The organism is Thioalkalivibrio sp. ALJ4, from assembly GCF_000377225.1.
In the GTDB taxonomy this organism is placed as follows: Bacteria; Pseudomonadota; Gammaproteobacteria; order Ectothiorhodospirales; family Ectothiorhodospiraceae; genus Thioalkalivibrio.
The window spans coordinates 905953-1005000 of sequence record NZ_KB897917.1 but is presented as its reverse complement, the minus strand read 5'-3'; the positions used below and the strand labels follow the sequence as shown (position 1 = coordinate 1005000).

At 66.1% G+C, this 99048-nt stretch carries 104 protein-coding genes, 1 tRNA gene and 1 other RNA gene (2 of these 106 cut by a window edge); 42 read left to right on the top strand and 64 right to left on the bottom strand.

Going from position 1 to position 99048, the window contains the following annotated elements:
• Positions 1-341, bottom strand: partial view of a tyrosine--tRNA ligase gene (gene tyrS / locus C936_RS0104770; RefSeq protein ID WP_018175379.1) — the 5' end (the start) only. The gene continues 868 nt to the left of window position 1, outside the view; the window shows 341 of its 1209 coding nt (coding positions 1-341); the start codon lies at positions 339-341; its stop codon lies off the left edge, out of view.
• A 181-nt stretch (positions 342-522) separates the two neighbouring features.
• Here tyrS and C936_RS0104765 point away from each other — a divergent pair, with 181 nt between their 5' ends.
• Complete coding sequence (locus C936_RS0104765; RefSeq protein WP_026278813.1) at positions 523-1653, top strand: anhydro-N-acetylmuramic acid kinase; 1131 nt, start codon at positions 523-525, stop codon at positions 1651-1653.
• A 66-nt stretch (positions 1654-1719) separates the two neighbouring features.
• On the opposite strand, the gene erpA is transcribed toward C936_RS0104765, so the two are convergent.
• The 4 genes from erpA to argC form a co-directional block, all read right to left on the bottom strand.
• A complete protein-coding gene (erpA, locus tag C936_RS0104760; protein ID WP_018137831.1) occupies positions 1720-2100 on the bottom strand; it encodes an iron-sulfur cluster insertion protein ErpA in 381 nt (126 codons plus the stop codon).
• A 121-nt stretch (positions 2101-2221) separates the two neighbouring features.
• On the bottom strand, positions 2222-2656 hold the full coding sequence (locus C936_RS0104755; protein ID WP_018175377.1) for a polymer-forming cytoskeletal protein: 435 nt from the start codon (positions 2654-2656) through the stop codon (positions 2222-2224).
• The gene (locus tag C936_RS0104750; RefSeq protein ID WP_018175376.1) at positions 2653-3321 is read right to left on the bottom strand and encodes a DUF6776 family protein; all 669 of its coding nucleotides are present in this window, start codon (positions 3319-3321) and stop codon (positions 2653-2655) included. The genes C936_RS0104755 and C936_RS0104750 overlap by 4 nt, the downstream gene beginning before the upstream one ends.
• Before the next feature lie 105 nt (positions 3322-3426).
• Positions 3427-4482, bottom strand: coding sequence for an N-acetyl-gamma-glutamyl-phosphate reductase (argC, locus tag C936_RS0104745; protein WP_038038420.1), 1056 nt, complete (start codon positions 4480-4482; stop codon positions 3427-3429).
• 102 nt (positions 4483-4584) lie between these two features.
• On the opposite strand from argC, the gene C936_RS0104740 reads away from it, so the two are divergent.
• Both C936_RS0104740 and C936_RS0104735 read left to right on the top strand, forming a co-directional pair.
• Positions 4585-5100, top strand: coding sequence for a peroxiredoxin (locus C936_RS0104740; protein ID WP_018137835.1), 516 nt, complete (start codon positions 4585-4587; stop codon positions 5098-5100).
• Positions 5101-5136: 36 nt separating this feature from the next.
• Entirely contained in the window at positions 5137-5655 is a 519-nt protein-coding gene (locus C936_RS0104735) for a CopD family protein (protein ID WP_018649256.1), read from the top strand.
• 10 nt (positions 5656-5665) lie between these two features.
• Here the strand turns inward: C936_RS0104735 and ptsP are convergent, their stop codons facing one another.
• Positions 5666-7933 (bottom strand): phosphoenolpyruvate--protein phosphotransferase, encoded by a 2268-nt coding sequence (gene ptsP / locus C936_RS0104730; RefSeq protein WP_018137837.1) that lies wholly within the window; start codon positions 7931-7933, stop codon positions 5666-5668.
• 20 nt (positions 7934-7953) lie between these two features.
• Complete coding sequence (locus tag C936_RS0104725) at positions 7954-8520, bottom strand: RNA pyrophosphohydrolase (protein ID WP_018137838.1); 567 nt, start codon at positions 8518-8520, stop codon at positions 7954-7956.
• Positions 8521-8967: 447 nt separating this feature from the next.
• On the opposite strand from C936_RS0104725, the gene C936_RS0104720 reads away from it, so the two are divergent.
• Entirely contained in the window at positions 8968-9654 is a 687-nt protein-coding gene (locus C936_RS0104720) for an HAD family phosphatase (RefSeq protein ID WP_018137839.1), read from the top strand.
• Here C936_RS0104720 and C936_RS0104715 read toward each other — a convergent pair.
• The gene (locus C936_RS0104715; protein ID WP_018175373.1) at positions 9647-10093 is read right to left on the bottom strand and encodes a hypothetical protein; all 447 of its coding nucleotides are present in this window, start codon (positions 10091-10093) and stop codon (positions 9647-9649) included. The two genes, C936_RS0104720 and C936_RS0104715, sit on opposite strands and share 8 nt — an antisense overlap.
• 83 nt (positions 10094-10176) lie before the next feature.
• On the opposite strand from C936_RS0104715, the gene thiD reads away from it, so the two are divergent.
• From thiD to C936_RS0104695, 4 genes are all read left to right on the top strand, one after another.
• Positions 10177-10965 carry a bifunctional hydroxymethylpyrimidine kinase/phosphomethylpyrimidine kinase gene (gene thiD, locus C936_RS0104710; RefSeq protein ID WP_018175372.1) on the top strand — a complete coding sequence of 263 codons (789 nt, stop codon included), beginning with the start codon at positions 10177-10179 and terminating at the stop codon, positions 10963-10965.
• Positions 10955-11599, top strand: coding sequence for a thiamine phosphate synthase (gene thiE, locus C936_RS0104705; RefSeq protein WP_018175371.1), 645 nt, complete (start codon positions 10955-10957; stop codon positions 11597-11599). The genes thiD and thiE overlap by 11 nt, the downstream gene beginning before the upstream one ends.
• 75 nt (positions 11600-11674) lie before the next feature.
• Complete coding sequence (gene hemL / locus C936_RS0104700; protein WP_018175370.1) at positions 11675-12952, top strand: glutamate-1-semialdehyde 2,1-aminomutase; 1278 nt, start codon at positions 11675-11677, stop codon at positions 12950-12952.
• An 84-nt stretch (positions 12953-13036) separates the two neighbouring features.
• A complete protein-coding gene (locus C936_RS0104695) occupies positions 13037-13855 on the top strand; it encodes a sulfite exporter TauE/SafE family protein (RefSeq protein ID WP_018175369.1) in 819 nt (272 codons plus the stop codon).
• Positions 13856-14753: 898 nt separating this feature from the next.
• Here C936_RS0104695 and C936_RS0104690 read toward each other — a convergent pair.
• Positions 14754-15671: an NAD-dependent epimerase/dehydratase family protein gene (locus tag C936_RS0104690; RefSeq protein ID WP_018175368.1), complete on the bottom strand. Its 918-nt coding sequence runs from the start codon at positions 15669-15671 to the stop codon at positions 14754-14756.
• A gap of 6 nt (positions 15672-15677) precedes the next feature.
• Positions 15678-16775, bottom strand: a complete 1098-nt coding sequence (locus C936_RS0104685; protein ID WP_018175367.1) for an LLM class flavin-dependent oxidoreductase — start codon at positions 16773-16775, stop codon at positions 15678-15680.
• A 75-nt stretch (positions 16776-16850) separates the two neighbouring features.
• Between C936_RS0104685 and C936_RS0104680 the strand changes: the two genes are divergently transcribed.
• From C936_RS0104680 to hisC, 11 genes are all read left to right on the top strand, one after another.
• Positions 16851-17492 (top strand): hypothetical protein, encoded by a 642-nt coding sequence (locus C936_RS0104680; protein WP_018649255.1) that lies wholly within the window; start codon positions 16851-16853, stop codon positions 17490-17492.
• A gap of 81 nt (positions 17493-17573) precedes the next feature.
• Positions 17574-18407: an ABC transporter ATP-binding protein gene (locus tag C936_RS0104675; RefSeq protein WP_018175365.1), complete on the top strand. Its 834-nt coding sequence runs from the start codon at positions 17574-17576 to the stop codon at positions 18405-18407.
• A complete protein-coding gene (mlaE, locus tag C936_RS0104670; RefSeq protein ID WP_018137785.1) occupies positions 18400-19182 on the top strand; it encodes a lipid asymmetry maintenance ABC transporter permease subunit MlaE in 783 nt (260 codons plus the stop codon). Before C936_RS0104675 ends, mlaE begins: the two co-directional genes overlap by 8 nt.
• A 32-nt stretch (positions 19183-19214) precedes the next feature.
• On the top strand, positions 19215-19673 hold the full coding sequence (gene mlaD, locus C936_RS0104665; RefSeq protein ID WP_018137784.1) for an outer membrane lipid asymmetry maintenance protein MlaD: 459 nt from the start codon (positions 19215-19217) through the stop codon (positions 19671-19673).
• Positions 19674-19694: 21 nt separating this feature from the next.
• On the top strand, positions 19695-20363 hold the full coding sequence (locus tag C936_RS0104660; RefSeq protein ID WP_018175364.1) for a phospholipid-binding protein MlaC: 669 nt from the start codon (positions 19695-19697) through the stop codon (positions 20361-20363).
• The gene (locus C936_RS0104655; RefSeq protein ID WP_018137782.1) at positions 20356-20682 is read left to right on the top strand and encodes a lipid asymmetry maintenance protein MlaB; all 327 of its coding nucleotides are present in this window, start codon (positions 20356-20358) and stop codon (positions 20680-20682) included. Before C936_RS0104660 ends, C936_RS0104655 begins: the two co-directional genes overlap by 8 nt.
• A gap of 102 nt (positions 20683-20784) precedes the next feature.
• A complete protein-coding gene (gene murA, locus C936_RS0104650; protein WP_018137781.1) occupies positions 20785-22044 on the top strand; it encodes a UDP-N-acetylglucosamine 1-carboxyvinyltransferase in 1260 nt (419 codons plus the stop codon).
• 333 nt (positions 22045-22377) lie between these two features.
• Positions 22378-23028 (top strand): ATP phosphoribosyltransferase, encoded by a 651-nt coding sequence (hisG, locus tag C936_RS0104645; protein ID WP_012981793.1) that lies wholly within the window; start codon positions 22378-22380, stop codon positions 23026-23028.
• A gap of 10 nt (positions 23029-23038) precedes the next feature.
• Positions 23039-24106 carry a 3-deoxy-7-phosphoheptulonate synthase gene (locus tag C936_RS0104640; protein ID WP_018137780.1) on the top strand — a complete coding sequence of 356 codons (1068 nt, stop codon included), beginning with the start codon at positions 23039-23041 and terminating at the stop codon, positions 24104-24106.
• A gap of 25 nt (positions 24107-24131) precedes the next feature.
• On the top strand, positions 24132-25436 hold the full coding sequence (hisD, locus tag C936_RS0104635) for a histidinol dehydrogenase (protein ID WP_018175363.1): 1305 nt from the start codon (positions 24132-24134) through the stop codon (positions 25434-25436).
• Complete coding sequence (gene hisC / locus C936_RS0104630; protein WP_018175362.1) at positions 25433-26530, top strand: histidinol-phosphate transaminase; 1098 nt, start codon at positions 25433-25435, stop codon at positions 26528-26530. The genes hisD and hisC overlap by 4 nt, the downstream gene beginning before the upstream one ends.
• Positions 26531-26591: 61 nt before the next feature.
• On the opposite strand, the gene C936_RS0104625 is transcribed toward hisC, so the two are convergent.
• The 26 genes from C936_RS0104625 to aceE all read right to left on the bottom strand — a co-directional run bounded on the left by C936_RS0104625 (position 26592) and on the right by aceE (position 51856).
• Positions 26592-26861, bottom strand: coding sequence for an HPr family phosphocarrier protein (locus tag C936_RS0104625; protein ID WP_018175361.1), 270 nt, complete (start codon positions 26859-26861; stop codon positions 26592-26594).
• A complete protein-coding gene (locus C936_RS0104620) occupies positions 26833-27258 on the bottom strand; it encodes a PTS sugar transporter subunit IIA (protein ID WP_018137777.1) in 426 nt (141 codons plus the stop codon). The genes C936_RS0104625 and C936_RS0104620 overlap by 29 nt, the downstream gene beginning before the upstream one ends.
• Before the next feature lie 4 nt (positions 27259-27262).
• The gene (rapZ, locus tag C936_RS0104615; RefSeq protein ID WP_018137776.1) at positions 27263-28147 is read right to left on the bottom strand and encodes an RNase adapter RapZ; all 885 of its coding nucleotides are present in this window, start codon (positions 28145-28147) and stop codon (positions 27263-27265) included.
• Positions 28148-29179, bottom strand: a complete 1032-nt coding sequence (gene hprK, locus C936_RS0104610; RefSeq protein ID WP_018137775.1) for an HPr(Ser) kinase/phosphatase — start codon at positions 29177-29179, stop codon at positions 28148-28150.
• Positions 29180-29246: 67 nt separating this feature from the next.
• Complete coding sequence (locus tag C936_RS0104605; RefSeq protein ID WP_018175360.1) at positions 29247-29717, bottom strand: PTS sugar transporter subunit IIA; 471 nt, start codon at positions 29715-29717, stop codon at positions 29247-29249.
• A gap of 4 nt (positions 29718-29721) precedes the next feature.
• Positions 29722-30060: a ribosome hibernation-promoting factor, HPF/YfiA family gene (gene hpf, locus C936_RS0104600; RefSeq protein WP_012981784.1), complete on the bottom strand. Its 339-nt coding sequence runs from the start codon at positions 30058-30060 to the stop codon at positions 29722-29724.
• A 2-nt stretch (positions 30061-30062) separates the two neighbouring features.
• Positions 30063-31556 carry an RNA polymerase factor sigma-54 gene (locus tag C936_RS0104595; RefSeq protein ID WP_012981783.1) on the bottom strand — a complete coding sequence of 498 codons (1494 nt, stop codon included), beginning with the start codon at positions 31554-31556 and terminating at the stop codon, positions 30063-30065.
• 58 nt (positions 31557-31614) lie between these two features.
• Positions 31615-32343 (bottom strand): LPS export ABC transporter ATP-binding protein, encoded by a 729-nt coding sequence (gene lptB, locus C936_RS0104590; protein ID WP_012981782.1) that lies wholly within the window; start codon positions 32341-32343, stop codon positions 31615-31617.
• A 50-nt stretch (positions 32344-32393) separates the two neighbouring features.
• Positions 32394-32918 (bottom strand): lipopolysaccharide transport periplasmic protein LptA, encoded by a 525-nt coding sequence (gene lptA / locus C936_RS0104585; protein WP_038038426.1) that lies wholly within the window; start codon positions 32916-32918, stop codon positions 32394-32396.
• Complete coding sequence (gene lptC / locus C936_RS0104580; RefSeq protein ID WP_018175358.1) at positions 32911-33474, bottom strand: LPS export ABC transporter periplasmic protein LptC; 564 nt, start codon at positions 33472-33474, stop codon at positions 32911-32913. Before lptC ends, lptA begins: the two co-directional genes overlap by 8 nt.
• Entirely contained in the window at positions 33471-34010 is a 540-nt protein-coding gene (gene kdsC / locus C936_RS0104575) for a 3-deoxy-manno-octulosonate-8-phosphatase KdsC (protein ID WP_018175357.1), read from the bottom strand. The genes lptC and kdsC overlap by 4 nt, the downstream gene beginning before the upstream one ends.
• Complete coding sequence (locus C936_RS0104570; protein WP_012981778.1) at positions 34010-34987, bottom strand: KpsF/GutQ family sugar-phosphate isomerase; 978 nt, start codon at positions 34985-34987, stop codon at positions 34010-34012. The genes kdsC and C936_RS0104570 overlap by 1 nt, the downstream gene beginning before the upstream one ends.
• The gene (locus tag C936_RS0104565; RefSeq protein ID WP_018175356.1) at positions 34984-35961 is read right to left on the bottom strand and encodes a calcium/sodium antiporter; all 978 of its coding nucleotides are present in this window, start codon (positions 35959-35961) and stop codon (positions 34984-34986) included. Before C936_RS0104565 ends, C936_RS0104570 begins: the two co-directional genes overlap by 4 nt.
• 103 nt (positions 35962-36064) lie before the next feature.
• Entirely contained in the window at positions 36065-37012 is a 948-nt protein-coding gene (locus C936_RS0104560; RefSeq protein WP_018175355.1) for an AEC family transporter, read from the bottom strand.
• A 43-nt stretch (positions 37013-37055) separates the two neighbouring features.
• Complete coding sequence (gene trxA, locus C936_RS0104555) at positions 37056-37439, bottom strand: thioredoxin (protein WP_012981775.1); 384 nt, start codon at positions 37437-37439, stop codon at positions 37056-37058.
• 56 nt (positions 37440-37495) lie between these two features.
• Positions 37496-38104 carry an LON peptidase substrate-binding domain-containing protein gene (locus C936_RS0104550; RefSeq protein ID WP_012981774.1) on the bottom strand — a complete coding sequence of 203 codons (609 nt, stop codon included), beginning with the start codon at positions 38102-38104 and terminating at the stop codon, positions 37496-37498.
• Positions 38101-38739 carry a flavin prenyltransferase UbiX gene (locus tag C936_RS0104545; RefSeq protein WP_012981773.1) on the bottom strand — a complete coding sequence of 213 codons (639 nt, stop codon included), beginning with the start codon at positions 38737-38739 and terminating at the stop codon, positions 38101-38103. The genes C936_RS0104550 and C936_RS0104545 overlap by 4 nt, the downstream gene beginning before the upstream one ends.
• On the bottom strand, positions 38736-40139 hold the full coding sequence (mpl, locus tag C936_RS0104540; protein ID WP_018175354.1) for a UDP-N-acetylmuramate:L-alanyl-gamma-D-glutamyl-meso-diaminopimelate ligase: 1404 nt from the start codon (positions 40137-40139) through the stop codon (positions 38736-38738). The genes C936_RS0104545 and mpl overlap by 4 nt, the downstream gene beginning before the upstream one ends.
• Positions 40139-40648, bottom strand: coding sequence for a hypothetical protein (locus C936_RS0104535; protein ID WP_018137769.1), 510 nt, complete (start codon positions 40646-40648; stop codon positions 40139-40141). The genes mpl and C936_RS0104535 overlap by 1 nt, the downstream gene beginning before the upstream one ends.
• Positions 40645-41430: a VacJ family lipoprotein gene (locus tag C936_RS0104530; RefSeq protein ID WP_038038428.1), complete on the bottom strand. Its 786-nt coding sequence runs from the start codon at positions 41428-41430 to the stop codon at positions 40645-40647. The genes C936_RS0104535 and C936_RS0104530 overlap by 4 nt, the downstream gene beginning before the upstream one ends.
• 347 nt (positions 41431-41777) lie before the next feature.
• On the bottom strand, positions 41778-43781 hold the full coding sequence (locus C936_RS0104525) for a diguanylate cyclase (RefSeq protein ID WP_018862875.1): 2004 nt from the start codon (positions 43779-43781) through the stop codon (positions 41778-41780).
• Position 43782: 1 nt separating this feature from the next.
• Positions 43783-45006, bottom strand: a complete 1224-nt coding sequence (locus tag C936_RS0104520) for an argininosuccinate synthase (RefSeq protein ID WP_018175352.1) — start codon at positions 45004-45006, stop codon at positions 43783-43785.
• A 58-nt stretch (positions 45007-45064) separates the two neighbouring features.
• Entirely contained in the window at positions 45065-46033 is a 969-nt protein-coding gene (locus tag C936_RS0104515; RefSeq protein ID WP_018175351.1) for an OmpA family protein, read from the bottom strand.
• A 4-nt stretch (positions 46034-46037) separates the two neighbouring features.
• On the bottom strand, positions 46038-47822 hold the full coding sequence (gene lpdA, locus C936_RS0104510; RefSeq protein ID WP_018175350.1) for a dihydrolipoyl dehydrogenase: 1785 nt from the start codon (positions 47820-47822) through the stop codon (positions 46038-46040).
• Positions 47823-47838: 16 nt separating this feature from the next.
• Entirely contained in the window at positions 47839-49281 is a 1443-nt protein-coding gene (gene aceF / locus C936_RS0104505; protein ID WP_081616829.1) for a dihydrolipoyllysine-residue acetyltransferase, read from the bottom strand.
• A complete protein-coding gene (gene aceE, locus C936_RS0104500; RefSeq protein WP_018175348.1) occupies positions 49193-51856 on the bottom strand; it encodes a pyruvate dehydrogenase (acetyl-transferring), homodimeric type in 2664 nt (887 codons plus the stop codon). The genes aceF and aceE overlap by 89 nt, the downstream gene beginning before the upstream one ends.
• Positions 51857-52130: 274 nt before the next feature.
• Here aceE and rnt point away from each other — a divergent pair, with 274 nt between their 5' ends.
• Entirely contained in the window at positions 52131-52817 is a 687-nt protein-coding gene (rnt, locus tag C936_RS0104495; RefSeq protein ID WP_018137626.1) for a ribonuclease T, read from the top strand.
• A 228-nt stretch (positions 52818-53045) separates the two neighbouring features.
• On the opposite strand, the gene grxD is transcribed toward rnt, so the two are convergent.
• The 10 genes from grxD to C936_RS0104445 form a co-directional block, all read right to left on the bottom strand.
• On the bottom strand, positions 53046-53375 hold the full coding sequence (grxD, locus tag C936_RS0104490; protein ID WP_018875229.1) for a Grx4 family monothiol glutaredoxin: 330 nt from the start codon (positions 53373-53375) through the stop codon (positions 53046-53048).
• Between the two features lie 82 nt (positions 53376-53457).
• Positions 53458-54552 carry a redox-regulated ATPase YchF gene (gene ychF / locus C936_RS0104485; protein ID WP_018175347.1) on the bottom strand — a complete coding sequence of 365 codons (1095 nt, stop codon included), beginning with the start codon at positions 54550-54552 and terminating at the stop codon, positions 53458-53460.
• Positions 54549-55160: an aminoacyl-tRNA hydrolase gene (gene pth / locus C936_RS0104480; RefSeq protein ID WP_018175346.1), complete on the bottom strand. Its 612-nt coding sequence runs from the start codon at positions 55158-55160 to the stop codon at positions 54549-54551. The genes ychF and pth overlap by 4 nt, the downstream gene beginning before the upstream one ends.
• Positions 55161-55192: 32 nt before the next feature.
• Entirely contained in the window at positions 55193-55897 is a 705-nt protein-coding gene (locus tag C936_RS0104475; RefSeq protein ID WP_018175345.1) for a 50S ribosomal protein L25/general stress protein Ctc, read from the bottom strand.
• 107 nt (positions 55898-56004) lie between these two features.
• Entirely contained in the window at positions 56005-56961 is a 957-nt protein-coding gene (locus C936_RS0104470; RefSeq protein WP_026182170.1) for a ribose-phosphate diphosphokinase, read from the bottom strand.
• Positions 56962-57091: 130 nt separating this feature from the next.
• Positions 57092-57216: non-coding RNA, RtT sRNA (locus C936_RS14515), on the bottom strand.
• Between the two features lie 33 nt (positions 57217-57249).
• A tRNA-Gln gene (locus tag C936_RS0104465) sits at positions 57250-57324 on the bottom strand.
• A 206-nt stretch (positions 57325-57530) separates the two neighbouring features.
• Positions 57531-58421, bottom strand: coding sequence for a 4-(cytidine 5'-diphospho)-2-C-methyl-D-erythritol kinase (gene ispE, locus C936_RS14510; RefSeq protein ID WP_018137946.1), 891 nt, complete (start codon positions 58419-58421; stop codon positions 57531-57533).
• On the bottom strand, positions 58418-59023 hold the full coding sequence (gene lolB, locus C936_RS0104450) for a lipoprotein insertase outer membrane protein LolB (protein ID WP_038038431.1): 606 nt from the start codon (positions 59021-59023) through the stop codon (positions 58418-58420). Before lolB ends, ispE begins: the two co-directional genes overlap by 4 nt.
• Positions 59024-59067: 44 nt before the next feature.
• Positions 59068-60786, bottom strand: a complete 1719-nt coding sequence (locus tag C936_RS0104445; RefSeq protein WP_018175343.1) for a tetratricopeptide repeat protein — start codon at positions 60784-60786, stop codon at positions 59068-59070.
• Positions 60787-61042: 256 nt separating this feature from the next.
• On the opposite strand from C936_RS0104445, the gene hemA reads away from it, so the two are divergent.
• Genes hemA through prmC form a run of 3 tightly spaced genes read left to right on the top strand, consistent with a single transcriptional unit; the run spans position 61043 to position 64280 of the window.
• Positions 61043-62341: a glutamyl-tRNA reductase gene (hemA, locus tag C936_RS0104440; protein ID WP_018137949.1), complete on the top strand. Its 1299-nt coding sequence runs from the start codon at positions 61043-61045 to the stop codon at positions 62339-62341.
• Positions 62338-63423: a peptide chain release factor 1 gene (gene prfA, locus C936_RS0104435; RefSeq protein WP_018175342.1), complete on the top strand. Its 1086-nt coding sequence runs from the start codon at positions 62338-62340 to the stop codon at positions 63421-63423. The genes hemA and prfA overlap by 4 nt, the downstream gene beginning before the upstream one ends.
• Positions 63423-64280 (top strand): peptide chain release factor N(5)-glutamine methyltransferase, encoded by an 858-nt coding sequence (prmC, locus tag C936_RS0104430; RefSeq protein WP_018175341.1) that lies wholly within the window; start codon positions 63423-63425, stop codon positions 64278-64280. Before prfA ends, prmC begins: the two co-directional genes overlap by 1 nt.
• Before the next feature lie 49 nt (positions 64281-64329).
• Here the strand turns inward: prmC and C936_RS0104425 are convergent, their stop codons facing one another.
• Complete coding sequence (locus C936_RS0104425) at positions 64330-64689, bottom strand: hypothetical protein (RefSeq protein WP_026278812.1); 360 nt, start codon at positions 64687-64689, stop codon at positions 64330-64332.
• A 163-nt stretch (positions 64690-64852) separates the two neighbouring features.
• On the opposite strand from C936_RS0104425, the gene C936_RS0104420 reads away from it, so the two are divergent.
• Positions 64853-65608: a molybdopterin-synthase adenylyltransferase MoeB gene (locus tag C936_RS0104420; protein ID WP_018649252.1), complete on the top strand. Its 756-nt coding sequence runs from the start codon at positions 64853-64855 to the stop codon at positions 65606-65608.
• Between the two features lie 13 nt (positions 65609-65621).
• On the opposite strand, the gene C936_RS0104415 is transcribed toward C936_RS0104420, so the two are convergent.
• From C936_RS0104415 to gatC, 5 genes are all read right to left on the bottom strand, one after another.
• Positions 65622-66038 (bottom strand): hypothetical protein, encoded by a 417-nt coding sequence (locus C936_RS0104415; protein ID WP_018649251.1) that lies wholly within the window; start codon positions 66036-66038, stop codon positions 65622-65624.
• Positions 66039-66138: 100 nt separating this feature from the next.
• Positions 66139-67035: an Hsp33 family molecular chaperone HslO gene (gene hslO, locus C936_RS0104410; RefSeq protein ID WP_018137954.1), complete on the bottom strand. Its 897-nt coding sequence runs from the start codon at positions 67033-67035 to the stop codon at positions 66139-66141.
• Between the two features lie 18 nt (positions 67036-67053).
• Positions 67054-68487 carry an Asp-tRNA(Asn)/Glu-tRNA(Gln) amidotransferase subunit GatB gene (gene gatB, locus C936_RS0104405; RefSeq protein ID WP_018137955.1) on the bottom strand — a complete coding sequence of 478 codons (1434 nt, stop codon included), beginning with the start codon at positions 68485-68487 and terminating at the stop codon, positions 67054-67056.
• 10 nt (positions 68488-68497) lie between these two features.
• The gene (gene gatA, locus C936_RS0104400; RefSeq protein ID WP_018137956.1) at positions 68498-69949 is read right to left on the bottom strand and encodes an Asp-tRNA(Asn)/Glu-tRNA(Gln) amidotransferase subunit GatA; all 1452 of its coding nucleotides are present in this window, start codon (positions 69947-69949) and stop codon (positions 68498-68500) included.
• 67 nt (positions 69950-70016) lie between these two features.
• Positions 70017-70304 (bottom strand): Asp-tRNA(Asn)/Glu-tRNA(Gln) amidotransferase subunit GatC, encoded by a 288-nt coding sequence (gene gatC, locus C936_RS0104395; RefSeq protein ID WP_018137957.1) that lies wholly within the window; start codon positions 70302-70304, stop codon positions 70017-70019.
• Between the two features lie 143 nt (positions 70305-70447).
• Here gatC and C936_RS0104390 point away from each other — a divergent pair, with 143 nt between their 5' ends.
• The 5 genes from C936_RS0104390 (at position 70448) to rnd (ending at position 74611) form a co-directional block, all read left to right on the top strand.
• Positions 70448-71494, top strand: coding sequence for a rod shape-determining protein (locus C936_RS0104390; RefSeq protein WP_018137958.1), 1047 nt, complete (start codon positions 70448-70450; stop codon positions 71492-71494).
• A gap of 128 nt (positions 71495-71622) precedes the next feature.
• Complete coding sequence (mreC, locus tag C936_RS0104385; protein ID WP_155987365.1) at positions 71623-72555, top strand: rod shape-determining protein MreC; 933 nt, start codon at positions 71623-71625, stop codon at positions 72553-72555.
• Entirely contained in the window at positions 72552-73043 is a 492-nt protein-coding gene (gene mreD, locus C936_RS0104380; protein ID WP_018137960.1) for a rod shape-determining protein MreD, read from the top strand. The genes mreC and mreD overlap by 4 nt, the downstream gene beginning before the upstream one ends.
• A 97-nt stretch (positions 73044-73140) precedes the next feature.
• A complete protein-coding gene (locus C936_RS0104375; RefSeq protein ID WP_018137961.1) occupies positions 73141-73443 on the top strand; it encodes a DUF1244 domain-containing protein in 303 nt (100 codons plus the stop codon).
• A complete protein-coding gene (gene rnd, locus C936_RS0104370) occupies positions 73436-74611 on the top strand; it encodes a ribonuclease D (RefSeq protein ID WP_018137962.1) in 1176 nt (391 codons plus the stop codon). Before C936_RS0104375 ends, rnd begins: the two co-directional genes overlap by 8 nt.
• 36 nt (positions 74612-74647) lie before the next feature.
• On the opposite strand, the gene C936_RS0104365 is transcribed toward rnd, so the two are convergent.
• Positions 74648-75085: a hypothetical protein gene (locus tag C936_RS0104365; RefSeq protein WP_018137963.1), complete on the bottom strand. Its 438-nt coding sequence runs from the start codon at positions 75083-75085 to the stop codon at positions 74648-74650.
• A 28-nt stretch (positions 75086-75113) separates the two neighbouring features.
• On the opposite strand from C936_RS0104365, the gene C936_RS14505 reads away from it, so the two are divergent.
• Positions 75114-75704: a SprT-like domain-containing protein gene (locus C936_RS14505; protein ID WP_081616830.1), complete on the top strand. Its 591-nt coding sequence runs from the start codon at positions 75114-75116 to the stop codon at positions 75702-75704.
• Positions 75705-75731: 27 nt separating this feature from the next.
• On the opposite strand, the gene waaA is transcribed toward C936_RS14505, so the two are convergent.
• Genes waaA through C936_RS0104350 form a run of 3 tightly spaced genes read right to left on the bottom strand, consistent with a single transcriptional unit; the run spans position 75732 to position 78158 of the window.
• Positions 75732-76997 carry a lipid IV(A) 3-deoxy-D-manno-octulosonic acid transferase gene (gene waaA, locus C936_RS0104360; protein WP_018649250.1) on the bottom strand — a complete coding sequence of 422 codons (1266 nt, stop codon included), beginning with the start codon at positions 76995-76997 and terminating at the stop codon, positions 75732-75734.
• Positions 76998-77010: 13 nt separating this feature from the next.
• A complete protein-coding gene (locus C936_RS0104355) occupies positions 77011-77556 on the bottom strand; it encodes a D-glycero-beta-D-manno-heptose 1,7-bisphosphate 7-phosphatase (RefSeq protein ID WP_018175336.1) in 546 nt (181 codons plus the stop codon).
• The gene (locus C936_RS0104350) at positions 77553-78158 is read right to left on the bottom strand and encodes a D-sedoheptulose 7-phosphate isomerase (protein ID WP_018175335.1); all 606 of its coding nucleotides are present in this window, start codon (positions 78156-78158) and stop codon (positions 77553-77555) included. The genes C936_RS0104355 and C936_RS0104350 overlap by 4 nt, the downstream gene beginning before the upstream one ends.
• Before the next feature lie 187 nt (positions 78159-78345).
• On the opposite strand from C936_RS0104350, the gene msbA reads away from it, so the two are divergent.
• The 7 genes from msbA (at position 78346) to C936_RS0104315 (ending at position 86048) form a co-directional block, all read left to right on the top strand.
• Positions 78346-80166, top strand: a complete 1821-nt coding sequence (msbA, locus tag C936_RS0104345) for a lipid A export permease/ATP-binding protein MsbA (RefSeq protein WP_018175334.1) — start codon at positions 78346-78348, stop codon at positions 80164-80166.
• Positions 80167-80238: 72 nt separating this feature from the next.
• Positions 80239-81255 (top strand): hypothetical protein, encoded by a 1017-nt coding sequence (locus tag C936_RS0104340; protein WP_018175333.1) that lies wholly within the window; start codon positions 80239-80241, stop codon positions 81253-81255.
• On the top strand, positions 81242-82339 hold the full coding sequence (locus C936_RS0104335; RefSeq protein WP_038038437.1) for a glycosyltransferase family 9 protein: 1098 nt from the start codon (positions 81242-81244) through the stop codon (positions 82337-82339). Before C936_RS0104340 ends, C936_RS0104335 begins: the two co-directional genes overlap by 14 nt.
• On the top strand, positions 82332-83456 hold the full coding sequence (locus C936_RS0104330) for a glycosyltransferase (protein ID WP_026278810.1): 1125 nt from the start codon (positions 82332-82334) through the stop codon (positions 83454-83456). The genes C936_RS0104335 and C936_RS0104330 overlap by 8 nt, the downstream gene beginning before the upstream one ends.
• Before the next feature lie 83 nt (positions 83457-83539).
• The gene (locus C936_RS0104325; protein ID WP_018175330.1) at positions 83540-84274 is read left to right on the top strand and encodes a sulfotransferase family 2 domain-containing protein; all 735 of its coding nucleotides are present in this window, start codon (positions 83540-83542) and stop codon (positions 84272-84274) included.
• Positions 84275-84276: 2 nt separating this feature from the next.
• Positions 84277-85161: a sulfotransferase domain-containing protein gene (locus tag C936_RS0104320; protein ID WP_018175329.1), complete on the top strand. Its 885-nt coding sequence runs from the start codon at positions 84277-84279 to the stop codon at positions 85159-85161.
• Entirely contained in the window at positions 85158-86048 is an 891-nt protein-coding gene (locus tag C936_RS0104315) for a sulfotransferase (RefSeq protein ID WP_018175328.1), read from the top strand. Before C936_RS0104320 ends, C936_RS0104315 begins: the two co-directional genes overlap by 4 nt.
• 62 nt (positions 86049-86110) lie before the next feature.
• Here C936_RS0104315 and C936_RS0104310 read toward each other — a convergent pair whose 3' ends face one another.
• Together C936_RS0104310 and C936_RS0104305 are read right to left on the bottom strand one after the other, a co-directional pair.
• Positions 86111-86857 (bottom strand): sulfotransferase family 2 domain-containing protein, encoded by a 747-nt coding sequence (locus C936_RS0104310; RefSeq protein ID WP_018175327.1) that lies wholly within the window; start codon positions 86855-86857, stop codon positions 86111-86113.
• 52 nt (positions 86858-86909) lie between these two features.
• The gene (locus tag C936_RS0104305) at positions 86910-87983 is read right to left on the bottom strand and encodes a glycosyltransferase (RefSeq protein ID WP_196800028.1); all 1074 of its coding nucleotides are present in this window, start codon (positions 87981-87983) and stop codon (positions 86910-86912) included.
• 160 nt (positions 87984-88143) lie between these two features.
• Here C936_RS0104305 and C936_RS0104300 point away from each other — a divergent pair, with 160 nt between their 5' ends.
• Positions 88144-88896, top strand: a complete 753-nt coding sequence (locus C936_RS0104300) for a sulfotransferase family protein (protein ID WP_018649245.1) — start codon at positions 88144-88146, stop codon at positions 88894-88896.
• A gap of 25 nt (positions 88897-88921) precedes the next feature.
• Here the strand turns inward: C936_RS0104300 and C936_RS0104295 are convergent, their stop codons facing one another.
• Genes C936_RS0104295 through C936_RS0104275 form a run of 4 tightly spaced genes read right to left on the bottom strand, consistent with a single transcriptional unit; the run spans position 88922 to position 93237 of the window.
• A complete protein-coding gene (locus C936_RS0104295) occupies positions 88922-89686 on the bottom strand; it encodes a hypothetical protein (RefSeq protein ID WP_018649244.1) in 765 nt (254 codons plus the stop codon).
• Between the two features lie 3 nt (positions 89687-89689).
• Positions 89690-90712 (bottom strand): phosphotransferase, encoded by a 1023-nt coding sequence (locus tag C936_RS14220; protein ID WP_038038441.1) that lies wholly within the window; start codon positions 90710-90712, stop codon positions 89690-89692.
• Positions 90709-91812 (bottom strand): glycosyltransferase, encoded by a 1104-nt coding sequence (locus tag C936_RS0104280; protein WP_018649241.1) that lies wholly within the window; start codon positions 91810-91812, stop codon positions 90709-90711. The genes C936_RS14220 and C936_RS0104280 overlap by 4 nt, the downstream gene beginning before the upstream one ends.
• 30 nt (positions 91813-91842) lie before the next feature.
• Complete coding sequence (locus C936_RS0104275; protein WP_018175320.1) at positions 91843-93237, bottom strand: O-antigen ligase; 1395 nt, start codon at positions 93235-93237, stop codon at positions 91843-91845.
• A 312-nt stretch (positions 93238-93549) separates the two neighbouring features.
• On the opposite strand from C936_RS0104275, the gene C936_RS0104270 reads away from it, so the two are divergent.
• The 4 genes from C936_RS0104270 to C936_RS0104255 are packed head-to-tail and all read left to right on the top strand — an operon-like array spanning position 93550 to position 97359.
• Entirely contained in the window at positions 93550-94239 is a 690-nt protein-coding gene (locus C936_RS0104270; protein WP_018649240.1) for a 3-deoxy-D-manno-octulosonic acid kinase, read from the top strand.
• A complete protein-coding gene (locus C936_RS0104265; protein ID WP_018649239.1) occupies positions 94229-95347 on the top strand; it encodes a glycosyltransferase in 1119 nt (372 codons plus the stop codon). Before C936_RS0104270 ends, C936_RS0104265 begins: the two co-directional genes overlap by 11 nt.
• 19 nt (positions 95348-95366) lie before the next feature.
• Complete coding sequence (locus C936_RS0104260; RefSeq protein WP_019023127.1) at positions 95367-96065, top strand: sulfotransferase family 2 domain-containing protein; 699 nt, start codon at positions 95367-95369, stop codon at positions 96063-96065.
• Positions 96040-97359 (top strand): hypothetical protein, encoded by a 1320-nt coding sequence (locus C936_RS0104255; RefSeq protein ID WP_018649237.1) that lies wholly within the window; start codon positions 96040-96042, stop codon positions 97357-97359. Before C936_RS0104260 ends, C936_RS0104255 begins: the two co-directional genes overlap by 26 nt.
• Here the strand turns inward: C936_RS0104255 and hldE are convergent.
• A complete protein-coding gene (gene hldE, locus C936_RS0104250) occupies positions 97307-98758 on the bottom strand; it encodes a bifunctional D-glycero-beta-D-manno-heptose-7-phosphate kinase/D-glycero-beta-D-manno-heptose 1-phosphate adenylyltransferase HldE (RefSeq protein WP_018649236.1) in 1452 nt (483 codons plus the stop codon). The two genes, C936_RS0104255 and hldE, sit on opposite strands and share 53 nt — an antisense overlap.
• A 76-nt stretch (positions 98759-98834) precedes the next feature.
• Positions 98835-99048, bottom strand: partial view of a zinc-finger domain-containing protein gene (locus C936_RS0104245; protein ID WP_018137983.1) — the 3' portion only. Its footprint extends 11 nt past the window's final position; 214 of the gene's 225 nt are visible here — the last part of the coding sequence; its start codon lies off the right edge, out of view — the gene reads right to left on this strand; its stop codon occupies positions 98835-98837.

Here is a 99048-nt window from a genome sequence, read left to right as displayed (position 1 = left end):
GGATCCAGGATACGAAAGACCTGATCCCGATAGGTCGCGGCGTTGCGTTCGATATCCTCGGAGGAGAGCGGCGGACGAGTGGCATTCTTGCCCGACGGATCGCCGATCCGTCCGGTGAAGTCGCCAATCAGGAAAATGATGTGGTGCCCAAGGTCCTGCAGCTGCCGCAGCTTGTTGATGAGCACCGTGTGCCCGAGATGCAGATCGGGGGCCGTGGGATCAAAACCCGCCTTGATCCGTAACGGCCGCCCCTCTTTCAGGCGTTCGCGCAAATCCTCTTCCAGCAGGATCTCGTCCGCCCCGCGGCGAAACACCTCCAGCTGATCGTCCAGTTCCATCATCTCTCTCGCCTTTGGCGAACCGGGCACCGGGAAGCCGGGCCTGCGACCGATACCGTTCCGCTCTAGAATGCGTGCGTTCGTGAATAACGAGCGCCCGGAGGGCGCGCGCAAAGGGCGCAAGGATACCTTGCGCCCCGCAACGAAGCGAGATGGCTACGCCACCGACAAGGGACGCACGCGAATGACTCAGCGGTTGATTGGATTGATGTCCGGCACCAGCCGAGACGGCGTGGACGCCGTCCTGGTCGAGATTGAAGGAGACGGCTCGCTGCGTACCGCGGGTCATTGCCACCTGCCATACCCGGATGCACTGGAGGAGGACCTCGCTGCCGCCGCGACCGCCGAAGCACTGCGCTTCGAGCACCTGGGCACACTGGACGCCCGGGTCGGGCTGTTCCTGTCCCGCGCGGTCCAGCAACTACTGGGATCCACCGGCCTGAAGGCCCAGGACATCCTGGCCATCGGTTCGCACGGACAAACGGTCCACCACGCACCCGGCGCCGACCCCGCATTCACCTGGCAGATTGGCGACCCATTCCGGATCGCCGAAGCCACGGGCATCGACGTGATCGCGCACTTTCGCCAACGCGACCTCGCGGCGGGCGGCGAGGGGGCTCCGCTGGCCTGCGCGTTCCATGCCGCCTGGCTGGGCCACCCCTCCGAGACACGCGCGATCTTGAACCTCGGAGGGATCGCCAATCTGACCTGGCTGGAGCCGGGCCAGCCGGTACGCGGATGCGACAGTGGACCCGCCAACACCCTGATGGACGGGTGGACCCGACGGCACCTGGGTCAGCCTTATGATGCCGACGGCGCCTGGGCGCGCACGGGACACATCGACCGGCCACTACTGGAACAGCTCCTGGCGGACCCGTACTTTCAGCGCCCTGCCCCAAAGAGCACGGGGCCCGAGCATTTCTCGCCCCACTGGCTCCGCCAGGTTGGCGGCGAACGGCTCGACCGCCTGAACACCGAGGACGTTCAGGCCACCCTGGTCGAACTTACGGTGGAGGGGGTGCGGCTGACGCTCGAATCCCTGCGCACAACCGCACCCGATCGCGTCATCGTCTGCGGCGGCGGCGCCCACAATGGCTACCTGATGGAACGACTGCAAAGCCAGCTGGCCGGCAGCACGGTCGAGACCTCCGAACACCACGGAACCCCCCCTCAGCAGGTGGAGGGGGCCGCCTTTGCCTGGCTGGCGTATCGCCATCTGCAACACGAGGCCGGCAACCTGCCGGAAGTCACGGGTGCCCGTGGGCCACGCATCCTCGGCTGCCGGATCCCCGGACGCGCACCGGAATCCACATAAAAATACGCACAAAAAAGGCCCGACCGAAACGGCCGGGCCCTGACAATGCGATAACAGCCCTGGACGTCAGACCGAGAAGCTGGACCCGCAACCGCAGGTGGTCGTGGCGTTCGGATTGCGAATCACGAACTGCGCGCCCTCCAGACCCTCGGTGTAGTCGATCTCGGCACCCGCGAGATACTGAAAGCTCATCGGATCGATCAGCAGGGTCACCCCTCCGTTCTCGACCACGGTATCGCCGTCGCCCACCGTCTCGTCAAAGGTAAAACCGTACTGGAAGCCGGAGCAACCACCACCACTGACGAACACCCTCAGCTTGAGGTTGTCGTTGTTCTCCTCCTCGATCAGCCCCTTCACCTTGTTCGCGGCGGCGTCACTGAAGATCAGCGGGCTCGGGATCTCCATGTCCATGTCTGCCTCGGTATTGGACGTCATGGCTTCGGACATTGGGTGCCTCCTGTAAGAATCATTTTCATTCACGCTACGGAATACTGACCGTCAGCGTCAAGAATACCCCACGAATGATGCTGGGCCACCTTTGGCGAAACGCGGGTCGCACCGGCCACCGTCAGGAGACCGCAGTCTGCGGCTCACCCTGCTCCACGGGCAGCTCCTCGAGTTCGCCCTGCAGCGGCTCTTCCATTCGCTCGAGCTGGCCGTCGATACTCGCACCCTCGGTGATCTGCAGACTCTTGTAGTACAGATGCCCGTGCAGCCGCGCGGTCGCACCGAGTTCGACGTACTCGCTCATATGCATGTCGCCGCGCACTTCGCCGTTCACGACCAGGTGCGGCACCATCACCTGCCCCTCGACGACCCCCTGGGGAGCGACCATCAGAACGGCGGAGGGATCACTCGGCGCACGAATGCTGCCGACCACGCGCCCCTCGACATACAAGCCCCCGCTAAACTCCAGCTCGCCGCGCACCACGGCGTTCTCCCCAATCATGGTGTCGACCCGGCGCGTCCGCTTGCTGCCGCGCCCCTTTTTGCGTCCGATCATGCCCCTTCTCCCGCCATGCGGCCCCACTCTCCGCGCTTCATGACTGCGTCGGGGCCATCGTCTTCATCGGGCTCCACCCTAACGGCTACAGCTTCCGGGGTGAAATCCTCCGGCAATACAACGCGTACGCGCGCGTTTCGCAGCAACCGGAAACCCTCGATTGTACGTTCCTGCTCCACGCCCAGGTCATCGTGATCGAGGGTTGTATCTTCATCGTCCCCCTCGAAACGCCCGGTAATCTCTACCGACCAACGCACATCCAGCGACCGGTTCAGGCCCGGTCGGTAGATCTGAAACACGACGTCCCAGACCCCGGACTGGCCTGTCTCCTGCAACGCCAGGTCGCGCAAGCCCAGACTCGAGTCATCATTGTTTTCCGCCAGTCGCTCGTAGAACGCCACTTCATCGCGCAACCGTGCGAGCTCGGTCTCCTGACGCTCGACATCGTCGCGATAGGCATCGACCTCGGTCTCCAGCAGCGACAGCCGCCGCAGCGCACGCTGCTGCTCGGCCTCTGCCTGCTGACGCGCCTCGACCTCGCGCTGCAGTTCGTCCGTCAGGGCATCAATGCGTACCTGGGGGTCAATCACGCCCTCGTCCGGCCAGTGCATCCACAACCAACCGCCGATCCCGGCCACCAGCAGAAAAGGCGCCAGCAACAACACGCCCAACCCCCAGCGCCGCCGACGCTGTCGCACCGGCCGTGGTGGCGGGATCCGGGGGCGGCGTCGCGGCACCGGCGTCGGGAGCTTGGACATAAGGCAACCGAGCTAAGGGAAGACCGCCAACTCGCGCAACCCCTCGTCCTCCGGGCAATCGAACATGAGGTTCATGTTCTGTACGGCCTGCCCGGCCGCCCCCTTGACCAGGTTGTCGATCACCGACAGCACCACCAGTCGATCCGAGTGCGGCGGCCGTGCCACCGCGATACGGCAGCGGTTGGTGCCCCGCACGCTGGCCGTTTCGGGATGCGATCCCGGCGGCAGGACGTCGACGAACGGCTCATCGGCGTAGCGTTGCTCGAAGCAAGCCTGCCAGTCGGTCTCGGACTGTCGCGGCCGCAGATAGAGGGTTGCATGGATGCCGCGCGTCATCGGCACCAAGTGCGGCTGGAAGATCAGCCCGACCTCGCCGCCGGCCACACCACTCAGGGTCTGATGAATCTCCGGCCAGTGCCGGTGACCGCCGGCCGCGTAGGCGCGGAAGTTCTCTTGCACCTCGGCGAACAGACCGCCGATCTGCGCCTTGCGCCCCGCACCGCTGACCCCGCTCTTGGCGTCCGCAATCACGTCGGCCGGGTCGATCAGGCCCTGCTCCAGCAGCGGCAGGAGACCAAGCGTCACGGCCGTCGGGTAGCAGCCGGGGACGGCAATCAGCCGCGCCGGCCGGATCCGGTCACGATGAATCTCCGGCAGGCCGTAAACGGCCTCGTCCAGGTATTCCGGGGCCCCGTGCGCCTGCCCATACCAGCGCGCCCACAGTTCCGGGTCGCGTATACGAAAGTCGGCCGAGAGATCGATGACCCGCACTCCGCGCTCCAGCAACGCACCGGCCATCGCATGCGCCACACCATGCGGCGTGGCAAAGAACACCACATCACAATCGCCCAGCACATCCGGATCCGGCTCGCGAAAGACCGCGTCCACCGCCCCGCGCAGACTGGGGAACAAGTCGGCTACGGCCGTCCCGGCCTCGCCGCGCGAGGTCACCACCGCCAGTTCCGCCGAAGGGTGCCGGGCCAGCAGGCGCAGCAACTCCACGCCGGTGTACCCGGTCGCACCGACAACCCCGATGCGGATAGGTTTGCTATTGGTTGTTGCTGTCATGCTGCGGCATGATACCGGGTTACCACATGGCACGGAACGAAGGCCCACTCAGGCCAGTCGAAACCGGCGAATCATTCGAACCCAACGGGAACCTCTGTATCCATGAGCAGCTTTCGTATCGACCGCAAGGCCATCATTGGCGGCATCTTCATCCTGGCCCTGATCGGGGTTGCCCTGGCGATCTGGCTGACCGATGACGGCATGCGCCCGGCGCCCGACTTTACCGCCACCACCCTCGATGGCGAGGAGGTCTCGCTGTCGGATTACGAGGGGCGCCCGGTGATGATCTCCTTCTGGGCCACCAACTGCCCATCCTGCGTGCGCGAGATCCCGAAGCTGATTCACCTGCACGAGACCTATGCCGAGAAGGGCTTCGAGCTGCTGGCGGTCGCCGTCTCCTATGACCCGATCAACCGGGTGGAGTCGATGCGCGAGGACCGCGAGATGCCCTACAAGGTGATCCACGACGCTGAGGACGGCATGTCGCAGGCCTTCGGAGGCGTGCGCCTGACCCCGACCACCTTCGTGATCTCGCCCGGCGGCCGCATCGTCTACCAGAAACTGGGCGATCCGGACTTCGAGCAGATCGAACGCCACCTGCAGCGCTGGCTGTCCTGAGCCAGCCACCACCGGCACCCCTGGGAGCTCTGAAGCATGGAAGCCTACAACTGGCTGCTCAGCCTGCACGTGATCTTCATGGTCACCTGGTTCGCCGGGCTGTTCTATCTGCCAAGGCTGTTCGTCTATCACGCGATGACCGACGACGCCCTGGGTCACGAGCGCTTCAAGATCATGGAGCGCAAGCTGTTCTACGGGATCATGACGCCCGGCGGGGTGCTGACTATCGCGTTTGGCGGGGCCATGCTGGCCCTGATCCCGGGGTATCTGAACGAGCCCTGGATGCACTTCAAGCTGACGCTGGTGGCCTTGCTGGTGATTTACCACATCTGGTGCGGCTGGATCGTGCGCGACTTCCGGGATGATCTGAACCGTCGCGAACACACCTGGTTTCGCTGGTTCAACGAGTTTCCGGTGCCGATCCTGGTCGGGGTGGTGGTGCTGGTGATCAACCGCTCCATCGAGGATGCATTGATCGCAATCGGGGTCGTGCTGGCGATCTTTGTGCTGGCCGCACTGATCGGCTGGTGGAAACGCCGGCGCGAGGCCGCCTAACGCAACCGAATCAGTTCTTCCCCGCGCGCACCAGCCCACCGAGCCCGGCCTGCACCAGGGCATTGTTCAGCAGCGAGCGGATCTGCTCCGCGTTCTCCAGCATGCGGCACTGGGCCAGCAGCGCCTCGGCGCGATCCGTGGAGAAGCTGCGGATCACCCATTTCACCCGCGGGATTGCGGAAACACTGACGCTGAGGCTGTCGATCCCCATCCCCAGCAGCAGGATCACCGCGGCCGGATCGGCCGCCATCTCGCCACAGACACTAACCGGCTTGCCCGCCCGGTGGGCCCCGTCGGTGATGGTTTCCAGCGCGCTGATGCAGGCCGGGTGCAGGGTGTCATAGAGGCTGGCCACTCGCGCGTTGTTGCGATCCACCGCCAGCAGGTACTGCACAAGGTCATTGGTCCCCACCGACAGGAAGTCCACGCGCCGCGCCAGCGTCTCCGACAGATAGACCGCGGCCGGGACCTCGACCATCACCCCGACCTTGGGCATCGGGATCATGAACCCCTCGTCCAGCAACTCCTCGCGGGCGCGGTTGAGCAGGGTCATCGCCCCCTTCAGCTCGTCCAGCGCCGAGATCATCGGGAACAGGATCTGCAGGTTGTCGTGCGCACAGCTCGCCTTGAGCATCGCGCGCAGCTGGGTCAGGAAGATCTCCGGGTGGTCCAGCGAGATACGGATGCCACGCCACCCCAGGAACGGATTGTCCTCCTTGACCGGAAAATACGGCAGCGCCTTGTCGCCGCCGATATCCAGCGTGCGCAGCGTGACCGGCATCGGATCGAATGATGCCAGCACCTGTTCGTAGAGCTGGACCTGCTCTTCCTCCCCGGGGAAGCGGTCGCGAATCATGAACGGGACCTCGGTGCGATAAAGCCCCACGCCTTCGGCCCCGGACTCCAGCGACGGCTTGATATCGGCCAGCAACCCGGAGTTCGCCAGCACCGGGACCGCCACACCGTCACGGGTGGCCGCCGGGTCCTTGGCCAGGGCCCGCAGGTCCTCGGCGAGCTCGCGTTCCTCGCGCACCAGACGCTCAAACTCGGTGCGCAACTCCGCATTGGGGTTCACGAACAACCGGCCACGATAGCCGTCGACCAGGATCTCGCGGTTCTCCAGTCGGCCCACCGGCAGCTCCGAGACCCCCATCACCGCCGGGATGTTGAGCGCCCGCGCCAGGATCGCGATGTGCGAGGAGCCCGTGCCCTTGGCCGAGACCATCGCTCCCAGCCGCTCGATCGGCACCTCGGCCAGGTGGGATGCGGTCAGGTCATCACCCACCAGAATGCCGCCATCCGGGAATTCCTCCTGGCTGCGCTCGGCCGGCAACAGGTGCGACAGCACCCGCCGACCCAGGTCTCGCACATCGGACGCGCGCTCGCGCAGGTACGGGTCCTCCATGTCGTTAAACACGCGAACGCTCTCACGCACGGTGTCACGCAGGGCGGCGGGGGCCCACTGGCCGTTGCGAATGCGCGCCTCCGTCTTTTGCACCAGCGAGTCCGAGCCCAGCAGCATCAGATAGGCGTCGAACAGCACCTGCTCGTCCGCGCCAAGGGCCTCGCCCATGCGCTGCTTGAGATCCTCGATTTCGGTGCGCGTCTCGGCCACCGCCTTGGCAAGGCGTTCGAGTTCCTCGTCGACCCCGACCCCCTCGCGGTCCGGGATGGAGTCGAGATCCGCCAGCCGATAGGCGACCACGGCCCGGCCAATCGCAACCCCGGGAGACCCGGCGATCCCGGTCGCCTCGACATTGACGTGCCCAATCAGCGGGGTCTCGGAGGAGATCTCGTCGTTGAATTCCGCGTAGGCAATCGCACCGGCCAACTGCGCGGCCAGGGTAATCAGAAAGGAGACGTGCTCGTCATCGAACTTGCGCGCCTGGTGCTGCTGCACGACCAACACCCCCAGCAGGCTGCGCTGGTGGATGATCGGCACCCCGAGAAAGGCCAGGAAGTGCTCCTCGCCGGTCTCCGGGAAATAGCGAAAGCGCGGGTGATCCTGGGCACTGTCCAGGTTGACCGGCTCGGCGCGCGAGGCGACCAGGCCCACCAGGCCCTCGGAGGGGTCCATCTCGACATGTCCGATGGATTCCTCGCGCAGACCCTCCGATGCCATCAGCACCAGGCGGCCCGACTGCGGCGACTTCAGGTAGATCGAGCAGACGTCGATATCCAGCGCGGCCTTCACGCGGGTCACAATGATATGCAGCGCTTCGAAGAAATCGGCAGCGCCATTCACCTCCTGCACCACGCGGCGCAGGACCTCCAGCATCGAGGGGGGATTCGGGTTCGTCAACGTGGCGACACCGGGGAGACCTGTGACGGGGCCTGATCGCTGGCGTCACGTCCGTGGGCATTGCGCGGGCGCCGGGCTTCCAGTTCCGGGAACATCAGCGGCACCAGCTCGCACAGCGCACGGCGATAGACCTGGCGCTTGAAATGCACGACCTCGCGTGCCGGGCGCCAGTAATCGATCCAGCGCCAGTCGTCGAATTCGGGGGTACCCATCGCATCCAGGATTACGTCGCTCTCGTTGCCCATCATCCGTAACAGGAACCAGCGCTGTTTCTGGCCGATGCAGACCGGACGACGGTGACGTCGCACCATGCGCTCCGGCAGGCGGTAGCGCAGCCAGTGCTGGGTATTGCCGAGCACATCGACATGCTCGGGCAGCAGGCCCGTCTCCTCGCGCAACTCGCGGTACATCGCCTGCTCCGGCGTCTCTTCCGCGCGGATACCGCCCTGGGGAAACTGCCAGGCGTCCTGGCCCACGCGTTTGCCCCAGAACAGCTGGCGCTCCCGATTGCACAGGATGATGCCTACGTTGGCTCTATACCCCTCACAATCAATCACTTGCATCAACCAGACGCTTTCTTCACTGATTGCATTGTTCCACAGCCCGAGGCCCCGCGGCAAAGACCTTGGGAAACGCTGATGAATGTACACACTCGCGTTGGTACCCCAGGTTTTCCGAGACAAGGCGCGCCGTGCAGCGGGTAGTGGTTCTACCCACAAGCGGCGCAACGCAGGATCGGGGAACCTGAGGTACCAACCCCGCAAGCGATTGAATGCCGGGGCTCGGCCGCTTTTGCATGCGCACGGCGTTGCGGCTCCCTTGTGCAGAATGACTGCACGACAGTCGCCGCGCCTTGTTCGCAAGCAAAAGCGACTTGAGCGCGAGCGTGTACATCCATCACCGTTTCCCACGCATCCCCCGTGGCAGGACGGGCAAAGCTGCGTGCGAAGTCATGCCCCGGTAAACTCCCGCCGTCTTCCCAGCGCGACCTCTAATCCGCGGAGCGATCCATGAACCTGGCCCTGTTCGACCTCGACAATACCCTGCTCGCCGGCGACAGCGATCACGCCTGGAACCAGTTCCTGGCCGAGGTGGGTGCCGTGCACCCGACCTGTCACGCCGAGACCAATGACCGCTTCTATCAGGAGTATGTCGCGGGGACCCTCGACATCCACGAGTTCTGCCGCTTCGCGTTCAGCCCGCTGGCCGAGCACCCGCGCGCACAGCTGGAACAATGGCGGGAGCAGTTCATCGAGACGCTAATCCGCCCGATGATCGCCCCCGGCGCCAAGCGTCTGCTGGCCCGGCACCGGGAGGCCGGTGACGAGCTGGTGATCATCACCGCGACCAACCAGTTCGTGACCCAGCCAATCGCCGACATCCTCGGCGTGGATCACCTGATCGCCACCCTGGCGGAAGAACGCGAGGACCGGGAGTTCACCGGTGAGCTGACGGGCGTACCCTGCTTCCAGGAAGGCAAGATCGAGCGCCTGCGTCAGCACCTCGCGGATCACCCGGACCCCGAGGGCACCATCACGCAGGCCAGCTTCTACAGTGACTCGCGCAACGACATCCCGCTACTGGAGCAGGTCGGCCGCCCGGTGGCCGTGGACCCCGACCCGACTCTGGCCGCGCATGCCCGCGAACGGGGCTGGCCAGTGATCTCGCTGCGCGAGCCGGAAGGCTCGGTCAGCTGAACAGACCGGCCATCTGCTCCAGCCGCTGACCGGCCGGAGTATCCCCCTTGCCGGCGGCCACAACCGCATCGCGGTAGCCGGTCACGAGCTCCGGCACCACGGCCGTCACCTGCTTGCGGCGCAGACGCCCGGCGCCAGTGACCGGCCAGGTCGCGCGGAAGTCGCAGTTATCGAGCGCATCACAGACCCACAGGCTCCACTCGTGCCGCGTCACGTCGATCTCGTGCTGGCGGATCACCAGGCGATAGACATGCTCGGCATTCATGTCCGCCATGCCCACCCCGGGACCCACGTGCTCCACCTGCAGCTCGGCGGCGATCCGGTTGATCTCCTGCTCCAGCGCGGCCAGGGCCTGGTCGACCTCCGCGTTCAACGTACCACCCGCTTCGGCGGCGGCGACCAGAGGGCGGATGGACTCGACTTCGAACTCGTGGCTCATGCTGCGTACACTCCCGGGATTCGGAACAGGAACGCCCCGGGGGTGCCGGGGCGCGCGCAACCTTAGCACGGGAGCCCCCATTCATGAATCATCCCCCGATCGCGCTGACCATTGCCGGCTCCGACCCCGGCGGCGGTGCAGGCCTGCAGGCCGACCTGACCACCTTCACCCGCCTCGGGGTGCACGGGGCCACGGCCGTGACCGCGATCACCGTGCAGGACACCCGCAACGTGGTGGACTTCACCGTGCTGCCGCCGGAGCAACTGCGCGCCCAGATCGAAGTCACCCTGGCCGATCTCGAGGTCGCGGCGATCAAGATCGGCATGCTGGGCTCGGTGGAAAATGTCACCATCGTCTCCGCACTGCTGAACGCACACCCGCACATCCCGGTGGTACTGGACCCGGTGATGGTCGCCGGCGGCGGCGGGGCACTGGCCACCGAGGCGGTCGTCGACGCCACGCGCGAGGCCCTGCTGCCGCGCGCCACGCTGATCACCCCGAACGGCCCCGAGGCCGCCCGCCTGGCCCGCAGCGAGGACCCCGCGCAGTGGGGCCACCAGCTGCGCCAACTGGGCGCGCGCAACGTGCTGGTCACCGGCGGGCACGAGGGCACCGAACAGGACCCGATCATCAATCGCCTCTACCGCGAGGACGACCACGTGCGCCCGTTCGAGCTGCCGCGCCACCCGGCCGGCTTCCACGGCTCCGGCTGCACCCTGGCCGCGGCGATCGCCGCCTTCCTTGCCCGCGGCCGCGATATCGAACCGGCCGTGATCGAGGCCCAGGCCTTCATGAACGATGCCATCGCCCGTGGCTACGCCCCCGGCCACGGCCAGCACATCCCCAACCGCCTGTGCCCGCATGACGACTGACAGCCGAGCGCCCCTGCGCGGGCTTTACTTCATCACCCCCGCGGTACCGGAGGGCGCGGACCCGCGCGCGACCCACCTCGCCCATGCCGCGGCCGCGCTGCGCGGCGGCGCCAGCCTGATCCAGTTCCGCGACAAGGAGCTGCAAGGAGACGCGCGCGAGGCGATCACCCGCGAGCTGGTCGCCCTCGCCCACGCGCACGGGGCGCGCTGCATCATCAACGACGACACCGAGCTGGCCGCGCGCATCCAGGCCGATGGCGTACATCTGGGCCGCGACGACCCGGACCCGGCCGCGGCCCGCGCGCTCCTGGGGCCGAACGCGGTCATCGGGGTCTCCTGCTACAACGAGCTGGCGCGCGCCGAAGCTGCCGCCCGGGCCGGCGCCAGCTATGTCGCCTTCGGCACCATGTTCGCCTCCCCGACCAAGCCGCAGGCCGCCCATGCCGGGCCGGAGCTGATCCGCCAGGCACGCGCGGCCCTGGACCTGCCGATCTGCGGCATCGGCGGCATCACCCCGGACAACGCGGCGGAGGTGGTCGCGGCCGGGGCGGATCTGGTCGCCGTAATCCAGGGCATCAGCGCCGCGCCCGCCCCGGAGGCCGCCGCCCGGCGCATCAGCACACTGTTCGACTGACCACTTTGCACCGCCCGGCGGCCGCCGCTATGGTTGCCGGGCCTACCGATTCCATTGAACTACAGGGACACCGTCATGCAGGAAACCGAGCGTCTGTTCGAGGCCGCCAAGCAGCACATCCCCGGGGGCGTGAACTCCCCGGTCCGCGCGTTCAAGGGCGTGGGCGGTACCCCGATCTTCATGGACCGCGCCAACGGCGCCTACATGTGGGACGCCGATGGCCAGCGGTACATCGACTACATCGGCTCCTGGGGCCCGATGGTGGCCGGTCACGCCCACCCCGAGGTGATCGAGGCGGTGCGCGAGGCCTGCAACAACGGCCTGTCCTTCGGCTGCCCAACGCGGCTGGAAAACGACATGGCCGCAAAGGTCTGCGAACTGGTGCCGTCGATGGACCTGGTGCGCATGACCAACTCGGGCTCCGAGGCCACGATGAGTGCGATCCGGCTGGCACGTGGCTACACCGGGCGCGACCGCATCGTGAAGTTCGAGGGCAACTACCATGGCCATGGCGACTCCCTGCTGGTGAAGGCCGGCTCCGGCGCCCTGACCCTCGGCCAGCCGAGCTCCCCCGGCGTGCCGAAGGAGCTGGCCGCCCTGACCAGCACCCTCACCTACAACGACGCCGATGGCGTGCGCGCCTTCTTCGCCGAGAAGGGCGACGAGGTCGCCTGCATCATCGTTGAGCCGATCGCCGGCAACATGAACTGCATCCCGCCGGAACCGGGCTTCCTGGAGACGCTGCGCGAGGTCTGCGACCAGCACGGCGCGGTGCTGATCTTCGACGAGGTGATGACCGGCTTCCGCGTCTCGAAGAACTGCGCCCAGGGCTATCTCGGCGTCACCCCGGACCTGACCACGCTGGGCAAGATCATCGGCGGCGGCATGCCGGTGGGGGCCTTCGGTGGCAAGCGCGCGATCATGGAACACCTCTCGCCGCTGGGCCCGGTCTACCAGGCCGGCACCCTGTCCGGGAACCCGATCGCGATGACCGCCGGGCTCAAGACCCTGGAGATCCTGTCCCGTCCGGGCTTCCACGACGAACTGGAGCAGCGCACCAAGAAGGTCGTCGCGGGCTTCGAGGACGCCGCGCGCGAGGCCGGGGTCGCCCTGACCACCAACCAGGTGCCGGGCATGTTTGGGCTATTTTTCTCGGACCGGAAGGTCACCGACTTCGCCGGCGCCACCGCCTGCGACACCGCCGCCTTCGGCCGCTTCTTCCACGCGATGCTGGGCGAGGGCATCTACCTGGCGCCCAGTGCCTTCGAGGCCGGCTTCATGTCTAACGCCCACTCGGACGCGGACCTCGACGCCACCGTCGAGGCCGCCCGCAAGTGCTTCAAGGCGCTCTGAGCGCCTGCCCCGTTTCTCCGGCCCGGCCGGCTCCATGCTTGCCGGCCGGGCCCTACCTGACGGCCTCACCCTCACGCCCCGAACATGCTTGAGGCCCTGACCCAGTCACCGTTGGCGCTGGCGCTGCTATTTGTGCTTCTGGGCCTGGTTGCCGGCATCCCGGCCGGGATGTTCGGCATTGGCGGCGGGCTGATCCTGGTGCCAGTGTTCGTCGCGATCTTCAGCCTGCTGGCCTTCGACTCGGCCAGCCTGGTACAGCTCGCGGTCGGCTCCTCGCTGGGCGCGATCATCCCCACCGCGATCCTGTCGGCCCGTGCCCACCACCGCCGCGGCGGGGTGGACGGCACGGCCGCGCGCCGCCTGCTGCCGGGGATTATCGTCGGGGCCCTGCTCGGGGCCTGGCTGGCCACGCGCATCGACTCCGACCACCTGGGCCGCATCTTCGGCGCCTTCGAGGTTGCGATCGGGATCTGGATGCTGCTCAACGTTCAGCCGCCGAAGGCGCCCGTGCCGAGGCGCAGCGTCTGGCTGGGCGGCGGCACCGTAATCGGGGCCGTCTCCGCGCTGATCGGCATCGGCGGCGGCACGCTGACCACGCCGTTCCTGGTCAGCCAGGGACTGGAACTACGCCGGGCGATCGGCTCGGCCGCGGCCCTCGGCGTGCCGATCTCCATCGGCGCGAGCCTGGTGTTCGCCCTGCCGCAGTGGACCGATCCGGCCTACCAGGCGCCAGAATGGGCGCTGGGGTATCTCTACCTGCCGGCCATCCTCGGCGTGGTCATCGGCACAGCCATCAGCGTGCGCGCGGGCGTCTGGCTCACGCATCACCTGCCCATCGCCATCCTCCGCCGCGGCTTCGCCGGCGTCCTGATCCTCGCCGGTATCCTGATGCTCCTGCGCTAGTCCAGCTCATCGCAGCGCCCCCATGCGCGACCACGCGGCCCTGTGCCTCCGCCTGCCTTGTTGAGGCTGGCCTTAGCTCGGCATCCGGTGTTTACGTGCCCTCGTCCGGCCGCCTGCCAAGCGCTCACTCGCGAGCGCGCCGCGAGGCACTTTCTTGCTTGCCCAAGAAAGTACCCAAAGAAGGGCACCCGGATTCCGCCCGGGAACCTTGCTCCAGGGCCCTTGGGCCGGCGGCGCTGAAACTCGCTGCGCCTTTGGCTCCGCTCAGACAGTCAGCGCCCCCGTTTTTATTTTGAATCGTCCGTCCCGAGGACCCTTCCGCAAGGGGCTTCATACGGGGGGATGAAGGTCAAGACAACGGCGATCCAGACGTTCGTGGCAATGGTTGAAGGCTAGGTGTTCCGACATCCTGGGCACGCGCGGCCTTCGGCCCTGGCGTGCCGCGCCCGCCAGCGGGCGCCAGATCCCATCGTAGGATGCGGATGAGCGAAGCGAATCGCATCAGGGTTGCCACGGCGTTGGAACGGTGCGTTCCGCGGCGCTCAACGCACCCTACGGCGTACGGAATAGGCAGAAGCGCTGGGATACCGTCGGTTTTGACTTTCCCTCCCGATATGAGCCCCTTGTGGAGGGCGTGACAGGCCGGACGATTCAAAATAGACACGGGGCGCTGACTGTCTGAGCGAAGCGAGTTTCAGCGCCGCCGGCCTGGCGCGTCCGGAGCAAGGTTCCTGGGCGAATCCCGGGCGTGTTTCTTGGTTACTTCTTTGCACGAGCAAAGAAGCCCGTTTTTGATCAACAACGGCCGCGGCGCGCTCGCGAGTGAGCGCTTGGCAGGCGGCCGGACGAAGGCACGTAAACACCAGAGGACGAACCGGGGTCAGCCTGAAAAGACGGACTACCGACGAAGGCGCTCCAGGCACTCGGGGGTGGAGACCCGGGGTGCCCAGCCGAGGTGCTCGCGGGCGCGCGAGCAGTCCATCTGGAGGGCGCCGTCGAGGCCCTGGACCCATCCGGGATCGCCGGCATGGCGGGTGAATCGCCAGGCCAACGGGTGAATCGCCCGGATCAGGCCCGGGGGCACCGGGATGCCCCAGCGGCGCCGGTGTAGCGCCATCCGGCGCATGGACCAGACGGGCTCGGCCCCGAGGTTGAAGATGCCCTCCGCCTGGCGCGTGACCGCTCGTACCACGGCGTCCGCGGCGTCGTCCTCCCACAGGATCTGCACCGGCACCTCGGCGCCACCCGGATACACGCGACTGCGCGCAACCTGGCGCAGCAGCGGGTGGGCATGCGGCCCGACGATTGCCGGGGGCCGGAGGATGCAGGTGGTCAGATCGGGATACTGCACGCCGACCGCCAGCAGGGCCTGCTCGGTGGCGACCTTGTCCTCGGCGTACGGGAAGCGCGGCCGCGCCGGGCTGCGCTCGGTCAGCGGGCGCGGCGAATTCGGCCACGGCCCGTAGACCGCGGCGCTGGAGAGGAAGACGATCTGGCGCACACCGGCCGCGGCGGCTGCCTGAAAGACGTGGCGGCTCAGCTCGACATTCTGCGCACGCACCCAGTCGCGGTCGCGGCGCCGGCGCCCGCCCTGCCCACCCATCAACTGGAAGGCGAGGTGGATCAGGCTGTCATGCCCGGCCAGGTGTTCCGCGCCGAGATCCGCGAGATCGGCTTGTAAAGGGGTCGTATGCGCGTTCGCCACAACCGGGCGGCGGTCGATCGCGGTAACAGACCGGATACCTTCGGCGGCGGCCAGGGCCGGAACAAGCACCTGGCCCAGGCGCCCGGCGGCGCCGGTCACGGCGACCCGCATGGACGGCTATCCAGCCGTGCCGGTGGCGCCCGGGGCGCGTTCGGCAAAGGCCGGCATGACCTCCTCGGCAAAGCAGTCCATGGACTCCAGCGCGAGTTCGTGGGGCACGGCTCCGGCCCCGAAGGCCAGCAGGACCTGGTCGACCCCCGCCTCGCGCAGCCCCTCGATGCGCTCGCGACACTCGGCGGGCGTGCCGACCAGCGTCATGCCCAGCATGTCGAGGATCTTCAGGTTGATCCCGGCCTTGACCAGATGGCGGAAACGGCCCAGCGAACGGTAGTAGTCGTAGCCCTCGATCAGGCGCTCCAGCACCGGCAGGGTCTGCTGGAACATGTGGCGATAGAACCACTCGAAGGCGGGCTTGGCCTCGCGGCGGGCGCGCTTGCCGTCGGGCAGGCACAGCACCCCGAGGGTCATCCCGACGCGCGGCGGGTGGGCGATGTCGGTGCGCGTCGTGTCACAGGCTTCGTGGTACAGGCGGATGTCCTCACGGATCATCTGCCAGGGCTTGAACGGACCCGCCAGCGCGCCAATGCCCTGCTCGGCGGCCCAGGTGAAGGACTCCGGGCTGACCGCGGCGGTCCAGATCGGCGGGTGCGGGTCCTGCACCGGGCGCGGCATCACGGGCACGTCGTCCAGGTGATGGAACGGGCCGTCCTGGGTGATCCGACCGGTGGCGAAGGCCTGGCGCAGCGCATCCAGTCCGGCATCGACCCGCGCGCGGGACTCGCTCATCTCGGCGCCGAATGTGGCATATTCGCGCGGCGAGAAACCGCGCCCGATGCCCAGGTCCAGGCGCCCGCCGGAGAGCTGGTCGAGCATGCCGACCCGCTGTGCGACCCGCAGCGGGTGGTGGTAGGGCAGCGGGACCACGCCGAGGCCCAGACGCAGGCGTTCGGTGCGCTGGCTGGCCGCGGCCAGTACCAGATCCGGCGCGGTGCTGTGGGAGAATTCCGGCATCAGGTGGTGTTCCACCAGCCAGGCCGTGCCGTAGCCAAGACGGTCGGCCTGCTCCCACAGGGCCAGGGTCCGGTCGATCACCTCGGTCTCGGAGGTCTGCAGAAACTCCGGGACCGAGAGCTCATGAAAGAGGTCGAAGCGCATGGCATCAACTGTGCCGCGCGCGCGTTGGGGATACAAGCAAGCCCGTCAGACTACGGTTGAACGAAGGACACGCGGATGTCGAAGGATCAACAAGCGCTGGAGCTGCAGGCTGCCGGGGTCGCGGGCCCCGGTGAGCCCTGGTGGGAGACCTTTTTCCCGGACGACCTCCCGACCGACTGGCAGCTGGAGTACTACACCCACCATCACAGCCGTCTGTTGCTGCCCGCCACTGCCTGGGCGGCACCGGGTGAAGGCCCGTTCGGGCCCTGGGCCGAGGCGGTCCCCGCCAAGCTGCAGCTGACACTGGAGTGGCCCGGGGGTCTTCCGCCGGAGGCGGGTGCGGCCGCCCTGGCCCGAATCGAGAACGACCTGGGTGAGACGCTGCAGGGTGTGGCCCTCGGTGTCATGGGTGCCGAGGATACCGCCGCCGTGGAGGCGGCACTCGAGGCCGGCCACGTGAAAACCGCCGTGCTGACCGGACCTGCCGAGGCACACACACTGCCGGGCACCCGCGAGGCCCTGTGGTATCCGGGCCGAGACGGCGCTGGCCTGTGGCAGATCGAACCGGAGGCGGACCTGGACCCGATGGGGTGGCGCGCCTTGGTGGAGGCCCTGACCGCGGCCGGCGGCCAGGGTCCAACACCCGTGTTCCTGAGAGCGAGACCGGATCGACTTTCCGAGTTTCGCACCATCGCCCAGTTGCTGGGGGTGGGATGAACTACCCCCAAACCGGTTTGACCGGGCATCGGTCCCGCGCCAGACTCCCGAGTCCCATAGGCCGTACGGCAAGAGGTGCCCGTGGCTGAGCCGGTCGCCGAAGACAGTCCACATATCGTCATCGAGAACCTGCGCTTCCGGCGCGGGCGCAAGGTGATCTTCGAGGACCTGTCCATGCGCATCCCGCGCGGGCAGGTGACCACGGTCATGGGCCCGAGTGGCAGCGGCAAGACGACCCTGCTGCGCCTGATCGGCGGCCAGCTGCGCCCGGACGAAGGCCGCATCTGGGTCGACGGCCAGGAGGTCGCACAACTCTCGACCCGACGCCTGTACGCCCTGCGCAAACGCATGGGCATGCTGTTCCAGAGCGGGGCCCTGTTGACCGATCTCTCGGTGTTCGAGAATGTCGCCTTCCCGCTGCGCGAGCACACCGACCTCCCCGAGGACGTGCTGCGCACCCTGGTGCTGCTCAAGCTCGAGGCGGTGGGTCTGCGTTCCGCGCGCGACCTGGACCCTGCCTCGCTGTCCGGCGGCATGGCGCGGCGCGTGGCGCTGGCGCGCGCGATCGCGCTGGACCCGGACCTGATCATGTACGACGAACCCTTTACCGGCCTGGACCCGATCACCATGGGCCAGATCGTGACCCTGATCAGGCGCACCAACCAGAGCCTGGGGCTGACCAGCGTACTGGTCTCGCACGACGTTACCGAGGCCATGACCATCTCCGATCACGTGGTACTGATTGCCGATGGCCGGGCAGTGGATGCCGGGGCACCCGACGACCTGCGTGCCCGTGCCTCCGACTGGAGCGCACAGTTCCTCGAGGGCCGCCCCGATGGCCCGGTTCCGTTTCATTATCCCGGCGACAGCTACCGCGAGGATCTGCTCGGGGTACGGGAGCGGCGCGATGATTGACGGAATTGCCTCGCTGGGTCGCAGCTCGCTGAATGCCCTGGTGGTCTTCGGCCGCGCGTTCCTCTTTCTGCTCCAGGTGCTCGCCAGCCTCGATATCGTGATCCGGCGGTTCGGGCTGACAGTGGTGCAGATCTATTCGGTGGGCGTGCGCTCGCTGCTGATCATCATCGTCTCCGGACTGTTCGTCGGCATGGTGCTGGGCTACCAGGGATACATCACCCTGGTGAACTTCGGTGCCGCAGAGGCCCTGGGCGGCGTGGTCGCCCTGTCGCTGGTGCGCGAACTGGGCCCGGTGGTGACCGCACTGCTATTCGCCGGTCGCGCGGGCTCGGCACTGACGGCCGAGCTGGGCCTGATGAAGACCACCGAGCAGCTCTCGGCGATGGAGATGATGGCGGTGAACCCCTATCGCCGCATCTTCGCCCCGCGCTTCGTGGCCGGATTCCTCTCCATGCCGCTGCTGGCCGCGATCTTCAGCGCAGTGGGCGTGATGGGCGGTTACATCGTCGGCGTGGGCATGCTGGGCGTGGACAGCGGCGCGTACTTCTCGCAGATGCAGTCGGTGACCGACTGGAACGAGGATGTGCTCTCCGGCGTGATCAAGAGCATTGTGTTCGGCTTCGTGGTGACCTGGATTGCCGTATTCCAGGGCTTCAACGCGATGCCGACCTCCGAGGGCATCTCGCGCGCGACGACCCAGACCGTAGTGGTCTCCTCGCTGGCGGTGCTGGGCCTCGATTTCATCCTGACCGGGCTGATGTTCGGCACGGGCTGACCAACCAGGGTTTTCCTAGGCAGGTGGCAACAATGAAGGTACGTTTCTTCGAACTGGCGGTCGGCGTGTTTGTGCTGCTGGGTGTGGCGGCACTGTTCTACCTGGCGATTCAGGTGAGCAACGTGACCGACTACCACGACCGGGACACCTACACGGTGACGGCCTACTTCGACAACATCGGCGGGCTCAAGACGCGCGCGCCGGTCACGGTCTCGGGCGTGCGCATCGGGCGCGTCGCGGATATTCGCTATGATCCGGAGCAATTCCGCGCCGAGGTCACGCTGGCGATCCGCGCCGAGCATGACTACCTGCCCATGGACACGCAGGCCGCGATCCATACCGCGGGACTCCTGGGCGAGCAGTACATCGCCCTGGAGCCTGGCGGCGACTACGACACCTTGCAGGACGGTGATGAGGTGATGTTCACCCAATCCGCACTGGTCCTGGAGAACCTGATTGGCCGTTTCATGACCAATATGGGTAGCGACTAAACCCGAACCGGGGACGACACGATGAAGACATTGCGATTTCTGGCGCTGCCGGCGCCGCTCTGGCTGCTCCTGCTGCTGGCCCTCCCGGGTGCCGCGCAGGCGGAGAACCCCACCGAGATCATCAAACAGTCCATCGACGAGGTCTACGAGAAACTTCGGTCGAACGAGGACCGTGCCCAGGAAGATCCGGATTTCGTGATCGGCGTGATCGAAGACAAGATCCTGCCCGGCGTGGATGTCGAAGGCATGTCCCGGCTGGTGCTGGCGCGACACTGGCGCGACGCCTCCAGCGAACAGCGCGAACGCTTTACCAAGGCCTTCAAGAACACCCTGCTGCAAGCCTACGGCGTGCAGCTGGCGGACCACCTGGACAAGGATATCCGCGTAATCGAGCGCCGTTCGCGCCAGGATGACCGCATGGCCGTCGTTGCAACCGAGATCGTCATGGGCTCGGGGCAATCGAACTTGCAGGTCAACTACCGCCTGCGGCCGGTAAACGGGGAGTGGAAAGTGTTCGACGTCGAGGCCGAAGGCCTCAGCTTTGTCGGCAACTTCCGCAACCGCTTCAACGAGGAAATCAACCGCAATGGCCTCGACGCGCTGATCGAACGCCTCGAGGACGGCGACCGCGAGCTCGTCGATGACGCGATGGAAGGCATCGCCGACGAGGTCGACAACGGCGATGGCTGACGCCCGCCTGCACGCAACACCGGAGGGGCTCGCCCTCTCCGGCACGCTGACGCTGGCCACGGTTCCGGGCCTCGAGTCCCGCATTCGCGCCCTGCTCCCCGGGCTGCCCGCTCGCGCGCGGGTGGATCTCGGCGAGGTGACCCGCATCGACTCGGCGGGCGTGGCGCTGCTGGTCACCCTCTGGCGCCGTGTGCACGAACAGGGTGGCGAACTGGGTTTCCACTCCATCCCGCAGGGCCTGGCACCCCTCGTTGAACTCTACGATCTGCAATCGGTGATCGCCGACTCGGTTCCCGCGGCGCAGACCAACGCGGCCTGACGCCCGCCCCGCGACCGGAAACGCGCGCGCAGCGGGCAGATTCGTTATCATGGCGTGTTTCGCACGGGCCATGCTGGACCCTGCGACCGACCCGGGCTTTCCATGGACAAGCTGATCATCACCGGAGGCCGCCGCCTGGAGGGGCAGGTCTGGATCTCCGGGGCCAAGAACGCGGTGCTCCCGATCCTGTCCGCCACCTTGCTGGCGGACGGGCCGATGACCATTGGCAACGTCCCGCACCTGCAGGACGTAACGACCACCATGGAACTGCTCGGCCGCATGGGCGTAAGCCTGACGGTCAACGAGCGCATGCGCATCGAGGTCGATCCGACCACCCTGACCCAGTGCGTGGCCCCGTATGACCTGGTCAAGACCATGCGCGCCTCCATCCTGGTGCTGGGGCCCCTCCTCGCCCGCTTCGGCGAGGCCGAGGTCTCGCTGCCGGGTGGCTGCGCGATCGGTTCGCGCCCGGTCAACCTGCACCTGCGGGGGCTGGAGGCGCTGGGTGCGGAGATCGACGTCGAGGGGGGCTACATCCACGCCCGCGCCAAGCGCCTGAAGGGTGCTCGCGTCGTGTTCGATCAGGTCACGGTCACCGGCACCGAGAACCTGCTGATGGCCGCCACCCTGGCCGAGGGCGAGACGCTGATCGAGAACGCCGCGCGCGAGCCGGAAGTGGTCGACCTGGCGGACTGCCTGACGGCGATGGGTGCGAAGATCCAGGGCGCTGGGACCGACACCATCCGCGTGCAGGGTGTCGAAAACCTGCAGGCCTGCGAATACGACGTAATGCCGGACCGCATCGAGACCGGCACCTTCCTGGTCGCGGCGGCGGTGACCCGCGGGCGCGTGCGCTGCCGCAATACCCGCCCGGAGCTGCTGGATGCGGTGCTGGCCAAGCTGGTCGAGGCCGGGGCGCGCATCGAGACCGGCCCGGACTGGATCGAACTGGACATGGAAGGACGTCGCCCGAAGGCGGTCAATCTGCGGACCGCGCCCTTCCCGGCCTTTCCAACCGACATGCAGGCCCAAATGATGGTGCTGAACACCGTCGCCGAGGGCACCGGGTCGGTCGTGGAGACGGTCTTCGAGAACCGCTTCATGCATGCGCTGGAACTGCAGCGCATGGGGGCGGACATCACCATCGAGGGCAATACGGCGATCGTCAAGGGCGTCGAGCGACTGGTGGGCGCGCCGGTGATGGCGACCGACCTGCGCGCCTCGGCCAGCCTGATCATCGCCGGCCTGGTGGCCGAGGGCGAAACCGCGGTCGATCGCATCTACCACATCGACCGCGGCTACGAATGCATCGAGGAAAAACTGAGCCAGATCGGCGCGGGCATCCGCCGCGAGCCGGCCTGACGCCTAGGGAAACACTGATCAATGTACACACTCGCGTTGGTACCCCAGGTTTTCCGAGACAAGGCGCGTCGTGCAGCGGGTAGTGGTTCTACCCGCCCGTTTCTGATTGATTCGGGGCGCAACGCAGGATCGGGGAACCTGGGGTACCAACCCCACAAGCCATTTAATGCGGGGGCTCGGTCGCTTTTGCGCGGGAACGGCGTTGCGGTTCCCTGGTGCAGAATGACTGCACGGCGGTCACCGCGCCTTGTTCGCACGCAAAAGCGACTCGAGCGCGAGCGTGTACATTAATCAGTGTTTCCCTCACAAACGCGAGACAGACCGACACCCGACATGATGGATCCCAACGCCCTGACCATCGCCCTGTCCAAGGGACGCATCCTCAAGGACACCCTGCCGCTGCTGGCCAGCGCCGGGATCGAACTCCTGGAGGACCCGGACAAGACGCGCAAGCTGATCCTCGACACCAACCGCGAGGACGTGAAGATCGTGGTGGTGCGGGCGACCGACGTCCCCACCTATGTGCAGCATGGCGCGGCAGCAATCGGTGTGGCCGGCAAGGACGTACTGATGGAGCACGGCGCGGCTGGACTCTATGAACCGCTGGATCTGCGCATCGCCGCATGCCGGCTGATGCTGGCCGGACGCCCGGGCCAGCAGCCGGACCCGCAGCAGCGCCTGCGCATCGCCACCAAGTTCGTGAACATCACGCAGAACTACTTCGCCCAGCAGGGCCGCCAGGTCGAGATCATCAAGCTCTACGGCTCGATGGAACTGGCGCCGCTGGTCGATCTGGCCGACTACATCGTGGACCTGGTCGACACCGGCAACACGCTCAAGGCCAATGGCCTGGAGCCGCTGGAACTGATTACCCCCATCAGTTCCCGGTTGATCGTGAACCAGGCAGCCATGAAGATGCGACATAGAACTATTCAAAATCTGATCGAGGGCCTGCGCGAGGCCGTCACGCCCGCGACGACGTAACGAGAGCATCATGACCGCCGATACCGACGACCTGAGAATCCGCGATATCCAGGAGGTGTCCGCCCCGGACACCCTGCGCGACGAACTGCCCATCACCGACGCGGCCTCCGAGACCGTGTTCGCGGCACGCCAGGCCTGCCACCGCATCCTGCATGGCGAGGACGACCGCATGCAGGTGATCGTCGGGCCCTGCTCGATTCACGACGTGGACGCCGCGCTGGAGTACGCCGAACGCCTGAAGGGCCTGCGCGAGGACCTGTCCGACGCCCTGCACATCGTGATGCGGGTGTACTTCGAGAAGCCGCGCACCACGGTCGGCTGGAAGGGCCTGATCAACGACCCGGACCTGGACGGCAGCTTCCACATCAACAAGGGTCTGCGCGTCGCGCGCGGGCTGCTGCGTGATCTGGCGATCAAAGGCATGCCGGCCGCCACCGAATACCTCGACCTGATCAGCCCGCAGTACATCGCGGACCTGGTCGCCTGGGGGGCCATCGGCGCGCGCACCACCGAGAGCCAGGTGCACCGCGAGCTGGCCTCCGGCCTGTCCTGCCCGGTGGGCTTCAAGAACTCCACCGATGGCAGCCTGCGGGTCGCGATCGACGCGATCCGCTCCGCCTCGCGACCGCACCACTTCCTGTCGGTGACCAAGGCCGGGCGCTCGGCGATCTTCTCCACCACCGGCAACGACGACTGCCACATCATCCTGCGCGGCGGCAAGCAACCGAACTACGATGCCGAGAGCATCGAACAGGCCTGCAAGGAGCTGCGCATGGCGGAGCTGCCTGAGCTGGTAATGGTCGACTGCAGCCATGCCAACAGCCGCAAGGACCCGAAGCGTCAGGTGGATGTGGCCCGCTCGCTGGCCGAACAGATCGCTGGCGGGGATCGCCGCATCATGGGCGCGATGCTGGAGAGCCATCTGGTCGGTGGCCGCCAGGACATCCTGCCCGGCAAGTCGCTGACCTACGGCCAGAGCATCACCGATGCCTGCATGGGCTGGGACGAGACCGAGACCAGTCTGAAACTGCTGGCGGACGCCGTGCGCGCGCGCCGCAAGACCGCCGTACCGGCCTAGGGAAAACGTCCAGAGGATCCCGACCATGCCCTCCATTGCCCGACTCGATACCCAGCAGCCCGACTTCGATCAGGCCCTGGAGCACCTGCTGTCCTGGGAGTCCGTCGCCGACACCGGCGTACGCGATGCGGTGGACGAGATCCTCGCCGCGGTACGCACCGAGGGCGACGCGGCCGTGCTGCGCTACACCGCCAAGTTCGATCGCCTCGATCGCAGCGCGGTCGCCGACCTGGAGATCCCACGGGAGCGCCTGCAGGCCGCGCTGGAATCGATCCCGGCGGAGCAGCGCCAGGCGCTGGAGACCGCCACCGCGCGTATCCGCCAGTACGCCGAACACCAGAAGATGCAGGACTGGGACTTCACCGATGCCGACGGCACGGTACTCGGCCAGCGCGTGACCGCGCTCGACTCGGTCGGCCTGTACGTCCCCGGCGGCAAGGCCGCCTACCCGTCCTCCGTACTGATGAACGCCGTGCCGGCCAAGGTCGCGGGCGTGGAACTGCTGGTAATGGTCGTGCCCGCCCCGGGCGGCGAATTGAACGATCTGGTGCTGGCCGCCGCCGCCGTGGCCGGGGTGGATCGCGTGTTCACCGTGGGCGGCGCCCAGGCCGTGGCGGCTCTGGCCTATGGCACCGATACCATCCCGGCGGTGGACAAGATCGTCGGCCCCGGCAACATCTTCGTGGCGGCGGCCAAGCGAGAGGTGTTCGGCACGGTCGGCATCGACATGATCGCCGGCCCGTCGGAGATCCTGGTGGTCTGCGACGGCGAGACCGACCCGGACTGGATCGCGGCCGACCTGTTCTCGCAGGCCGAGCATGACGAGCAGGCCCAGTCCATCCTGCTGTCCTGGGACGAGGCCTTCCTCGACCGCGTGGCCGAGGCCATGGACCGCCTGCTGGCCGAGATGCCGCGCGCCGAGATCATCCGCACCAGCCTCGACAAGCGCGGGGCACTGGTGAAGGTGCGCGACTCCGCCGAGGCCGTTGCCGTCGCCAACCGCATCGCGCCGGAACACCTGGAGCTGTCGGTGGCCGACCCGCAGGCGATGCTGGACGCCGGCCTGCGCCACGCCGGCGCGATCTTCATGGGCCGCTACACCTCCGAGGCCCTGGGCGACTACTGCGCCGGGCCCAACCACGTGCTGCCGACCTCGCGCACCGCGCGCTTCTCCTCGCCGCTGGGGGTGTACGACTTCCAGAAGCGCTCGAGCATCATCCACTGCTCGGCCGAGGGCGCGGCGAAGCTCGGCAAGACCGCCGCCGCCCTCGCGCACGGCGAGGGACTCACCGCCCACGCCCGCTCCGCCGAACTGCGCGGCGGGCAATGAGCCTGCCGCACGAAAGCCGCAGCCCGGATGCCCTGATGCGTCCGGAGGTTCTGGCGCAGTCGGCCTATCAGGTGTCCGACGCGACCGGCCTGATCAAGCTGGACGCGATGGAAAACCCGCATCCCTGGCCCGGCGGGCTGGAAGACGCCTGGCTGGAGGCCCTGCGCGACCCGCAGCTAAACCGTTATCCGGACGCCGGGGCGCGCGAGCTGGAGAAAAATGTGCGCGCCGCTCACGGCGTGCCCGAAGCGGCCGGGCTGCTGTTCGGCAACGGGTCCGACGAACTGATCCAGATCCTGATCATGGCGGTCGCCGCCTCCGGCCGCCCGATCCTGGCGCCGGAGCCGACCTTCGTGATGTACGGCGTGCTGGCCCGCGCAATGGGCGTACCGTTCGTCGGCGTCCCGCTGAACCGCGATTTCACCCTGGACCTCGCCGCGATGCACGCCGCCCTGGCCGAACACGACCCGGCGGTCGTGTTCCTGGCCTACCCGAACAACCCGACCGGGACCCTGGACGACCCGGCCGCCGTGCAGGCGATCATCGAGGCCAACCCCGGCGTCACGGTGGTCGACGAGGCCTATGCCCCGTTCGCCGCCCACAGCTTCCTGCCGGAGGTCGGCCAGCACGACGGGCTGATGGTGATGCGCACGGTCTCGAAGCTGGGGCTGGCCGGCGCGCGGCTGGGCTATCTGGCCGCCTCCGCGGGCTGGATCGATGCGCTGGACCGGCTGCGCCTGCCGTACAACATCAACACCCTGACCCAGCGGTCGGTCGCCTTCGCCCTGGATCACCGCGAGGCCCTGGATGAGCAGGCGCGCGGCATCATCGAGGAACGCGGGCGTCTGTCCGAGGCGCTTGCGGCGATCGACGGCGTCGAACACGTGTTCCCGAGCCAGGCGAACTTCATCCTCTTTCGAGTGCGCGAGGGGCAGGGGCACGCGAGCTTCGCGGCCCTGCGCGACGCCGGCATCCTGATCAAAGATGTTGGCCGCGCGCATCCGCTACTCGCCGACTGCCTGCGCGTCACCGTCGGCCGCTCCGACGAGAACGACGCATTTCTCGCGGCCCTGCGCAACGCCCTCGCCGGCTGAACCCTGATTTCCGAGGGTGAACTAGGCCCAGCCTCGCAAAGGCATGGCGGCAGGAGAGGGGCTAGGCGTCCTCGCCGAAGCGGTTGGCGACGAGTTCGGTGAGGGCGTCGAGGGCCTCTTCGGCGTCCTCGCCGTCGGTGGTGATCGTGACCTCGCAGCCCTGCGCCGCCGCCAGCATCATCACCCCCATGATGCTCTTGCCGTTCACTTCCTGGGCGTTCCGGGAGACGGTCACATCGGACGCGTACTGGCTGGCCAGGCTCACGAACTTGGCCGCCGCACGCGCATGCATCCCCAGACGATTAACGATGGGGACTTCGCGCTGCGGCATCCGAACACTCCTGGTCACAAAGAAGGATGCCATCGTGCCCGCCGGACAGGGCCTTGTTGACCAGCTCCGTCAGCGGCAGATGGCGGTAGTTCAGCACACGGATCAGCATCGGCAGGTTGATCCCGGCAATGACGCGGGCGTTCGCGCCCCGGGCCACGCGACTGGCCACATTGGATGGGGTGGAGCCAAACATGTCGGTCAGGATCAGCACGCCGGAGCCGGAATCCAGCTCGCCCAGGCGCGCCCTCGCGCGCGCCAGCACCTCGTCGGGGTCGTCATTCTGCGACATCGCCATGGACTCGCAATCCTCGGGCAGGTCGCCCAGCATGCTCTGGGCCGTCTGCAGCAGGGTGTCGCCGAGGTTTTGATGCGTGATCAGGATCAGACCAACGCCCATGGACTCACTCCGATTCGAGGGGCAGGGATAGCTCGCGGTGACGGGTGCTAACAGTAACATGTTCGCGCCCCCGCCAGGCAGCCGCCAGCCGCTCCACAAGATAAACCGAGCGGTGACGGCCGCCGGTGCACCCGATCGAAACGGTCACATAGCTGCGGTGATCCTGCCGGATCCGCGGGACCCACTGTTCGAGAAAGCCCTGGATCCCGTCATACATCTCCTCGACCTCGCCATGGCGCGCAAGAAACTCGCAAACAGCCGCATCGCGGCCAGTCAATGGCGCCAGATCGCGCTCGTAGTGCGGGTTGGGCAGACAGCGCACGTCGAACACGAAGTCGGAGTCCAGAGGGGCCCCGTGCTTGAACCCGAATGACTGAAAAAGCAGGGACAGGCGCTCCTCGCCCAGCAGCCCGACGCGGTCGCGCAGGGTGCGCGCGAGATCGTGCATCGACAGACGGGAGGTGTCCACGGTCAGATCCGCCTCGGCCGCAACATGGCCGAGCCAGTCACGTTCGCGCTCGATCGCGTCCACCAGTGGCACGCCGTCGCGCGCCAGTGGGTGTCGGCGCCGCGTCAGGTGATAGCGGCGCAGCAGGACCTCGCTGGAGGCCTGCAGAAACATCACCTCGACCTGCATCCCCTTGCCCCGGAGCTCGCGCAGGAGGTCGGCAAAGCCCTCGAGCGCCGTCAGCCCGCTGCGGACATCCACCCCGACCGCCAGATGCCGGTCTTCGTCCGCGTCGTAATCGCCACTGCGGACCTGTTCGATCAGCCCGGGCAGCAGCGGCAGCGGCAGGTTGTCGACACAGAAATAGCCGGCGTCCTCCAGCGTATGCAGGGCGACCGTCTTGCCGGAGCCCGACAGACCACTGACCAGCAGGAGTCGCATTCAGCCCTCCGGGTCCGGGTTGGGGACGGTGGTTGCAGGGATCGCGCGGTGGTACGGCGGCTCCTCGGGCTCGCCGCTCATCTGCCGGCGCTGACGTGCGCGCAGGTCGTCGCCGGCGACATAGCCCTGCATGTGCAACATGTGGTTGCGTACCGCCGCCTCGATCATCACCGCGATGTTGCGCCCCGGCGCGACCGGCAGGCTGATCAGCGGGATACGCAGCCCGAGGATGCCGATCTCCCCGCGGCGGCCATTCAGGCGGTCATCCGGCACCGGCGAGGGCTCGCCGTGGTCGCGCAGGTCGATAATCAGCCGCAGATACTTGCCGCCCTTGATCGCCGAATCCCCGTACATGGCGCGGACGTTCAACACCCCCAGCCCGCGCACCTCGAGCAGGTCCTGCAACAGGGCCGGGCAGTGTCCGCGCACGATATCCGGGGCGATGCGGGCAAACTCCGGTGCGTCGTCGGCGATCAGCCGGTGCCCGCGCGAGATCAGCTCGAGCGCCACCTCGCTCTTGCCCACGCTGGAGGCCCCGCTGATCAGCACGCCAATGCCGAGGATCTCCATGAACACGCCATGGCGCACCTCGAAATGGGCCAGCCGCTGCTGCAGGAAATAGCGCAGCAGGGAGATAATCTCGTGGCTGCTGGTCGAGGAGCACAAGATCAGCGGCAGCTGCTCATCGGGGACGTCCGGCATCTCCGAGAACGGGCAGGTGTCCTCGGCGAAGATCACCGCGGTCGTCCCGGTGCGGGCCATCTCCAGGATCAGTTGCTCGCGCTGATCATCGCTCAGCCGCGCGATATAGCGCGCCTCGAAATCGCCGATCACCTGGATACGGTTAGGCCGGATCAGGTTGAGGTGCCCGGCGAGGGGCAGGTCGTCGCCGTCACCGCCGACCAGGTTGCGATCCGGTGCGACCTGCTCGCCGTGTACGTAGCGCAGATCCAGGCGATTGCCCATCGCCTGGATCAGGACCTCTACGGTGATGTCGCGCGCGATGCCGCCCTCTCCCAGTGCCTCGTTCATGCACGAATCTCCGGCAGCATTGGCGCGGGGTGTCGGAATCGGGGGAGCACTGCCGGGAGAGCCATGTTCAGGCGTCGCCGAAGGCCCGGGTCAGTTCGCGTTCCAGGGCGTCCGCGTCGCCGGCACGGCGCAGCGAGGCGATATTGTCGGGCTGCGAGAGACCGCGCGCCAGCTGCGCCAGCAGGTCCAGGTGCGCGCTGGTCGCCGCCTCGGGCACCAGCAGTGCGATCAGGATGTCCACGGGTTCGTGATCCATGGCGTCGAAGTCGACCCCCTGGTCCAGCCGCAGGACCGCGACCCGGGGGACATCGAGCTCGGCCAGACGCCCATGCGGGATGGCCACGCCATGCCCCAGACCGGTGGAGCCAAGCTTCTCGCGGGCAGACAGGGCCTCGAAGATGGCCCCGCTGGCCGGGCCGGCGGACTCCTCGCCGCCGACGGCCAGCAACTCGGCCAGGGTCTCGAGCGCCCGTTTCTGGCTGGAACACTCGGGCTCCAGCCGGATACGGGCGCGGGTGATCAGCTCGGCAATGGTCATTGCGTTAAAGGGCCTGTTCGCGGTTGCGCTGGGCACCCTCGGCGCGGTGATGGTCCTTGACCTTTTCCTTGTGCTTGATCAGCTGACGATCCACCTTGTCGATCAGGCCATCAATCGCCGCATACATATCCTCGTGACTGGCTTCGGCGTGGATGTGATTGCCGCTGACCTGGAGATTGGCCTCCGCCTTGTTGTTCAGGTTCTGGTTTTTCTCGTGGGTCAGCACCACATGCACGTCGATCACTTTGTCGAAGTGGCGTTCCAGCTTCGCGAACTTTTCGTTCACGTAGTCGCGCAGGGCGTCGGTGATATCGACGTGATGGCCGGTCAGATTGATCTGCATGGTCAGGCTCCTTTTTGCTTGGTTCCACTGGGCATACTCGCCATCTGCCGGCGTTCGCTGGAAGACGGTATGTGCATAGCCTCGCGGTACTTGGCCACGGTGCGTCGGGCCACATTAATGCCCCGATCCGACAGGATCTGGGCCAGTTTTGCATCACTCAGTGGCTTGTTCGGGGTCTCGCCACCAATCAATTCCCGAATCATGGCACGGATCGCGGTCGCCGAGCATTCGCCGCCATCGGCTGTGCCAACATGGCTGGAAAAGAAGTACTTGAACTCGAATACCCCACGCGGGGTGTGCATGTATTTCTGTGTAGTCACCCTCGAGATGGTCGATTCGTGCATCTCCAGGGTCTCGGCGATATCGCGCAGGATCAGCGGTTGCATGGCAACCTCACCATGCTCGAGAAACCCCTGCTGGCGCACGACGATGGCCTGGGCGACCCGCAGCAGGGTGTCGTTCCGGCTGTGCAGGCTCTTCAGGAACCAGCGCGCCTCCTGCAACTGATCGCGCATAAACGCGCTATCACGCGCATCGGAGACCTGCCGCACCATGCCCGCATAGAGATCGTTGATGCGAATGCGCGGCGCAATCTCCGGGTTCAAGTCCACGCGCCAGCCATCGCGGTCATGGCGGACATAGACATCCGGCACGACGTATTCCGAAGTGGACTCGCTGATCTGGGCACCGGGCCGCGGATTCAGGGTGCGGATCAGGTCCAGCGCCCGCGCCAGCTCGTCCGGGTCGCGCACGCCGGACTGGCGCTGCAGGGCTCGGTAGTCCCGCTTGGCCAGGCTCTCCATGCCGTTTTCCAGGATGGCTCGAGCCGCGTCACGCGCCGGGGCATCCGGCGCCAAATGGCGCAGCTGGATCTCCAGGCACTCGCGCAGGTCCCGCGCACCGACGCCCAGCGGGTCGCACTGCTGAATCCAGTGCAGCACCGCCTCGACCTCGTCGACCCCCACGGGCTCGTCTTCGCCCTGGCTGATCATCTCCGCCAGCGCCTCGAGTTCACTGTCCAGATAGCCGTCCGGGCTGATCGCGTCGATCAGCGCCGCCCCGATCCGTTGGTCTCGTGGGGTCAGGTGGCTCAGATGCAGCTGCCAGAGCAGGTGGTCCTGCAGGCCCTCGTCCTCGCCGTCGGAGGTATTCTCCAGCGGGTCGCGGTCGTCCAGGCCGCGTGGGCTCGGGGCGGGCTCGTAGATGTCGTCCCAGCGACTGTCGGTGCTCAACTCCTCGGGGATCACGTCATCGCCAGCCGTGTCGGCCTGCATGCGATCCCCGTCGACCCGTTCGCCCCCTTCCTCCGGGCGCTCGGGCGGGGCCTCCTCGCCCTCGTCCTCCACCTGCTCGAGCATGGGGTTGCTTTCCAGCGCCTGCTGGATCTCCGCCTGCAACTCCAGCGTGGAAAGCTGCAGCAGACGGATCGCCTGTTGCAGCTGCGGGGTCATCGTCAGCGTCTGCCCCAGCTGCAGATTGAGCCCGGGTTTCAGCATCGCGGTTTGAGGTCCATGGTGACCATCAAGATCATCTTAAGGAAACACTGATCAATGTTCACAGTCGAAAGTTTTCTCCGAGATACACGCGGCGCACCTGGGGGTCGTCCAGCAGCTCCTGCGGGGTCCCGGCGCTCAGGATGCGGCCCTCACTAAGAATATAGGCCCTGTCGCAGATTCCGAGGGTCTCGCGCACGTTGTGGTCGGAAATCAGCACACCGATCCCGCGCTGGGCCAGATGCCCAATCACGGCCTGGATATCACCCACGGAAATCGGATCCACGCCGGCAAACGGTTCGTCCAGGCAGATAAAGCGCGGGTCACCGGCCAGTGCCCGCGCGATCTCGGCGCGGCGACGCTCGCCCCCGGACAGGGCAATCCCAGGGCTGTGGCGCACGGTCTCCAGCTGGAACTCCTCGATCAGGGCATCGCCGATGCGGCGTCGCTCGTGGCGGTCGAGCTCCGAGCGCAGCTCCAGCACCGCCTGCAGGTTGTCCCAAACACTCAGCCGACGGAAGATCGAGGCCTCCTGCGGCAGGTAGCCCAGCCCGGCTCGGGCCCGCGAATGAATCGGGGCCCGGGTGATGTCCCGGTCACCCAGCGTGATGCGGCCACGATTGGGCCGGATCAGGCCGACCAGGCTGTAGAAACAGGTGGTCTTGCCTGCGCCGTTCGGTCCCAGCAGGCCCACGACCTCCCCTGGTGCCAGATCGACGTCGACACGATCCAGCACCGTACGCTTGCCATAGCGCTTGGTCAGCTCGCGGCCGGTCAGATAGCCGGCCATCGGCGCAGATTCGCCACCGGCCGCGGCGGGCGCGCTGGTGTCGAGCTCGTTCATTCGTCGTCTTCGCGGGGCTGGATCCTGATACGTACACGCTCGTCATCGGCCTCGCCACGCTCGGCCTCGATCACATCCGTCTCCAGGTCGTAGACGATGCGCTTGCCGCGCGCTTCCTCGGCTGCCGTGATCACATGCGCCTGGTCGGTCAGGATCACCCGGTCCTCGTTCAGCAGGTAGTCGATGCGCAGCGCGGTGGCGATGCGCATCTCGCCCGTCTCCGGGTCCGGGGACTCCAGCCGCGCGGGCTCGCCGTGGGCCTCCATCTCGTAAGGGCGTCGGTCGCGGCTGCGCACATAGACCTTGTCGGCCTCCAGTGTCATGTCCCCGCGAATCACCACCACATCACCGGTATAAGTGCTTACGCCCCGCCGGTCGTCCATCTCCGCACGATCGGCGGTAATCTCCACCGGCAGGGGCTGCTGCTGGGCAATGACCGGCGCGGCTAGCAGCAACAAGGCACTGCCCAGCAGCACGGGCCATCCGGCCCGGGCGAGCGACGACCCACCACGTTCAGTCATTTGCGGCTTCCTCCTCGCCCGACTCGCTGTAGAGCGTGTACACGTCATGGAACAGCTCTATGGTATCCCCTCGCGAGTCGACGCGCAGACCCGTGCCCCGCTGGAAAAGGCCAGGCTGCTCCAGCGTCGACGGGGCATCGGAGGTGGCGATCATGGTGTCGGTCGCCACCGTCATATCGGCGGATTCAATCACCGTGCGCACGCGCTCGTCACGCTCGGGCTGCACCCCCCGCGTGGGGCCGATCAGGTCCAGGATCTCGTCCATCGGTCGGTGCAGCGCCTCGGGCGCAGTCCAGTGCCATTCGATACCGCCGGCGTCAAAGATATCCAGGTCGGGGTCGTCGATCAGCTGCGGGCCGTCGCGGCCAAACTCGCGCAGACGCGTTCCGCGCAGGCGGTGGCTCAGCTCGCCGTCCTCGCCGGTCGCGTGCAGCGTAAAGCCCTCGATCTCCAGCGTCACCTCGCCCTCCGGCTCGTGCTCGCTGGCAACAGCGCCGGCCACCAGCGCCGCCATTGGCAACAGGATCAGCGCCGCCAGTCCGGCCACCCACTTCATCCGTCGACGTACTCCGCGAACAGGGCCTCCAGCCGCCCCTGGGCCGCCAGCAGACCCTCGCAGACCTCGCGCACCGCGCCGCGCCCGCCGGGGGCCTGCGTGACCCAGTCGGCATGCTGCAACACCAGCGGGTGGGAATCCGCCACCGCGATGCCGAGCCCCACACGGCGCATCGCCGGCAGATCGACGATGTCGTCGCCCACGAAGGCGGCCTCGTCGGGCGCATGGCCGGTCTGCTCGAGCAACTCGTGCAGTGCGGCCCCCTTGTCGCGCCGCCCCTGCAGCAGGTGCTGCACACCGAGGTCCCGCATGCGGTGCTCGACCACCCCGGAAGTGCGTCCGGTCAGGATCGCGACCTCCAGCCCCCCGTACAGCGCCAGACGGATGCCGTGCCCGTCGCGCGAATGAAAGGCCTTGTACTGCTCGCCGGCATCTCCCATGAACAGGCTGCCATCGGTCAGCACGCCGTCGACATCCAGGATCAGCAGACGCACCGCCGCCTGGCGGCTGTGCAGGGCCTCGTCGTGACGGTCCATCAGGCCACCCCCGCGCGCAGCAGGTCGTGCATGTTCAACACCCCGACCAGCCTCTGGTCGTCATCCACCACCGGCAGGGCATTGATGCGCTTGCTCTCCATGGTCTCCAGCGCCTCTACGGCCAGCCACTGCGGACGGGCGGCATGCCCGCCCCGCGTCATCACCTGGCCGATGGTCAGCGCCTCCAGGCTTTCGCCACGATCCAGCGTGCGCCGGAGGTCGCCATCGGTAAACACACCGAGGATATGCGCCTCGGGATCGGCGACGATCACCAGCCCCAGCCCCTTGCGCGTAATCTCGAACAGGGCGTCCTTCAGCGGGGCCTCGGGACCCACGCGCGGGATCGCGTCACCGGTATGCATGATGTCCGCGACATGGACCAGCAACCGCCGCCCCAGTCGGCCGCCGGGATGCGAGCGGGCAAAATCGTCCGCGGTAAAGCCGCGCGCATCCAGCACCGCGACCGCCAGGGCATCGCTCATCGCCAGCGCGGCCGTGGTGCTGGAGGTCGGGGCCAGGCCCAGCGGGCAGGCCTCGCGCTCGACCGAGACATCCAGGTGCACGGTGGCATCCTGCCCCAGCCGCGACCCGGGATTGCCGGTCAGCGCGATCAGCGGTACGTCCAGCCGCCGGATCAACGGCAAGATGGTCAGCAGCTCGTCGGTCTCGCCGGAATTGGACAGGGCGATCACCACGTCGTCACGGGTAATCATGCCAAGATCGCCGTGGCTGGCCTCGCCGGGGTGGACGAAAAACGCCGGGGTCCCGGTGGAGGCCAGGGTGGCCGCCAGCTTGGAGCCGATATGGCCGGACTTGCCCATGCCGGTCACCACGACCCGGCCGCGGCACTCGAGGATGTGGCGACAGGCCTCCAGGAACGCATCGTCCACGCGGTCGGCCAGCCGGCGCACGGCCTCGGCCTCGTCGTTGAGGACGGCCAGGGCCAGCTTGCGGGTGGTATCAGGATTGAAATTCATGCGGTTGCCGTCATTCCGAGATGGACAAGGTAGCCCGCGAACACCGCGAGCAGAAGCCCCCCCTGCCAGCGCCGCAGCTGGCTGCCACGCGCCAGGGCAAAGATGAACAGCGCGGCGGTCATGCCGAGCATGATCGGGTAGTCGCGTACCAGCACCTCGGGCTCGATCGCCAGCGGTGCAATCAGCGCGGGGACTGCCAGCACGGCCAGCAGGTTGAACAGATTGGAACCGATCACGTTGCCGATCGCCAATCCCGCCTCGCGGCGAAAGGCCGCCACCAGGGAGGTCGCCAGTTCCGGCAGGCTGGTCCCGATCGCCACGATGGTCAGGCCGATCACCAGGTCACTGATGCCCAGTTGCTCCGCAATCCCCACCGCGCCCCAGACCACCAGCTGGCTGCTGGCAATCAGCAGCGCCAAACCAAGCCCCAGCCAGCCCAGGGCGCGACCGGTAGAGGTGGTCGCCGGGATGGCCTCGACCATGCCACGCACCTCTTCAGGCGCCTCGGCCGGATCCAGCGCCTGCGCACGCCGCGCGATATGGATCACCCAGGCGGTCACCAGCAGCAACCCCGAAATCAGAAGCCCGCCCTCCAGGCGGCCCAGCTCGCCGTCCAGCAGCAGAAACAGGACAGCCAGACTCACCCCCATCAGGATCGGTAGCTCGCGGCGCACCAGGCCGTGCCCGATAACGAGCGGCGCCACCAGCGCCGCCATCGCCAGCACCAGCCCGATATTCGCGATGTTCGAGCCGATCGCATTACCCACCGCGAGGCCCGGGTTGCCCTGCAGCGTCGCCAGTACGGACACGACGATCTCCGGGGCCGAGGTACCGAAGGCGACGATTGTCAGCCCGACCAGCAGCGCACTCACGCCCACGCTGCGCGCGAACGACGAGGCACCGAACACAAAGCGGTCGGCACTCCAGGTCAGCAGGACCAGACCGGCGATGACCGCAATAACGGGAAGGACCATCAGCGAGTGCCAGGACCTGAGGTGGGTAGAGCGGGGTGTCTCTTCACCCGCCAATTGTAGCCGATCGCTGTAACCGATCGCCGAGCCCGACCCGCGCGCACTGTCACCCCCCAGGGATCAGATACCCGGCGATGGCGAACCACAGCGGGAGTGTCACCAGCGACAGCGCCGTCGTCAGCGTGACCGCGGCCGCATACAGGCCGGTATCGAGCCGGAAGCGATCACAGAACACGAGCCCCAGGACCATCGCCGGCATCGCCGCCTCGAGCACCGAACCAACCCCGGGCACACCCTCCAGCCCGACCCACCAGACCAGGCCGAGCGCGAACAGCGGTGCGATCAGCAACTGGATGACGGACACCATCACCAGGGGGCGCAGATCGCGGCCGCGGAAACGGTCGAACACCAGCGCCAGCCCCAGCGAGAACAGCATCAGGGGGGCGACCGAGTCAGCCAGGAAGCCGAGCCAGGTATCCAGCCAGGTCACCAGCGGCAGACCGGCCAGGTTCAGCGCCACGCCCAGGACCGCCGCCCAGATCGAGGGGACAGCGACCAGCCCGCGAATGGCCCCGCCGCCGCCATACAGCCGGACCGCCTCCGGGTCCCCGTAACGCCTGGCCAGCAGGATCCCCAGCGTCAGCACCAGGGGCAGGCAGGCGAACAGGTCGTACTGGATCGCCACCGCCCGGCCGGCATCGCCGAACAGACTGTCGAGTACGGGGAGCCCCAGGTAGGTGGCATTCGGCCAGGCCGCGGCCAGCAGCATCGCCCCGACCGCCGCGCGTTCTGCCAGGCAAAGTCGGCAAGCGAGCAGGGTCACGGCCACCATCGCCAGCACGGTCGTGCCGGCCACCAGGGCGATGCGCAGCGAGTCGAGTCCCAGGGGGGCGGTCCACAGCACCTGCAGCACCAGCGCGGGCAGCAGCAGGTAGTAGACCAGGGTGGTGAGCACCCGGCGGGCGGTGTCGGCGTCCAGCCCGCCGGGGCGCAACAGGCGCCAGACGACGCCCGCAACGATGAGCGCCCCCATCTGGGTCATGACCGTCAGCATGGGGGCGCTCGTTTAGGACTATAGGTTTCGCGTCAGAAGGTAATCAGGCCTGGCCAGCCTGCTGCTCCTGCTGCTGGCGTTCGACGTCGGCACGCACCTGGTCCATGTCCAGCTCGCGCACCTTGCCCAGCACCTCGTCCAGTTGCCCGGCGGACAGCACGCCCGGCTGGGAGAAGACAATGATCTGCTCGCGGAAGATCATCAGCGTCGGGATGGAACGGATCTGGAACGCCCCGGCGATCCCCTGTTCCTCGTCGGTGTTCACCTTGGCGAAGACGACGTCGGAATGCTGCTCGGAGGCCGCCTCGAAGGTCGGGGCGAACTGCTGACACGGGCCGCACCAGGGGGCCCAGAAGTCCAGAATGACAATGTTGTTGCCGGTGATCGTGGATTCGAACGTATCCTGCGTGAGTTCCTGAACGGCCATGATGGCGGGCTCCAATGAAAGTGTGTGCGAAACCTTAACAGCCCCGCCGCAGGGTTTCAGGATTTCGATGCCGCGAGCATGGCCGCTCGCAGGCGCTCCAGGCGCTCGATCGGGTCGTCCGCCTCCAGCAGCTGCTGCTTGATCTCGAGATCGATCGGCAGCAGCTCCGTCAGCCGTCCGACCACCCAGGAGGAATCGTCAAAACGACGCTCCAGGTGTGACCAGGGCGTGCCGAGCTGGTCCAGCAGCCGCTCGAGCAGATCCGCCAGTGAGGCATAGTCCACCGGCAGGCTGACATCGGGGCGCTCCTGCAAAGGCTCGACCTCCGCCAGCCAGAGGCCGTCCTCGGCGCGGCGCGGGTTGTGAAGCTGGTGGCGACGCTCGCCCTTGACGAGGATCCCGAGCAGGCCGTCCGGCCGCTGGTCCCAGTCGACGATCGCGACCTCGGTCCCGATCGGGTGGAAGCCGACGGACGGGTCCGTCTCCGCCTCCGGACGGGGCGCACCGGACTCGGTGTCCGGCTCGATCGCGACGATCACGAAGCGGTCATCCTCGCGCAGGCAGCGGCGCACCATGTCGAGATAGCGCGTCTCGAAGATCCGCAGCGGCAGCAGCCCCTCCGGAAACAGCACGGTATTCAGCGGGAACAGTGGCAGAGTTGTCATGCCGGGCCCTCCGGCGGCAACGACGCCTCGCCCCAGCGCGGGCCCAGGGCATGTTCGATGTCCAGATGGTCCAGTACTCGCGCCACCATGAAATCAACCAGATCGTCGATGGATTGCGGCCGATGATAAAAGGCCGGGTTGGCCGGCATGACCACCGCACCCATGCGCGCCAGGCGCAGCATGTTCTCCAGGTGGATCTCGGAGAACGGCGTCTCGCGTACCACCAGCACCAGCCTGCGCCGCTCCTTGAGCACCACATCCGCCGCGCGTTCGATCAGCCCGCGCGAGGCCCCGGTCGCGATGGCCGATACGGTCGCCGTAGTGCAGGGGCAGACCACCATCGCCTCAGGCACCGCCGAGCCGCTGGCCACCGGTGCGGTCCACTGCTCCGGGCCATAGCAGCGGATCTGTCCATCGGCAGCCCCATGACGCTCGGCGAAAAAGCGAGCGATCTCGGCCGGACGCCCGGGTACGTCGAGATCAGTCTCCAGCCCCAGCACCACTTGTGCCGGTTTCGACAGCATCAGATGCACCTGCACCCCCGCCTGCACCAGGCACTCCAGCAAGCGCAGCCCGTAGGGCGCGCCGGAGGCACCGGTCAGGGCCAGGGCGATCGAACGCGGCTTTCCACTCATGCGGGGGTCCCCGAGGGTTCACGTGACTGCAACCCGGCGATCAGGCGCTGGTGCAGGCCATCGAAACCACCATTGCTCATAATGACCAGCGTATCGCCGGGGCGCGCCGTGGCAAGAATCCCCTGCAACAGGGATTCGATCTCGCGCGCCACCGACAGCCGACCGCCGAGCTTTCGCTGCAGACCCTCGGTGGACCAGTCGATCTCCGGGGCATGATAAAGATGCACTGCGTCCGCGCGCTCCAGGGCGGCCCCCAGTGCGTCGGCATGCACCCCCATGCGCATGGTGTTGGAACGCGGCTCCAGCACCGCGATCAGGCGTCCGCCGGGGGCGACGCGGCCGCGCAGGCCCTCGAGGGTCAGGCGGATCGCGGTCGGGTGATGGGCGAAGTCGTCGATTACGCGGATCCCGTCGATCTCGGCGCGCAACTCCTGGCGCCGCCGCACACCGCGGAAGGCCGGCAGGGCCGCGATCCCCGCGGCCAGCGGTACCCCGGCATGGCGGGCCGCCCCGAGCGCGGCCAGGGCATTGGAAAGATTGTGCTGCCCCGTCATCTCCCAGGCCACGCGCCCCTGGGCCACCCCGTTGGCCAGCACCTCGAACTCCGAGGCATCGTCATTCAAAGGCCGCGCCACCAGGGACACCGTATCCCCGGTGTACGGGTCGGTGGTGATGCGCTCCACCGGCGTCCAGCAGCCCATCTCCAGCACGCGCTCCAGCGCGGCATCACCTGCGGGCGCCAGGATCAGGCCCTGGCCGGGGATGGTACGAACCAGGTGATGGAACTGACGCTCGATCGCGGCCAGGTCCGGGTAGATGTCTGCGTGGTCGAACTCGAGGTTATTCAGGACCAGCGTGCGCGGCCGGTAGTGGACGAACTTGGCGCGCTTGTCGAAGAAGGCGGAGTCGTACTCGTCCGCCTCGATCACGAAGAACGGGGTCTCGCCCATCCGCGCGCTGACGCCAAAGTTTCCGGGCACGCCCCCGATCAGGAATCCCGGACTCAGCCCGGCATGTTCCAGGATCCAGGCCAGCAGGCTGGCGGTCGTCGTCTTGCCGTGGGTACCGGCCACCGCCAGCACCCAGCGATCATGCAGCACATGCTCGGCCAGCCACTGCGGGCCGGAGGTGTAGGACAGGCCGCGATCGAGCAGGGCCTCGATGACCGGCATACCGCGGGTCATCACGTTGCCGACCACGACCGGCCCTTGCTCCGGCAGGGTCGCCGGGTCATGCCCCTCGTGGTAGTGGATACCGGCCTGCTCCAGCTGTTCGCTCATCGGCGGGTACAGCTTCTGGTCGGATCCGGTGACCTCGTAGCCGCGCGCCCGGGCAAGCTGGGCCAGCCCGCCCATAAAGGTCCCGCCAATACCGAGGATATGCAGCTGGCCCGTGCTCACTACAGCGCTCCCAGGGCCACCTGGGTGATCACACTGGAGACCACCACATACCCCAGCGCAATCAGCATGCCGACAAAGCGGCTGCCTAGCTCCAGGGCCTGTTGCAGGATGTGCCCGAACACCAGCAGCAGCCAGCCCACCAGCGTCAGCAGGGCCAGCAGGGCCCCGGTGGAGACCTCCTCCGGGTCGGTCGGGGCATCGATCAGCATCAACAAGGCCATCAGCAGGCCCAGAAGGGCCCCGGTGCCGGCCATTGCGGTAAAGGTCTGCAGCCAGCGGTCAGGCACACCCCCCATGCGCAGCACCACGACGATAAACATATACAGCACGGCGAGATCGAGCACATTCAGGACCAGGGCCTGGCCCGTGCCGTACATCGGGATGCCGACCGCCATGCCCGTGACCAGGGCAATCCCGAGCCAGAAGATCAGCGTAGCGTTATCGGGCGGCAGGTCCTGCGGGCCACTGCGCAGACGCAGGATGTCCAGCATCGTCCAGAGGCTGTTCAATCCATGTCCTCCTCGGCTTCCATCGCCTCCAGGGCCTCGAGCTCGTCGAGTTCATCCAGCATCTCGGTTGCGCGCTCGTCCGACGCCCCGCGCACCAGGAAGTCGCGGCGCTGCAGATAGGCCTCGCGCATGGCGATGTATCGATCGTCGGAGATCTGCGCCAGCATACGCTCGGTCGGTATCAGTCCGGCGCGCATATCAACCACATCCAGCGCGATCAGGCCCACCCACCAACCGGTGTGATCGGTGCGCAGGTTTGTGTGATAGAGGGGGCTGGTATAGCCGTCAACCAGACGCGCCGGGGCATCGCGCGCGGTACTGGGCCCCAGGAGCGGCAGCTGCAGGTACGGGCCACGTGCCACGCCCCAGGCACCCAGGGTCTGACCGAAGTCCTCGTTGTTCTTCTCGAGGCCCATGGGAGTCGCGACATCGATCAGGCCGAGCAGACCGAAGGTCGTATTGAACATGATGCGCCCGGTATCCGAGGCGGCGTTGTCCAGGTTGCCCTGCAACAGGTTGTTGAACAGGACCGTGAAGTCATTAAGGTTGGAGAAAAAATTGCCTACCCCGGTCTGGACGGGCTGCGGCAGCCGCCGATACTGGACCGCGGCCGGGCGCAGCAGGGCCTGGTCAAAGTCGTCGTTGATCTCGAACACCACCCGGTTGTACGACTCCCAGGGGTCGTCCGGATGACGATCTTCGCTGGGCACGGTCGCACAGCCGGAAAGCGTCAGTACCATCAGGGCCGCCAACCCCATGCGTAAACGGGAAACAACCGACATACGATTCCTTTTTCGCTGCGCCCGACCTCGGGAAACACGGATCAATGTACACGCTCGCGCTCGAGTCGCTTTTGCGTGCGAACAAGGCGCGGTGACCGCCGTGCAGTCATTCTGCACAAGGGGGCCGCAACGCCGTACGCGCGCCCGTTTTTGATAACAACGGGCAGCCGAGCCCCTGCATTGAATGATTTGCGGGGTTGGCACCCCAGGTGCCCCGATCCTGCGTTGCGCCCCGCATTCATCAAAAACGGGCGGGTAGAACCACTACCCGCTACGCACCACGCCTTGTCTCGGAAAACCTGGGGTGCCAACGCGAGTGTGTACATTAATCTGTGTTTCCCTAGGCGTCAGGAACCGGTAATGGGGTGAATATCCGCCTTGCGGGCCAGACCAACCTGGCCCCGCCCCTCGTTCTTGGCGGTGTAACAAGCGCGATCGGCGGCCACGAAGGCCGCATCCACACTCGGCAGCGTCTCGCCCAGTTGCACCACACCCACCGAGGCCCCAATGGTGACGTCCCGCGCCTCGACCTGCAACGGCCGGTCGCCCAACGCACTGCAGATCCGCTGCCCCAGGACCCGCGCCTGCTCGGCATCGGTCTCGTACGCGATCACCGCAAACTCGTCGCCCCCGATCCGGGACACGGCATCGCGCGATCGCGTCAGCTGCCGCAGGATCGTCGCCACCCGGCGCAGAAGCTCGTCGCCTACCCGGTGGCCATGGCGATCGTTCACGGCCTTGAAGTAGTCCAGATCCACCAGCAGCAGGCTCGCCACCGACGAGTATTCCCGGGCATTGTCCATCGCGCGCTGCATCTCGCGCTCGAATGCGCGCCGGTTCAAGAGACCGGTGAGCGGATCGTGACTCGCTTCATGCACCAGCCGATCCACCAGCTCGCGCTCCTCGGAGATATCGGCCAGCACGAGCAGGGTGCGCACCGAACTGCCCGCCACCGGATCCAGCGCTGTGCGGTCGATGCGCACGATCCGTTCGTGGCCGCTGGGCGTCACCAAGCGTGCCTCGGTATGCTCGCCCAGATGTTTGGCGAGCGGCTGGGATCGGTCTGCACCCAGCGGCCGATCGGTCCCCATCTCGCGCAGGTCCAGGACCTGATCCAGGCTGCACCCCAGTGCCTGCAGACGGACCAGCCCCGCCATCTGCTCGGCCGCGGGGTTCATATAGACGATCCCGCCACGGGCATCCAGCGTAATCACCGCGTTCGGGATCGCGCCCATCGCCCGGCGCAGGTTGTGCCCGGCGATGCGCATACGGGCATGTACCCGCAGCACGTACAGGAGGATCGCCGCGATACCTGCCGCCAGGACGGCGAGTAACGCCGCCAGGTTGTCGCGCGCCCATCGCAGCACGGCGAACGGCTCGGGGGCGTAAAGCCCCACGCCCAGGTCGTACATCAGGCCCTGCACGTCCTCGTAGGAACGCGGCGCGGCCCAGCCCGTAATCCCGACCGCCTGGCTCACCGGGTGCTCGGCATCCAGCGCCAGAAGGGCGCGCAGCACTGCCTGAGCGATATCCACATCGAGATCGCCGCGCATCGCCAGCGGCCACTCCGGGTACAGACGGGTCGAGGTCCGGTAGGGGAAGCGGGGCACGGCCCGCTCGCCGATCAGACGCACTTGCTCGACCCGTGGGTCGCCCTGCTCGCGCAGGTCTTCGAGGATCCCGGTGCGAAAGGTCGCGGCATCCACCTCGCCCGCCAGCAGCAGATCCAGTCCCCGGGAAACCGGGAAGCCCGTGAATACCACGCGATCCAGATCGGTCTCGACATCCAGCCCGGCGGCCTCGAGTTCCCGCCAGGCCATCCACCAGCCGCCAAAGCCGTCGGGGTGGACCGCGGAGACCCGCTGCCCGACCAGGTCGCTCAGCTCGACCAGGTCCGTGCGGTCCTCGCGCGCGATGATCACAGCCCCAAAACGGTCTTCCTCGCGCCCGACCTCGGCCGGGAGCATGGTCGCGATACGGGAGATGCCGTGACGCTGCTCCAGCATCACGTAGGAGCCGGGGTTGGTCAGGACCAGGTCAAAGCGACCCTCGGCCGCCCCCGCCTGCAGGGCATCATTGTCGACCGGCACCAGGCGGACCTGAATGGCCTCCAGCGCCTGCTCCAGGTACTCGGCGAAAGGCGTCCACTGTTCGCGCGCGGCATCCTCGCCCCGGTGCGCCAGCACCGCGAGGATCAGCTCGCGCTCGGCCACCCCGGCCTTCGCACCGGCCGGCGTTGCCAGCAGCGCGCCAAAGACCAGCCCCCACAGCAGAACGACACCTCCGAGACCGCCCCTGCCGAACCAGGACAGGCAACCAGACGATCGCCGGAGGCACGCACGCGGGCTCATCTCATGTGGGCTTCCGATTGCGGCTGGCGGCGATGCGCAGGCGCAGTGCGTTCAGGCGAATGAAACCCTCGGCGTCCTTCTGGTCATAGGCGCCGGCATCGTCCTCGAAGGTAGCAATCGCGTCGTCGAACAGGGTGTCCTCGGAGCGGCGGCCGGCGACGATCACGTTGCCCTTGTACAGACGCAGGCGCACCTCGCCGTTGACCACACCCTGGGTGTCATCGATCGCGGCCTGCAGCATGCGCCGCTCCGGACTCCACCAGTATCCGTTGTAGATCAGGCTGGCGTAGCGCGGCATCAGCTCGTCCTTCAGGTGCGCGGCCTCGCGATCCAGGGTGATCGACTCCAGCGCCCGGCGCGCCTTGAGCAGGATGCTGCCGCCCGGGGTCTCGTAGCAGCCGCGCGACTTCATGCCGACATAGCGGTTCTCGACGATATCGAGACGGCCGACGCCGTGGGCCCCGCCGCGTTCGTTGAGCTTCGCGAGCAGCTCGGCCGCGCTCATACGCTCGCCATTGATCGAGACCGGGTCGCCCTTCTCGAAACCGATGGTCAGCGTCTCGGATTCGTCCGGTGCCGCCTCCGGGGAGACCGACCAGCGCCACATGTCTTCCTCGGCCTCGGTCCACGGGTCTTCCAGCGGGCCGCCCTCGTAGGAGATGTGCAGCAGGTTGGCATCCATGGAGTACGGCGACTTCGTGCCCTTCTTGGCGTAGTCCACCGGGATGTTGTGCTGCTCGGCGTAGGCCATCAGGCGTTCGCGCGAGTTCAGGTCCCACTCGCGCCAGGGGGCGATCACCTGGATGCCCGGCTTCAGCGCATAGGCCCCGAGCTCGAAGCGGACCTGGTCGTTGCCCTTGCCGGTCGCGCCATGGGCGATGGCGTCGGCGCGGGTCTCCTCGGCGATCTCCACCATCCGGCGCGCGATCAGCGGCCGCGCAATCGAGGTGCCCAGCAGGTACTCGCCCTCGTAGATCGTGTTCGCGCGGAACATCGGGAACACGTAGTCCCGCACGAAGGTCTCGCGCAGATCCTCGATGTAGATCTGCTTGACCCCCAGGGCCTCGGCCTTGGCGCGGGCCGGCTCAACCTCCTCGCCCTGGCCCAGATCGGCGGTGAAGGTGATCACCTCGCAGCCGTACTGATCCTCCAGCCACTTGAGGATCACGGAGGTATCCAGGCCACCGGAATAGGCCAGCACGACACGGGAAATCTTCGAACTCATGGGAATACCAATCCTTCTTTCTTCTTGAGAGTTATAGTCGTTTTTGTGACGGGCTTCACTACCAGCCCGCGGAGGCCGGGGCGCCCCGGGGAGACTCCGGCGCCGCCCGCGGCTCGGCCGGGGGCAGCTCGCGGCCGGCGTCAACAGCGGTTTCCGCAACGGAAGATGGTCTGGCTGCGGCGTCCGCGCCACCCAGCCACCAGATATCCACCCGGCGCGAACCCTCGCGCTCGCCGTCCGCGTCCGGGTCGACACCACCGGCCTCGACCGTCAATCCATCGCCCGGCACACCCGCCTCCACCAGCGCCGCGCGCACCGCCTCTGCGCGCTGGCGACTCAGACGCTCGTTAACCTCGCGCGAGCCTTCGGCGTCGGTCAGGCCGACCAGGCGCACCCGTGGGCCTTCTACTGTGCGCAGGGTCTCGGCCGCACGGGCGACGGTCTCGCGCCCTCTGGAATCCAGTTCGCGGCTGCCGGTTGCGAAGTACACCGACCAGCGATCCAGCGCCCCGACATCCGGGCCCTCGGCCCCGGTGTAGCAGGCCTCGAAGGCCCCGGCACGCTGGGCAAAACGGATGCCGCGAAAATGCACCGCGTCCTCGGCACCGGGGAAATCGATCCGCACGTCATGCCCCACCAGAAGGCGGGCCTGGAGCGCCTGAACATGCGCGTCCGGAACCCGGAAACGATCGGGTCGTTCGGCCCGCAACTCGAGATCCAGGGGCGACTTCGGACTCGCCCCAAGCCACTCCGGGGCCCCGGTGCGCAATCGCGCGGTGGCGCCCTCGGGCATTGCGTAGGGGGCAAGCCAGAAGGCGCGAAGCGCCAGGCCTGGCTGGGTCTCGAAGCGCAGCGTACCGCCGTGGCGAACGCCCTGCTCGATGCGGCAGGCATCGTCCAGTTCGATCACCTGCCAGTCGCTGCGCTCCAGCGATTCACGGTGAGGCACGACCCCCGCCTGAGCCACCCCGTGCGCCAGCCACAGTCCCCCGAAAACCAGGAGAGCAAGACGGCGCAGCACGGACACGAAACTAGCGACTCTTGGGCGGCAGGATATCGGTGATCGAACCGTGCGCGACCTCGGCGGCGAAGGCCACCGTCTCGCTCAGGGTCGGGTGCGGATGCACGGTCAGACCAATGTCTTCCATCTCCGCCCCCATCTCCAGCGCCAGCATCGCCTCGCCGATCAGGTCGCCGGCGGACGGGCCCACCAGGCCCGCACCGATCACCCGGCCATCGGCGTCGAACAGCAGCTTGGTCATGCCGTCCTCGGCACCCAGCGCAATTGCGCGGCCGGAGGCGGCCCAGGGGAACACGCCCTTGGTGTACTCGATGCCGTCGGCCTTGGCCTGCTCCTCGGTCACGCCCATCCAGGCGACCTCCGGATGGGTGTAGGCCACCGACGGGATCGCGCGGGCGTCGAAGTGCACCTTGTGCCCGGCGATCACCTCGGCCGCGACCTTGCCCTCGTGGGTGGCCTTGTGCGCCAGCATCGGCTGACCGACGACGTCGCCGATGGCGAAGATGTGCTCGACGTTGGTGCGCTGCTGGCTGTCGACCTCGATAAAGCCGCGCTCGGTCACCTGCACGCCCGCCGCCTCGGCCTTGATCTTCGCCCCGTTCGGGCTGCGCCCCACGGCGACCAGCACACGGTCAAAGGTGTCTTCTTCCGGCAGGCCCTTGGCCTCGCCCTCGAACTGGCAGACGATCCCGGCCTTGGTGGCCTTGGCCCCGTTCACCTTGCTCTTGAGGAAAATATTCTCGAAGCGCTTTTTCGCACGCTTCTCGAACGGGCGCACGATGTCGCGGTCCGCGCCCGGCATCAGGGTATCGGACAGCTCGACCACCGTGACCTTGCTGCCCAGCGACTCGTATACACAGGCCATCTCGAGGCCGATGATGCCGCCGCCGACCACCAGCAAGCGCTCGGGGATCTCGGCGAGATCGAGGGCATCGGTGGAATCCATCACCCGCTCGTCGTCCCAGGGGAAGCCGGGCAGCTTGATCGCCTGCGAGCCGACCGCGATGATCGCGTGTTCGAAGCCGATCACTTCACGGCCATCATCGCCCTCCACGGCGATACTGTTGGCGCCGACGAACTCGCCCGTGCCCTGCACCACGCGCACCTTGCGCTGCTTGCACAGCTGCTTGAGCCCGCCGGTCAGCTTCTTGACCGTCTTGTCCTTGTAGCCCCGCAGGCCGTCGAGATCGATCTCCGGCTCGCCGAACTTGATGCCCAGCGCGGCAAAGCGCTCAGCCTCGTGCAGCACCTCGCCGGCGTGCAGCAGCGCCTTGGACGGGATACAGCCGACGTTCAGGCAGACCCCGCCGATCTGCGGGTAGCGCTCGACCATCACCACGTCGAGCCCCAGGTCCGCGGCGCGGAAGGCGGCGGTATAGCCGCCGGGGCCGGAGCCCAGCACCAGGACCTGGCACTGGCTGTCGGTATTCAGGTCGGCGGCCGCCTTGGGTGCCGCCTTCTGCGGCTCACTCGCGGCGCCCGATTCCACCTTGGCGGATTCGGTCTTCTCGCCACCGGATGCGGGGGCGTCATCGCTTCCGCCCGCAGCCTCGCCACTGGCCTCAAGATCGAGGAGCTTGCTGCCCTGGGAGACCTTGTCCCCGACCTTCACATGCAGCTTCTTCACGGTGCCGGCCTCTGGGGCGGGCACGTCGATGGTCGCCTTGTCGGACTCCAGCGTGATCAGCGGGTCCTCCGGTGCGATCTCGCTGCCCGGCTGTACCAGGACCTCGATGATCTCGACGTCCTTGAAATCCCCGATATCCGGGACCTCGATGGTCTTGGTCTGGCTCATGACAAAGCTCCGGTCGTTACAGCAGCATGCGGCGCATGTCGGACAGCAATGCGCTCAGCGTGGTGGCAAAACGGGCGCCCAGCGCGCCATCGATCACCCGGTGATCGTAGGACAGCGCCAGCGGCAGGATCAGGCGCGGCTCGAACTCCTTGCCGTTCCAGACCGGCTTCATACTGGAGCGCGACACGCCCAGGATCGCGACCTCGGGGGCATTCACGATCGGCGTGAACTGGGTGCCGCCGATCCCGCCGAGGCTGGAGATGGTCAGGCAGCCGCCCTGCATGTCCGCGGGCTTGAGCTTCTTGTCGCGGGCACGCTGGGACAGGTCCATCAGCTCGGAGGCGATGTCGACCAGGCTCTTGCGATCCACATCGCGCACCACCGGGACGACCAGACCGTCCGGCGTATCGACCGCGATGCCGAGGTTGTAGTACTGCTTCAGGATCAGGTTCTCGCCGGTCGCATCCAGCGAGGCGTTGAAGCGCGGGTACTGCTTGAGCGCGGAGACCACCGCCTTCATCAGGAACGGCAGGAAGGTAACCTTCACGCCCTTCTTCTCGTACTCGGCCTTCAGCGACTTGCGGAAGTCCTCGAGCTCGGTGATGTCGGCCTCGTCGAACTGGGTCACGTGCGGGACAGTGACCCAGTTGCGATGCAGGTTCTTGCCGGTGAGCTTGTTGATCTTCGACAGCGGCTGGGTCTCGATCGGACCGAACTCGGAGAAGTCAATCTCCGGCATCGGCTCGACCCCCAGGCCGCCGCCGGCGCCCTGGCTCAGCGCGCGCTTGACGAAGCCCTGCACGTCCTCGCGCAGGATGCGCCCCTTGCGCCCGGAACCCTCGACCTTGCTCAGGTCCACGCCCAGTTCGCGCGCGAACTTGCGCACCACCGGCGAGGCGTGGGCCTTGCGGAAGGCCAATTCGTCGCGGATGTGCTCGGTCGGCGACGGCCGCGGATCGGCCCGGTCGGCGGCCGTCGATGCCGGGGATGGCTGCGGCTTCTCGGCCGCGGGAGCCGGCTCGGCCGGGGCATCCGTGGAAGACGGCGCTTCCTGCTTCGGCGCCTCGTCCTTGGTAGGGGTGTCCTCGGCGGCGCCCTCGTCGGAGGGCTCCAGCTCCAGGATCGGGTCGCCCTGATTCACGCGGTCGCCGGCCTTCACCTTCAGCGCCTTCACGGTGCCGCCCTGCGGGGCCGGGATCTCGATGGAGGCCTTGTCGGACTCCAGCGTGATCAGCGGATCCTCGGGGGCCACGGTGTCGCCGGGGCTGACGATGACCTCGATGATCTCGACGTCCTTGAAGTCGCCGATATCCGGGACGTGCACAGTAGTCGTGTTGCTCATGTCTGCTCCTGCCTCGGGTCCGGCGGCCTCAGGCCTGCAAGGGGTTGGGCCGTTCGACGTCGATCTTGTACTTCTTGATCGCGTCGGAGACGGTCTTGACCTCGACGGTCCCGTTATCGGCCAAGGCCTTCAGGGCCGTGACCGCGATGTGGTAACGATCCACCTCGAAGTGGCGGCGCAGCGCGGCACGGGTATCCGAGCGACCGAAGCCGTCGGTCCCCAGCACGCGGTATTCGGCCGGCACGAAGGCACGGATCTGGTCGGCATAGGCCTGCACGTAGTCGGTCGCGGCGATTACCGGATCCTCCGAGCCACCCAGACATTCCTCCACCCAGGACTTGCGCGGCTTGGCCTCCGGATGCAGCCGCGCATGGCGCTCGACATCGCGGCCGTCGCGGGCCAGCTCGTTGAAGCTGGTCGCGCTCCAGACCTCGGCGGCGACGCCGAAGTCCTTATCCAGCAGTTCGGCGGCGGCAATGGCCTCGCGCAGGATGGTGCCGGAACCCAGCAGGCGCACCTTCTTCTTTTTGCGCCCCCCCGCCTGGAAGCGATACAAACCGCGACGGATGCCCTCTTCGGCACCCTTCGGCATGGCCGGCTGCGGGTAGTTCTCGTTCATCACGGTGATGTAGTAGAAGACGCTCTCCTGCTCCGCGTACATGCGGCGCATGCCATCCTGCACGATCACCGCCAGCTCAAAGGCGAAGGTCGGGTCGTAGGCGATGCAGTTGGGCACGTTGGCGGCCATCATCAGGCTGTGACCGTCGTCGTGCTGCAGGCCCTCGCCGGCCAGCGTGGTGCGTCCGGCGGTCGCCCCCATCAGGAAGCCACGGGCACGCATGTCGCCGGCGGCCCAGATCAGGTCGCCAATGCGCTGGAAGCCGAACATCGAATAGAAGATGTAGAACGGCACCATCGCCACGCCATGGGTGGAGTAGGAGGTGGCCGCCGCGATCCAGGAGGACATGGAACCGGCCTCGTTGATCCCCTCTTCGAGGATCTGGCCCTTCTTGTCCTCCTTGTAATACATCACCTGGTCCTTGTCCTGCGGCTCGTAGAGCTGACCGACCGAGGAGTAGATTCCCAGCTGGCGGAACAGCCCTTCCATGCCGAAGGTACGCGCCTCGTCGGGCACGATCGGGACGATGTTCTTGCCGATCTTCTTGTCGCGGGCAAGCAGGGTCAGCAGACGCACGAAGGCCATGGTGGTGGACATCTCGCGCTCGCCGGAGGCCTCCAGCAGGCCGTTGAAGGCGTCCAGCCCCGGGATCTCCAGCGGGGTGGCCAGCGGGCGGCGCACCGGCAGATAGCCGCCCAGGTCCTTGCGCCGCTCGTGCATGTACTTCATTTCTTCGGAGTCGGGGTCCGGCTTGATGTACTCGGCCTTCTCCACCTGCTCGTCGGACAGCGGGATGTTGAAGCGGTCGCGGAACTGCTTCATGTCGTCCGCGTCCATCTTCTTCTGGCTGTGGGTACGGTTCTGGGCCTCGCCCGCCGACCCCATGCCGTAGCCCTTCACGGTGTGCGCGAGGATCACGGTCGGCTGCCCCTTGTGCTCCGCGGCCTCCTTGTAGGCTGCATAGACCTTGACCGGGTCATGGCCACCGCGATTCAGGCGCCAGATGTCCTCGTCGGACATATTGGCCACCATGCGCTTGAGCTCGGGGTACTTGCCGAAGAAGTGCTCGCGCACGTAGGCGCCATCGCGCGACTTGTAGTTCTGGTAGTCGCCGTCGACCGCCTCCATCATGCGTTTCTGCAGCAGGCCGTCAGTGTCCTTCGCCAGCAGCGGGTCCCAGTAGCGGCCCCACAGCACCTTGACCACGTTCCACCCGGCTCCGCGGAAGATCGCCTCCAGCTCCTGGACGATCTTGCCGTTGCCGCGGACCGGGCCGTCCAGGCGCTGCAGGTTGCAGTTCACCACCCAGGTCAGGTTGTCCAGCTTCTCGCGCGAGGCCAGCGTGATTGCCCCCAGGGTCTCCGGCTCGTCCACCTCGCCGTCACCGACAAAGCTCCAGACGCGGCGGTTCTCGGTCTGCGCCAGGCCGCGATCCTGCAGATAGCGCATGAAACGCGCCTGGTAGATGCTCATGATCGGGCCCAGACCCATGGACACGGTCGGGAACTGCCAGAAGTCCGGCATCAGCCAGGGATGCGGGTAGGAGGACAGGCCCTTGCCGTCCACCTCGCGGCGGAAGTGGTCCAGCTGCTCCTCGGTCAGGCGGCCTTCCATGAACGCGCGGGCATAGATCCCCGGCGAGGAGTGCCCCTGGGCAAACAGCAGGTCGCCGCCATGATCGTGCGACGGGGCGTGCCAGAAGTGATTAAAGCCGACATCATAGAGCGTAGCGGCAGATGCGAAGGTCGCGATATGCCCGCCCAGCTCGGCCGATACGCGGTTGGCCTTGACCACCATCGCCATCGCATTCCAGCGGATATAGGAGCGGATGCGGTGCTCCACCGCACCGTCGCCCGGATACTCCGGCTCCAGGTGCGTGGGGATGGTGTTCACGTAGGCCGTGTTGGCCGAATACGGGAGATAGGCCCCGCTGCGGCGCGCCTTGTCGACCAGACGTTCCAGCAGGGCGTGCGCCCGTTCGGGGCCGTCGGTCTCCAGCACGGAGGCCAGGGCGTCAATCCACTCCTGGGTCTCCTGCGGGTCGATATCGTGTTCGGTCGCGTTCGGGTCCATGCGTCTACCCCTGAAAACGGGTTGGGAATCAGGATGCCATCACGGCTCCAGGCCACCGGGCGGGCGGGCATTTGCTACCATGCGCCGGTGTTGGGCGGGCATAAAAGGCGCAAGTATCCCGACTGAGCCGCCAACAGGTCAAGCGAAAGCCGCCTATGGCGCCGATCTTCGGGAAAATCTGCGGGAAAAGCCGCAAACATCACGAAAGCCCACGCTCTCGCCGCCAACACCCGCGAATACCGCCCGCCGACCCCATTCAGGACCGAGCACACCGATGGCCGAACCCGTCCAGCTGGACCCGCAACACCGCCCCATGGCAAACCGATTTCGCGGCTTCCTGCCCGTTGTGGTAGATGTCGAGACGGGAGGCTTCGATTGTCGGCGACATGCCCTTTTGCAGGTCGCGGCCGTGTTCCTGCGCCGCGACGAAAACGACCATCTGGTGCGCGACCGCACCGTGAGCCTGCACGTGCGCCCCTATGAGGGGTCGGAGATGGATCCAAAGTCGCTGGAGGTGAACGGGATCGACCCCTACCACCCGCTGCGCGCGGCCTACCCCGAAGATCAGGCCATGGGCCGGCTGTTCAGCGAGGTCCGACGGGAGGTGAAGATCAACCACTGCAAGCGGGCGATCCTGGTCGGGCACAACGCACACTTTGATCTCGGCTTCGTGCATACCGCCGCCGAGCGCTGCGGGATCAAGCGCAACCCGTTCCACCCGTTTTCCAGCCTGGATACCGTGTCCCTGGCCGCACTGGCGTTCGGCCAGACGGTGCTGGCACGGGCGGCCGATGCCGCGGGGCTGGGATGGGATACGGAAGCCGCTCACAGCGCGGCATTTGATGCGGAAAAGACAGCGGATATTTTCTGCCAGATCGCGAACCGCTGGCAGGACGGGGTCGGGGTCCCGCAGAACGCCCTGCGCCTGCCCGACCCGGAAGAGCTGCCGCCGGGGAGCTGACCCCGACCCGGGGTAACACCCACAGATCGCCATGCCCCTGCGAGGCTCGCGATGACACAACCGCAACCCCGTCATTGCGAACCCCGCAGGGGGTGAAGCAATCGCCCGACATTTCGGCGGCGGCAGGGCCCGGGGGCTACGTCAGGAGATCGCCACGGCCCCTGGCGGGGCCTCGCGATGACGGTTTTGGGGTGTGCGACAGCCCTTCGGGCTGACGCACCAGGAGTTCTAACTCGCCGCGCGCTTGGCGTGGGCCTCTTCGACCGCCTTCTTCAGCTCACCGCTTTCGAACATCTCAAGGGTGATGTCGCAGCCACCGATCAGCTCGCCATCCACATAGACCTGCGGGAAGGTCGGCCAGTCGGCGAAGCGCGGCAGGTTCTGCATGACCTCCTGGTCAGCGATCACGTTCACGTAGGCGAACTCCTGCTCGCAGCGCTTGAGCGCCTCGACCGCGCGGCTGGAGAAGCCACACATCGGGAACTGCGGGGTGCCCTTCATGAAGATCACCACCGGATTGTCTTCCACCTGCTGGCGGATGCGGTCCATTACGTCCATCGAAGTACTCCCAAAGATTCGGTGCAAAACAGGGCGAGGCACCAGCGGCACCACACCCGATAATCAATTCGCAGTGTAACGCTCAGACATTGAAGCGGAAATGTACCACGTCGCCTTCGTGCATTAGGTATTCCTTGCCTTCCAGGCGCCATTTCCCGGCGTCCTTCGCACCCTGCTCGCCATTGTTCGCGACGAAGTCGTCATACCCCACCACTTCGGCACGGATGAAACCGCGCTCGAAATCGGTGTGGATCGCACCCGCGGCCTGCGGCGCAGTGGAACCCCGACGCACGGTCCAGGCTCGCACTTCTTTCTCGCCGGCGGTAAAGAAGGTCTGCAGGTCCAGAAGCCGGTAGGCGGTACGGATCACCCGATCCAGCCCCGGCTCCTCGAGCCCGAGATCGGCCAGGAATTCGGCCCGCTCCTCCGGATCCAGCACGGCGATCTCGGCCTCGATGGCCGCACAGACGCTGACCACCTCGGCGCCCTCCTCGGTCGCCTTGGCCTGCACCGCCTCGACCATCGCGTTGCCGCCGGCCAGCGAGGCCTCGTCGACGTTGGCGATATACATCAGCGGCTTGATCGTCAGCAGATGCAGGTCATAGAGCAGGCGCCGCTCGTCCTCGTCCAGGTCCTGGGCCCGCGCCGGAATCCCCTGATCCAGGCCGGCCGCGACTTTTTCGGCCGCCTTCAGCTGCGCGATGGCCGTCTTGTCCTGCGATTTCGCCGCTCGCGCCAGTCGGGTCAGCGCCTTGCTGGCGGTCTCGAGGTCCGCCAGCATCAACTCGGTGCTGATCGTCTCGATATCGGCCAGTGGATCAACCTTGCCGGCCACGTGCACGATGTCGTCGTCCTCGAAACAGCGCACCACCTGGGCGATCGCATCCGTCTCGCGGATGTGAGCCAGGAACTTGTTGCCCAGCCCCTCGCCCTGCGCGGCACCGGCCACCAGACCCGCGATATCAACGAACTCCACCGTGGTGGCCAGCGTACGCTCGGGCTTCACGATCTCGGTGAGCCGCGCCAGGCGCGGATCCGGCACCTCCACCACACCCACGTTCGGGTCGATGGTGCAGAACGGGTAGTTCTCCGCGGCGATCTCCGCGCGGGTCAGGGCATTGAACAGGGTCGACTTGCCGACGTTCGGCAGGCCGACGATCCCGCACTTCAGACTCATGGGGTTTCCTCGGATGTTGCGCGGGCCGCCTTCGACCCGCCGCCATGCAGATTACGTACAGCCTCGTCCCAGCGCCCGGCAATCAGCGCCGGCACCTGGTCCAGCGCGGCATCGATGGCATCCTCGATCGCACGGGCATCGTCCCGACCAGGCCGGTCCAGCACGAACGGGACGACGTCGTCACGATGCCCGGGGTGACCGATACCCAGGCGCAGCCGGGCATAGTTCGGCCCACCCATATGGCGATGCAGGTCGCGCAGACCATTGTGGCCACCGTGCCCGCCGCCCATCTTCAGGCGCGCGACACCGGGGTCCAGGTCGAGCTCGTCATGCACCACGAGAATCTCTTCAGGGGCAATACGATAGAAATCCGCGCACTTGCGCACCGGGAGACCGCTCTTGTTCATGAAACTCATGGGCTTGAACAGCCAGCAGTCGCCCTCGGGCAGAGTCAGCCGCGCCACCTCGCCATCGAAGCGGCCCTCGCTGCGAAATTCGGTGGAATGACGACGAGCCAGGGCATCCACAAACCAGAAGCCCGCGTTATGCCGGGTCTCGGCATAACGCGGGCCCGGATTGCCCAGCCCGACGATCAGGCGAATAGCCATGGGTCAGAAGGGCGCAGGAATGGCCGTGAGGCTTATTCCTTGTCCTCGGACTCGCCTTCGTCGCCGGAGGAGGACGCTTCTTCGCCACCCTCGGCCTCGGCACCCTCGGCCTCGGCGGCTTCGACTTCCTCGCCCTCTTCTTCTTCGGCCTTCGCGGCACGCGGGAGCAGGACACTGACCACGGCGTAGTCGTAGTCCTCGCCGTGCATCAGGGCCACACTTTCCACACCCTTCGGCAGTTTCAGCTCGGAGATGTGGATGGTGTCACCGACGTCCATCTCGACCACATCGATATCGATGGACTCGGGCAGGTCGCCCGGCAGGCACTCGACTTCGATGTCGTTCAGCATGCGGCTGACCATGCCACCACCCAGCTTCACGCCCTTGCATTCTTCCTCATTGTGGAAGTGCAGCGGCACGTGCACACGGATCGGCTGGTTCGCCGACACACGCAGCAGGTCCACGTGGTAGATGGTCGGCTTGAACGGATGACGCTGCACGTCGCGCAGGATCGCCTTCTCGCTCTTGCCATCCAGCTTGACCGTCAGGATGTGCGAGTAGAACGCATCATGCTTCAGGTTGTGCACCATCGCGTTGTGGTCGAGGGTGATCGGCTGCGCGTCATTCTCGCCACCGTACAGGATGGCGGGCAGCTTGCCGGCGCGACGCAGGCGGCGGCTCGCACTCGATCCCTGCTCGTCCCGCTTCTCGGCTTCAATGGTAAAACTCATGCTCATCGTTGCTTTCTCCAAATGAACACGCCTCATCCGCGACCAGATGAGGCGTGAAGTTGGGGGACAATCCCCCGAAATCGTGGCGCCAGTAGCGCCTTGCGCCCGAGGCTTCAGTCCACAAACAGCGAACTGACCGATTCCTCGAGATTAATCCGACGAATGGTCTCGGCCAGCATCTCCGCGACCGACAGCTGCCGGATCTTTGCACAGGCCTGGGCATTCGGCTGCAGGGCCAGAGTGTCGGTCACCACCAGCTCGTCCAGCGCCGAACCGTTAATATTATCAATTGCTGCACCAGAAAGCACGGGGTGCGTGGCGTAGGCGCTCACCGACGCCGCACCGTGCGCCTTCAGGGCCTTGGCCGCCTGACACAGCGTGCCGGCGGTATCCACCAGGTCGTCGATGATGATGCAGGACTTGTCGCGCACATCACCGATGATATGCATCACCTCGGACTCGTTCGCACGCGGACGGCGCTTGTCGATGATCGCCAGATCGGCATCATCCAGGCGCTTGGCAATCGCGCGGGCACGCACCACACCGCCAACATCCGGCGAAACCACGGTCAGATTGCCGGAGACATGCCGCCAGACATCGCCCAGCAGCACCGGCGAGGCGTAGATGTTGTCCACCGGGACGTTGAAGAAGCCCTGCACCTGATCCGCGTGCACATCGATAGTCAGCACGCGATCGGCACCGACCGCCTCGATCATGTTCGCGACCACCTTGGCCGAAATCGGCACCCGCGCCGAGCGCACCCGGCGGTCCTGGCGGGCGTAGCCGAAGTACGGGATCACGGTGGTAATGCGACCGGCCGAGGCGCGCCGCAGCGCGTCCACCATGATGACCAGCTCCATGATGTTCTCGTTGGTCGGCTGCCCGGTCGGCTGGATCAGGAACACGTCGCGACCGCGCACGTTCTCCAGGATCTCGACCTGCACCTCGCCGTCGCTGAAGCGGCCCACAATCGCCTTGCCCATCGGCAGGCCCAGGTGCTCGGCAACGCTCTGTGCCAGGCGGGGGTTCGCGTTCCCCGCGAAGACCATCATTCGGCTCTTGTCGACCACGGTTTTTTCCGGTCTGGGTGGTGCGGAGCGGGTGAACGGGTCACCTGGCTCCAAAATAGACCCCGGCGTGGCGCCGGGGCCGGTGGTGTGTGGCGCGGTGGCAATATCCAGCATCACCACCCGCGTTGTATGGCTGGGCCGGCAGGATTACGGCGCTTCGCGCCGCCCTTCGGGCCGCCGCCAATGGCGGCGTTCTCTCGCGGCTATGCCGCTCGAGTCGAACCCGGTTCTCATCCTGCCGGCCCTTTGGCCGGTGCCGCGGCGCCGTGCGCCGCGGGTTTCGTTGTATGGCTGGGCCGGCAGGATTCGAACCTGCGCATGACGGGATCAAAACCCGTTGCCTTACCGCTTGGCTACGGCCCAATTGCTCGTTGTTGCCTGCCCCAACCCTGCCCAGGTTCCGCCTCCGGAACCGATGGCGGATCGGCTGCCGCCGATCCGGGCCGGCAGGATGATGGCGCTGCGCGCCACCCTTCGGGCGCCACCTGCGGTGGCGTGCTCTCGCGGCTGCGCCGCTCGGGTCGAACCTGGCGCATGACGGGATCAAAACCCGTTGCCTTACCGCTTGGCTACGGCCCAATTACTTGTTGTTCGGCACCCTCGGCGGCGGCGCTGCCCGGGAGCCACTGCCGCAGGGGCGACACGTTCGTCAGCGGCGTCACCCAGCTCCGCCAGGGACGGGGCTGTGCGGCCTGCGCCTGGCGGGCAGCCTGCTCGTTCGGGAACATCCCGAAGATACAGCCCCCAGTGCCGCTCAGCCGCGCGCGCTCCGTTTGCCCGCCCATCCAGTCCAGTGCCTCGGCAACGAGTGGATACTGCCGGCGAACCAGCGGCTCGAACACATTACGAAAGCGCGCGGCATCAATTTCGGGCGAAATTGTCTCGGCGGGACAGTCGCGTGTCAATTCCGCTGAGCCAAACATGGGCCCTGTCGCCACCGAAACGCCGGGGTCCACCAGCAGCAACCAGGCCAGATCCGGCTCCAGAGGAACCAGGCGATCCCCGACGCCTTCGGCCCAGGCCGCCCGGCCGCGCACAAAAACCGGCACATCAGCCCCCAGGCCCAATCCAATCGCGGCCAGGTCATCCTCCAACAGCCCGAGATCGAATAGTCGGTTCAGTACGACCAGCGTGGTTGCGGCGTCGGAACTGCCCCCACCCAGGCCACCTCCAATCGGGATGCGCTTGTCGAGATGCACCCGCACCCCAAAGGATGAACCGCTGGCCTCCGCCAGCGCCCGCGCGGCCCGCAGGCACAGGTTGTGACCTCCATCGAGCGCCCCGGCCGACATCTCGAATCGCCCCCGCTCCAGCGGTTCGAAGCGCAGCGAATCCGCCAGCCCGACGAACTGAAACACGCTCTGCAGCTCATGGTAACCATCGGCGCGCCGCCCCGTGATATGCAGAAATCGGTTGATCTTGGCCGGCGCGGGGAAGGCCACATCGAAATCGCCGCTCATCGCGTCGCCATGTGCCAGTTAGCGATGCGCACACGCAGCTCCACGCCCTCGCGCTCGAGGTCCATGCGCACCGGGAGCGCCATGCCGTCAACCTCATCGAACTCGCCGAACTCGATCACCCAGCCGGACTGCTCGATGCGCCGGGGCAAGCCGTCCTCGTCCACCTCGAGATCGTACTCGGCGCCCGGCGCGAGCAGACCCCGCACCCAGTAGCGCATGCCGGACACCGGTATCGCCTCGTTCGTCAGGTAGGCGACCAGAGCATCCGGGTCCTCGGCCTGATACTGCTCGCCGGCTCGCGTGATCAGCACCGCGGGTTGATCCGGGGCCAGCGTCAGACGGCCACCCCCACGTCCCATGGGACCAGACAAGTCGAGGACATGGCGCTCCTGCTGCACGCGCCAATTCAGCTGCGCGGACCAGTATTCCGTCTCGGTGGAGAGCCCCAGACGGGCCGCCAGGCGCCACTCATCAAAGGCCTTCACGACCTCGGCGCGCTCGTCGAAGGCCTGTCGTGCAGCGGGGTCTTCGGTACGAGGCATTGGGGCCGTACAACCGATCAGCACCAGCGCCACGACGACACCTGACACCCAACGGGTCACTCCCGCCCACGAGGGCGCACGGGACTCTGGGGATCCAGACAACATCACTCGAGAAGTTCGTCACGCACCCGCAGCAGGCGCTCGTGATCCGGCTCGCGCTCCAGTGCCGCCTCCAGAATGGAGCGGGCCTCGTCGCGTTCGCCCCGCTCCCAGAGCACCACGGCGAGGTTGCTCGCGATCTCCCCGTCGTCGGAGAGATCGTAGGCGCGGCGCAGGAAGTCCTCGGCCTCGTCGAGGCGCCCGAGGCGATAGAGGACCCAGCCATAACTGTCGATGATCGCCGCGTCGTCGGGCTCCTGCGCGTAGGCCCGCTCGATCAGATCCAGCGCCTCCTCATAGCGGTCGGTGCGATCAGCCAGGGTATAGCCGAGCGCATTCAGCGCGGCGACGTTCTCCGGATCGTTGTCCAGGATCGCGCGGAAATCCGCCTCGGCGGCCTCGATTTCATCCTGGCGCTCGTGCACCAGGCCGCGCATATACAGCAACCGGGTATCGCCGGGGAACTGCACCAGCCCCCGGTTCAGGCGTTCGCGCGCAGCCGTGTACTCGCCCTTTTCACGCAGCAGGTTCGCCTCGCCGAGATAGGCGCGTCGGGCAAGCTCCGTATCCGGGCCCTGCTGCATCTGTTCGAAACGCTCGCGCGCAGCCGACTCGCCCTCGACCTCCAGCGTCATACGCGCCGCACGCAGGCGGGCATCATCGGCGTGGCTGCCGCCCCCGACTCGCTCGTACGCCTGGCGCGCCCCCTCCGGGTCGTCTTCCATCTCGTGCAGCCGCCCCAGGTAGTAGGCGATGTCGTCCTCGCGCTCGCCCAGGGCGTCCAGTCGCTCCAGATAGGTCCGGGCCGGTCCCAGCTGTTCGGCCTCGAGGTTCATCAGCGCCAGGGCCAGCAGCAGCTGCACATCCTCCGGGTCCTGCTCGACCAGGCGGTCCATCTCTTCGCGTGCCATTTCGCGATCATCGTGCTCCGCCAGCATGCGGGCATAGCCAAAACGGGCCTCTCGGCTCTCGGGGTGGCTGGCCACCGTCGTGCGCAGTTCTTCCAGTGCCTCGTCGGACTGCCCCACCTCGTCCAGGGCACGGGCGCGCAACAGACGCAAAGACACGGATTCCGGGAAGCGCTCCACACCCCGAGCGGTCGCCTCCAGCGCCGGCTCGCCGGGCGCGAAGCGCAGTGCGGCCTCTGCAAATACGCGATGGACACCGACGTCGTCCTGACGCTGATCCGTCAGGCTCTCCAGGGCCCCCAGCGCGGCCTCGCGGTTGCGTGTCTGACCGACCACCGCCCCCAGCGCCGCGTAGGGATCTCCACCCTGCACGGTCTGCAGGTCAATCACCGTGCCCATCTGCTCGGCAGCGGGGTCCGGCTGCCCAAGGTCCAGACGCAGCACCGTGGACAGCTGCAGGGCATCCAGGCTCTCCGGTGCCAGCTGGCGCCAGCGCTCGGAAGACTGCAGGGCCTGGTTGCGGTCCTGGGCGAACAGCGCAATGCGGGTGGCCCGTTCGGCGATAGCCGGGTCGTCGCTGAGCAGGGCCGCGGCGCCGTAGTAGCGCGCGGCCTCTTCGTACTGCCCGGAGCGCACAGCAATCTCGCCGACCAGCACACCCAGCATCAGGGCCGCTTCCGGGTCCTGCGCCGGCATGATCGGGAGGATCACGGGGCGATCCACCTCCGGGGCCTCGCCCTCCGAGGCGCCCAGAGGCATGTGGGCGCAGCCCACCAGCACGAGCGCGGCCAGCGCCGCAAAAAGGGGTCGAATCATTTCGGGTCCGATCGGATTACTCCGTTGCATTCTGGGGAGACTCGGATAAGTGCATCACTTAGTTGCATCACTAATGGGACGCCCATCCCGTGCCACGGTTCCAAACCGGCAACCGTGCGGCACACCGGCTGGACACTGTAACGGACGGCACGGGTCGTTACACTACGCGCGTCGCCCTTGGGGAAGCACAAGTATCCTGGGTGACTTGTATGTTTTGGGGGCCTTTTCCGGGTATTTGCGGCACAATAGCGTCAGCATGCTGTTCACTCTTGGTATCAATCACAAAACCGCCCCGGTCGCGATCCGCGAACGGCTGTCGGTGAATGAAAGCCAGCTCGGCGAGGCCCTGCACTCGCTGCGCTCGGGCGTCCTGTTGCCGGAAACCGCGATCCTGTCGACCTGCAACCGCACCGAGGTGTACTTCCGCGAGGGCGGCAAGCAGTCGGAACATCGCGTGCTGGACTGGCTGGGCGGCTACCACGGCATCGACCGCGACGAACTCAGGCCCTACCTCTACCTGCACCACGATGGCTCCGCGGTGCGCCACACCCTGCGCGTGGCGAGCGGCCTGGATTCGCTGGTCCTCGGCGAGCCCCAGATCCTCGGGCAGATGAAGACGGCCTACCAGCATGCCCACGACGCCGGCACGCTGGGCCGCTCGCTGGAGCGCCTGTTCCAGCACGCCTTTGCCACCGCCAAGGATGTGCGTACCCAGACAGCGATCGGGCAGAGCGCCGTCTCGGTGGCCTTTGCCGCGGTCTCGCTGGCGCGCCAGATCTTTGGCGACCTGAAGCCGCTGACGGCGCTGGTGATCGGCGCCGGGGAGACGATCGAACTGGCGCTGCAGCACCTGTCCGGCCACGGGATCGGCAAAGTGATCGTCGCCAACCGCACCGAGGAGCGCGCCCAGGCCGTAGCCGAGCGCTTCGATGGCGAAGCGATCAGCCTGAACCAGTTACCGGATCGCCTGGCCGAGGCCGACATCGTCATCTCGTCCACCGCTGCCCCGCTGCCGATCCTCGGCAAGGGGGCGGTGGAACGCACCCTGCGCAAGCGCCGTCACAAGCCGATCTTCATGGTCGACATCGCCGTCCCGCGCGACATCGAGCCCGAGGTTGGCCAGCTCGAGGACGTCTACCTCTACACGGTGGATGACCTCCAGGAAGTGATCGACGAGAACATGGCCTCGCGCCAGGCCGCCGCCGCACAGGCCGAGGAGATCATCACCCAGCGCGCCAGCGAATTCATGCGCTGGCTGCGCGCCCGTGACTCCGTGGACAGCATCCGCCAGCTGCGTCAGCGCGCCGAGACCGTCAAGGCCGAATCCCTGGCCAGGGCCGAGGCGATGCTGCGCGCCGGCAAGTCGCCGGAAGAGGCCATGCAACTGCTGGCCCACAGCCTGACCAACAAGCTGATGCACGCCCCCTGCAAGTCACTGAACACCGCCGCCCACGAGGGCGACGCGCGCCTGCTCAATGCCGCCCATCGGCTGTTCCAGCTTCCCAGCCCGGAAGACGACCCCGGCCACGACCCCGAGTCCGGCACCCGTTCGTGAAGGCCTCGTTCCGCACCAAGCTCGAGGGCCTGGCCGAGCGCCATGCCGAGATCGCACAGCTGCTGGCCACGCCGGACGCCGCCGAGGACGCCGACCAGCTGCGCCGCCTGTCGCAGGAATACAGCCAGCTCGAGCCGGTCGCCGCGGCCTGGAAGGCCTGGCACGACAACCAGGCCGCGCTGGAAGAGGCCCGCGCGATGCTCGCGGAGGACGACCCCGAACTGCGCGAAATGGCCGAGGCCGAGATCGCGACCCTGGCGGAACAGGCCGAGGCGCTGGAGGCCGAGCTCCATCGTCACCTGATCCCGAAGGACCCGCACGACAACGCCAACGTGTTCCTCGAGATCCGCGCCGGCACCGGCGGCGACGAGGCCGCGATCTTCGCCGGCGACCTGCTGCGCATGTATACCCGCTACGCCGAACAACAGGGCTGGAAGCTGGAGATCCTCAGCGCCAGCGAGGGCGAGCACGGCGGCTACCGCGAGGTAATCGGGCGCCTGGCCGGCCAGGGCGCCTTCTCGCGACTCAAGTTCGAGTCCGGCGCCCACCGCGTGCAGCGCGTCCCGGAGACCGAGTCCCAGGGCCGCATCCACACCTCCGCGGCCACCGTCGCCATCCTGCCGGAGCTGGACGAGGTCGAGATGCCGGAGATCAACCCGGCCGACCTGCGCGTGGACACCTTCCGTGCCTCCGGGGCCGGCGGCCAGCACGTGAACAAGACCGACTCCGCGATCCGCCTGACCCACCTGCCCACCGGCATCGTGGTCGAGTGCCAGGAAGAACGCTCGCAGCACAAGAACCGCGCCAAGGCGATGACCTACCTCGCCTCCCGCCTGTTCGAGGCCGAACGCGAGGCCCAGGCGGCCGCACAGAGCGCCGAGCGCAAGAGCCTGGTCGGCAGCGGCGACCGCTCCGAACGTATCCGCACCTACAACTTCCCGCAGGGCCGCGTGACCGACCACCGCATCAACCTGACCCTGTACAAGCTGGAACAGGTGATGGCCGGCGACCTCGACCCGGTGATCGACCCGCTGATCCACGAATACCAGGCCGAGCAGCTCGCCACCCTCGCGGAGGCGTAATGGAAACGCCCGCGACGCTGGATGCACTGCTGCGGGAGCTGCGCGGCCGTCTGCAGGCGGCCGGATCGGACGAGCCGGGGCTCGAGGCCCGCCTGCTGCTCGGCGCGGCGACCGGCCTCGACACCAGCGCCCTGATCGCCCGCGGGCTCGATGTCGCCTCCGCGTCGCAGCGCGAACGTGCCGACACCCTGTGCCGGCGCCGCGAGGCGGGCGAACCGATCGCCCACATCCTCGGCCGCCGCGCCTTCTGGACCCTCGATCTCGGGATCTCCCCCGCCTGCCTGATCCCGCGCCCGGAGACCGAGCTGCTGGTGGAACAAGCCATCGCGGCCATCGACGCCTGCGAACGCGCGCATCCCCGGGTACTGGATCTGGGCACCGGCAGCGGCGCGATCATCCTCGCGCTGAAGGCGGAACGCCCGGCCATCGAGGCCGTCGCCACCGACCGCAGCCCGGACGCCCTGCGCCAGGCCCGTGCGAACGCCAACACCCTGGGGCTGGACGTGACCTTCCTGCAGGGGGCGTGGCTCGCCCCGTTCAAGCCCGAGGACGCCTTCGACATGATCGTCAGCAACCCGCCCTATATCGCCCAGGACGATCCCCACCTGACCCGCGGCGACCTGCGCTTCGAACCGAGGGAGGCACTGGCCGCACCGGAAGCCGGACTTGGCGATCTGTACACCATCATCGATACCGCACTCCTCCACCTGCTCCCGGATGCCCCGCTGCTGCTGGAGCACGGGTTCGATCAGGCCCGAGATGTTCGCGCCCGCATGCAACAGGCGGGCTATCGCGAGGTGCAGAGTTTGCGTGACCCCGCCGGGCACGAGCGCATCACGATCGGGAGCCGTCCATAAAAAAGCCCCGGCGCGAACGCCGGGGCCAACCGTGTGATGCGGGTGCTGCCTAGAACGGCAGATGCAGGTGCAGGTTCATCGAGCCGCTGGGCGAGCGGTGCCGCGGGCGGCTGTGGTAGTGGTGATGATGGTGCTGCTGGTAGCTGTGATAGTGCCGGTGATGATGGCCACGCCCGCGCTTATGCGAGCGCTTGGAATGCTTGTAGCCACGATAGCCGGGGTGGCTGCGGGCATGCGGCGGGCCACCATAATGGCCCGGGCGATGATGCACATGCTGCAGGGCATCAGGGTCGAAGGCCGCGGCACCGGTGTGCACAAAGCCGGAGACCGGCTGGGCCGCATGCGCCGGGGCCGCCAGGGCAAACGCCAGCAACGCCGCCGGCGCCAGGGCGATCATCATGCGTTTCATCGTGTACCTCCTTGAACTGCGCAACTGGCAGAATTGCCAAGGTCCAAATTACGGGGTCTTCCTGAACGGTTCCTAACCGAGCCGCCCCAGGAGCGTGACGCCGGTTACACTTTGCCGTACTACGTGACTAAGCCTTGACCCGATTCACACTGGAGAACGCCCCGTGGATGACCCGGAACTGCTGCGCTACAGCCGCCAGATCATGCTGCCCGGTGTCGGAGTCGAGGGGCAGCAGCGCCTGCAGGAAGCACATGCGGTCATCATGGGCCTGGGCGGACTGGGTTCGCCGGTAGCCGCCTACCTCGCGGCCGCCGGGGTCGGACGACTCACGCTGGTCGACCCGGATCATGTCGAGGTCACGAACCTGCAGCGGCAGATCCTGCATACGGACGCGGATATCGGCCGCGACAAAGTGGAGTCCGCGGCGCGGCGCCTGGCGGCGATGAATCCGAACTGCCACGTCGAGACCCGCGCCGAACGCCTGGATGTGGATGCCATGACCACCCTGTTTGCAAAGGCCGGCGTGGTCCTGGACGGCACCGACAACTTCGCCAGTCGGGGCGCGATCAACCGCGCGGCCGTAGCCAGCGGCACACCGCTGGTCTCCGGCGCGGTGATCCGCTTCGAGGGACAGCTCACCACCTTCGACTACCGCGACCCCGAGGCCGCCTGCTACCACTGCCTGTATGGCGAGGGCGGCGGGGACGAGGACACCTGTGCGGCCAATGGCGTACTGGCCAGCCTGCCGGGGGTGATCGGCAGCCTGCAGGCCACCGAGGCGCTCAAACTGCTGATCGGGCTCCCGACCCTGAGCGGGCGGCTACTGATGGTGGATGCGGCCGGCATGCAGTTTCGCGAGATTCGTCTGCGCCGCGACCCGGGTTGCCCGGTCTGCGCACAGCGCCCGGCGCGGGCCTGAGCGGCACGCTGAGTCAGGCGCTGGAACGGGGCCGGAAGGCGACCACCTGGCCACGGGGGATACGCTGATCCTCCAAGGCCAGGGCGGCGGTCAGGCGGTCGGCCATACAGTTCAGGGCGCGATTGGTAACCATGGGCGCCATGGAGTGGTAAAGACGCAGCTCGCAGGCCACCGGGCGATGCAGGTTGTACCGGTGGGCGGCGCGGAAGGCCGTCCAGGCCACCACCGGCATATCGTTGAGCACACGATCCACCACAACCCAGGCATCCGGCTGCAGGATCAGGTCCAGGTGTTTGAGGATTGGCAGGGGCAGACGGATCTCGGGGCCCAGCCGCCGCAGGGCCAGGGCCACCTGGTTGTAATAGCGGGCCTCGACCTGCCATCCGGGTCGGGTATCCAGGGTGGGAATCTCGGTATGCCGGGAATACATGACCAGCCCCCCGCCAGGGAAACACTGATGCCATTACTATCTCTATAGCAAAGACTGCCACCCGGCGGGAAGATTCCGTGTCCGGTTTATTTGCACCCGGCTACTGGCGCGTGTCGGGGGTTGGCGGCTGGGCTGTCTGGGTGGCGCAGAGGGCCTCGGCATCCACCGGGTCGAAGTGGTATTGCGCGTTGCAGAACTCGCAAGTCACCTCGATCTTGCCCTGCTCCTCGATGATGCCGCGGATCTCGTCCTGCCCGAGGCCGCGCAGGGTCTCGGCAACCCGCTCGCGCGAGCAGGGGCAGTGGAACTGGACCGGGGTCCCGTCGAACAGGCGCACGCGCTCCTCGGCGAACAGCCGGCCGAGCAGCGTGCCGGCATCCAGCTTCAGCATCTCCTCGGGGGTGGTGGTGTCGGCCAGGATGTTCGCGCGGTTCCAGTCCTCGGAGTCACGCGTGACTGCATGACCACCCTCACCCGGTACCGCCTGCAGGAGCATCCCGGCCGCGGACTGACCGTTGGCCGCCAGCCACAGCCGGGTGGGCAACTGCTCGGAACGTTCGAAGTAGACATTCATCGCATCCGCCAGGGTCTCGCCCTCCAGCTCGACCACCCCCTGGTAGCGCTCGCCGCCATCGCCCGGGTCCAGCGTCAGCATCAACCGAGCGTTGTCGCCGGCACACTGGGCCAGCGTCGCATCCTCGGGGGGCGTCTCGCGAAAGCGCGCCAGGCCCCGCAGCCGACCCTGGCCATCGGCCTGGGCCACGATCATGTGCACGGGACCAGTGCCGGTGATTTGCAGGATCAGTGAACCATCGAACTTGAGCGTGGCGGCCGTCAGCGCCACGGCCGCATAGGCCTGCCCCAGCAGGTCGCGCACCACCGGCGGATACTCGTGGCGTTCCAGCAGGGCCTGCCAGGCCGCGTCCAGGTGTACCCATTCGCCACGCACCCCGGCTTCTTCCAGCATGAAGCGGTGCAGGGTGTCGGTTTCAAGCATGAAGTCCGCAGCCCTGCATCATCCGTCCAGCTTGGCCTTCAGGCGCTCGTTCACCTGGGCCGGGTTGGCCTTGCCCTGGGTGGCCTTCATCACTTGGCCGACAAAGAAGCCAAACAGCTTGTCCTTGCCACCACGGTACTGCTCCAGCTGCTGCGGATTGTTGGCCATCACCTCGTCGATGATCGCGTCGATCGCGCCGGTATCGGTGATCTGCTTGAGCCCCTTGGCCTCGATCACGGTGTCGGCATCGCCCTCGCCGTTCCACATCGCCTCGAAGACCTCCTTGGCGATCTTGCCGGAGATGGTCTCGTCCTGGATGCGCGCCAGCAGCCCGGCGAGGCCCTCGGCGTTCACCGGGGCGTCGGCCAGCTCGACCTCGGAGCGGTTCATCGCGGCGGAGAATTCGCCCATCACCCAGTTGGCGGCGATCTTCGGCGCGCCACAGCCGGCGGCCACGGCCTCGTAGAAGTCGCCCATCTCGCGCGCGGCGGTCAGTACACCGGCGTCGTAGTCGGACAGGCCGTACTGTTCGACGAAGCGGGCGCGCTTGGCATCCGGCAGCTCAGGCAGCCTGGCACGCACGGACTCGATGAAGGCCTGGTCCACGACCAGCGGCAACAGGTCCGGGTCGGGGAAGTAGCGGTAGTCGTTGGCCTCTTCCTTGCTGCGCATGGAGCGCGTCTCGTCACGATCCGGGTCGTACAGGCGGGTCTCCTGGACCACGCTGCCACCACCCTCGATCACGTCGATCTGGCGCTCGATCTCGTGATTGATCGCGCGCTCGACGAAACGGAAGGAGTTCAGGTTCTTCAGCTCCGCACGAGTGCCAAACTCGGTCTGGCCCTTCGGCCGGATCGAGACATTCGCATCGCAGCGGAAGCTGCCTTCCTGCATGTTGCCGTCGCAGATATCGAGATAGCGCACCAGCGAGTGCAGTTTCTTCATATAGGCGACAGCCTCTTTCGCCGAACGCAGTTCCGGCTCGGAGACAATCTCGATCAGCGGCGTACCGGCGCGGTTCAGGTCGATGCCGGTCATCGACTCGAAGCCCTCGTGCAGGCTCTTGCCGGCGTCTTCCTCCAGGTGCGCGCGGGTTACCCCGATGCGCTTGATCGTGCCGTCCTCCAGCTCGATATCCAGATGCCCCAGCCCGACGATCGGCAGTTCGAACTGCGAGATCTGGTAGCCCTTGGGAAGATCCGGGTAGAAGTAGTTCTTGCGCGCAAACACCGACCGCGGCGCGATCTCGGCGTCAATCGCCAGCCCCAGCATCACGGCCCGCTCGACCGCGCCCTGGTTCAGCACCGGCAGCACGCCGGGCATGCCCAGGTCCACCGCGCAGGCCTGGCGGTTGGGCTCGGCACCGTAGGCGGTCGGCGCCCCGGAGAAGATCTTGGAGACGGTGTTGAGCTGGGCGTGAATCTCCAGCCCGATGACGGTTTCCCATTCCATGCGGCGATCCTCAGGCGAAGGCCGCCGGCACACGGGTGTGCCAGTCGGTTTCTTGCTGGTACTGGTGGGCGACACCGAGCAGGCGCGCCTCGTCGAAGTAGTTGCCGATCAGCTGCAGGCCCACCGGCAGGCCGTCGATCTCGCCGGCCGGCAGCGACATCGCCGGCAGGCCCGCGAGGTTCGCGGCAATGGTGTAGATGTCCGACAGGTACATGCTGACCGGATCGGCCTTGGCGCCCAGGGCGAACGGCAGCTCCGGCGTGGTCGGGCCGAGCAGGACGTCGACGTCCGCGAATGCGCTGCGGAAGTCGTCGGCGATGATGCGGCGGACCTTCTGCGCCTTCAGGTAGTAGGCGTCGTAGTAGCCGGCGGACAGCACGTAGGTACCGACCATGATGCGGCGCTTCACCTCGTCGCCGAAGCCCTCCCCGCGCGAGCGGGTGTAGAGGTCCATCAGGTCCGCGGGGTTGTCGCAGCGGTGGCCATAACGCACGCCGTCGAAGCGCGCGAGGTTCGAGGAGCACTCGGCCGGAGCGACCACGTAGTAGGCCGGCACCGACAGGTGGCTGTTCGGCAGGCTCACCTCGCGGATCTCGGCGCCGCGGCCCTTGAGCACCTCGACGGCCGCGTCGATCACGCCGCGTACCTTCTCGTCCAGGCCCTCGCCGAAAAACTCCTTCGGCAGGCCAATGCGCAGACCCTTCAGGTCCTGGCTCAAACCGGCGGTGAAGTCCTCGGCCGGGCGCTCGACGCTGGTGGAGTCGCGCTCGTCGAAACCGGCCATGGCGTTCAGCATCAGGCCGCAGTCCTCGGCGGTCGCGGCCATCGGCCCACCCTGATCGAGGCTGGAGGCAAAGGCGATCATGCCGTAGCGCGACACGCGCCCGTAGGTCGGCTTGAGCCCGGTAATGCCGCAGAACGCGGCCGGCTGACGGATCGAGCCGCCGGTGTCGGTGCCGGTCGCCCCCGGCACCAGGCGCGCACCCACCGCCGCGGCGGAGCCACCGGAGGAACCGCCGGGGACGCGCTCGGTATCCCAGGGATTGCGCACCGGGCCATAAAAACTGGTCTCATTGGACGAACCCATCGCAAACTCGTCCATATTCGTCTTGCCGAGCATCACCGCCCCGGCGGCGTTCATGCGCTCGACGACGGTGGCGTTGTACGGCGAGACGAACGGATCAAGCATGCGCGAGCCGCAGGAGGTCCGCACGCCTTCGGTGCAGAAGATGTCTTTCTGGGCGACCGGCACGCCCAGAAGCGGGGTCTGCTCACCATTGGCCAGGCGGGCATCGGCCGCTTCGGCCTGCGCCAGCGCGGACTCGGCGGTCACGGTAATAAAGCTGTTGAGCTGCGGATCGAGGCGCTCGATCCGGTCCAGATACAGCTGGGTCAGCTCGCGCGAGCTGATCTCGCGGGCCTGGAGCTTGCGCGCCCAGCCGGACAGGGTTTCCTGGGACATGGTTTCGGGAACTCTTGTCTAATAAAGCGTGATGAAATCGGCGAATTCGGCCAGCGGTGCCCGCGGCTTACTCGATCACGCGTGGCACCAGGTAAAGCCCACCCTCGACGGCCGGCGCAATCGCCTGAAAACCCTCGCGATTGTCGGTCTCGGTGACCGCGTCCGGGCGCAGGCGCTGCTCGGCATCCAGCGGGTGGGCCATGGGTTCCACGCCCTCGATGGGGGCGCCGTCGAGCTGCTCGACAAAATCGAAGATATCGCTCAGACCGCCGGCAAATTCGCGGGCCTTTTCGTCGCTCATCGCCAGACGAGCGAGGTGCGCGATGCGCTGAACTTCGGAGGCTTCTACAGACATGATCGGCAAGGGCCCCTGTATCAGTCGATGGTGATGCGGAATGCGGCTGGCAAACTTACCACAAAGCCGTTATTGCCCAAACCCCGGGCAGTTGCTAGAGTCTCGGGCTTTCCCGCCCGACCACCAACGCAGGTTTCTTCTTCATGCTCAAACGCCTCCTGGGGTTGTTCTCCAACGACATCTCCATCGACCTCGGCACTGCCAACACCCTTATCTATATGCGCGGCCAGGGGATCGTCCTGAACGAGCCGTCCGTGGTCGCGATCCGGCAGGACCGAGGCCCGGGCGGCCCGCGCTCCATCGAAGCCGTGGGGATCGAGGCGAAGAAGATGCTGGGGCGCACGCCGGAGCACGTGGTGACCATCCGCCCGATGAAGGACGGCGTGATCGCCGACTTCACCACCACCGAGAAGATGCTGCAGTACTTCATCAAGAAGGTGCACGAGCGGCGGATCTTCCGCCCCAGCCCGCGGGTACTGGTCTGCGTGCCCTGCGGCGCGACCCAGGTGGAGCGCCGCGCGATCCGCGAATCCGCGTTCGGCGCCGGGGCGCGCAAGGTCTACCTGCTGCAGGAACCGGTGGCCGCGGCCATCGGCGCCGGCATCCCGCTGGATGAGGCCGTGGGCTCCATGGTGCTGGACATCGGTGGCGGGACCTCCGAGGTCGCGGTGCTGTCGATGAACGGCATCGTCTACTCCGAGTCCGTGCGCATCGGCGGTGACACCTTCGACGAGGCGATCATGTCGTATGTGCGCCGGAACTACGGCGTGCTGATTGGCGAGGCCACCGCCGAGCGTATCAAGCATGCGGTCGGCTCGGCCTATCCAGGCAAGGAGCTGCTGGAGATCGAGGTCAAGGGCCGCAACCTGGCTGAAGGCGTGCCGCGTTCGTTCACCCTGAACTCCAACGAGATCCTCGAGGCCCTGCAGGATCCGCTGTACGGAATCGTCTCCGCCGTACGCACCGCGCTGGAACAGACCCCGCCGGAACTGGGCTCCGATGTCGCCGAGCGTGGCATCGTGCTGACCGGCGGCGGCGCCCTGCTGCAGCAGATCGACCGCCTGCTGATGGAAGAGACCGGCATCCCGGTGGTCATCGCCGACGACCCGCTGACCTGTGTGGCGCGTGGCGGCGGGCGTGTGCTGGAGATGCTCGACGAGAAGCAGGTGGACTTCCTGTCCATGGAGTAGACTCCGGGCTGGATCGGGGGATGGGGTGTCGCCCCGCATCCTGGGAAATTGGTGGGGCTCTTCCCATCGCACCTGCCAACCGCGGTGCGGCCCTGACCCAGTCACGACCCGCAACCGGAGGTTAAGCCATCAGCAAGCCGCTGTTCAGACTGGGTGTATCGCCCACTCTGCGCCTGCTCGCGGTGATCCTGCTGGGTGTCGCGCTGATGGCGCTGGATCACCGACTGAACGAGCTGCAGACGGTGCGCAATGCGCTGTCCACGGTGGCCTACCCCCTGCAGGTCGCGGTCGATGCACCGATCCGGGCGGGCAGCCGGCTGCTCGAGTCCTTTACCAGCCGCGAAGACCTGATTACCGAGAACCGCATCCTGCGCGAAGAGAACGCTGAGCTGCGGGCCCGCCAGTTGCGCTTCGATGCGCTGCAGATGGAAAACGACCGCCTGCGCGCACTCCTGAACACCGCCGAACGGGCACAAGAGCGCGTCGAGATCGCCAAGCTCCTGGCCGTGGACCTGGACCCCTTCCGCCAGCAGATCGTGCTCAGCAAGGGCAACCGGCACGGTGTCTACCCGGGGCAGCCTGTCATCCACCCCGATGGCGTGATCGGACAGGTCCTGTCCACCCAAATGACCAGCTCCACCGCGCTGCTGATCTCCGACCCCGGCCACGCCCTGCCTGTGCTCAGTGCCCGTACCGGCCTGCGCGGCATTGTCGTCGGCACCGGCAACCCGCGGCGCCTCGAAATGCGGCACGTACCGCCCCAGGAGGACATCGAGGAGGGCGACCTCCTGCTGACCTCCGGGCTCGGCGGGCGCTTCCCGCCGGACTACCCGGTCGCCCGAGTGACCTCGGTCGAACGCCAGCCGGGACAACCCTTTCTTGATATCCAGGCCGAGCCTCTGGCGGCCCTGGACCGCTCGCGCGAGGTCCTGCTGCTGTGGACCAGCGAACGTCCGGACGCGGACACCGATACCCGCCCGGAAGAAGAAGGGGAAACGACCGAACGGGAAGCAGAACCGGAGGGCGAGGCCGACATTCCGGGGGCGGCTGAGAACCCATGAACCACACGCTGGGCATCCCCTGGCTAATCGCCCTGACCCTGGTCGTCGCGCTGGCCCTGGCCATCGTGCCCATACCCGATGCGCTGCCCCCAGCCCGACCTGAATGGCTCCTGCTGGCGCTGGTGTACTGGATCATGGCCTTCCCTCAGCGCTTCGGGGTGCTGACGGCCTTTGTCATGGGGTTGCTACTGGATGCCCTGTACGGCCAGTTGCTCGGGCAGAACGCCATCGCCCTGGCGGTGGTGGCGTACATCGTGCTGCAGATTCATCCACGCCTGCGTGTTTACCCCGTCTGGCAGCAGGCCATCGTGGTGGCCGTCCTCACGGCGCTTTACAAGCTCCTGGCCCTGTGGCCACAGGGCGCGATTGGACTGCCGCCCGACAGCGCCTGGTATTGGGCGCCGGTGGCGACCAGCGCACTGGTCTGGCCGTTGATCTTCGTGCTGCTAAGGGACATGCGGCGGCGCTGGCTGCTCCACCTGAGCTGAACACGGGCCACCCGTTCTGGTCGAACGCCCCCAAAAGCGACTCATGCGCGAGCGTGTACGTTGATCACTAGTCCCCTGACGAATGGAGAGAGACACGATGGACCCGAAGACCCGCACCGAAATCGAGGCCGCTGTATTCCAGCGCCTCTTGCAGCATCTTGATGAACGCAAGGATGTGCAGAACATCGACCTGATGAATCTCGCCGGTTTCTGCCGCAACTGCCTGTCCAAGTGGTACGTCGCCGCCGCCGAGGAACGCGGCGAGTCGATCGATTACGAGGGGGCCCGCGAGATCGTCTACGGCATGCCCTACAGCGAATGGAAGGAGCGCTACCAGAAGGAGGCGACCGCCGAGCAGAAGGCGGCTTTCGAGGCGAGCCAGAAATCGACCCATGCATGACCACGGACTGATCGAGACGCCCGAGGCCCTGCAGGCGTTTCTCGATTCGATCACCGGGACGGACTGGATCGCGCTGGACACGGAGTTCCTGCGCGAGAAGACCTACTATCCGCAGCTCTGCCTGGTACAGGCCGCCACGCTGGATCAGCTCGCCTGCATCGACCCGCTGCGCCTCGACATCCAGCAGCTCGCCCCGCTGTTCCGGGACGCGCGCATCACCAAGGTCTTCCACGCCGCCTCGCAGGACATGGAGTTGCTGTATCGCGAGCTGGGGTTTGTGCCCAGCCCCGTGTTCGATACCCAGATTGCGGCCAGCATGCTCGGCTACGGCGAGCAGGTCGGCTATGCCAACCTGGTCAAGAACGTGCTCGATCGCGATCTCGACAAGAGCCAGACCCGGACCGACTGGTCCCGGCGTCCGCTGAGCGCGGACCAGATCCGCTATGCCGCCGACGACGTCCGCCACCTCGCGACACTGTTCAACCGCCTGCTGCACGAGCTGGATACCCACGACCGCATGCACTGGCTGCGCCCGGAGATGGAGGCGCTCAGCAATCCGGCCCTGTACGAACCGGACCCGGAACAAAGCTGGCAGCGCGTATCGGGGGTCAAGCGGCTGAAGCCCAAAGAACGCGCGGTACTCAAATGCGTCGCGGCCTGGCGCGAGCGTACCGCGCAAAGCAGCAATCGTCCCCGGCGCTGGGTGCTGTCCGACGACCTCCTGCTGGACATCGCACGCCGCACACCGGCTGATACCCAGGCTTTGCGCGAACTGCGCCAGTTCCCCGGCGGCATGAAGCCCGACCACATCGAATCGCTTCTGGCCGCCATCCGGGAAGGCCAGGCCCTGCCACGCGAGCAATGGCCGCATTTGCCGGAGAAGCCGCGCCTGAGTGAGCGTGACGAGGTGCTGGTCGATATCGGCATGGCTCTGCTGCGCGAGTGTGCCCGCGAACACCAGATCAGCGCCGCGGCGATCGCGCAACGCAAGGATGTGATCGAACTACTGAAGAGCGACGGCACGGAAGGCCGCCTGGCGAGTGGCTGGCGCCGGGAGATTGCAGGTCAGACCATCCAGCACTGGTTCAGCGGCGAGAGCCGCCTGGCCTGCAAGCCCAGTGGTGAGCTTGATATGGAACCCGTTAGCGAAACGATTGCGACGGAATAGCCGCCGCAATCGTCGCAAGATGCAGATGCAACCCGCTCAGGCCGCGGATTTGTACACACCACGGCGCGGGGACTTCAGACGTCCCTGGCGCTTGAGGTAGGCAAGCGTTTGCGAGATGTTCTTGGTATCCAGGCCGGCCTTCTCGGCACGCTCCTTGATCTCCTTGGTCGCCATCTCGGATTTCTCCGCCACGATCTCGACCAGCTGCTGACTGACCGAGCTGCCGCCCCGGCCGCCACGGCGACCACCACCAGCACGACCGACACGGCCGCCCAGTTCACGGATCTGGCGCTCAAGCTCGTTGAGTTCTTTGCGATGACGCGCGATCATCTCTTTGCGCTTTTCCATCAGCTTTTCACGCTTCTTGCGGCGCTCGGCGTCCTGGCGCTCGGCTTCTTCCTTTTCCCGCTGACGGGCCAGTGCATACAGCTCTTCGGCGGAAAGTTCGGAGGCCTTCTTGCTATCCAGACTCATTACTCGTCTCCTCGTTCGGAACTTCTCAATGACCAGAACGGCTTCCAACTCCTCGCACGCCCTGGACGGCACATATCGCACGGGTGAATATGATAAAAATGGAAGTAAATTACAAGAGCCGAGAAATAAATTAACACTCGAAGAAGAAGCGCAAATCCGACAAAAGGTGCGCGAATTCTACATCAAGTCACACCCGGAACAGCCGAACACGGCCCCCGAAGTTCTTTTTAACCTACGAGGCAAAGCCGCCGGGCAATGGCGGCTGCGCAACGGGTACGAGCAGCTACGGTTCAACCCCGAGGCGTTCTGTCAGGACTGGGATTCACACTTCCCGGATACCGTCGCCCACGAGGTGGCGCACTCGCTCGTGTACCGGACGTCCGGGTTACGCCGCGTACGCCCTCACGGCCCGGAATGGCGGGCCTGGATGGAAACGTTCGGCTGCCAGCCACGCGTTACGCACAACACCCCCCTGAAAGGCAGAAACGTCAGGACCTATACCTACCGTTGCGCCTGCCAGACCCACGCGCTGAGTGCGCGTCGGCATTATCTGATTCAGCGGCGCCGATACCGCTATGAATGCCGAGAGTGCGGACAGCGACTACAGCAGGAGAAATAAAGATCATTAGAAAACCTGGCGGGGCGGTCAATGCAGATCATGCAACCGGCTTTCCAACTCGGCCAATACGCATTCCACTGCGCCACGCCCCTCCTCGATCACCGTGCGAGCCGCATCACCCATGGTTTTCCGACACTCGGAGTCTCCCAGCAAATCCGCGACGGCGCGGCCCAGCGCCTCGGCATCCTGCACACGCCACAAAGCGCCTCGCTCCTCGAGGCGCTCGACGGCGAATGTAAAATGCTCGGTGCTGGGCCCCACAAGCACCGGCCGTCCGAGTGCGGCGGGCTCGAGTACATTTTGCCCTCCCAGGGGAACCAGGCTGCCTCCGACAAAAGCGGCATCCGCAGCACCAAGATAGGCCCCGATCTCACCGATCGTATCGCCCACCAGCACATCCAGCGGCGGCCCCGGACATTGCGTGCGCCTCCCGACCGAAAACCCGGCTTGCCTGGCCGCCTCGAAAGCCACATCAAAGCGATCGCGATGGCGCGGCACCCAAAGCAACACGGCGTCGGGATGGGATTCGCGCACCGCGCGATGGGCCTCGAGCACGGCCTCTTCCTCGCCTTCCCGCGTACTGACCGCCACCCAGACCGGCACGCCTTCAGGCGCAACAGTCGCACGCAGATCCGCCGCCTGCTCATGGCCGGGCGGCAATGTGCGATCGAACTTCAGATTCCCCACCACCTGGACACGCGCGTTCGGCGCCCCCAGCTCGCGAAAGCCTCGCGCGGCCGACTCGTCCTGGGCCAGGATCTTCTCGGCACGCGCAAGGGTTTCCCACACCAGTGGCTGCAGACGCCGGTACCGCTTGATTGAGCGTGGTGATAGCCGCGCACTCACCACCCAGAGCGGAATACCGGCCTGTTCGCAGGCACGATAGAGATTGGGCCAGAGCTCGGTCTCCACGATCAGCGCGACGGCCGGACGGGTGCGCCGCAAAAATCGGCGAACGGCCCCGGGCAGGTCCAGCGGCAGATAGGCGTGCTGGACATCGCCCCCGAGGGCCGCTGCCACCCGGGCGGCTCCCTCCGGTGTCGTGGTCGTCATCAGGAGCGCATGCTCCGGATAGCGGCTACGCAAGGCACGTGCGAGCGGTACCGCCGCCTCCACCTCGCCCACCGAGGCGGCATGGAGCCAGATGGTGCCGGATGTTAGCGGCTCCCCGGCTCCCAGCCATTCGCGCCAGCGGGCCACTGGTACCGCGTTTGTCCGAGCGCGGCGCACCAGCCGCGCCAGCAAGGCCGGAGAAGTCAGTCGCAGGAGGGCCGTATAGAAGATGTGGCGCATCGCGGCTAGCGGCTCAGTCGAGCCACGCAATGGCCTCGGGCAGGGTGCGGATACGGATGTCTCCGTCTTCAGTGGGCAGCGGTTCCGCGCCCGAGGGATCAAACAGCAATCGGGCGCCGACCCCGGCGCGCCGCGCGGCCTCGAGATCGGACGCGCGATCCCCGACGAGCACCGAACCAGGGAGATCCAGATCCAAGTCATCCCGCGCCCGCAACAGCATGCCCGGCTCCGGCTTGCGATCCGGACAGGCCCGACGATAGTCGGGCTGCGCATCATGGGGATGATGAGGGCAGTGGTAGACGGCCTCGATGCGGCCACCGCGCTCGGCAAAGCGCTCGCGCATCCAGTCCGTCAGCTGGCGGAAATCGCTGTCACCGTAGTAGCCGCGGCCAATCCCGGACTGATTGGTGACGACCACCACCGGCCACTGACGGACAGTGGCGGCCGCCACGAGCTCGAAGATGCCGGGGACGAACTCGACCTGATCGGGCCGATGCACATAGCCATGGTCGACATTAATCACCCCGTCGCGGTCGAGAAACAGGGCACGCGCACTCACGCCGACCCCGAACGTTCCTGATCGGCCACCAGCGCATCCTCGACGATCCCGCACAACAGATGCCCGATCAGCCCGTGGACCTCCTGCACCCGCGCGGTAGCGGCATCGGGCACCCGCAGCACATGATCTGCGGGATGTGCCTCTGGCAGCCCCTTCTCGCCGGTCAGGGCAACGGTGACCAGCCCACGCTTGCGCGCCATCCCGATGGCCTCGAGCACATTGGGCGAATGCCCGGATGTGCTGATCCCGACGAACACATCACCCGGCTGCCCCAGCGCCTCGACTTGACGCGAGAACACATGCTCGTAGCCAAAATCGTTGCCGATCGCCGTCAGCACCGAGGTGTCGGTCGTCAACGCGATCGCCGCCGCACCCGGGCGCACCGCCCGATAACGACAGACAATCTCCGCCGCGATGTGCTGCGCATCCGCCGCACTGCCGCCATTACCGGCCAGCAGCACCTTGCCGCCTGCCCGCAAACTGCTTAGCCAGGCTTGCGCGACGACCTCGATCTCGGCGACAAAACCCACATCGTCGGCCAGGCGCCCGAATAACCGGCTCGCTGCCGTCAGCTCTTCCACGATCCCGTTGCGCAATCCCATTCTCCGCTACTCCGAACCGGGCAAAGTACCTCTCAGCCTCAACGCCGACAAGCTGCGTAATACGCACTTTGCTTGCGGCCAACGCCAAGGGGTAGCGCCCGCTTCTGGTAGCATGGCGGCTTTTGCCGGGACTGGCCACCAGGCCCGTGATGGCCGGTCCATGGCAAGCACCCCAAGAAGGACCCGGATGAACGGCAAAGGAAAACGCGTCAAGCCCACCCGCCCCACAGCGGGCGCCTCCTGGGAGCTTTACCGGCGCATCTTCGAGTTTATCAAGCCCTACTGGCGCCTCGGCACCCTGGCGATTGCCGCGATGATTCTGGCGGCTGCGGGGCAGACCGCCTTTGCCTGGATCATCCAGCCGCTGGTGGACGGAACGTTCATCGAGCAGGACCCGGCAGCCCGGGTATGGGTGCCACTTGGGCTGGTGGCGATCTTTGTCTACTACGGCGTCACCACCTTCGCTTCCGACTACACGGTCGCCTGGATCGGCCGCAAGGTGGTCAAGGACATTCGCCAGGCCGTATTCGAGCAGTACCTGCGCCTGCCGGCGGCCTTTTTTGACCGGCATTCGCCCGGCACCCTGCTCGCCAAGCTTACGTATAACGTCAACCAGATCAGTTCCGCCGCGTCCCGCGCCATTGTTGTGCTGATCCGCGACTCCTTCACCGTGCTGTTCCTGATGGCCTATATGGCCTATCTCAGCGGCTGGCTTGTACTGATCGTCTTTACACTCGCGCCGGTCGTCGCCCTGGTCATCACCGGAGCCAATCGGCAATTCCGCAAGATCAGCCGACGCATGCAGCGCTCCGTGGGCGACTATGCACAGATTGCGGAGGACGGCATCCGCGGACAGGCCGAGGTCAAGATCTTTGGTGCCACGGATTACGAGGCGGCCCGGTTCGACGACACCAACACGCGCTTTCACCGCCAGGCCATGCGCCACAAGGCGGTGCAAGCCGCGGCCCAGCCGCTGTCCCAGCTCGGCGCGATCATCGCCCTGGCCGTGATTGTGTATCTCGCCACGATGGACATCATTCTGGAGGCGATCACGCCAGGCGGCATGATCTCGTTCATCGCCGCCATGCTGCTGATGCTCCCTTCCCTGAAACGCATCGTCGGAGTCAACGCCGCAATCCAGAAGGCGCTGGCCGCGGGCGAGAGCGTGTTCGAGGTTCTCGACACGCCCGCGGAACCCGACCACGGCCAGCGACCGCTGGGCCGCGCCAGAGGGCACATTGAGTTCAGGCACGTGGGCTTTCGCTACCCCACCAGCCACGAACGCGTGCTGAAAGATATCAGCCTGACCGTGGAGCCGGGCCAGACGGTGGCACTGGTCGGACGCTCGGGAAGCGGCAAGACCAGCCTCGCACGGCTACTGCCCCGCTTCTACGAGATCGAGGAAGGCGAGATCCACCTGGACGGCTACCCGATCCAGGAATACCGCATGCGCGACCTGCGGGCACAGATGGCCCTGGTGAGCCAGCACGTCGTGCTGTTTAACGACACCCTGGGCCACAATATCGCCTACGGACTGGCTCGCGAACCTACGCTCGAGGAGCTGCGCGAGGCGGCACGCGCAGCCAACGCCCTGGACTTCATCGACGAACTACCGAACGGCTTTGACACCATAGTCGGCGAGAATGGGATCATGCTCTCGGGTGGACAACGCCAGCGGGTCGCCATAGCTCGGGCGATCCTGAAGGACGCCCCGATCCTGATCCTGGATGAAGCCACCTCGGCACTGGATACGGAATCCGAGCAGAAAATCCAGAATGCGCTGGAACGGCTGATGGAGGACCGCACCACACTGGTCATCGCCCACCGGCTGTCCACCATCGAGAATGCCGACCGTATCGTGGTGCTGGACCAAGGCCGGATCGCCGAAGCCGGTACACATACCGAACTGCTCGAGCGCAACGGGCACTACGCTGCGCTTCAGATGGCCCAGTTCGAGGAACCCCTCGAACCCTCAGGGGAACCGCGTAACGATGCGCCCAATCTCTGAACCGGGCCGTCAAGCACGCGATGTACAATTAGGTAGCTCCCGACCTTTGCCTGAAAGGACCTCTCCCTCGCGATGAAAGGCGCGCGTAGCGACAATGCCCTGCACCCGTCCAACTGGGGACAGACCACCGCGATCGCGGCGCTGTGGCTCATCGCGCGCCTGCCATGGCGCTGGGCCATTGGGCTCGGAGAAAGTCTGGGCGGCGGCCTCTACCATGTGGCGAAGTCGCGCCGTTACGTCGTACGCCGCAATCTTGAACTGTGCTTCCCCGACCTGACGGAGACCCAGCTAGAGGAATCGGTCCGCGCTAATTTCCGATACACCGGTCGAGGCATGGCCGAAGTCGCTCTTGCCTGGTTCGGCGGCAAGGCCGTCAACCGGATCCCCTGCCGAGTCGATGGCCTTCATCACCTGCATGCCGCCGCCGAGGAAGGCCGTCCCGTGATCCTGCTGTCCGGCCATTTCACCTGTATCGAACTCGCCGGAAGGCTGTTCGGGCAGCGGGCCGAAATGGCTGTGATCTACAAACCGATGGAGAAAAAGCCTGTACTCGAACGCGCGATGAAACAGGGGCGCGAAAAAAGCCTGAGCCGAGCGATCTCCAAGGACGACATCCGCGGCATCCTGCGCACACTCAAGGCCAGGGTTCCAGTCTGGTATGCCGGCGACCAGAACATTCGCCAGGCGGAACAAGTTTTTGCGCCTTTTTTTGGGCAGCCAGCGGCCACTACGACCGGCCTTTCTCGTCTCGCCAGCATGGGCAAGGCACACGTGCTGCCTTTGTTCTATCACGTGAACGCACAGAATGATGGCTACGAGATCGAGATTGGGCCGCCGCTCGAGGGCTACCCCTCCGAAGACCGGGCGGCAGACGCGGCCCGCATGAATGAAGTGCTGGAAGAGGCCGTACGGGCCTATCCGCAGCAGTATTTCTGGGCCCATCGACGATTCAAGACCCAGCCCGAGGGATCCCCGGACCCTTACCCCGAGATCCGACATCGGCACATCGGCCGCCTGCCGTGGCAAAAAAACAAGCTGAAAAAGGCTCACAAGAAAAACAAGCGGAAGAAGCCCGGTGACGGCTCCTGACCACCCCTCGGCAACATCATCGGCTTTAGCACCGCCCCGGGAGATCGCCCTGCTGCGCCTCTCGGCACTGGGCGACACGACCCATGTAGTCCCCGTCGTGCGCTCGTTGCAAAAGGCCTGGCCCGAGACCCGCATCACCTGGATCATCGGGCGTCTTGAACACCAGCTGCTGGGAGATCTGCCCGGCGTGGAGTTCGTCGTGGTCGACAAGGCGCGGGGGCTACGCGCCTACACAAACCTCCGGCGCGCCCTGAAAGACCGCCAGTTCGATGTCCTCCTGCAGATGCAGGTCTCGCTGCGCGCCAGCCTGATGGGGATGCAGGTTCCGGCACGGCGCAAGATCGGATTCGACCGTGAGCGTGCACGCGACTTCCAGTGGCTGTTCACCCGGGAGCGTATCGCCGCACGGCCGCGCCAGCACGTCCTGGACGCCTTTTTCGGCTTTGCCGAGGCTCTGGGCGTACAGGAGCGCGAACTGCGCTGGGACATCCCGATCCCGGCTAGCGCGAGGGAATGGGCCGCTCGGCACCTGCCTACCGACCGCCCCGTCCTGGTCATCAACCCGTGCTCCAGCGCCCGCTTCCGCAACTTTCGCAACTGGGCCGCCGAACACTACGCGGCCGTCGCCGAACATGCCGTGGAGCACCACGGCATGACCGTCGTGCTGACCGGCGGCCCCACCGAACTGGAGCGGGACTACAGCGAAGCCATCGCCTCAGGCTGCCGCCACTCGCTTATTAACCTGATCGGGGCGACCGATCTCAAGCAGCTACTGGCGGTGCTCGAACGGGCTGACGCGGTGGTCTCACCCGACTCGGGACCCGCCCACATGGCCAACGCAGTCGGCACACCCGTGATCGGACTCTATGCCGGTTCCAATCCCGAGCGTACGGGGCCGTACTGCAGCCGTGAGTGGGTCGTCAATGCATACCCCGAGGCCTGCCAGGCGGCCTTCGGCAAGCTACCGGAGGCGCTGCGCTGGGGGCAGCGGGTCCGCGATCCCGCCGTGATGGACCGCATCAAGGTCGCGGACGTCACCGCGAAACTGGATGCGCTGCTGGAGGCGAAGGCGACCAATGCCTGAAACCCCGTCGCCCCGGGTCGCCCTGCTGTTTGCCACCTCGGGGCATAGCGGAGTTGATCGAGTGGTCACCAACCTCGTCCGGGAATTTGGCCACTACTCTTTGGAGTTCGATCTGCTGACCCTGCGCGGACATGGCCCCTATATCGACAACCTGCCCCCCAACGTTCGCCGGGTACCGCTGCGTGCCGCCCATCGCAACACGACATTGCCCGCCCTCATCACCTACCTGCTGCGCCATCGACCACAGGCGCTATACACCGCCAGCCATCGGCTGAACCGCACCGCACTCCTGGCACGCCGCCTGGCCCGGCCCGGCATGCCGGTGGCCATCCGCATGGGCATGTCCATCAGTGCCACCCTCGCGGAGATGAAGCCCTCCCGCGCCCGACGCCTCCAGCGCTCGATGCAGCGCTGGTATCCGCAGGCGGACGCCGTTATCGCGCCTTCCGAGGGAGTCGGCCACGATCTGAACACCCTCGCGGGCGTGCCCGCCGATCGGCTGCATGTCATCCCCAACCCGATCGTAACCACCGACTTGATCAATCAGGCCGCCGCCCCCCTGGAGGATCCGTGGCTCCAGGACAGCCGCACCCAGGACATCCCCGTGGTCCTAGGGGCGGGTTCGCTGGAGCTGCGCAAGGACTTTTCCAGCCTCATCCGCGCATTCGCAAAATTACGGCAGCGGCGCCCCCTGCGACTGGTCATTCTCGGCGAGGGCCGCGAACGCACGAATCTGGAACAGCTCGCCAGAGATCTCGGGGTGGAGCAGGACCTGCGACTACCCGGTTTCCAGTACAACCCTTACGCCTGGATGGCGCGCGCCAACGTATTCGCGCTCACTTCTCGACGCGAGGGATCCGGAGCCGTCCTCGTGGAGGCCCTCGCCTGCGGTACGCCATGCGTAGCCACCGACTGCCCCTCCGGCCCCGCCGAAATACTGGACCAGGGCACCCTGGGCCCCGTTATACCCATAGGCGACATCGAGGCCCTGGCTCAGGCCCTGGACACCCTGCTGACCGCACCGCCAGACCCAACCACACTGCAAGCGGCCACCCTCCCTTTTACCGCAGAAGCCTCGGCGCGGGCCTACCTGAAGGCGTTGAGGCTTGCGCCGTAGAGCATCGTTGAATTGTCCGGCGCAGAAACCCTGTGCTCTAATCTCGCCTCCCGCATGCTCCACCAGCAAGGGCTTCAAAACGCGTGATAATTTCCCACCGTCAACAGTTCGTATTCATCAAGACACGCAAGACCGCGGGTAGCAGCCTCGAAATCGGGCTGTCACGCGTATGCGGTCCTCAGGACATCGTGACCCCGCTCAGCGAAAACCGCGGCGAGGAATCATTCCGGCGCCAGGAAGGGGGCATCGGCCCCATCAATTACCTCAAACCCGTTTCCAGGCATCGCGGCTTCAAGGAGTGGCGGCGGTTGCTCACGCGCGGGCAACGGGCCAGCTACGGTCAGCACACCCGAGCACCCGAGATTCGCGACCTGCTCGGGGAAGACAAATGGAACCGCTATTATCGTTTCACGGTCGAGCGAAACCCCTGGGATCGCGCCCTGTCCCGCTATTGGTGGCAAAAGCACCGCTGGGAGAGCAAGGGGCGTACCGAGTTCCCCAGCTTGAGCGAATACCTGGCCTGGATGGAGCAGCACAAGCCCCACTGGTTGAGCAACTGGGGGCATTACACGATCAATGACGAATTGGCCGTTCACAAGGTGTTGCGCTACGAGACGCTGAGTGCCGACCTGGAGGCCCTGCAGTCCGAACTGGACATGGATGGTGACATCTCGCTACCGACCTACCGCGCGAAGGGCGGCTTTCGCAAGGACAGCCGGCATTACAGCGAAGTCCTTGGGCCAGAGGACCGCGCCATCATTGAGCGCGTCTGCCACCACGAGATATCTGTCCTCGGCTACCGCTTCGAGGATGCCTGAACGTGGCTGCAATCACGCGCAAGCGGGGCCCGGCACGCCGACTGGTCCAACTGATCCGCCGACGCTGGCGGCGCTGGCGCGCCGATGTCCACATCGTCTCCTACCCCAAATGCGGCCGCACCTGGCTGGTCGTTCTGCTCAGCAAGGCACTGGAGCTCCACTACGGCATCCGCCTGCGCAAACCCTTGCGCCTGCGCGGCTACTGCAAGCCATGGCGCGATATCCCGTACATCCTCCAGCACCATGACGGTGGCCCCGAGTTCCAGTACCCCGAGGAGCTTGAAACCGACAAGTCCGCCTACGCCGGCAAGAAGGTCGTATTCATGGTCCGCGATCCGCGCGACGTCCTGGTTTCCTCCTATTTCCAGAAGACCCGTCGCAACGCGAACTACGAGGGGACCATGGACGACTACGTCCACGAACGCCGCGGTGGCATCGAGACCATCGTGGATTTCTACTCCATCTGGGCACGCAACCGCCACGTACCTGAGGACTTCCTGCTACTGACCTATGAGGATCTTCACGCCGATACCGCGGGCGAACTACGCCGAGTACTGGAATTCATGGGCATCCACGGGGTGAGCGGCGCGGTAATCGCGCAGGCAGTCGAGTACGGCCGGTTCGACAACATGCGCCAACTGGAGGCCAGCAATGCGATGGGCTCCAGCGCCCTTGCCGCCCGCGACAAGGACGATTCCGACAGCTACAAGACCCGGAAAGGCGAGGTGGGGGGGTACCACGAATACCTCGATGGAAAGAGTCTCCGACACGTAGATGATGTCATCGCCTTACGCCTGGACTCCTGGTTCGAAAGATACAGGCACCAAGGCACGCCAGCGCATAACGAAGCCGACCGACCCACAACCCCGGGCGCGGCTACGCCATGAGCACCCGAGCACAACCGCCCGTCATCATCATCGGCATGCACCGATCCGGCACGAGCCTCCTCACCCGGGTACTGCAGCAGACCGGCTTCTTCATGGGCATTGGCGCCAGCCGCAACGAGGAAGCAGCGTTCACCAACGCAGTCAATGCCTGGCTTTTTCGCGAAGCCTCCGCCACCTGGGACCGGCCCGAATCTCTGGATTGGCTGCTCGCAGACGAGTCACTCCAGCCCTGGCTTGTGGACTACATGCGCGACATGGCCGACGGCCCGTCCAGTCTGCGATTCCTGGGGCTACAGCGAAGCCTGCGGGGGTGGGGCCTAAGCCGCCAGCAAACCCCATGGGGCTGGAAGGACCCACGCAATACATTCACGCTGCCGCTGTGGCTGGAGCTCTTTCCCTCCGCCCGCGTGCTCCACATCGTTCGCCACGGTGCCGATGTAGCCGCGAGTCTGCGCACACGCCGGCGCGACGTGTTCAACAAGCGCACGCGCCGCTACCGGCAATATCGCCAGATGTATCGGATGAACCCCTTCGGTCCAGGGCGCCGGGGATTCGCGCCCCAAGTTCGTTGCGGCACGCTGGAGGGCGGGCTCGATCTCTGGGCCCTTTATGTGACACGGGCGCGCCAGCACCTGCAAACATTGGGGGACCGGGGTCTGGAAATTTCCTACGAGGCTTTGCTTACCGAGCCAGAAGGCACGCTGGACGCGGCCCTGCGATTCTGCGGGTGTCCGCTCGAACCTGCACAACTGGCCGCCACAGCGGCGAGCTTCCGCCCCGACCGAGCTCACGCCTGGTACCAGAACGCCGAGTTGCGCGAATTTGCTCAACACCACCGACAAATCCTGCAAGACCAGGGCTACGACTCGCGGCCCGACAGCGAATGAGCTGCGCCTGCACCGACAACACAAGTGGCTGCTTAACTAATTAGTGGAGGTCCTGACGCGTCTTACTCGGTGAACGAGTAGCCGAAGTGCTCAATCTCGTGGTGGAACAGCTGCTCCACCATCCCCTGCTCGTCCGGGCCGTAGTACTCCTGCCAGGGTTTGGGGTAGGTACGCCGCTTGGCCGACGACAGGGTATCCACGCCCTTGATCCCAACCTGTGACAAGGCGTGCCGGAAATCGGCCTCCAGGTTTTCGTAACGCCCGACAAAGTCCACGGCCACCTCGTCATTGATGGTGTACATCGGCCAATTGTCATGCTTTTGGCGCCCCGAACGGGCGTCGGCGATCACCTCGCTCAGAAAACCGCTGAAACTCGGGGGCGCTTCGTCCTTCCGCGTGCGATAGAGGTAATCCGACACCGCGCGTTCGTACGGATTCCGGACAAAACAGAACTTGTAGTAGTCACGCCAGATATCGGGCATGGCATCGCGTATTTCCACCGCCGGGGGATGCGACGAGGAGGACAGCCCGAATTCCCGTTTGAAGCGCTTTTTCATCACCTTGTTCAGCGCCGATGACCACCCCCGCCGCTTGAGCATTGCGCTCCAGAGTTCGGAAATACCAAGGGGTGTCAGAAGCTGGCGCCGCATCCATGGCTGCATAGCCCCCTCCGCCTGAATGCTCTCGTGGACACTACCCAGCATCACGTCGTCCGGGCCGAGATGCGGCGCGAGAGAGACCTTCATCGAACTGCCGGCGACCTTGCGGCAGTGGATGAAGATGAAGCGATGCCGATGGCTGATGATCATGCCCGCGCTCCTCGCATAACAACCTGGTTCGCGACTCCCGACCTCAGGAGATTCATGTCGATTTGAGCCCCATCACCTGCAGGTACTGCAGCGCAACCCGTTCACTGCGAAACCGATCCAGCCCATCACGCAGCACATCGTTCCCCGGGGGATCGCAGAGGGTCGCATCCATCGCATGGCACATCGCCTCGACATCTCCCACCGGGACCAGTCGCCCCACACGCCCGTTCCGGAGAATCTCGCGCGGACCAGACGGGCAGTCTGTCGCGACCACGGGCGCGCCCGCCGCCAGGGCCTCCACGATCACGTTCCCGAGCCCTTCATACCGGGACGACAATACAAACAGCGCCGCACGGGCAAAGTACGGGATGGGGTCCGGCACGTACCCGGGCAGATCCACCTCCTCGGCCACGCCGAGTTGCTCTGCCCGCTGTCGAAGCGAGTCGCGTAGTGGGCCATCGCCCAGGATCACCAGTCGGGCTGGCTGACGCGCGCGCAGGCAGGCAAAGGCCTCGATCAGGGTGGCGAAATCCTTCTGCCCGGTCAGCCGGCCCGCACCCACGATCACGGGCGGGCCCTCACCTTGAAACCAGGGGTGGTCGACCGCGTTTGTGGCGCGCTCGGGAATATCGGGCGTCACTGTCGGGTTGTAGATCACCTGGACCCTGTCCGGGGGCATGCCAAAATGCGTGATCAGGTCGTCCCGTACGCCTTCGGAGATCGCAATCACACAATCCGCCTGGCGATACAAAAGCCGCGCCGTCCAGCGCTTGAAGCGCCGCCGGAGCGTCTGGCTCGGAGTATTGGTGACCTTCACGAATACCGGCACAGGGCAGCCTGACAACCGGCGCGCCAGAACGGCAACCTTGGCTGCGTGATCCTTGGCCGTTAGCAGGGCATCGGGCGGATCTTCCCTCAACAAGCGTGCCAGTTTGCGAATGCTGTCCAGCTTTCCGCCACTGGCGAGATCGACCACATCCACTTCGGATGGCATTTCGTCGGGATACGGGACTACACCCCCGCGCGTAAGGATGAGCTGAGGCTGCACCCCCTGCGCGAGGAACTCCCGACACAGGATCACTATTTTGCGCTCAATACCGCCCCACGCCTTGAAGGGCGAGAGGATTGCGACCCGTGGTTTTCCCAACACCTGCCCTCCATTAGACGCGACCGATGATAGCGCAGACGCCTTGGAAACGCTGACCCGCCATCGGCCCGCGGATGGGCATCAGCGGGCCGGCCTGCAGGGGAGAGAGGGGACATGAGCGTGCTACAATTCGTGAACTATGCACGCCTCACGCTTCTTCAGTGAGCGGTTCAATCCGCTCCTATCCAGCCTTGATGGTCGAGTACAGAAGCATCGCGTCAATCCCCGTATCCTGGTATCCACGTCGCAACGCTTTGTGTTTTACCGGATCCCCAAGGCCGGACACTCCACCGTCGGAAACACCCTCTTGCGCTATGATCCGTCGATCACCGACGAACAGCGCGAAGCGGTCCAGGCCTCCGGCGACAAGATCGGTGTTTATCGCCACCCCCGCGACATCGGACTGATGCGCAGCCGCGAGGCCTGGCGCAACTATTTCCTGTTCACCTTTGTGCGTAACCCCTTTCATCGCACCCTTTCTGCCTATCTCGACAAGGTCATGCGCGACCGCCCGCCCGCAGCGAAGAACCTTGGTACTGGGTCAGTGCAGAATGGAGCGCCCCTCAGTTTTGCCGATTTCCTCCAGCGCCTGGAAAACGGTGCCCTGTATCGTGGCCCCCACTGGGCACCCCAGGTCAGCCTGTTGCCTCGCGACCGGACCCGGCTGGATTTCACGGGCAGACTGGAGCGCATCGACAGTGATCTCCCAGCGCTAGTTAAAAAGCTCTTCGGGGCCGAGTCCCTTGCAGAGGTACATAACTGGGATCCTCACCGGACTGGCTCGGCCGACAAATTGGCGGCCTACTATGGCGGACCCGAGATCGACCGCATCCGCAAACTGTATCGTGAAGATTTCGAGGCCTTCGACTACGCACTCGAACCGAACGAATAGCGAATCTGCAAGTTTCCTGCTCACACTAATCGCATGCCCCCCAAGTCCCTTGATCCGCCAGGCTGTCCGCTAGAACACAGGCGGTTTTTTCGGGGGCCTCACTGGCATCCAGCCGCACAACTGGAATCCCTCTGTCGGAGCAGATTTTCGCAGCAATCTCGGTGATGCCGAGAGCCTGCTCAACCATTTCGTGGAAACGTGTTACGTTCGGGTTGCGCTGGCGCAGGCGCGCATTCACGAGATCGGGTGGAGCGAACACCAGAACCAGCGCGTCCGGGGCCGGCATGCTGCCCAGATAGGCCCGGACCTGTTCCGGCGACGCCCCCTGGCCCAGACTAATGGCCCGCTGGGCGAGCCCTTCGTCAAACGGAATCCACGTGTTTCCCGGCAATCGTTCGGTCGCTCGTGCCAGTGCGACACTACCCATGAAACTCTGCATCCGTTCCAGCGCAAGCGCCTCTCCTCCCCGCGACTCGCCACCGCGCACCAGCGCCAGACGCAAGAACTCGGGCCACGGCGATCCGGCATCGCGCAGGGATCGGAACTCGTGCCGCACCATCTCCTTCTCAAGCTTGGGGCGCATCCACCGTTGCAGACCCTTGCGGGCGTACAGGGCCGCCTCAAGCCGTCGCCGGAAAACGCCCGCGCCCTGGCGCTCCTGATAGGTCCACAGCGGAAGTGATCGTGGAGATGCGGCCTCGATACCCCGGCGTTTCCATTCTGCCTGGAGAGGTCCGAGCAGCGCGGTCTTGCCCACGCCAGGCGGCCCCATCAATTCCAGTCGACGCATGCGTTAATCCACCCTGAGAGCAGGGCGCAGCTTTTCGCTGGCACCCACAAACTTGTCTCGACGCTTGTCCGAAGCAGCGCTCGCAAACTGGGGACGAAAGGCATGTGCGAGAGCCATCGACAGCAGCGAGGCAACGCGGTGCTCAGGGCACCATTCCCGCCCGGCGGCATGCCACAAAGAAGCCATCTCCGTGTCGTAGTCGCCCCGCAGGTAGTTTGTGCGCAACGCAGCATTCACCGGCGCGGTCCCGCGCAGGAGCGAAAGCGCATCGTAGAAAAAAGGTAACGGTTGCACCCGTTCCAGGTCGATCAGCACAACACGGCCATCCGGACGAACAAAGACATTCCCGTTGTGACAGTCGCCGTGGCATTCGAGCAGGGGCGTCTCGCGCAGGATATGCTCGACACCCGCCTCATAGTGAACCAGCGCCCTGCGCAACCAATCCGGAAGGCTCCATCGTCGAACCTCGCTCCAGACCCGATCGAGGTCGAAAGAACCCTCGCAATGCTCGACATGGTGCTCGCAACTGGCCAGCAGTTGGCGATATACCGGATCCCATTGTGCTTCGTCCGCATCACGGACAGGGACTCCGTCGACAAAGGACTCGCGGACGGCAAAAGCCCCCGGGATTTCCACCGTGGCCTGGTGAATCTCGGGGCAGGGATAGGAGCGTGCCAGCCACTGTGCATGGCGTAACAGCCTGTCGACCTGCCCCGGACGATCGGTTACCCGAAGCATCCAGCGCCGCTCTCGATCCACCAGCAACGTCCAGTCGCTACGCGCAATCAGCGTATCGCAGGTCCCGGCAGCGCCTCCCGCCTGGAGCCCGCGCTTGCGTCCGACATGACCCTGTCCGGCGGAACGCAGAAGCCTTTTTTGATACGCATCGGGGTGGGTGCCGTCCTTTGGGCAGTAGGCCACACCCGCTGACACCTGCCATTCTCCTCGCGTCAGCTCTGGGTCCACCCAGCGCAGCTTGAGCCGCGTTTGACGCGCCTGCTTCCATTGGGCGAGAAGGCCCTTCAACGTGGCATCCCTTGCCCCGGAGACGCCAGGCCGAAAAAGTCGAGGTATGCCCGGGCGGCCGTTTCCGCCTGAAAGGGACGCACCGCGTCCTCGCGCTCGAATGTGGGTCCTTCGCCGCGTAACGTACGATCCAGGGCATCGGCAAGGGCCTGGGGATCCTGCATCGGCACCAGGATGCCAAAACGACCATCGGCGAGGATCTCGCGCGGTCCACTGGGGCAATCGGTCGACACCACGGGCACGCCGAGTCCCAGGGCCTCCATCACCACATTGACCAGACCCTCCCAGCGAGAGGACAGCGCAAACACGTCGGAACGCGCCATCCATGCATAGGGATTGGAGACGAAGCCCGGCAGATCCAGATCGTCCTCGATACCCAGTTCCCTGGCCAGGGCCCTCAGGGCCGCTTCCTCGCGCCCCTTGCCGACAATGATCAGCCTTGCCTCGCGCCGCTCCCTCAGGCGGGCAAAAGCGCGCAGCAAGGTCGGATAATCCTTTTGCGGCACCAGGCGCCCTGCTGACAGGATCACGGGGCAGGTCTTGTTGGTTAGCCAGGGATGGTCCACGGACTCACGGGCCCGTTGCAGCGTGGACCGGGCCACCGAGCCACTGTAAATACGCTGTACGGTCACCCCTTTCAGGCCCACGGTATCCACGAGATCATCACGCACACCGTCGGAAACGGCGATTACCCCGTGCGAGCGCGGATACCAGCGACGAATCTGGCGGAACTTCCGTTCCCGTCGTAGCGGCTCGGCCGCCAGCTTTTCCGATTCACCAAAGGTATTGGGTACGCTCAGGAAGCGCTTCGCGCCCGTATCCGGGAGCATGCTCACCTGAGCCAGGATCATGTTGGTGATATGGTTCACCGACAGGATCACCTGCGGACGACTTCGTCGCAGGTAGCGCCAAAGGGCCAGGGTGGTTGCGAATTTCCCGCGGGTACCAAGGTGCACGCACGCCACCGATGATGGCATCTCGTCGGGGTAAAACATCTCCCCGTCGCGGAATGTCACCAGCTCCACCGACCAGCCGTCGCGGGTCCACACGTGGATCTGGTTCATCAACCGCCGGTAGGTGCCCCCCCACGGCCGAAACATTCCGAAGAGTACGATATCCGGCACGCAGCGCTACCTGTCTGCGGGAGGCGCATTGATGTGCCGCGCCAGGGCTGCGGCAGCCATCGGGGCCAGAAACATCGTATACAAGTGAATCTGCTTGAAAGAATCAAGGAAATAGGTGCCCAGCATTGCCACCAGCATGAAAGGTACGAAACCGATAGTCGTAAATGCCAACCCCAACCCAACGCGGTCCGTACGGGAGCGCGAACGTATCTGACGAATCGCCTCCCAGATGATGGCAACGAAGAGCGCGATCATCAGTGCGTACCCGATCCCACCGAAACGCGAAAGTAATTCCACGTGGGCATCGTGAAAATGTCCCGAGCGACCTTCGAGCACCGGCGGTAGAGGCCGCTCGTCCATCATGTGGTAAGGGTCCGCTGGTCCCCAGCCCGTCAATGGGCGATCGAGCCAAAGCTGCATAGCAAATACCTTGTACGCGCCGCGCGCCCCGACATTGGGATCCTCGAACTCCCAGGCATCCTGCAGACTCTTCATAGCCAGGATCTGGCCAATCGCGTCCGCCCTCTCCATCGTGCGGCGCTCGACCTCGTCCCAGGCAAAATGGACCCCAGACGCAATCAATCCCGTTACAACCAGCAGCCCTCCCAACACGGATGGACGCCGCAACTCGCGATGGAAATACCAGACCAGCACAATGGCCACCACTGACAGCGCAACGATCAGAGACAACCAGCCCGTACGTGATTTTGTCACAAAAACAGCCATCAGCAGCAAAGCCGCTAGTAGTGCAATCCCGCTGGCGCGCAGTACAACCATCCGGGTCTCGGGCGAGCGCTGACTCGAACCGCTCCCCAAAAGCAAAGCCGGCACAAACATCAACAGTCCGATCAGCATCGCCCCCAAAGCGAGAGCGGAACGCGAGTGGCCCATTCCGAAGATATAACGCGAGGTCCCCGTTAGGGCCTGAAAAAAGTCTTCCCAAGACCAAGTGGGCAACACTTCGAATAAAAGAAATCCGAGCGCCGTGGCCACCAGCGCCCATACGGCATGACGCATCCAGTCACCGGTCGCCACTAGGGCCATGGCGAGAATCAGTATGGGCAACGCAAGGATACGGAACCAATTCCCGGTTTCATCTAAGTGCGCAGATGAGAGACTCGGCTGCTCGAAAAATGCGGCCGAAAACCCTCGCAAAACTACATATGCGACAAATGCCACGGCGATCCAGAACACGGGGCTACGAATTACGCCCCTCCAGTGACTCACCACAACAATGACTGTAATGATCAGCATGCCGAACTGGGCGAGTTGCCCCAGGGTAATGCTGAGTGGTGACAGACCAGCGAACACGTAGATGCAGGCTATAGACGTATAGCGCAGCCCGTTACCCGACGATCCGACAGAATCCTTGGGCACGACAGCCCCATCAATTGTTGGCATCCAAATACCTTTCGCTATCCAGTCAACCCGGTGGGCCCGTGTGGTCACCCTCCGGCTCGGCAAATTGGGGGCCAGTATAATGGGTGTCCGCAGGGGGTACAGCCAATCAAATGGCCAGCCATGCACCCCCTAAAGAGATCCGGATCACAACCAGGGAAACCGGTGCGAGGCGCCAGTTGCGATTACCCAATGCCAGACGATGACCGCACCCACACTCCGAGCAGCCGCCCGCAAGTCCAACCTTGGGCGCCAGAAGCGGTGGGTGGGGACACCACAACGATTAGTGCATGCTTGAAGACATTGGCGCGAAACATGTGGGTCCTGCACGACACCTCGTTGCTCCCCGGGATTACGGAGGAGCTGTTTCAGCCGCAGCAACTCCAACACCAGGGTGCAGTTACCACAACCCGCACCGGGCGTCGCACAACGTACTTCCTGAGATTCAGCGGGCTTGACCTCGTACTTCGGCACTACTGGCGAGGGGGCTGGATCGCCAGGCTATCGAAAGACCGCTACTTATGGACCGGCTTCTCACGCACGCGGCCCGTCAAAGAATGGCTATTGCTCCGAGACCTTGTTGAACTGCAACTGCCGGTTCCTCGACCCATCGCGGCCCGGGTCATGCGCCACGGGTTGCGTTATTCCGGGGATCTGGTCACCGTCACCATCCCTGAGTCCATACCGCTGGATGAGCAGATCCGAAAAAAACTCGACACCCCGGTCCTGTGGCGCCGCATTGGGAGCACCGTGGCCCGATTCCACAATGCCGGGGCGTGGCATGCCGATCTCAATGTTCGCAACATCCTGATTGGACCGGATAACGAAGTGTGGCTGATCGACTGGGACCGGGGTCGCCTTGGTGTCCGCCGAGGCCTGGAAGGCAATCTGGAGCGGCTACGTCGGTCTCTGGACAAATGGCCCGAGACGCGTGAACGGGGCCGAGCTGGCTGGGATGATCTGGTGGGCGGCTACCAGGAGACAAGGAAGCTCAATGACGGCTGAGAGGCTGGCCGTACTGGTCGCCTATACCGGCGACGGTGGCGTCGAGAGGATGATGAATCACCTGCTGCAGGGGTTCGTCGACGCCGGCGTTCCCGTCGACTTGCTGCTGTTGAAGTCCCGTGGCGGGCATGTCCGGGGCATTCCGCCCGGGGTTAATGTCATCCGTCTTGAGGCCGGCACCTCGCTTCTGGCTCTTCCGGCTGTGTACCGGTATCTACGGACCACCCGCCCGGCAGCCCTGCTGGCGGCCAAGGACCGCGCGGGTCGGGTGGCACTGCTGGCCCGGCAACTGGCTCGGGTCCCGACTCGCGTCGTTTTGCGCATGGGCATGCATTTGAGCGGATCGCTGGCAGACAAATCTGCGCTTCAGCGGCTGGCTCGATACCTGCCTGTGCGCTGGCTGTACCCCTGGGCGGACAAGATCATCACCGTGGCTCCAGCCATCGCGGATGACCTGGCCAATATTGGGCGCCTGCCCCGGGAGCGGTTCAAGGTAATCCCTAACCCGACGATCAGTCCTGCACTGGTCGAGCGGGCCCGTCAGACGGCCCACCACGAATGGCTCGCGGACAACGGCAAGAACCCGGTTCCTGTGATTGTAGCGGCCGGCCGACTCCATCCGCAGAAAGACTTTGCCACGCTGATCCGAGCCTTTGCACGTTTGCGGGCCAAACACGCCATGCGTTTGATCATCCTCGGCGAGGGCGGAGATCGGCGGAAGCTTGAACGCCTGAACCATGAACTCGGTGTCGAGCAAGACGTGGACCTGGCAGGGTTCCGGGAAAACCCACTTCCGTTCATGTACCGAGCGGATGTGTTCGTGCTGTCCTCTCGTTTTGAAGGATCACCGAACGTACTGGTCGAGGCCATGGCGCTCGGTACGCCAGTGGTCGCGACCGATTGTCCCAGTGGGCCACGCACACTGCTGGAAGATGGACGCCACGGCCCGCTGGTCCCGGTCGGGGACGATGCCGCCCTGGCGCATGGCATCCTCCAGGTGCTGGACACACCCACCGCCCCCGAGCAACTCAAGGCGGCCGTCTCCGCGTACACTATCGAGGCAAGCACCCGCCAATACCTGGATGCTTTGGGCATCCCTCCCCGGTGAACCGACCTGTTTCAAGCGCATGCTGATTTCCTATCGCAAGAATTTCCTGTTCATCCACATCGCCAAGACAGGCGGCACCAGCATCCGGGCCGCACTGCGTCCGTATCGCTGGGGAGGCTGGTACAGCATTCCGCTGTGGGCGGCCAGCCAGGTCAGCCAGCTGACACGCCCCCGGCACAAACTGGGGCTGAAGTTTCCGCGCCACGCCAAGGCCATTGCAGCCAAGGAGATGCTGCCGGAGCCCGTCTACCGTGACCTGTTCAAGTGCGCGATTGTGCGCAACCCATGGGATTTGCAGGTCAGCTCGTACCACCACATACGGCGCGAGAAGCCGGCGGTGCTGGAGGGTGTGCGGGACTTCGGCGACTTCCTGCGTCTGAAATTCGATCCCGAGCGGCCCTACGACTACATGCTGGACACCTCGGCCGAACTGCAGCACGAATACATCGTGGACCTGCAGGGCCGTGTGATTATCGACTTCATTGGCCGTTACGAACGCCTGCAACAGGACTTCGACACCATCTGCCAGCGCATCGGCATTCCCACGCCACAACTGCCGCATCTGCGCCGCGCGCACGAGCGCGAGGACTACCGCCGCTACTACGACGACGCCCTGGCGGAGATGGTCGCGCAGCACTACCGGCGCGATCTCGAGGTGCTGGGCTACACCTTTGACCCGCCTGAACCAGCCGATGCGTCCACTACCGGAACCGGCTGACCGCATCCCGCTCGCGGGCATCGGGGATCTCGTCCTCGAATGCCTGATCCACGAGTACCCCGGGAAGCGGAGGATTTTTCGCGCCACGCTGAACGGTAGCAACCAGGTTGTGGCCAAGTTCTACCTGGGCCCGGTACAGCAGTGGCCCGAATGGCGCCGGGGCGTGCGTGGAGCTCGCCGACTCCAATCGGCCGGGATCGCAGCCCCGGCACTGCGGCATGCGGGATTCGCGAAGCGGTATCGCGCCTGGCTGTGTGTGCTGGACTGGGTCGAGGCCGACGAGCCGTGGCCGCCCGAAGCCCTGCCCGAACAGCTGCACCAACGCCTGCTACGCACACTGGCCGAGCACCACCAGGCAGGCCTTCGCCAGCATGACTTGAACTGGCTGAATTTCATCCCGCACGACCGGAAGTTGTACGCGATCGACGGAGACCGGGTCCATTGGCAGCGGCGGGCACTGAACCGCCGCGAGGCAAGCGCCCATCTGCTGCGGCTGTATGCCTCGAAATCCCGCCTGCCGGAACCCGAGGTCGCAGGGGGCTACGCGTACTACTGTCGTTTGCGTGAATGGCCGTGCACGCAAGACGACATACAGGCCTTTGTGCAGGCCGTGCGGATCGCTCGCCTGCGGCAAGCGAAAAAGGTCGCGGCACGCGCCAGCCGAGGCTGGAAGCACTACCCGCGCGAGCGATACGGACACATCCGGGCGATACGGGACCGACGCCACCTGGAAGCCGATACTGTCGAGTGCCTGGGGAAGGCACTCCACGCTAGAGGGACCACGGATGGCTGCACGGATACTGATACGATCCGGGCGTGCCGCATCGATCTGCCCGCAGGCCCCATGCCCTCCCTGCTGCGTCCCTGGGTCACACGACAGTTGGCATTGCGCACCTGGCGGCATGCGCTGATCCTGCAGCGCCTGGGCATGCCTGTCCCACGGCCTCTCGCGATCACATGGTCCAGCGACGGGCTCGGCTGGCTGATCCAGCAAAACCCGCCCGGGCTTCGACCGCTGAGCACCCGGCCTGGGAAACCGCACGAAGCTCAGGGCGGAGGGCCCATCCTGGAGCAAGCGGAACGCTCCTGGGGAGAGCTTGCCAAGGCGGGCCTGGCGCTGTCACTCGATTCACCGGAAACGCTCGGATGGGACGGGGAACGCGTGTGGTTCATGGATCCACAGGGGCTGAACTTCGGACGCCCGGATTCGCCCCAACTCAGGCAGAGCGTCGAGCGGGCAGTCAGGGCGCTTCGGGCGCGCCTGAATCCGAACGCGCCTGAATCCGGCCCATGACCGCGCTGGTCGAGCAGCCATCCAGGAATTCCAGCACTCGCACCTCGCCTCCGTTCGCCACTACTGCATCGTGCCCAGCAATGGCCTCAGGCCGATAGTCGCCACCCTTGACCAGCACGTCCGGCAGGGCCTCGGCAATCAGGTCGGCCGGGGTGTCCTCGGAGAACGGGACCACCCAGTCCACCGCGCCCAGGGCCGCCAGCACGGCCATGCGCTGATCCAGCGGGTTCACCGGGCGCCCTTCTCCCTTCAGGCGACGCACGGAGGCATCGTCGTTCACCGCGACCAGCAGGCGGTCTCCCAGGGCGCGGGCCTGGGCGAGATAGGCGACATGGCCGGCGTGCAGGATGTCGAAACAGCCATTGGTCATCACGACCCGCTCGCCCGCTGCGCGAGCCCGGCGCAGCACATCCGCCAGCTCGGCTCGGGACAGCACGCCCTGGTCGGCCGCTCGGGGGGCGTAGATCTCGCGCTCAATCTCGGCCACCGAGACGGTGGCTGTGCCCAGCTTGCCGACCACGATGCCCGCCGCCAGGTTCGCGAGCTGCATCGCGTCCTCGAACGTCGCACCCGCCGCCAGCGCGGCGGCCAGGGTGGCGATCACCGTATCGCCCGCCCCGGTCACGTCGAACACCTCGCGCGCCCGGGCCGGCTGATGCACGGCCGCCTGCCCCTCGCGGAACAGCGTCATCCCGGCCGCGCCGCGCGTGACCAGGAGCGCCGGGATCCCGCAGCGCTCCATCACGTCCCGGGCCGCCCGTTCGAGGCTTTCATCGTCCGGGCAGGGGCCTGCCACACCCTCCAGTTCGGCGAGATTGGGGGTGATCAGGTCCGCGCCCCGGTAAAGGGAGAAGTCGCGGCCCTTGGGGTCGACCAGTACGGGGACCCCGGCGGCGCGGGCGGCCTGAATCAGGGGTTGGGGGTCGCGCAGCGCGCCCTTGGCGTAGTCGGACAGGACGACGGCGCCGCAATTGGCCAGCAGGGGCTCGACCTGTGGCAGCAGGTCGGCGGCGCGGGTGCCGGGGAAACCGTCCTCGAAGTCGAGGCGGATCAGCTGCTGGTGGCGACTGATCACGCGCAGCTTGGTGATGGTGGCCGCACCCGGCTGGCGGCGGAAGTGGCAGGCCACTCCCGCGCCCTCAAGCAGACCGGACAGTTCCGCCGCGGCCTCGTCCTCGCCGGTCACACCAACCAGATCGGCTTGACCGCCCAGGGCGGCAAGATTCAGTGCGACGTTGCCGGCCCCGCCCGGGCGCTGCTCGATCTCGCGCACGTGGACCACCGGGACTGGGGCCTCGGGCGAGATACGATCGGTGCCGCCGTGCCAGTAGCGATCCAGCATCAGGTCGCCGACCACCAGCACACGGGCCTGATCAAACGGGGGCAGGGAGAGCTTCATCGGATGCGTGCGCGGGAACGCCCGGGGCGGGCACGATTCACCCCGGCGCAGATGCCAAGGCGCGGGCCCACGATGATCAGGCGTCGTCCTTCAGGATGAACTGGGTGCCGCAGTACGGGCACTGGTAGCGGCCGTCCGGGGTCTCGTCGATCGGCAGGTAGACGCGCGGGTGCGAGGCCCATAGCGCCATCTTCGGCGTCGGGCAGTGCAGCGGCAGGTCTTTCTTGGTGACCGTGATCTCCGGCTGCGCGTTCGCGGTCTCGTACTGGTCCTGGTGATGAGCGGTATCG

Bases quoted from the DNA above. Each gene is read 5' to 3' on its own strand.
- C936_RS0104725 (WP_018137838.1), bottom strand. From the start codon at position 8,520: ATGCAAGTGATTGATTGTGAGGGGTATAGAGCCAACGTAGGCATCATC.
- C936_RS0104315 (WP_018175328.1), top strand. From the start codon at position 85,158: ATGAGCACCCGAGCACAACCGCCCGTCATCATCATCGGCATGCACCGA.
- C936_RS0104310 (WP_018175327.1), bottom strand. From the start codon at position 86,857: ATGATCATCAGCCATCGGCATCGCTTCATCTTCATCCACTGCCGCAAG.
- mlaD (WP_018137784.1), top strand. From the start codon at position 19,215: ATGAAGGTACGTTTCTTCGAACTGGCGGTCGGCGTGTTTGTGCTGCTG.
- lptA (WP_038038426.1), bottom strand. From the start codon at position 32,918: ATGACTGAACGTGGTGGGTCGTCGCTCGCCCGGGCCGGATGGCCCGTG.
- aceE (WP_018175348.1), bottom strand. From the start codon at position 51,856: ATGGACCCGAACGCGACCGAACACGATATCGACCCGCAGGAGACCCAG.
- C936_RS0104295 (WP_018649244.1), bottom strand. From the start codon at position 89,686: ATGCGTCGACTGGAATTGATGGGGCCGCCTGGCGTGGGCAAGACCGCG.
- waaA (WP_018649250.1), bottom strand. From the start codon at position 76,997: ATGCGCCACATCTTCTATACGGCCCTCCTGCGACTGACTTCTCCGGCC.
- erpA (WP_018137831.1), bottom strand. From the start codon at position 2,100: ATGTCCGAAGCCATGACGTCCAATACCGAGGCAGACATGGACATGGAG.
- C936_RS0104300 (WP_018649245.1), top strand. From the start codon at position 88,144: ATGCACGCCTCACGCTTCTTCAGTGAGCGGTTCAATCCGCTCCTATCC.
- C936_RS0104255 (WP_018649237.1), top strand. From the start codon at position 96,040: ATGCGTCCACTACCGGAACCGGCTGACCGCATCCCGCTCGCGGGCATC.
- C936_RS0104275 (WP_018175320.1), bottom strand. From the start codon at position 93,237: ATGCCAACAATTGATGGGGCTGTCGTGCCCAAGGATTCTGTCGGATCG.
- thiD (WP_018175372.1), top strand. From the start codon at position 10,177: ATGAATCATCCCCCGATCGCGCTGACCATTGCCGGCTCCGACCCCGGC.
- mreD (WP_018137960.1), top strand. From the start codon at position 72,552: ATGAACCACACGCTGGGCATCCCCTGGCTAATCGCCCTGACCCTGGTC.
- trxA (WP_012981775.1), bottom strand. From the start codon at position 37,439: ATGGCCGTTCAGGAACTCACGCAGGATACGTTCGAATCCACGATCACC.
- hldE (WP_018649236.1), bottom strand. From the start codon at position 98,758: ATGAAGCTCTCCCTGCCCCCGTTTGATCAGGCCCGTGTGCTGGTGGTC.
- C936_RS0104340 (WP_018175333.1), top strand. From the start codon at position 80,239: ATGAAAGGCGCGCGTAGCGACAATGCCCTGCACCCGTCCAACTGGGGA.
- rnd (WP_018137962.1), top strand. From the start codon at position 73,436: ATGCATGACCACGGACTGATCGAGACGCCCGAGGCCCTGCAGGCGTTT.
- C936_RS0104620 (WP_018137777.1), bottom strand. From the start codon at position 27,258: ATGGGCGTTGGTCTGATCCTGATCACGCATCAAAACCTCGGCGACACC.
- C936_RS0104365 (WP_018137963.1), bottom strand. From the start codon at position 75,085: ATGAGTCTGGATAGCAAGAAGGCCTCCGAACTTTCCGCCGAAGAGCTG.
- gatC (WP_018137957.1), bottom strand. From the start codon at position 70,304: ATGTCTGTAGAAGCCTCCGAAGTTCAGCGCATCGCGCACCTCGCTCGT.
- C936_RS0104375 (WP_018137961.1), top strand. From the start codon at position 73,141: ATGGACCCGAAGACCCGCACCGAAATCGAGGCCGCTGTATTCCAGCGC.
- C936_RS0104565 (WP_018175356.1), bottom strand. From the start codon at position 35,961: ATGGTCCTTCCCGTTATTGCGGTCATCGCCGGTCTGGTCCTGCTGACC.
- murA (WP_018137781.1), top strand. From the start codon at position 20,785: ATGGACAAGCTGATCATCACCGGAGGCCGCCGCCTGGAGGGGCAGGTC.
- C936_RS0104280 (WP_018649241.1), bottom strand. From the start codon at position 91,812: ATGTTTCGGCCGTGGGGGGGCACCTACCGGCGGTTGATGAACCAGATC.
- C936_RS0104640 (WP_018137780.1), top strand. From the start codon at position 23,039: ATGACCGCCGATACCGACGACCTGAGAATCCGCGATATCCAGGAGGTG.
- kdsC (WP_018175357.1), bottom strand. From the start codon at position 34,010: ATGGACCGTCACGACGAGGCCCTGCACAGCCGCCAGGCGGCGGTGCGT.
- C936_RS0104525 (WP_018862875.1), bottom strand. From the start codon at position 43,781: ATGAGCCCGCGTGCGTGCCTCCGGCGATCGTCTGGTTGCCTGTCCTGG.
- C936_RS0104550 (WP_012981774.1), bottom strand. From the start codon at position 38,104: ATGACAACTCTGCCACTGTTCCCGCTGAATACCGTGCTGTTTCCGGAG.
- msbA (WP_018175334.1), top strand. From the start codon at position 78,346: ATGAACGGCAAAGGAAAACGCGTCAAGCCCACCCGCCCCACAGCGGGC.
- ispE (WP_018137946.1), bottom strand. From the start codon at position 58,421: ATGAGCGGCGATTTCGATGTGGCCTTCCCCGCGCCGGCCAAGATCAAC.
- rapZ (WP_018137776.1), bottom strand. From the start codon at position 28,147: ATGCGACTCCTGCTGGTCAGTGGTCTGTCGGGCTCCGGCAAGACGGTC.
- C936_RS0104530 (WP_038038428.1), bottom strand. From the start codon at position 41,430: ATGTCGGTTGTTTCCCGTTTACGCATGGGGTTGGCGGCCCTGATGGTA.
- C936_RS0104685 (WP_018175367.1), bottom strand. From the start codon at position 16,775: ATGCGCTTCGACCTCTTTCATGAGCTCTCGGTCCCGGAGTTTCTGCAG.
- C936_RS0104475 (WP_018175345.1), bottom strand. From the start codon at position 55,897: ATGAGCATGAGTTTTACCATTGAAGCCGAGAAGCGGGACGAGCAGGGA.
- hisD (WP_018175363.1), top strand. From the start codon at position 24,132: ATGCCCTCCATTGCCCGACTCGATACCCAGCAGCCCGACTTCGATCAG.
- mlaE (WP_018137785.1), top strand. From the start codon at position 18,400: ATGATTGACGGAATTGCCTCGCTGGGTCGCAGCTCGCTGAATGCCCTG.
- C936_RS0104445 (WP_018175343.1), bottom strand. From the start codon at position 60,786: ATGATTCGACCCCTTTTTGCGGCGCTGGCCGCGCTCGTGCTGGTGGGC.
- rnt (WP_018137626.1), top strand. From the start codon at position 52,131: ATGGCCGAACCCGTCCAGCTGGACCCGCAACACCGCCCCATGGCAAAC.
- C936_RS0104545 (WP_012981773.1), bottom strand. From the start codon at position 38,739: ATGAGTGGAAAGCCGCGTTCGATCGCCCTGGCCCTGACCGGTGCCTCC.
- C936_RS0104690 (WP_018175368.1), bottom strand. From the start codon at position 15,671: ATGCGGGTCGCCGTGACCGGCGCCGCCGGGCGCCTGGGCCAGGTGCTT.
- C936_RS0104425 (WP_026278812.1), bottom strand. From the start codon at position 64,689: ATGAAACGCATGATGATCGCCCTGGCGCCGGCGGCGTTGCTGGCGTTT.
- hemL (WP_018175370.1), top strand. From the start codon at position 11,675: ATGCAGGAAACCGAGCGTCTGTTCGAGGCCGCCAAGCAGCACATCCCC.
- C936_RS0104330 (WP_026278810.1), top strand. From the start codon at position 82,332: ATGCCTGAAACCCCGTCGCCCCGGGTCGCCCTGCTGTTTGCCACCTCG.
- lptB (WP_012981782.1), bottom strand. From the start codon at position 32,343: ATGGCCGGCTATCTGACCGGCCGCGAGCTGACCAAGCGCTATGGCAAG.
- C936_RS0104720 (WP_018137839.1), top strand. From the start codon at position 8,968: ATGAACCTGGCCCTGTTCGACCTCGACAATACCCTGCTCGCCGGCGAC.
- C936_RS0104605 (WP_018175360.1), bottom strand. From the start codon at position 29,717: ATGACCATTGCCGAGCTGATCACCCGCGCCCGTATCCGGCTGGAGCCC.
- C936_RS0104265 (WP_018649239.1), top strand. From the start codon at position 94,229: ATGACGGCTGAGAGGCTGGCCGTACTGGTCGCCTATACCGGCGACGGT.
- C936_RS0104715 (WP_018175373.1), bottom strand. From the start codon at position 10,093: ATGAGCCACGAGTTCGAAGTCGAGTCCATCCGCCCTCTGGTCGCCGCC.
- C936_RS0104595 (WP_012981783.1), bottom strand. From the start codon at position 31,556: ATGCTGAAACCCGGGCTCAATCTGCAGCTGGGGCAGACGCTGACGATG.
- lptC (WP_018175358.1), bottom strand. From the start codon at position 33,474: ATGAAGTGGGTGGCCGGACTGGCGGCGCTGATCCTGTTGCCAATGGCG.
- C936_RS0104695 (WP_018175369.1), top strand. From the start codon at position 13,037: ATGCTTGAGGCCCTGACCCAGTCACCGTTGGCGCTGGCGCTGCTATTT.
- C936_RS0104415 (WP_018649251.1), bottom strand. From the start codon at position 66,038: ATGTATTCCCGGCATACCGAGATTCCCACCCTGGATACCCGACCCGGA.
- C936_RS0104350 (WP_018175335.1), bottom strand. From the start codon at position 78,158: ATGGGATTGCGCAACGGGATCGTGGAAGAGCTGACGGCAGCGAGCCGG.
- hemA (WP_018137949.1), top strand. From the start codon at position 61,043: ATGCTGTTCACTCTTGGTATCAATCACAAAACCGCCCCGGTCGCGATC.
- C936_RS0104660 (WP_018175364.1), top strand. From the start codon at position 19,695: ATGAAGACATTGCGATTTCTGGCGCTGCCGGCGCCGCTCTGGCTGCTC.
- hisC (WP_018175362.1), top strand. From the start codon at position 25,433: ATGAGCCTGCCGCACGAAAGCCGCAGCCCGGATGCCCTGATGCGTCCG.
- C936_RS0104655 (WP_018137782.1), top strand. From the start codon at position 20,356: ATGGCTGACGCCCGCCTGCACGCAACACCGGAGGGGCTCGCCCTCTCC.
- C936_RS0104755 (WP_018175377.1), bottom strand. From the start codon at position 2,656: ATGATCGGACGCAAAAAGGGGCGCGGCAGCAAGCGGACGCGCCGGGTC.
- C936_RS14505 (WP_081616830.1), top strand. From the start codon at position 75,114: ATGACCAGAACGGCTTCCAACTCCTCGCACGCCCTGGACGGCACATAT.
- C936_RS0104520 (WP_018175352.1), bottom strand. From the start codon at position 45,006: ATGAGTTCGAAGATTTCCCGTGTCGTGCTGGCCTATTCCGGTGGCCTG.
- pth (WP_018175346.1), bottom strand. From the start codon at position 55,160: ATGGCTATTCGCCTGATCGTCGGGCTGGGCAATCCGGGCCCGCGTTAT.
- thiE (WP_018175371.1), top strand. From the start codon at position 10,955: ATGACGACTGACAGCCGAGCGCCCCTGCGCGGGCTTTACTTCATCACC.
- grxD (WP_018875229.1), bottom strand. From the start codon at position 53,375: ATGGACGTAATGGACCGCATCCGCCAGCAGGTGGAAGACAATCCGGTG.
- hpf (WP_012981784.1), bottom strand. From the start codon at position 30,060: ATGCAGATCAATCTGACCGGCCATCACGTCGATATCACCGACGCCCTG.
- C936_RS0104260 (WP_019023127.1), top strand. From the start codon at position 95,367: ATGCTGATTTCCTATCGCAAGAATTTCCTGTTCATCCACATCGCCAAG.
- C936_RS0104680 (WP_018649255.1), top strand. From the start codon at position 16,851: ATGTCGAAGGATCAACAAGCGCTGGAGCTGCAGGCTGCCGGGGTCGCG.
- C936_RS0104625 (WP_018175361.1), bottom strand. From the start codon at position 26,861: ATGCCGCAGCGCGAAGTCCCCATCGTTAATCGTCTGGGGATGCATGCG.
- C936_RS0104570 (WP_012981778.1), bottom strand. From the start codon at position 34,987: ATGAATTTCAATCCTGATACCACCCGCAAGCTGGCCCTGGCCGTCCTC.
- C936_RS0104270 (WP_018649240.1), top strand. From the start codon at position 93,550: ATGTGGGTCCTGCACGACACCTCGTTGCTCCCCGGGATTACGGAGGAG.
- C936_RS0104560 (WP_018175355.1), bottom strand. From the start codon at position 37,012: ATGCTGACGGTCATGACCCAGATGGGGGCGCTCATCGTTGCGGGCGTC.
- lpdA (WP_018175350.1), bottom strand. From the start codon at position 47,822: ATGAGCCAGACCAAGACCATCGAGGTCCCGGATATCGGGGATTTCAAG.
- ptsP (WP_018137837.1), bottom strand. From the start codon at position 7,933: ATGCTGGAGGTCCTGCGCCGCGTGGTGCAGGAGGTGAATGGCGCTGCC.
- hisG (WP_012981793.1), top strand. From the start codon at position 22,378: ATGATGGATCCCAACGCCCTGACCATCGCCCTGTCCAAGGGACGCATC.
- ychF (WP_018175347.1), bottom strand. From the start codon at position 54,552: ATGAGTCTGAAGTGCGGGATCGTCGGCCTGCCGAACGTCGGCAAGTCG.
- argC (WP_038038420.1), bottom strand. From the start codon at position 4,482: ATGACAGCAACAACCAATAGCAAACCTATCCGCATCGGGGTTGTCGGT.
- C936_RS0104390 (WP_018137958.1), top strand. From the start codon at position 70,448: ATGCTCAAACGCCTCCTGGGGTTGTTCTCCAACGACATCTCCATCGAC.
- C936_RS0104740 (WP_018137835.1), top strand. From the start codon at position 4,585: ATGAGCAGCTTTCGTATCGACCGCAAGGCCATCATTGGCGGCATCTTC.
- hprK (WP_018137775.1), bottom strand. From the start codon at position 29,179: ATGAACGAGGCACTGGGAGAGGGCGGCATCGCGCGCGACATCACCGTA.
- gatB (WP_018137955.1), bottom strand. From the start codon at position 68,487: ATGGAATGGGAAACCGTCATCGGGCTGGAGATTCACGCCCAGCTCAAC.
- C936_RS0104765 (WP_026278813.1), top strand. From the start codon at position 523: ATGACTCAGCGGTTGATTGGATTGATGTCCGGCACCAGCCGAGACGGC.
- prmC (WP_018175341.1), top strand. From the start codon at position 63,423: ATGGAAACGCCCGCGACGCTGGATGCACTGCTGCGGGAGCTGCGCGGC.
- gatA (WP_018137956.1), bottom strand. From the start codon at position 69,949: ATGTCCCAGGAAACCCTGTCCGGCTGGGCGCGCAAGCTCCAGGCCCGC.
- C936_RS0104735 (WP_018649256.1), top strand. From the start codon at position 5,137: ATGGAAGCCTACAACTGGCTGCTCAGCCTGCACGTGATCTTCATGGTC.
- hslO (WP_018137954.1), bottom strand. From the start codon at position 67,035: ATGCTTGAAACCGACACCCTGCACCGCTTCATGCTGGAAGAAGCCGGG.